This is a genomic window from Maricaulis sp. (genome assembly GCF_015665295.1).
GTDB lineage: Bacteria > Pseudomonadota > Alphaproteobacteria > Caulobacterales > Maricaulaceae > Maricaulis.
In genome coordinates this window covers 56,741-156,227 of sequence record NZ_JADFAJ010000007.1, presented here as the reverse complement: position 1 = coordinate 156,227, position 99,487 = coordinate 56,741, and the positions used below count along the sequence as shown (strand labels likewise).

Here is a 99,487-nt window from a genome sequence, read left to right as displayed (position 1 = left end):
AGGTGATCTGGTTCGATAGCTCGGAAGTCGAATTCGTGCCGTCGGCCGTGTCGACCTACTGGATCGCGCGCATCGCCGGTCTGGCGACCGTGCTGCTCCTGCCGGTTCTCGGCTGGCTGGTCTTCCGCGCCTATTCGGTCGGACTGGCGCTGCTCTAGCGCCTTGTCCGCCGATCAGCCCCGTATCGAATGGGTCGAGGAAACCGCCTCGACCAATGCCGATATCACGGAGCGGGCCATCGCTGGCGAGCGGGGCCCGCTCTGGCTTGCCGCGAGGCGCCAGACGGCCGGACGGGGTCGGCGCGGCCGGGCCTGGTCGGGCCTGTCGGGAAATCTTTTCACCACTGGCCTTTACACCCTGCAATGCGAACCAGGCCGGGCAGCCGAGCTGTCCTTTGCCGCGGCGAACGCCGTCGGCGCGGTCTGCGATGCGGCGACAGGTGATCCGGCGCTGACCCGGCTGAAATGGCCCAATGACGCGCTGGTGGGTGGCCGCAAGGTTGCCGGTATCCTGCTGGAAAGCGGCCCGGCACCCGGAGGCGGGCTTTGGCTCGCGGTCGGGATCGGTATCAATCTTGCCGAAGCGCCGGACGATTCCGAACGTCCGGCGACCGCCCTGGCCCGGCATGGCCAGGCGCTGGCACCGCGAGCGGCGCTGGATATCCTGATTACCGCCTTCGAGCGAGAGCGCCAGTCCTGGCAACTCGGCGGGTTCGGGCCGGTGCGGGACCGCTGGCTGACCCGGGCGCACGGGCTGGGCGAAATTTGCGAGGCCCGCCTTGAGGGCGAGACCCTGAAAGGTATCTTTGCGGACCTTGGCCCCGACGGCGCACTGCGACTGGACTTGGTCGGCGGCGGTCGCCGGTATATCTCCGCAGGTGACGTGTTTTTCCCCGGCCCGGGGATGAAAGGATAGCCATGCTGCTCGCAATCGATTGCGGCAATACCAATACGCTGTTCGCCATCCATGACGGCACCGACTGGGTGGCGCAATGGCGCTCCGGTACCGACTCGACGCGTACGGCGGATGAGCACGCGGTCTGGCTGTCACAGTTGATGGCCCTGCAGGGACGCGACTTTTCCGAAATTACGGACTGTGTGATTTCAACCGTGGTGCCGCAGGCCCTGTTCAACCTGCGCAACCTGTCCCGGCGCTATTTCAAGGCGGAACCGATCATCGTGGGGGAGCCCGGTGTTCGGATGGATATCGAGGTTCGCCTCGAGCGACCGCAGGACGCCGGGGCTGATCGCCTCGTCAACGCGCTCGGTGCGCGGGCCGTGTATGAGGGCGCGCTGATCATCATCGACAGTGGCACCGCGACGACCTTTGACGTCATTGCAGCCGACGGCGCCTTTGAGGGCGGGATAATTGCCCCGGGGATCAACCTGTCCATGCAGGCGCTCCACGCGGCCGCGGCAAAGCTGCCTCGGGTGGCAATCGCGAAACCGTCTCAGGTCATGGGCAAGGACACCGTCTCGGCCATGCAGTCGGGCGTGTTCTGGGGCTATATCGACCTGATCGACGGGCTGGTCCATCGCCTCAAGACCGAGTACGCCCAACCCATGACCGTGGTCGCGACCGGCGGCGTCGTCTCGCTGTTTGACGGTGCCTCGAAAGCTATCGACCACTACGACGCGGATCTGACCATTCGCGGCCTTCTCGAAGTCTGGAAACTCAATGGCGGTACCGATACGTGACCGATAGCCTCTATTTCCTGCCGCTCGGCGGATCGAACGAAATCGGCATGAACCTCAATCTCTACGGCTACGGGCCGGCGGGGAAACAAAAATGGATCATTGTCGATTGCGGTGTGACATTCGGTGATCTGACGACACCGGGCGTTGATCTCATCATGCCCGATCCGCGCTTCATCGAGGAACGCCGCGACGATCTGATCGGCATGGTGCTGACGCATGCCCATGAAGACCATATGGGCGCCGTGGCCCATCTCTGGCGCAAGCTGCGCTGTCCGATCTGGGCGACGCCCTTTACCGCCTGGCTGGTCCGCGACCGCCTGCGCGAATACGGCCTGATCGAGGAGGTCGAGCTGCACGAGATTGCGCTCGACAGTCGTTTCGATCTCGGGCCTTTCGATCTGCAGCTGATCACGCTGACCCACTCCATTCCAGAGCCGAACGGTATCGCGATCCGCACACCGGCCGGCATGGTGCTGCACACCGGTGACTGGAAAATCGATCCGGCGCCGATGATCGGCGAGGTCACCGACAGCGACGCCATTTCCGCCATCGGCGAGGAAGGTGTGCTGGCGATGATCTGCGACAGCACCAATGTGTTCTCGCCCGGCGAAAGCGGCTCGGAAGGCGATGTCCGCGACGAGCTGATCAAGGTTGTCGGTGAGCACAAGACCGGCAAGGTGGCGATCGCGGCCTTCGCCTCGAATGTTGCGCGTCTGCAGTCTTCGGTCGAGGCCGCCGAGGCCAATGGCCGCCGGGTCTGCCTGGTCGGGCGCTCGATGCATCGCATGACCGCCGCCGCCAAGGCGGTTGGATTGCTCAGCCACGTGCAGGATTTCATCAGTGAGGAAGAGGCCGGCTTTCTGCCGCCGGAGAAAATCCTCTACCTGTGCACCGGGTCGCAAGGCGAGCCGCGCGCCGCCCTGTCGCGCATCGCTGCTGGCAATCACCGCAATGTCTCGCTCAGCAATGGCGATACGGTGATCTTTTCCAGCCGGGTCATTCCGGGCAATGAGCTGGGTATTTTCGAGCTGCAGAACCAGCTCGCCGAGCGGGGTGTCCACATCATCACCGAGAAGACCCGGCCGATCCACGTCTCCGGCCATCCCTGCCGTGACGAGCTGGCGCAAATGTATGCCTGGGCCAAGCCGCAGGTCGCCATCCCCGTGCATGGCGAGCGCCGTCACCTGCTGGAGCATGCCGACTTCGCCCGTGAACTCCAGGTGCCGCATGCCGTTTCGGTGCGCAATGGCGACATGGTGCAGATCCGCTCGGACGGGACGGCCTCCATCGTCGATGAAGCGCCAGCCAGCCGGCTTCATGTCGACGGCAATTTCCTCGTCGATGCCGGTGCCGCCTCGATGCGCGAACGCCGCAAGTTGGCCCATGCCGGTCAGGTGACGCTGGCGATGGCGGTGAGCGAGAAGGGCGAGATCATTTCCGGCCCGGAAGTCCGCCTCCAGGGCGTGCCGGAAGATGCCGAAACCTCGCTGGATGATTTCGCCGATGCCATGGCGGATGAGGCCGAGCGTGCCTTTGGGCGTCTGTCAAAGCGTGACCGCCGCGATGTCGAACTGGCCGAGGAAGAAGTCCGCCGAGGCGTGCGCCGCGAGGCAAGCCGCATCTGGGGCAAGAAGCCTTGGGTCGAGATCATGATACTGGAAGTCTGAACAAGGGAGATCGTCGATGAAGATCGGACGTTTGAACCATGTTGGCGTGGCTGTGCCCGATATCGAGGCGGCCAAGAAGACCTATGCCGACCTCTACGGCGCCGATGACGCGACCGAGACGAGGGATTTCCCGCATCTGGGTGTGAAGGTGGCGTTTGTCCATCTCGCCAATTCCGAGATCGAGCTGATCGAACCGTCCGGCGAGGCCAGCCCGCTTCATAAATTCCTCGAACGCAACCCCAAGGGTGGCCAGCACCATATCTGCTTCGAGGTCGCCGACATCATCGCCGCCCGCGACGACATGCTCGCCAAGGGCGCCACCGTGCTCGGGACGGGCGAGCCCTATATCGGCGCGCATGGCGTGCCGGTGATCTTCATCCATCCCAAGGACAGTCATGGCCAGCTGATCGAGCTGATGCAGGAGCCGATGCGATGAAACGCTATCTCGGCTATCTGCCGGTCGCCATCGCCGCCATGCTCTGGCTCAAGGGTTTTTTCGTCCGCGATGGCGGGGTCGGCATCATCAATGGACTTGTCGTCTTCCTCATCGTTTGGTGGCTCTTCTTCTTCACCATGCTGCCGATCGGTGTGCGCTCGCAGGAAGAGACCGGCGAGGTGGTCTCCGGCTCTGAACCGGGGGCGCCGCAGGCACCCAACATGATGCGGAAAATGTGGTGGACCACGATCGCGACCTCGATTGCCTGGATCTGCTATTTCGTGATCACCGAGAGTGGCGTCTTGCTGCCATTCATGCCGACCCGGTCCTACTGAGACACGGATCTGACACCAGGGCGTGCCGACCGGGACCAGGGTTGCCGCCGATATTCGAAGGTAATTGCCATGACCGACACCCCGCACCAGGCCGATGACAAACGCCGTGGCGCCTTTACCCGCTTCCTCGATGGCGTTGAGTGGCTCGGAAACCTTCTGCCGCATCCGGTGACTCTGTTTGCCCTTCTGGCAGTGGGGATCGTGCTTCTCTCCGGCCTTCTGGGCTCTTTCGGACTGGCGGTTGAGGACCCTCGACCGGCCGGCGGGCGGGGTGTGGCCGAGGACGGGATGATCCGTGTCGTCAGCTTGCTCAACGGGGATGGTGTCCGCCGGATATGGACCAGCCTGGTCACGAATTTCACCGGCTTTGCGCCACTCGGCGTGGTGCTGGTCGCGATGCTGGGTGTCGGCGTGGCGGAACGGTCCGGCCTGCTTTCAGCAGCGGTTCGCGGCATGGTTCTGTCAGCCCCGCGCCATGTCGTGACGGTCGCCATCGTCTTCGCCGGTATTGTCTCCAACACGGCATCCGAGGTCGGCTATGTCGTCCTGATCCCGCTTGCGGGTGCGATTTTCTACGCATTGGGACGTCATCCGCTTGCCGGCATGGCGGCGGCATTCGCTGGTGTGTCGGGAGGCTATAGCGCCAATCTCCTGATCGGCACGATCGACCCGCTGCTCGCAGGCATCACCCAGGAAGCCGCGCGCCTGATCGATCCCGACTATGTCGTGGTCGCCACTGCCAACTGGTACTTCATGTTCGCCTCGACCTTCCTGATCACCGCGATCGGGTCGCTGGTGACCATCTTCATCGTTGAGCCGAAACTGGGTGATTACGACCCGTCTCGGGCCGATGAGAGTGTGCTCGACAAGAACATGATGCAGCCTTTGCAGGACAGTGAGCGCAAGGGTCTGGGGTGGGCCGGTCTTGCCATTCTGGCCGTCTTTGGCCTGATGGCGCTGACCCTGGTGCCTGAATGGGGTGTGCTGCGCAATCCCGAGACCGGTGACCGCATCAATTCGCCATTCTTTCGCGGATTTGTGGTCTGGATCCTGATCTTCTTCGTCGCTGGCGGCTATGCCTATGGCCGCGCGACCGGGTCGATGAAGACGGACCGGGACGTCATCAATGCGATGGCGGCGGCGCTTGGCTCATTGGGCCTTTACATTGTTCTCGTCTTCTTCGCGGCCCAGTTTGTCGCCTTTTTCGGCTGGACCAATCTCGGCGCGATCACCGCGGTGACCGGTGCGCAATTTCTTCAGGATAGCGGACTGACAGGGCCGCTGGTCTTTTTCCTGTTCATCCTGATGTGTGCAGTAATCAACCTGTCGCTCGGCTCGGCCTCGGCCCAGTGGGCCGTGACGGCGCCGATCTTCGTGCCGATGCTGATGCTGATCGGCTACGCCCCGGAAGTGATCCAGGCGGCCTACCGGATCGGTGACTCATCGACCAATATCATCACGCCCATGATGAGCTATTTCGGCCTCATCCTCGCCTGGGCGACGCGCTATGACCGCAATCTGGGCGTCGGCACGCTGATCGCGATGATGTTGCCATACACGATTTTCTTCCTGCTTTTCTGGTCCGGCTTTTTCTTCCTGTGGACTTTCGGTTTTGACCTGCCAGTCGGGCCGGGCTCGCCGACCTATTATCCGGCCGGCGAGTAGCCCTGGTCGGCTAGCCGCGATTGACCCGCGCCGCAAAGCATCCGTGCGCGGCGTTGTGGACGTCGATATGGGCGACGTCCTCGCGGGCCAGCGCCGCCTCGATCTTGCCGGTCGGGTCTCCGTCCAGCGCCAGGTCGGCGCCGACCAGCATGCCCGCGTCATCGAACAGGCGAAGGGCGAGGGGACGGCCGCGCATCACCGGCGGAACCGCGTCGTGCCAGGCCGGGGCTTCGCGGGCGCTTTCCCGGACATAGATCGCACAGGCAGAACGATAGGGTGTATCGGCCGTGTGGCTCTCGTAATTGAGCAAGAGCAGGGTTTCGCCCGGCTCGGCATCTTCCAGTGTGATCCGGCACGGAAAACCGGGCTTGGCTGTGGCGGTGACCCGGACGATTCCGCGATCGGCGAGTGCCCTGTCGGACAGGCCGAAGAGCGGTGTGAAGGCTGCCGGATCGAGACCGGTAATGGAAAAGGACATGACGTGTCTCCTGTTTGACGGGTGATGCGACCTTGCCGGGGCTGGACGCGGACGCCCACCCGGTTCCTGCGACAGGAAACGGGTGCGCGCGGAGACAGGGACGCGCGATGCACGGGTCGGGGGACGCCGGCCGGTACCGCGCCGCGTCAATCGTACCTGTCACCGTTTTGTCTCTGCATCCCGGCGTCCATCCATCCTTGTATTACGGCGCTCACCCGGTCTAATGGGCGCCAAACCTCAATCTACCGGAATCGCCCCATGCGCCTGTCCCGCTACTTCCTGCCCGTCCTCAAGGAAACGCCCTCCGACGCCGAGATCGTCTCGCACCAGCTGATGCTGCGCGCCGGCATGATCAAGCAGCAGGCGGCGGGGATTTATTCCTGGCTGCCGCTGGGTCATCGCGTCCTCAAGAAGGTCGAGCAGATCGTGCGCGAGGAGCAGGACCGGGCCGGCGCCGTGGAATTGCTCATGCCCACCATCCAGTCGGCCGACCTGTGGCGCGAAAGCGGCCGCTATGACGATTATGGCGACGAGATGCTGCGCATCACGGACCGCCATGATCGCGAGCTTCTTTTCGGACCCACAAACGAGGAGATGATCACCGAGATCTTTCGCTCATATTGCAAGTCCTACAAGGACTTGCCGAAAATGCTCTACCATATTCAGTGGAAGTTCCGTGACGAGCGCCGGCCCCGTTTCGGGGTCATGCGCGGCCGCGAATTCCTGATGAAGGACACCTATTCCTTCGATGTCGATGAGGCAGCGGCCCGGCATTCCTACAACCGCATGTTCGTGGCCTATCTCAACACTTTCTCGCGCCTCGGCCTCAAGGCCGTGCCGATGAAGGCCGATACCGGTCCGATCGGCGGTGATCTGAGCCATGAATTCATCGTCCTTGCCGAGACCGGCGAGAGCGAGGTCTTCTGCCATGCCGATCTCGTCGAGATGGGCGCACCGGGACCGGATGTTGATTTCGACGGTGACCTGCAGCCCCATGTCGACCAGCGCACGGCGCTCTATGCGGCGACCGACGAGATGCATGAGCCTGACCAGTTCGCGGCCGTCCCCAAGGATCGCCAGCTTTCGGCCCGCGGCATCGAAGTGGGGCATATCTTCTATTTCGGTACCAAATACTCCGAGCCGATGAAGGCGCTGGTCCAGCACCAGGATGGCCAGCCGCGCCCGGTCCACATGGGCTCCTACGGAGTCGGCGTGTCGCGCCTGCTCGGCGCCATCATTGAAGCCCATCACGATGAGAAGGGCTGTATCTGGCCGGAGAGCGTCGCGCCCTTCGGCGTCGGCATCATCAATATGCGCGTTGGCGATAGCGATTGCGATGCGGCCTGCGAGACCGCCTATGCGGCGCTCGCCAGGGCCGGGCTTGATCCGCTCTATGACGATACCGACAACCGCGCCGGCGCCAAATTCGCCACCGCCGACCTGATTGGTCTGCCCTACCAGCTTGTCATCGGGCCGCGGGGCCTGAAAGAGGGCAAGGTCGAGCTCAAGGTGCGGCGCACCGGCGAGACCCATGAGCTGTCGCCGGAGGACGCGGTGGCCCGGCTTGCCGAGCGGGCGTTCAGCGATGACTGAGGCGACGCGCGAGGCAGGAGCACTATCGTCTGGCGGGGCGCCCCCCTTCAGCCCGTATGAATTCCTGCTCGCCTTTCGCTATCTGCGTGCCCGCCGCAAGCATGGCGGCGTTGCGCTGATTGCCTGGATTTCCTTTGGCGGAATCGCGCTCGCCGTGACCGGTCTGATCGCCGTGATGTCGATTATGAACGGTTTCCGCGCCGAGTTGTTCAACCAGCTTCTCGGTTTTCAGCCGCATGTATATGTTGATACGCGTGAAATTCCGTCTGGCGAGATTGAGCGCCTACTCGTTGAGATCGAAGCGATAACCGGCGTGAAGAGCGCCGATCCGGTGGTGACCGGGCAGGTTCTGGCCTCTTCGGAACGCTATGAATCCGTGCTCCAGGTCCTGGCTGTCCGTCCAGCCGATCTCGCCCGCATGGACGTGATCCGCTCGGGCGATGATCCACGCAGCCTGACCGGTATCCAGTACGGCAATCTGGAGACTTTCGGCGAGGGCCATAATGGCGGCGACGGGATTGTTATCGGCACCGGGGTCGCACAGCGGCTTGGCGTGACGATCGGCGATCGCGTCACCTTCACCGCCGCCCGCGCCGCGCCGACCGTGTTCGGCATCCGGCCGCAGCAAAAAGCCTATTATGTCGAGGCGATCGTCGCCGCCGGTGTCTCCACCATCGACAATAATCTCGCCTATATGCCGCTCGACCAGGGGCAGCTCTATTTCAACCGTTCCGGCGTCGTGGACACGATCCAGATCCGGCTCGATGTGCCGGAAATGGCGCCGCAATTCGTTGCGCCGATCCGCGCGCTCGCGGGGCCCAACGCGCTGGTCTACGACTACACCCGGCTTGACCCGGCCTTCTTCAACGCGCTGCAATTCGAGCGCACCGCGATGCGGCTTATCCTGTCGATTGTCGTGGCGATCGCCGCGATGAACATCATTTCCGGCCTGGTGATGCTGGTGAAGAACAAGTCGCGCGATATCGCCATCCTGCGAACCATGGGCGCGACGCAGGCCTCGGTGATGCGGGTTTTCCTGATTGTTGGTGCCAGCATCGGCATGGCAGGGACGCTGGCCGGCCTGTTGCTGGGCATCCTGTTTGTGACCTTCATCGGTCCGATCCAGGATTTCATTACCTGGACCACCGGTGCCCAGGTCTGGGACCCCAATGTCTATTACCTCTATCGCATCCCGGCCAAGATGGACTGGGGCGAGGTCGCCTTCATCTCCGTCTTCGGCCTCGCGATCTCCCTGCTTGTCACCCTGCCACCGGCCTGGCGGGCAGCGCGGCTCGATCCGGTGGAGGCGCTCCGTTATGAGTGACTTCGTTCTCGAACTCGACGCGATTGACCGCACCTATGTGACCGAGGCCGGCGAATTGCCGGTATTGCGCGGTGCCAGCCTGGCTTTGTCGCCGGGCGAGATTGTCGGCCTGGTCGGTCCGTCCGGTTCCGGCAAGTCGTCCCTGCTCCATGCCGCCGGTCTGCTGGAACGGCCGAATGCCGGTGAAGTGCGGGTGCTGGGACGGGCGACACGCGATCTCTCCGACCGTGATCGGACATCGATCCGGCGCCGCGAAATCGGTTTCGTCTACCAGTTCCACCACCTCCTGCCGGAATTCGACGCCCTGGAGAATATCGTCCTGCCGCAACTGATCGGGGGCGTCCCGTCCCGCCAGGCGCGCGCGCGGGCCGAGATGTTGCTCTCCCAGCTCGGCCTGGCGGCTCGCCTCTTGCACCAGCCGTCGCAATTGTCCGGCGGCGAGCAGCAACGTGTTGCCATCGCGCGTGCCTTGGCCAACCGGCCACATGTGCTGCTCGCGGACGAACCGACCGGCAATCTCGATCCGGCGACGTCGGAGACTGTGTTCGACGCTTTGCGCGATACGGTGAGGGCAGAAGGGGCGGCCGCCCTGGTCGCCACGCACAATCACGAGCTTGCCGGACGGATGGACCGCATCCTGACCTTCGCGGACGGCCACCTCACTCCCTACAGGCCGGACTAGCTCCGGGCGGGTTCGTCGCGCCTGCGAATCGGATTGGAACATAATCGGAACATTCCGCTTGACGGCGTTTGCGTCAGTCAATAGAACAAATGCAGAACTTGCGTTTGGGGAGAGAGTCATGCGCCGTCTTGTTCACGATGTTTCCGCTGCCACTGCCGTTCTCGGCTTTGCCTGGATGATTGCCATGTGGGGATCGGTTCTCGGCGCCGCCTGAACCGGCTAGACTGTCCCGTCTGACTCGGCGGCGCCCATCGCGCCGCGCACGGGCAGGGTGGGATCAGTTTTCAGGCCGGACGTCAGGAGAGACCCATGGGCGCGCAATATCCATTCGTGCATCTGCGGGTTCGCTCACCTTATTCGGTCCTCGAAGGCGCGATCCGCATGCCGAAAATGGTCGAGGCTTGCCAGGCCCATGGCATGCCGGCGATCGCGCTGACCGACACCAATAATCTGTTTGGAGCGCTGGAGTTTTCCGAGGTCCTGTCGGGGGCCGGTGTGCAGCCCATTGTCGGCTGTACGCTCAAGGTTCGGCTGTCAGACCCGCACCCCGGTGAGAGGGCTGAATCCGACGGCACGCTGGTCCTCCTGGCTCAGGACGAGACCGGCTACGGCAATCTCATGGCGCTGTCGAGCGCCGCCTTTCTCGATGTTGACGGGTCGGAAGAGCCGCACGTACCGCTCGCCCTGGTGCTGGAACATGCGACCGGCCTGATCTGCCTGACTGGCGGGCCGGACGGCATTCTCAACCGGCTCGTCACCGGCGGACGCCTGCCCGAAGCCGCCAGTTTTCTCGGCGAGCTGGAAGCCGCCTATGGTGACCGGCTTTACGTCGAGCTGCAGCGTCATGGCCTGGCGCCGGAACTGGAGGCTGAAGACTGGCTCGTTCGCGAGGCCTATGCCCGCGACCTGCCGCTGGTCGCCACCAATGAGGCCTATTTCCCCGACGCGTCCATGCACAAGGCGCATGACGCGCTGCTGTGCATTTCGGAAAGCTCCTTCGTCTCGGTCGCTGATCGCCGCCGGGTCACGGCGGATCACTATCTCACGACGCCGGAGGAAATGAATCAGCGCTTTGCCGATCTGCCGGAGGCGCTGAACAATACGATCGAGATCGCCCGGCGATGCGCCTTCCGGGTGCGCACACATGCCCCCATCCTGCCCAGCTTTCCGACGGTTGGCGGTCGTGACGAGGCCGAGGAGCTGGTTGCGCGCGCGCATGAAGGCCTGACGGACCGGCTGGCCAGCATCAATCCGGCGGCGACCGAGGCGGAATACCGGGACCGTCTCGATTTCGAGCTCGGCATTATCAAGCAGATGGGATTTCCGGGTTATTTCCTGATCGTTTCGGACTTCATCCGGTGGGCCAAGAACCATGACATACCGGTCGGGCCGGGCCGGGGTTCCGGTGCGGGGTCTCTGGTTGCCTATGCACTGACCATCACCGATCTCGACCCCCTGCGCTTCGGCCTGCTGTTCGAGCGCTTCTTGAATCCCGAACGTGTCTCCATGCCTGACTTCGACGTCGACTTCTGCCAGGAGCGACGCGGCGAGGTGATCCGTTATGTCCAGGAACAATACGGGCATGACCGGGTCGCCCAGATCATCACCTTCGGCACCCTGCAGGCGCGCGCCGTGGTACGCGATACCGGGCGTGTGCTGCAGCTTCCGCTCGGCCTCGTGGACCGGCTCGCCAAGATGGTGCCGGCCAATCCGGCCAATCCGGTCACCCTGGCCCAGGCGCTTGATATCGAGCCGCGGCTGCGCGAGATGCGCCGCGATGATGACAGCGTCGATACGCTGCTGACCGTCGCGCTCAAGCTGGAAGGGCTGTATCGCAACGCCTCGACCCACGCTGCCGGCGTCGTGATCGGTGACCGCAAGCTGTCCGAACTCGTGCCGCTCTACCGCGATCCGCGGTCTGACATTCCTGCCACCCAGTTCAACATGAAATGGGTCGAGCCGGCCGGCCTGGTGAAGTTCGACTTCCTCGGCCTCAAGACGCTGACCGTGATCGCCCGCGCGCTTGGTTATATCGCCTCGGCCGGCAAGGAAGTGCCGGATGTCGAAGGCATTGATTTCGACGACCAGGCAACTTTCGACCTCCTGCAGTCGGGTCATGCAATCGGCGTGTTCCAGCTGGAATCCTCCGGCATGCGCGACACGCTGAAAAAGATGAAGCCGGATGCGATCGAGGATCTGATCGCCCTGATTTCGCTGTATCGACCCGGCCCGATGAAGAATATCGACGTCTATGTCGACCGGAAATTCGGCCGCGCCGAGGTCGACAATCTGCACCCGGATCTCGAGGGCGTGCTGTCGGAAACCTATGGCGTCATCATCTACCAGGAACAGGTGATGCAGATCGCCCAGATCCTGTCCGGCTATTCGCTCGGCGAGGCCGACCTCCTGCGCCGCGCCATGGGCAAGAAGAAGAAGGAGGAGATGGACAAGCAGAAGGCCCGTTTCCTCGAAGGCGCCGAAGCGAAGGGCGTGAGCCGCGAGAAGGCCTCTTATATTTTTGAACTGGTGGCCGAGTTCGCCGGCTATGGATTCAACAAGTCCCACGCCGCCGCCTATGCCGCGATCGCCTACCGGACCGGCTATCTGAAAGCCAATTACCCGGTCGAGTTCATGGCCGCGCTGATGTCGCTGGACGCCGCCAATACCGACAAGCTGGCCGCCTTCTTCCAGGAGATCCGGCGCATGAAGATCGAGGTCCGTCCGCCGGACGTGAATGCCTCGCAGGCGGATTTCTCGGTCGAGGCGGGCACGATCCGCTTTGCCCTTGGCGCCATCCGCAATGTCGGTTTCGTCGCGATGGAGCACATTGTTGCCGAACGCCAGGCCAACGGGCCTTTCCGCGACCTCTATGATTTCGCCGAACGGATTGATCCGCGCCAGGTCAACAAGCGCACGTTTGAAAACCTGGCCAAGGCGGGCGCCTTTGACAGTCTCGATCCGGACCGGGCACGGGTGATGGCCTCGGCGGAGACGCTGATCTCGATGGCCCAGCATGCCGCCGAGCAGCGCGAAAGCGCCCAGGCCAGCCTGTTTGGCGGCGGCGGGGATGAGGCCCTGCTCGAGCGGCCGCGCCTGCCGGAGCCCGACCCGTGGACTGCAACCGAACGGCTCGATGCCGAGCTGTCTGCGATCGGCTTCTACCTGTCCGGTCATCCGCTCGATGATTTGCGCGAGCACCTTGCCGGGCGCGGCGTGGTCTTCTTCGCCGAAGCGCCGGGACGGGTGGCTGACGGCGCCACCGCATTGCGGCTCGCCGGCATGGTCCGGCGGCGCCAGGAACGGGTCTCCAACAAGAATGGCGAGCGTTTCGCCTGGACCACGCTGTCCGATCCGACCGGTGAGTTCGAGGTCTTCGTCAATTCCGACCTCTTGCGTACCTCGCGCGAGGTCCTCGACAGCGGCCAGGCCGTGCTGGTCAATTGCCGGGTCGATGAGCGCGACGAGCAGATTTCCTTTTTCGCCGACCGGATCGAACCGCTTGATACCAGGGTCTCGGCGGAGCGCCTGCGTATCCGGCTCGATCTGGCTGACGCACTGGCCGGTGTTCATGCCCGGCTTGAACGGGCCAACAAGCGCAATGACGCCAGTCATGATGCGGTGATCGACCTCCTGTTGCCGCTGCGCGATGGCGGCGAGATCGAGATGCGATTGCCGGGTCGGCACTCGGCTGATGCCGCGCTGCAGGCCGCCCTGAAAGGGGTGAAGGGTGTGGCGTCTGTCGACAGTGTCTGACGCCTGCCCGTGGAGGCATGCCCACACTGCATTTCCGGCGGGGTCGCGCGCTTGCCAAGCGGTCGTCACGCGCCTATAAGCCGCGCCATCACGCACACGGGGCTACGTCCGGTCTTTGACCGAACGCTCCGGTGTCGCTTGCAGGTGCAGGCGGCTCCGCCCCGTGGAGGCCAACCGGAAAAGGAAAATCGATGGCTCTCCCTGATTTCAGCATGCGTCAGCTGCTTGAAGCTGGTTGTCACTTTGGACACCAGACCCACCGCTGGAACCCGAAGATGAAGGATTTCATCTTTGGTGAGCGGTCCAACATTCACATCATCGACCTCTCGCAAACCGTTCCGCTGCTGCACCAGGCCCTGGTGAAAGTGCGCGAGACGGCGGCCAAGGGCGGTCGCGTGCTCTTCGTCGGCACCAAGCGTCAGGCCCAGGAGCCGCTGGCCCTGGCTGCCGGTCGTTGCGCCCAGTACTACATGAACCAGCGCTGGCTCGGCGGTACGCTGACCAATTGGCGCACCATCTCGAACTCGATTGCCCGCCTGCGCGAGCTGGAAAGCATGTTCGAGAGCGAGGGCGGCATGGCCGGCCTCACCAAGAAAGAACAGCTGATGTTGACCCGTGAGCGCGAGAAGCTTGATCGCTCGCTCGGCGGTATCAAGGACATGGGCGGCACGCCGGACCTGATGTTCGTGATCGACACGAACAAGGAAGGCATTGCCATCCAGGAAGCCAAGAAGCTCGGCATTCCGGTTATCGCCGTGGTCGACACCAATTGCGATCCGGACCTCATCGATTTCCCGATCCCGGGCAATGACGACGCGTCCCGCGCCATCTCGCTCTACTGCGACCTGATCGCCGACGCCGTCCTCGACGGCATGGGCGACAGCCAGCTGGCCATGGGCATGGATCTGGGCGAAGCCGAAGCACCGGTCGAGACGCTGGTTGAAGCCGCTCCGGTGGAAGAAGCTGCCGTTCCGGAAGCCGCAGCCGCTGACGCCGCTCCGGAAGCCGAAGCTGCTGCCACGGACACGTCATCCGAATCTGACAAGACCGAAGCGTAACGTTTCGATCCAAAGCGAAATTCAGGAGAAACCGATGGCTGCCATTACCGCTGCTCTCGTGAAGGAACTGCGCGAAAAAACCGGCGTAGGCATGATGGACTGCAAAAAGGCGCTGAGTGAAAACGACGGCGACTTTGAAGCCGCTGTTGACTGGCTGCGCAAGAAAGGCCTGTCCAAGGCTGCCAAGAAGGCTGATCGCGTCGCCGCTGAAGGCCTGGTCGCCGTTGCCACCGATGGTGGCAAGGGTGCTGTGGTTGAAGTGAACTCGGAAACCGACTTCGTGGCCCGGAACGAAAAGTTCCAGGCCGCCGTCAAGGAAATCGCCGCTCTCGCCATTGGCGGTTCCGGCGATGTTGCCGAGATCAAGGCTGCGACGCTGGCGTCCGGTTCCACGGTTGAAGATCACATGACCAATCTGATCGCGACGATCGGTGAGAACATGGCCCTGCGCCGTGCTGCCGTCGTCGTCGCCGAGCCGGGTGTGGTTGCGTCCTATGTCCATAATCCGGCGGCCGCCGACATGGGCGCCATCGGCGTGCTCGTCGGTCTCAAGTCGGACGGTGACACGGCCAAGCTTGCCGAGCTGGGCCGCAAGATTGCCATGCATGTGGCTGCCGGCTCGCCGGCCGTGGCCGTCTCTGTCGATGTCGACGGTGTCGACAGTGCGATTGCAGACAAGGAACGCGAAGTCTTCGCCGACCAGGCCCGTCAGTCCGGCAAGCCGGAAGCGATCGTCGAGAAGATGGTCGAGGGGCGCATGCGCAAATTCTATGAGGAAGTCGTGCTGCTGAAGCAGGCTTTCGTGATGGATCCGGATTCGACGATCGAACAGGTCCTCGAAGCCGCGGCCAAGGATGTCGGCGCACCGGTGACCATTACGGGCTTTGTCCGCATGGCTCTGGGTGAAGGCGTCGAGAAGGGTCCGGAAGAGGATTTTGCGGCCGAAGTCGCCGCTGCTTCCGGCCAGTCCTGATCCTCATCAACAACAAGCGGCGGCGCTTTCCAGCGCCGCCGCTTTCTATATGCTGCACGCCGTGACTGATTCCTCTGTATCCGGGCCGGCTGATGGCCAGGCGGGCGCGCCGAAATTCCGGCGCGTACTGCTGAAAGTTTCTGGTGAAGCCCTCATGGGCAACCAGAATTACGGTATCGATATCGATACGGCTGACCGGATTGCGCGCGAAGTCGCAGCCGCGGTCTCAGGCGGTACCGAGATGTGCCTCGTCATCGGCGGTGGCAACATCTTCCGCGGCCTGTCCGGCGCCGCCAAGGGCATGGACCGTGCCGCGGCCGACTATATGGGCATGCTGGCCACCGTCATGAACGCGCTGGCGATGCAGACCGCGCTGGAGCGCATCGGCGTCCAGACCCGCGTCCAGTCGGCCATTCCCATGACCACGGTGTGCGAACCCTATATCCGCCGCCGCGCCACGCGACACATGGAAAAGGGTCGCGTCGTGATCTTTGCGGCCGGCACGGGCAATCCCTTCTTCACCACCGATACGGCGGCCGCCCTGCGCGCCGCCGAGATGGGCTGCGATGCGCTGTTGAAGGGCACACAGGTCGACGGCGTGTATTCCGCTGATCCGCGTACCAACCCGGATGCCGAGCGCTACGACCAGCTAGATTATCTCGACGTGCTGACCCGTGACCTGAAAGTCATGGACGCCTCGGCGGTGACGCTGATGCGTGAAAATGCGATACCGATTGTCGTGTTCGATATTCACAAGACCAATGGTCTTGCTCGTGTGCTGGCCGGGGAGGGCCTGTGCACGATGATCGGCAAGATGAAAACCGACGCGTCAGCCGACTGAACCAGGAAAGAGCAAGAACACCATGAGCGACGAGTATGACGAAGACGATCTGAAACGGCGCATGGACGGCGCGATCGAGTCCCTTCGCAAGGAGTTTGCCGGCCTGCGGACCGGTCGTGCCAGTGCCGGCCTGCTCGACCCGATCAAGGTCGAGGCTTATGGCGCCCTGACGCCGATCAACCAGCTGGGCAATGTCTCTGTGCCCGAGCCGCGCATGATTACCCTGCAGGTCTGGGACAAGAGCATGGTCGGCGCTGTCGACAAGGCGATCCGCAATTCCGGCATCGGCCTCAATCCCGTCATGGAAGGGCAGCTCCTGCGCATTCCGATCCCGCCGCTCAACGAGGAGCGCCGCGCCGAAATCGCCAAGCTTGCCGGCAGCTATGCCGAGAATGCCCGCATTGCCGTTCGCAATGTGCGGCGTGACGGCATGGACGCGCTGAAAAAGATGGAGAAGGATGGCATCCTGTCCGAGGACGAGCAGAAGGCCTTTTCCGAAGATGTGCAAAAACTCACCAACGAGGCGATCAAGCGCGTTGATGAGAGCCTGAAGGCCAAGCAAGACGAGATCATGCAGGTCTAACCATGCCGTTTGGCGGAGCGAAAGAATGACTGACGACGCTTCCGCAGACCAGACGGGGCCGTGTCATGCGGCCATCATCATGGACGGCAATGGCCGCTGGGCGAAAGCCCGCGGCCGCCCGCGCTCCTTCGGGCACAAGCGTGGCGTCGAGACGGTCCGCCGCATTGTCGAGGATGCCGGGGCACTCGGTGTCCGCTATCTGACACTTTTCTCCTTCTCGACCGAGAACTGGAGCCGTCCGGCTGACGAAGTCGGGGCCCTGTTCGAACTGCTCAGGCACTATGTCGAGGCCGACCTTGAGGGGCTCGCGAAGCGCGGGGTACGAATCCGCATTGTCGGTCGTCGTGACAATCTGGGCCCTGACCTGGTTGCGATCATCGACCGGGCCGAACGGCGCACCCGTGACAATACCGAGTTTCACCTCACCATCGCCTTCAATTATGGCGGGCGCGACGAGATCCTGCGCATGTGCCAGGCCATTGCCCGTGAGGCTGCGGCCGGGCGCCTCGATCCGGAAACGCTCGACGAGACGGTTTTGGGCGCACATCTCGACACGGTCGGTCTGCCGGATGTTGACCTGCTGATCCGCACCAGCGGCGAACAGCGCATTTCCAATTTCCTGCTCTGGCAGGCCGCCTATGCCGAACTCGTCTTCCTGGACGTGTTGTGGCCGGATTTTTCGCGTCAGGACCTCGCCCGGGCAATCGATGTCTACCGGCAGAGAAGCCGCCGTTATGGAGGCGTGGATGCCGGCGCCGCGTGATCCGGTTTTCCGGCGTCGTCTCGTCTCAGCCCTGATCCTCGGCCCGCTTGCGGTCGTGCTGCTCTATGTCGGCGATCTGGCCTTCACCGCCTGGGTTGCCGCCTTTGCGGCCGCGATGGCGTGGGAATGGATACACATGTCCGATCGCGAAGCGCCGCCGGTGGCCTATGCCATCGCCTGTGCGACCGCGTCAGGCACAGTGCTCCTGGCCGGTCAGACCAGTGTGCTCGATGCCCTGGCATGGGGGGCCGCAGGAACGCTGGCCAGCGGCGTCGAGCGCTGGCGCCGGGGCTGGTCGAGTGAAGTGCTGGGCGTTCTGTATGTGGCTCTTTCAGCTGCCTTGCTGGCCTCGATGCGGGCCGAGCCGGACCATGGCCTCAAGGCCGTTGTGCTGCTCTTCGCCATCGTCTGGGCCGCCGACAGTGTCGCCTATCTGGTCGGGACCTGGATCGGTGGCCCCAAACTCCTGCCGCAAGCCAGTCCGAAGAAGACCTGGTCAGGGTTTCTCGCTGGCATCCTGGCCGGTGCGGCGGCCGGCTGGGCTGCGGGGGGGCTGTTCGGACTTGAAGCGGTTCGTGTCATTCCCTTCGCGATCGTTGTGGCCCTGGCCTCCGTTGGCGGTGATCTTGCCATGTCGGTCTTCAAGCGCAGCTTCGGGGTCAAGGATTCCGGTACGCTGATTCCGGGACATGGCGGGGTGCTGGACCGGGTCGATGCACTGATGCTGGCGGTGATCTTTGCCGTGCTCATGATCCGGGTCTGGCCATTGGGTTGGGACGGCGCATGAGCCCGCGCCGGATTTCAATTCTCGGTGCGACAGGGTCGGTCGGCCTGGCGACGCTCGATCTGATCGGACGGGCAGAGCCGGGGGTCTATCGGGTTGTGGCGCTGACGGCCAAGACCAACGCCGCCGAGCTGGCCCGGCAGGCGATCCGTTTTGACGCCGAGTGCGTAGCCATCGCCGATCCGGCGGCCGCGCCGGCCTTGCAGGCCGCGCTGAAGGATCACCCGCATATCGAAATCGGGGTCGGCGAGGACGCCGTGTGCGAGGCCGCAGGCCGTGACGCGGACTGGACCATGGCAGCCATTGTCGGGGCAGCCGGGCTCAAGCCGACGCTGGCCGCCTTGCGGCAGGGCCGGGCGCTGGCCTTCGCCAACAAGGAATGCCTGGTCTGTGCCGGTGCGCTCTTCATGGACGAGGCGGCGCGCTGCGGGACGACCCTGTTGCCGGTCGACAGTGAACACAATGCCGTGTTCCAGGTCTTCGATCCGGCCCAGCGCGCAGCGATCCGGTCGATTACGCTGACCGCGTCCGGCGGGCCGTTCCGGCAGGCGACGCGGGCGCGCATGGCGGCCGCCAGCCGCGCCGACGCGCTGGCCCACCCGACCTGGGAGATGGGTGCGAAAATCAGCATCGACAGCGCCACAATGATGAACAAGGGGCTGGAAATTATCGAGGCTTGCTGGCTGTTCGACCTGCCATCCAGCCAGGTCGAGGTGGTCGTCCACCCGCAGTCCATCATTCATGGCCTCGTTGAATACGCCGACGGTTCGCTGCTGGCCCAGCTCGGCTCACCCGACATGCGCACGCCCATCGCCAGCGCGCTGGCCTGGCCGCAACGCATGGCCGCACCGGTCGAGCGCCTGCGTCTGACCGATATCGGCCGTCTCGACTTCCAGCCGCCGGACCTGACCCGGTTTCCCGCCATCCGGCTGGCGCGTGAGGCGATCGAGGCGGGCGGGATCGCTCCGGCTGTGCTCAATGCGGCCAACGAGATTGCGGTCGAGGCCTTCCTGGCGGATCGCATAGGCTTCCTTGACATTGCCGCAAGCGTTGAAGAGGTTCTCGAGCGCAGCCTGTCCGATGATGACATGCCACACGCGCTAACCGCTTTTGAAGATGTGTTCGCCATTGATGGTCGCGCGCGCCGGATGGCACGGGACTTGATGGCTGAGCGCGACGCGAACCCATAAAACGGACAAATCCTCCATGGACCTGATCGGCAGCGGCTTCCTGACCATATTCTCCTTTGTCTTCCTGATCTCGATTGTCGTCGTGATTCATGAGCTTGGGCACTATTGGGCGGGGCGTTTCTGCGGCGTGCATGCGGAAGCCTTCTCGATGGGCTTTGGACCGACCCTGTTCTCGTGGCGGGACAAGCGCGGCACGGTGTGGCGCGTCGCGGCCCTGCCGCTGGGCGGTTATGTGAAGTTTCTCGGCGATGCCGGGGCGGCCAGCGAACCGGATGCCGACAAGCTGGAGCAGCTTCGTCGCGACATGGGGGAGGCGGCTGACCGCTGTTATCATTTCAAGCCGATCTGGCAGCGCGCCTTCATCACGGCTGCCGGCCCGATCGCGAACTTCATCCTGGCGATTTTCATTTTTGCCTCGATCGCGCTGACCTTTGGCAGCCAGCCCTACCAGCTCCCCATCGTCGGCAGCGTGGTTGAGGGCGGTGTCGGTGAGGCGGCTGGTTTCGAGGTCGGCGACCGGATCCTGGCGATCAATGACAACCGGATCGACACCTTCCAGGACATCATCACTGAAGTCGTATGGCGTCCGGGCGAGGCGCTGCGCTTTGAAGTCGAGCGCGATGGCGCCACCCTCGTGATCCTGGCGGCTCCGCGCGGCGAACGGATCGAAGACCAGTTTGGCGGCACCCGGACACTGGGGCGTATCGGTCTGGGGTCGCAGGCCGGCCCGGCGCTGCGCGACCAGTATAACCCCGTCGAAGCGCTCGGACAGGGTGTGGACCGGACCTGGGCGGCCGTTTCCATGACCGCACGCTATGTCTCACGCGTGGTGACGGGGCGGGTTTCTGCAGAACTGCTCAACGGTCCCGTCGGGATCGCCACCGCCGCCGGCCAGACCGCGAGCGCGAGTGTGGAGGCAGGTGGAACGGCGGCCGAGAGCGCGTTCTTGCTGCTGGTCAATCTGATCAATCTGGCCGGTTTTCTTTCGGTCGGACTGGGATTGGTCAATCTTCTACCGATACCCATCCTCGACGGCGGGCATTTGGTGTATTACGCCTATGAAGCGGTGGCGCGGCGTCCACTGAGCATGAAGGCACAGGCACTCGGTTTCCGGGTGGGGCTTGTTTTCGTGCTCGGTTTGATGCTTGTAGCGACCTGGAATGACCTGAATTATTTGCTCGGCCAGATGTTCTGACGAACCTTCTGACCGGGCCCAGCAAGCGGCGATCTTCCATGGCGAGTGTTCTGCGTGTGCTGTTCGCAGCCCTGATGACTGTGACTGTGTCGGCTATAGCCTCGGCACAACAATCGGGTGCGGAAGTTCCCGCGACGACCCAGCCAGCGGTGCAGGCGCCCGCGGCGGCTCCGACCATCCGGCAAATCCTCGTTGAGGGTAATCAGCGCGTCGAAGTCGACACGGTGCTGTCCTACCTTCTCCTGCAGCCGGGACAGCCTTTCGATTCCCGCCTGGTCAACCTGTCCATCCAGACCCTGATGGCAACCGGCCTGTTCTCGGACGTGCAGATGGAGGATCGCGGCGAGGTCGTGATCGTCCGGGTCCAGGAAAACCCGATCATCAACCGCGTCATCCTCGAGGGAAACGGCGCGATCGATGACGAGAAGATCACCGACGAGATCCAGGCCCAGCCGCGCGCCATCTTCACGCGCTCGCGGGTGCAGTCGGATGTGCAACGCATTATCGAGGTCTATCGCCGTTCGGGTCGCTTCGCGGCCACGGTGACGCCGAAAATCGTCGAACAGCCTCAGAATCGCGTCGACCTCATTTTCGAGATTTCCGAAGGGCCGGTTACCGGCGTCCGCCGCATCAATTTCATCGGCAATGAGAGCTTCTCCGACCGCCGTTTGCGTCGCGAGCTGGTGACGCGCGAATCGCGTTGGTGGCGCTTCTTCTCGTCGAACGACAATTATGATCCCGACCGCCTGGAATATGATCGCGAGCTTCTGCGGCAGTTCTATTCCAACCAGGGCTATGCCAACTTCCGCGTCCTGTCGGCTGTGGCCGAGCTGACACCGGATCAGCGCGACTTCTACATCACCATCACGCTTGATGAGGGTGAGGTCTATAATTTCGGTGAAGTGACCGTGCGGACGGAAATTCCGGATCTCAACCCGGAGTTTCTCCAGGCAATCCTGCCGGTTCAGCAAGGTGATCTCTTCCAGGGCCAGCTCATCGAGGACAGTATCGATGCGCTCACTTTCTCGGCCGGCGCCTCGGGCTACGCCTTCGTCAATATCCGCCCTCTGTCGCAGCGCAATCGTGAGGACCGGACCGTTGACGTGGAATTCGTCATCGACGAGGGGCCGCGCGTTTACATCGAACGCATCGACATTGCCGGCAATACGCGCACGCTCGACCAGGTTATCCGTCGCGAACTCGACATCGTCGAGGGCGACGCCTTCAACCAGGTCCTGATCGACCGGTCGCGCAACAATATCCGGCGTCTGGGCTTCTTCGAGGAAGTCGAAGTCGAGGAAACGCCCGGGTCTGCTCCGGACAGGGCCCGCGTCAACGTCGCGGTGACGGAACAGCCAACCGGCGAGCTTGCCTTCGGCGCCGGTTTCTCGTCGACCGATGCCTTCCTGATCGACCTTTCGATTTCCGAGCGCAACCTGCGGGGCCGCGGCCAGTTCCTGCGTTTCCGAATTTCCGCGTCGTCAAACCGGGAATCGCTGGATATCCGCTTCACCGAGCCGCGCTTCCTGGATCGAAACCTCGCTGCCGGCTTCGACCTGTTCCGGGTCAATTCCGACTTCCTTTCCGAGGCGTCGTTCCAGACGGAATCCACCGGCGCCAGCCTGCGTCTGGGTTTCCCGGTCACCGCATCGACCAATCTGCAACTTGGCTACACCTATCGGACCGATAACGTCCTGGTGTTCTCTTCGGCCTCGTCGGCCCTGCTCAACCAGGCGGGCAGCCGTGCGACGTCGGTGATGACCTATACGCTCAACTTCTCGCGACTGAATGATCCCATCGAGCCCAGCCGCGGCTATCGCCTGCAGTTCACGCAGGGTTTTGCCGGCATTGGCGGCGATGTGCGTTATGTCCGCTCCGAGTTCAACGGCGCCATCTATCGGCCATTCTTCCCGGGCATTCTGGGCAATGACGTGGTGGCCAGCTTCACGATGAATGGCGGGTTTGTCCTGCCCTGGGGTGGCGACTCGGTCCGGATCAATGATCGCTTCTTCAAGGGCGGCAACTCCTTCCGCGGCTTTGAAGTCGCCGGTATCGGTCCGCGCGCTGTGTCGCGCGACACCAATACCGGTGAGCTGATCCGGGGTGATGCCCTGGGTGGCAGGCTTTATGCAGTGGGTGCACTGGAAGTCTCATTCCCGCTCGGTTTGCCCGAGCAATACGGGGTGAGAGGCAGCCTGTTCACGGAGTTCGGCACGCTTGGCATGCTGGATTCTGCTGACCAGGTAGACGAGGGAACAAACGCGGTGTTCACGGTTGATGATTTGGCGCTTCGCGCGTCGGCAGGCCTGAGCATCTTCTGGGATTCACCATTCGGACCAGTGAGGTTCGACTTTGCACAGGCCTTCATCCGTGAAGACTATGACAGGGCCGAATTCTTCCGGTTCAGCACGCGAACAGGGTTCTAAAACTATGAAACTGCTTAAAACTCTTCTGCTCCTTCCGGTCCTTGTGATCGGTATCGCGGCACCCGCGATGGCACAGACGAATATTGCTGTGCTCAATGAGGAGCGCGTCCTGCGTGAAAGCGCTGCCGGTTTGCACATCGCAGCCCGCATGCAGGAAATCGCACAGGAAATTGACTCCGAACTCCAGGCCATGAGCCAGCCGATCCAGCAGGAAACCGAGCGCCTGAACGCCGAGACCGCGTCGATGACGCAGCAGGCGATCCAGGAACGCCCGGACCTGATGAGCCGTATCCAGACGCTGAACCAGCAGGCCCAGCAGTTCGAAGTCACGCGCCGCGCCCGACAGCAGGAAATCGTCCAGACAGAGCGTCAGGCGATGCGTCCGGTCTATGAGGCCCTTGGTCCGATCCTCGAGGAAGTTGTCGCTGCTCAGGGCATCGACATCCTGGTTGATCGGTCGAACCTCGTCTTCGCGGCTCCGGACACGGACATTTCCGATTCGGTGATTGCCCTGCTCGACCAGCGCCTGCCCACCGTTCCGGTGACGCGCGTGCGGCTGCCGCAGGAAGGCGCCGGCCAACAGCGCCAGCAATAAAGAGACTATCAGGGGGGAGAGTGTGGCGGATCCGCGTTTCTACGATCGGCTTGGCCCGCTGACCCTGCAAGAGATCGCCGCGCTTTCGGGTGCGGCGATTTCTGATTCTGCGGACGCCGGCGCGCAGGTCACGCATGTTGCCCCGCTCGGCGAGGGTGGGGCTGGTACACTGTGCTATGCTGAAACAGGCAAGCATTTCGCCGGCGCGCCGTCGGGTGCGCTCAACGGTGTAGCCATTCTCTGTGCCGCAGACGCCGCCGAGGCGGCGGCGGGACTGGGCGCCCGGGTGCTTGTCCACACGGCGCCCCGCACAGGCTTCGCACGGGTGCTGCCGCACCTGTTCGCCTTGCGCGGCTTCGAGCCGGACACTTTCATCCATCCGAATGCCCGGATTGACGCCAGCGCGCGGCTCGCCGCGGGGGTCGTGATCGGTGAGGGGGCTGTTATCGGCGCGGAATGTGTGATCGGGCCGCACAGCGTCATCGGACCGGGCTGCCGGCTTGGCGCCGGCACCCGCCTGGCCGCACGGGTCAGCCTTCTGTGCACAGATCTTGGCGAAGGCTGCAACATTCTTGCGGGAGCCGTGATTGGCGAGGATGGCTTTGGCGTTGCAATATCTGATGGAATTAACACTGATATCCTGCACTTGGGGAGCGTAGTGATCGGTCGGGACGTCACCATTGGTGCCAATACGGCGATTGATCGCGGCCTGTTTGGCGCGACCCTGATCGGCGATGGCAGCAAGCTCGATAATCTCTGTCATGTCGCCCATAACTCCCGCATCGGTGCCCAGGTGGTGATGGCGGGCTATACCGGGCTGGCTGGCAGCGCCGTGATCGGTGACCGCGCGGTTCTCGCGGGCCGCGTGGGGGTTTATGATCATGTCCGGATCGGTGAGGGAGCGACTGTGGGCGCCAATTCGGCAGCGTCACGCAACGTACCTGCCGGAGAGTTCTGGGTTGGCAATCCGGCCCAGCCCCTGCGCCAGCACATGCGAGAGCTGGCAGAGCTCCGCCGGCTGGTGAAGTCCGGCAAAAAGCCCTCGAAGAAAGGCTGAAAAGCGTGTCAGAACGCATCGAAAACGCGGAAATCCAGACCCTGCTTCCGCATCGCTACCCCTTCTTGCTGATTGATGCTGCGGAAGATTACGTCGCCGGCCAATCGATTGTGGGCATCAAGGGCGTGACCTTCAACGAGCCGTTCTTCCCGGGCCATTTCCCCGGAAATCCGGTGATGCCCGGCGTCCTGATGATCGAGGCCATGGCCCAGGCCGGTGCCGTGCTCATGTACAAGACACTCGGCGCCTCCCCGGACAGCGCGACCGTGTTCTTCATGGGTGCGGACAAGGTTCGTTTCCGGGCGCCGGTTCGTCCCGGAATGCTGCTGCGAATGCCGGTCACGGTGACCGCCGCGCGTCACGGCGTGTTCAAATTCAAGGGCGAGGTCTGGGCCGATGGCAAACGTGCCGTCCAGGCTGAATTCTCTGCCAAGGCTATCGAGACTCCATGACCCAGCCTGTTCAAGTCCACCCGACCGCCATCGTTGATCCGGCTGCGCGGATCGGTGAGGGGGTCGAGATCGGCCCGTTCTGCATTGTCGGCCCCAAAGTCGTGCTGAAGGATCGGGTGCGGGTTATCTCGCACGTCACAATTGCCGGCAATACGACGCTCGGCGAGGATTGCGTGCTCTATCCCGGTGCCCAGATCGGCCACCCGCCGCAGGACTTCAAATACCAGGGTGAGGATACGGAACTCATCATCGGCCAGCGCAATATCCTGCGCGAGAATGTCACCATGCATCCTGGCACGACGTTCGCGCGCGGCCGGACGGTGGTGGGCAATGATGGCTACTTCATGGTCGGCGCACATGTGGCGCATGACTGCATCGTAGGCGACCGGGTCGTGTTCGCCAATTGTGCGGCGATCGGCGGTGAAACCGAGATCGCCGACCACGTCATCCTTGGCGGCTATGCCGGCATTCACCAGAAAAGCCGGATCGGACGGCATGCTTTTGTCGGCGCGATGGCCATGGTGACAGCGGATGTCATCCCCTATGGCTCGGTCATCGGCAATCACGCCCATCTCGCCGGGCTCAATGTGGTTGGCCTGAAGCGGCGCGGCATGCCGCGCGAAACGCTGCGCGAGCTGCGCGCGGCCTACCGTTTGCTGTTCGCCCAGGAAGGCACGTTCGACGAGCGCGTCGATGATGTTGCCCAGCTCTATTCCGGGAACGCCCCGATCGCGGAAATCATCGATTTCATCCGCGCCGATGCCAAGCGTTCCATCTGCATGCCGGATGACTGAGCCGGGCTGGAGAAAGCTGGGCCTTCTGGCTGGTGGCGGGGATCTGCCGCTGGAAATCCTCAGGGCCCAGACCGACCGGGACGTTTTCGTCGTTGTCCTGCGCGGCTTTGCGGATCGGGACTATGCCGGCCACGAGCAAACCAGCCGCTCGGTCGGCGAGATTGGCGGGATAATCAAGGATCTCCGCGCCGCGGGCTGTGATGCGGTCTGCTTTGCCGGCTATGTCTCCCGTCCCGATGTTTCCGCCCTCAAGATGGACGCGCGTGGCCTCATCATGGTGCCGCGGGCGCTGGCTGCCGGACGCAAGGGCGATGACGCGGTGATCCGTGTCGTGGTTGAAGAGTTCGAGCGGGCCGGCTTTGCCGTTGTCGGTGCCGACAGCCTGATCGGGCAGGGCGGACTGCCGGCCGGCGTCATTGGAGACCCCGGGCTCGTCGAGACGCATCGCGAGGATGCTGACAAGGCCATGCTCATTGCTGCGGAGATCGGTCGGCTCGATATCGGACAGGGGGCCGTTGTCGCCGGCGGGATTGTGCTGGCCGTGGAAGCGCAGGAAGGGACCAATGCCATGCTCGAGCGTGTTGCGGGTCTCTCCGAGGTGCTGCGCGGTTCACCGAGCAATCGCAAGGGCGTGCTCGCCAAACGCCCCAAACCGATTCAGGAACGCCGGGTCGACCTGCCGACCATCGGCATCGACACCGTCGAACGCTGCGCCCGGGCGGGGCTGGCCGGTATCGTGCTCGAGGCTGATGGCGCCTTGATCGTGGATCGCGATGGCGTTGAAGCCGCATTGGACAGCCATGGTCTCTTCGTCCTGATCGAGGTGCGGGCATGACCTCGCCGCACGTCTTCCTCGTTGCCGCTGAGCGCTCCGGTGATCTGCTTGGCGCCGGACTGGCCCGCGAACTGCGCACGCTGACCGATGGCGCGGTCCTGCTGTCCGGTATCGGGGGCAGCGCCATGGCGGAACAGGGCATTGTCTCGGCCATGCCGATCGACGGACTCAATATTCTCGGCTGGATTGACGGGCTGCGCGCCTACAAGCGCGTCAAGGCCGCTGTGGCGACGGCAGTCGAGGCGATCATTGCGGCGCGGCCGGACACGGTTGTCCTGATCGATTCCTGGGGCTTCACCCTGCGCGTGGCGCGCGGTGTTCGGGCGATTGATCCGGGCATTCGCCTCGTGAAATATGTCGGCCCGCAAGTCTTCGCGACCCGGCCTGGCCGGGCCGAGGTGCTGGCGGCGTCCGTCGATGAATTGCTGACCATACTCAATTTCGACGGTCCTTATTATCAACCGCATGGCTTGCCCGTTACCTTTGTCGGCAATCCGACGCTGGAGCGCCTGCCGACCGGAGATGGTGCAGCCTTTCGTGCACGCCACGGCATCGAGGCGGAGAAACAGGTGCTGGTCGTGCTTCCCGGCAGCCGGCCGTCCGAGATTCGCCGCATGGCGGGCCCTTTTGTAAAGGCGCTGCAGCGCCTGACAGAGCGCTATCCCGACCTCCGTCTGGTTTTGCCGGTGGCTGATCCGGTTGCCGGTCAGGTCGACGCGGTGATTGCCGCGAATCCGGTGCTGAAGACCGCCATCCGGGTTGGCGAGGATGAAAAGGCCGATGCGTTTGCGGCAGCGGATGTCGCGCTGGCCTGCTCCGGCACGGTGGTGACCGAATTGGCGACAGCGGGTGTGCCGACGGTGGCGAGCTACAAGCTCGGCTGGATCACCTGGGGGCTGGTGCGCGCGTTCAACCTGTTGAAGACGCCGCATATCTCGCTGGTCAACATCGCCGCCAATGCCCGCATCATCCCGGAAGTCATCCAGCTGGCCTGTACCGGCGACAATCTCGCCGCCGCCGTCGAGCCCTTGCTGGACAGTGGAGAAAGGCGGGCCGAGATGTCGACCCGGCTGAAGGCCGTGACGGCTGAGCTCCGCGGTACGGGGCAGGCGAGTCGCCGTGCGGCTGAAGCGGTTCTCGCCGGTATCGGGTTCAATCCCGCCCCATGAAAAAAGGCCGCCCCACCGGGCGGCCTTTTCCGTTTGGTCGGTGGCGAATCTAGCGCTTGGACAGGTCGATGTAATCGCGCGGCGTTGCACCGGTGAAGAGCTGGCGCGGACGGCCGATCTTCTGGGACGGATCCTCGATCATTTCCGACCATTGCGCGATCCAGCCGACCGTGCGCGCCAGGGCGAACAGCACCGTGAACATCTCGGTCGGAAAGCCCATCGCCTTCAGCGTGATGCCCGAATAGAAGTCGATATTCGGATAGAGCTTCTTTTCGACGAAATACGGGTCTTCCAGCGCAATGCGCTCGAGTTCCATGGCGACCTGCAGGGTCGGGTCGTTGCGCACGCCCAGCACGTCGAGAACTTCGTGGCAGGTGTCGCGCATGACCTTGGCGCGCGGATCGTAATTCTTGTAGACGCGGTGACCGAAGCCCATCAGGCGGAACGGGTCCGACTTGTCCTTGGCGCGACGGACATATTCCGGAATCTTGTCGACGGAACCGATCTCGTTGAGCATGTTCAGCGCGGCTTCATTGGCGCCGCCATGAGCCGGACCCCACAGCGAAGCGATGCCGGCTGCGATGCAGGCGAACGGATTGGCACCCGACGAACCGGCCAGGCGGACGGTCGAGGTCGAGGCGTTCTGCTCGTGATCGGCGTGCAAGATGAAGATCTTGTCCATCGCCTTGGCGAGCACAGCATTGCTTTCATAGTCTTCGGCCGGAACGGCGAAACACATGCGCAGGAAATTGGCAGCGTAGTCGAGTTCGTTGCGCGGGCTGATGAAAGGCTGGCCGATCGCGTATTTGAACGCACGGGCCGCAATCGTCGGCATTTTCGCAATCATGCGGTGGCTGGCAATGGTGCGGGCCGCCGGATCATTGATGTCGGTCGAGTCGTGATAGAAGGCCGACAGCGCGCCGACCGTGCCGACCATGATTGCCATCGGGTGGGCGTCGCGACGGAAGCCGCGGAAGAACTGGTCGAACTGGTCGTGCAGCATGGAGTGACGGCGGATGGTCCAGTCAAAGGTCTCCAGCTCGTCCTTGGACGGCAGATTGCCATTCATCAACAGATAGCAGACTTCGATGAAATTCGAATTGTCTGCCAACTGGTCAATCGGATAACCGCGATAGAGCAGGGTGCCGTCATCGCCGTCGATATAGGTGATCTGGCTCTCGCAACTCGCGGTCGAGGTGAAGCCGGGATCATAGGTGAACATGCCGGTCTCGGCGTACAGCTTGCGGATGTCGATCACATCCGGGCCGATCTCGCCGCTGTACACCGGCAGTTCCAGCGATTTGCCATTGTAGTTGAGCGTGGCCGATCCGTTCGGCTTGGCTTTGTTTTCCATCACGTCATCCCCATGGTTCGCAGGTTACGCGGGCGCAACCGGCGTCATCTGATCCTTGATACGGTCCAGCGTCTCGTCACGACCGATGAAGGTCATGACCAGGGCCAGATCGGGAGCGGGTGCTCCGCCGGTCAGGGCTGCTCGCAGCGGCTGACCGATTTTGCCGAAACCGACATTCTCGGCTTCGGCGAATTCCTTGAGCGCATCGGACAAAGCCGCCTCTGTCCAGGCATCCAAATCGCCGAGATGCGTGAACAGGCGGTAAAGCCGGTCGCGGGCGTCGTCATCCTTGAGCGGTTTGGCCGCCTTGCCTTCGAGCCGGAACGGCCGCGGCCGCAGCAGGAAATAGCTCTGTGTAGCCAGCTCTTCCAGTGTCGAGGCGCGGGTCTTGAGCACCGGCATCGCCGCGGTCAGGCGTTCACGCGTGATATCGGCATCCGCGATGCGCGCTTCAAGGGTATCGAGGAAAGGCGTCACCAGCTCGACCAGCCGGGCATTTTCGGCCTGGCTGATATGGTAGGCATTGATGTGGTTAAGCTTGTCCAGGTCCATTCGGGCCGGTGCCTTGTTGAGGCCGCCCAGATTGAAGGCGGCGACCGCCTCGGCGTCAGAGAAAAGTTCCTGGTCGCCATGCGACCAGCCCAGCCGCAAGAGATAATTGCGCAGGCCTTCGGGCAGATAGCCCATGTCGCGATAAGCTTCGGCGCCGAGCGCGCCATGGCGTTTGGAAAGCTTTTTGCCGTCCTGGCCATGGATCAGCGGCACATGCGCGAAGACCGGGCGCTCCCAGCCCATCGCATCATAGATCTGGCTCTGGCGGCCGCCATTCACCAGGTGATCATCACCGCGCACGATATGGGTGATTTCCATGTCGTGATCATCGACCACCACGGCAAGATTATAGGTTGGCGAACCGTCCGAGCGCAGCAGGATGAGATCGTCAAACTCCTTGGCCGCCCAGCGCACCGTGCCCTGGACAGCGTCCTCGAGCACGACATCACTGTCCGGCGCCCTGAAACGCACCGTGAAGGGCTGGTCGACCGGACCGTCAGCCGCATCGCGATCACGCCAGGGCGAACGCAGGGCGCGGCCGGCGGCGAAGGCTTCGTCGCGCAGGGCCTGGACCTCGTCGGGCGTGCACCAGCATTTGAAGGCATGACCCTTGCCGAGCAGGTCATAGGCGATCTCGGCATGGCGGTCGGCGCGTTCGAACTGAGAGATGGCGTCGCCATCCCAGTCGAGACCGAGCCAGCCGAGGCCGTCAAGAATGGCGTCGATGGCGGCTTGGGTCGAACGCGCGCGATCGGTATCCTCGATGCGCAGCAGGAATTGGCCGCCATGGTGGCGGGCGAACAGCCAGTTGAACAGCGCGGTGCGCGCCCCGCCGATATGGAGGAAGCCTGTTGGAGAGGGAGCGAAGCGCGTTCGGATCATCTTATCGTTGTTTTGCAATTGCGAATTCATGCTGCACTGCGAGAAAGAGGAACCGTGTTAGCATGAATATCAGCTTTTGCGATAGACCGTAGGCTGCTTCATGCTTCAACCTGACGCAATCCTGCCGCAGCGGGTGGCAAGAAACCCGGATCAACCGGTCAATCGCGTTGATCCGCTTGCAGATTTCAGCCCGGCCGTTCTCGTCAGCCTGGGCGCGATCATCGGCTGTGCGGCGGTCTTTTCAGGGGCTTGTCCGAGCGGCTGGCGTCTCGTTTCGAGCTTTTTGCTGGCAGCGTTCCTTGCTTTTGGTCTCGCACGCTTTTCCCCTGGCCGACGAATCTTCCTGCGCCGGCTGGCCGCAATGATGACCGTGATCCTGCTCGCAGCGGCGGCCCTTGCCTGGCGCGCAACAAGTCACGAGGCCGCCCATCACGACCGGACACCGATCGCGGACGGCCAGCGTGCCGTCGAGCTGACCGGTTGGCTGGAGGCCATTGATCGCAGCGCCAGCGGTCGGCAAAGACTGCTGGTCCGCCTGGTGCAGGACGCGAACGATCCGCGGGCGCGACGGGTTCGGGTGCTGGGCAATGCTGCCTCCATCCGTCCCGGCGATCCGATCAGCCTGCGGGCGGTGCTCGCAGCGCCTCGCCCGGCCGCCATACCGGGCGGCTATGACTTCGCCTTTCACGCCGCCTTCCGGGACATTGTTGCAACCGGCTATGCCATTGCGCCGGCGGACGCCGGACCCGAACTCGAACAGGATGAATTGGCGCGGGCGATTGCCCGCCTGCGGGCTGACATGTCCGGCCATATCCGTGGCCGTATGGCGGACCGGCCGGGCGCGCTGGCCGCGGCACTGCTGACCGGCGACCGTGCCCATATCGATCCCGGTGATGTCGACGCCCTGCGCCGCTCGGGGCTGGGGCATGTCCTGGCGATATCCGGCATGCACATGGCCCTGCTGGCGGGCGGTGTCTTTTTTGCGGTGCGATTGGGGTTTTCGGCAATCTCGCCTTGGGCGAGGCGCCATGATGCAGCGGTGCCGGCGGCCTGGGTGGCGCTGGTCTTTGCGGCCGGATATCTCCTGCTGTCCGGCGCGGCTATCCCGACCCAGCGCGCCTTCATCATGACGGTTTCAGTGCTGGGGGCCGTTATTCTCGGCCGTCGCGCCTTGTCCCTTCACACGCTCGCCCTGGCTGTCACGGCGGTTCTGGTGATGCAGCCTCAGGCCGTGGTGACGCCGGGGTTTCAGATGTCCTTTTCAGCGGCGGCAGCCCTGATCACGGCTGCCCGGGTCTGGCAGGCGGGTTCCGACCGTCAGGCGCGAAATGGTGTTCTGGCTCAGATCCGGCTCTTCTTTGGCGGACTGGGCACGACCAGCCTGGTCGCCGGGACAGCGACCGCTGGCTTCGCTGCCTTTCACTTCCATCGGATCGCCAGTTTTGGCCTGGCCGGAAACCTCCTCGTCATGCCGATCTTCTCAACCGTGGTGATGCCTGCCGGTGTGCTGGGACTGGTCCTGATCCCGCTCGGCCTTGATGGCCTGCCTTTTGCGCTGATGGAGTGGGGCCTGTCGGTCATGCTCGACCTCGCGCACCGGGTCGCGGACTGGCCGGGAGCCCAGCGTCATCTGCCAGCCGCGCCGGGTCTGGTTCTGGCGATCTTCTCTGCCGGTTTTGTCCTGACGCTTCTGGTTCGTGGCCGGTGGCGCGCCTCCGGCGCCGCCCTGATTGCCGTGGCGCTGGCTGGCTGGGCGGTCCTGCCGCAACCAAACCTGTTCATCTCGGATACGGGCCTCATCCTGGCGCGGGACGAGACGGGGCAATGGGTGGTCAGCGACCGGCGACGCTCGCGCTTTGCGGCCCGGGTCTTCCTGGAGGCCCGGGCTGTGGCTCAGCCGGCGCCTGCAGTGTGGGACGCCCGTTGCGACGGGCAGGGCTGCAGTGCGCGGCTGGGCGGCCTGCGCGTAACCCGCCTGCTTGCCCTTGATGACTGGCAGACCGATTGCGCCCGCGCCGACCTGATCATCGCGGACATGCGCGTGCCACCACCTGTCGAGCAGCAATGCGGTGCCGACATTATCGACACCGATGTGCTCGAACGGACCGGTAGCCAGTCGCTGTATCTGCGGCAGGGCGAAATCGTGTCGGTCCGGCATGCCCGCCCGGCCCCGCGCCAGGGCTCCTGAGGGCAAGACAATGCGGTCTGGAGACGGGCCCGGTGTGCGCGCTTCGGTCTGATGGGGAATGGCGGTCCGGACGCGTGCGAACGGCTCCGGCAAAAGCGGAAGGGGTGCATCATCCGGGTCACCCTGTCCCGTGCCATTGTGAGATCACACACTTTGATCACACAGCATGACCAGACTGCATGATCACACTGGATGTTCACACTGTGTTGTGCGGGCCCATCATGTGGTCTCACAAGCCCGCAACGACCACGCAAAGCGGACGGCAAGAATTGGCCGGCCCAAATTGGTTGGCGCAAATTGGTTGGCACAAAGCGGAAGGCACACAGCGGACGGCGCAAACTGGTCGGCTGAAACCGGTCGGCGCAGATTCAACGCTGCAGGCTGGCCGGCGGCACCAAGCCGACACAGCGGGTCGCAGGAATGGATTCCCGGACATGCCGCAGCGGGCACAGAGCGTGTTGAGGCCCTGGGCGCACTCCTGAGGGCTCGGTCGATGGCGTCCGCTGCAGCGGACGCTGCGCCAAGTCCAAATCGGCGCCAAGTCCAAATCGGCGCCAAGTCCAAATCGACGCCAAGGCCAAATCCGTGCCAGCGCCGTTGATCTGCCTCAGTGATAGCGGCGGATCAGTCCGACCAGACGGCCCTGCACCTTGACCCGATCCGGGCCGAAAATGCGGGTTTCATATTCCGGATTGGCCGCTTCCAGGGCGATCGACCCGCCTTTCTTGCGCAGCCGTTTGAGCGTGGCTTCCTCATCATCCACCAGGGCGACGACAATATCGCCGGACTCGGCCGACTGGCATCGCCGGATGAGGACGGTGTCGCCATCCATGATGCCGGCCTCGATCATGGAATCACCCTTGACCTCGAGCGCGAAATGCTCGCCGCCCATGACCATGTCAGCCGGGACGGGCACACGGTCGGTTTCATGCTGGATGGCCGAAATCGGAACACCGGCCGCGATCCGCCCGAGAATCGGGACATCGACGGTTGTCTCGCGCGGACTTTCGTCCGGTTTGGCAAAATTGCCGCGTACGACATTGGGACCAAGATTGCCTTGCGGCACGGCCGGTGACCCGGCTGCGGCAGCCGACTCGGGAAGCTTCAGCACCTCAAGCGCCCGCGCTCGATGGGCGAGTCGGCGAATGAAGCCGCGCTCTTCCAGCGCCGTGATCAGGCGGTGCACGCCGGATTTGGAGGCGAGTTGCAGGGCGCCCTTCATCTCGTCGAAAGAGGGCGAGACCCCGGTATCCTTGATGCGTTGATGAATGAAGAGCAGCAGCTCGTTCTGTTTCCGCGTCAGCAAGGCAACCCCCTTGTTCCCATTCCCGGAATCAGGTGCAACCCGCCGGGAACAAATCATGAATAGGTGGGTTTGTTCTACAAGTGTTCTGAAAACGCGTCAAGCGGCGGCCGATCGACCCATGAGGGCTCGGGTCGCGGCGGTGACATCGTGCTGCCGCATCAGGCTTTCGCCGACGAGGAGGGCGCGCGCACCGGCCTGCTTCAGGCGTCGCGCGTCATCGGCGGTGAATATCCCGCTTTCCGCGACAAGCAGGCGGTCGTCACCGACCATGGGCGCAAGGGCATCGAATGTGTCCAGTGATGTCTCGAATGTCCGCAGATTGCGATTGTTGACGCCCAGGAGTGGTGCATCCAGGGCCAGCGCCCGTTCCATTTCCGGCGCGTCATGCACTTCGACCAACACGTCGAGCGACCACTGCGCCGCCTCCTCGATCAGCGCGCGGGCCGTGTCATCGTCGACGGCGGCCATGATGACCAGGATGGCGTCCGCACCAAGCAGGCGGGCTTCGGCGACCTGATAGCGGTCATACATGAAGTCCTTGCGCAGGGCCGGCAGGGAGACCGCGGCGCGAGCCTCGGTGAGGAAATGATCGGCACCCTGGAAGCTTGGCGTGTCGGTCAGGACGGACAGGCAGGTCGCGCCGCCCAGCTCGTAGGCCCGGGCGAGGGCGGGCGGATCGAAATCGGCGCGGATCAGTCCTTTCGAAGGGCTCGCCTTCTTGATCTCGGCGATCAGGCCGAGACTATCGGGCGCCGCAGAAAGCGCGGCAGCGAAACCTCGGACCGGCGCGGCATCACGTGCAGCGGCGGCAATGTCGGCATAGGGCCGCGCCTGCTTGCAGGCCTCGATATGGTCGCGCTTGTAAGCGCCGATCCGGGCCAGCGTGTCGGGAATACCGGTCATGGATCAGGCCTCCGCGTGCGAGATGGCGACCATGCGCGCGAGCGCGGCCTTCGCCGAGCCGTCATCGATGGCGGCCTCGGCAAGCCGCGTGCCGGCGGCAATGCTGTCGGCTCGTCCGGCAAGCAGGAGGGCTGCGCCGGCATTGAGCGCGGCAATGTCGCGGAAGGCACCGGATGCACCGTCGAGCAGGTCGCGAATGGCCTGGGCATTGAGCTGCGGCGAGCCGCCTTGCAGGGCTTCGGCGGATGCGAGCGGCAGGCCGGCTTCTTCCGGGTGGAAGCTGTATTCACGGATTTCGCCATCACGCAGCTCCGCGATGTGGGAGCGACCGGTTGTCGTCAACTCGTCCATCCCGTCCTCGCCGCACATCAGGAGGGCGTGTTCGCAGCCCAGATTGCGCAGCGCCTCGGCCATCGGCACGAGCCAGCGCCTGTCATAAACGCCGAGCAATTGCCGTTTGACACCAGCCGGGTTGGACAGGGGGCCAAGCAGGTTGAACACGGTGCGTACGCCAAGCGTCTGCCGGGCCGGACCGACATGGCGGACCGCTGCGTGGTGCGCCGGTGCGAAGAGAAAGCCGACGCGGGCCTCGGTGAGGGCCCGCTCCACAGCTTGCGGCGGGCAATCAAGTCTGACGCCAAGCTGGGCGAGGACGTCGGACGATCCGGATTTCGACGAGGCGGCGCGATTGCCATGCTTGGCGACAATGGCACCGGCGCCGGCCGCGATAATGGCCGCAGCGGTGGAGATGTTCCACGCGCCCTTGCCGTCGCCGCCGGTACCGCAGGTGTCGATCGCGCCTTCCGGCGCGGTGATCCGTGTCATCCGGCTGCGCATGGCACGGGCGCCGGCCGCGATGTCGACCGGGCGTTCGCCAAGCGCGGCGAGGCCGATCAGAAAACCACCGATCGCGGCATCGGCAACATCGCCGGACATGAGCTCGTCAAAGGCACCCGCAATGGCGGCGTCCTCAGGATAACTGCCGCGCGAGAAAGCGTTGAGGCACAAGGAAATGTTTTGCATTGTCAGTCGTTTCGCCAGCTATATTCAAGTCCGGCCCAAAGCCGGTCGGCCATCAGCCCGGGGGCCGTCAGGAGGCGGTCATGCGCCATCGACGGGTGCCGCGCCATCGGCGGTCCGGCTGAGCGTATCGAACGCGCGTCGCCTGCGCCATGCCGGCCGGGCCGACCGCACGGGCCGGGAAAGACGAACATGAAACGGTCGAAGACGGCATACCTGTCACCGGGTTGAACAAAGCGAACCCCCGGGACGTAGCGCGAGGCTGCGGGCAATTCAACGCTCTCGGGCGGCGGTTTGTCTCAGGCCGCCCGGGCGCGGGGCAGGCCGGTGAGGTCGAGGAAGTTGGCCAGCAGGGCGTGGCCGTGCTCCGAGGCGATCGATTCCGGATGGAACTGGACGCCATGGACCGGCCGGGTCCGGTGCGCCAGCCCCATGATCTCGCCATCGGCGGTATGGGCGGTGGCGACCAGCATGTCGGGCAGGCTTTCCGGGCGCACCGCAAGGGAATGATAGCGCGTGGCCGTGAACGGGCTGGGAAGTCCGGCAAACAGCCCGGTCCCGTCATGCGCCACCGGGCTTGTTTTGCCGTGCATGATGGTCTTGGCCGAGATCACTTCACCGCCGAACGCCTGTCCGATCGACTGGTGACCCAGGCAGACACCCAGAATGGGCAGATCATCCGGTGCCGTGGCGATGAGATCGAGGCAGATACCGGCCTTGTCAGGCGCGCACGGGCCGGGCGAAAGCACAATTCCGCTCGGCTTCAGCGCCAGCGCTTCAGCCACACTCAAAGCGTCATTGCGCACGACCTTGGTCCGTGCCCCCAATTCCTGGAAATAGTGGACCAGGTTGAAGGTGAAGCTGTCGTAATTGTCGATGATCAGCAGCATGCGGCTCTCCTTGCCGGAAAAGCTAGTCGCCGGACCCGGTTTCGCCAATCCCGCAAGCGCATTAACGCCTGATTAACCAGGCTCGCGCGAGCTGGTGTCATGACCCGACTTTCCCCGACACCGCTCAAGGCGCGCCACTCCGCCATTCCGGCTTTGGCCGGTGCGTTGGCGGCTGCCGCTTATCTGCTTGGCGCAATTGTCTTTTCGATCGCAAGCAAGGGCGGTTTTCCGATGCCGGCCATGGCGTCCGCCGACGCCCCGGCCCAGCATCAGGGCGTGCGGGTCAGCCGCGCCCGCAACTTTGATTCGCTCGATTTGCCCGTGGTCGGCGGACAAACCGCCGCGCTGGCGACACCGATTGATGTGGCTTCATCAAATATGAGCCCGGTCCTCCCCGAATCCGCAGTGCCTTCAACGGACCCGAGGCGGCGCCCGCAAATTGTCCTGGTGATCGATGATGCCGGGCTGGATGTTGCTGCCGCCGAGCGTGTCATTGCGCTGCCGGTTCGACTCACCCTGGCCATCCTGCCCTATGCCGAAGCGTCTGGGCCGCTCGCCGTGCGGGCCCGGGCCAGCGGACATGACGTCCTGCTTCACATGCCGATGGAGCCGGTTGGTCTGGCCGATCCGGGGCCCAATGCCCTGCGGATCGGGCTCAGCGATGCCGACCTGCAGGCGCGCATGCGCTGGGCGATGGCACAGGTGCCGGGCGCGATCGGCCTCAACAATCACATGGGCAGCCGTTTTACCGCCGACCCGCGCGCCCTGCGCGTCGCGCTCGCGGCGATCAGCCATGAGAATCCGCTCTTCCTCGACAGCCTGACGACGGCGGCGAGCCGCGGCGGGGCAGTCGCGTCCGGTCTGGGTCTGCGATCGATCGAGCGCGATATCTTCCTGGATCACGATCTCGATACGGTTTCCATCCGGGCGCGTCTCGACGAGGCCGTCGCGCTCGCCCGCGAGAACGGGTTCGCCGTTGTGATCGGACATCCACACACGCTGACGCTGGAAACTCTGGAGGCCTGGCTGGCCGAACCGGGGCGCTCGGACCTCGACTTTGTCACGGCCGGTGAGCTGGCGGACCAGCTTCACATGGCCGAGCCCGGCCTGCAGGCGTCACTGTCTGAATAGATCAGTGGCCGAGTGAATCACTCGCCGCACGGAACAGGGCTTCTGCCTTGTTGACCGTCTCGACACGTTCCGACTCCGGATCACTGTCAAGCACGACGCCGGCACCCGCCTGGACATGCATCCGGCCATCCTTGAACACCGCCGTGCGCAATGCGATCGCCGTATCCATCCCGCCATCGGCGCTGAAATAGCCGACGGCGCCGGCATAGACACCGCGACGATGCGGTTCGAGCTCGTCGATGATTTCCATGGCCCGCACTTTCGGGGCGCCGGACACGGTCCCGGCCGGAAAACCGGCGAACAGGGCCGAGACGACATCTTCCTGCGCCGCCAGATCGCCCTCGACATTGGAGACGATGTGCATGACATGGCTGTAGCGCTCGACGATCTCGCGCGCGGTGATGCGGACACTGCCCGGTTTTGCGATCCGGCCGACATCATTGCGCCCAAGATCGAGCAGCATCAGGTGTTCCGAACGTTCCTTGGGGTCGGCCAGCAAGTCCGCTTCCAAGGCGTCGTCCTCGGCTGGCGTGCGACCGCGCGGGCGGGTGCCGGCAATCGGGCGGATCGTCACGACATCATCGCGCAGCCGGACCAGGATCTCCGGGCTCGATCCCACCACTTCAAACCCGTCAAAGCGGAAAAAGAAGAGGAAGGGCGAGGGGTTGAGGCGTCGCAGCGAGCGATAGAGCCAGAACGGGTCGGCCGGATAATCGGCCGAGAAACGCTGGCTGGGCACAACCTGAAAGGCGTCGCCGGCGCGGATATAGGCACGCGCCGCGTCCACGGCCTGGCGGTAGGCGTCCTCGCTCTGATTGGACTGACGCGTGCCGAGCCGGCCGACCGGCGGCGTTTGCTCGGGCGTGACGCCGGCCAGTTTTTGCAGGGTTGTCTGCAGGCGCTCGACGGCGGCATCATAGGCTTCGCGGGCGGAATACTCGCCCGGGCGGACCGGGCAATAGACCTGGATTTCCTGCTTCAGCGCGTCGAAGACGACCATGGTCTGCGGCCGCAGCAGGATTGATTCCGGCAGGTCGAGCGGATCCGGCGCGGCGCCTGCGGGCAGGCGCTCGAGATAGCGCACCATGTCATAGCCGACATAGCCGAACAGGCCGGAGGCCAGCGGCGGTGCGTCATCGGGCAGGGGGCAGTGGGCGGCCTCGATCACGTCGCGCAGGGCGGTCATCGGGTCGGTACCGATCGGCGTGAAGTGGCGCGTCGCGACATCCATGCCACGTGCCTCGCTGGCGACGCCATCGCGGCATTGCCACATCAGGTCCGGATCGAGCCCGATCGCCGAGTATCGGCCGCGCCAGGCGCCGCCCTCGACTGATTCGAGCAGGAAGGTATTGGCCTGGTCCGCCGCCAGCCGAAGATAGGCGGCCACCGGCGTCAGCAGGTCGTCGACACGCCGGGCCTGGATGACACAGGTCTCACCGCGCTCCAGACGCGCGGCGACCGTCGCAAAGTCAGGCGAGATCGGCGCGTGCGGCGTCATTGTGGCGAGCTGGGATCAGTCTCGCCGATGGCCAGCGAATAGAGACGGTTGTCGATCGACGCATCGGTAATGCCATAGTCGCGCAGCAGGAATTCCCGGGTCGCGAAAATCACGTCATTGCCGAGTTCATCCGACAGGTCGCGCTCGATCCCCGCCAGGTCAGCTGCCGGTGCGGTCGCGATATTGGCAGGCAGGATTTCGTCGACCGTGAGGATGAGATAGCGGCCTTCCGCAACCGGCAGCAACTGGTACTCGCCCGGCGACATCGTGAAGGCTGCCGACACCGCAGCGCGGGTGAAGCCGCCTGCAGTCTGGCCACGAATGAGGGTTGAGCTCTCTGTGCGGCCGCCGGCGGTCAGTGAAACGAGTTCGAGGTCGTCACCGGCTTCGAGTTGTGCGAGTGCATCCTCGGCACGGGCCTGAAGCTGCGTGTCGACCTGGATGGCGCGCCAGCGGTTTTCAGCCTGCTCGCGCACTTCGTCGAGTTCGAACGGTCGGCTCGGCACGATCGTGTCGACCCGCAAGGTGAAGAAATCCGTCTCGTTGTAAGAGCGCAGATCGATGGCAAAACCCTCGACCTGTTCGAAGGCGACCGGCAGGATTTCCGGAGCCAGCGACTGGTAACGCTCCGGGTCAAACTGCAGGCTCTCGTCAAAGGAGTTCTGGGCCAGTGGCTGGAAAATCTCCAGCGGCGTGCCGGTGCTTTCGGCGGCCGCTTCCAGCGAGGCGCCATCGGCACGGGCCGCTTCGAAAGCCGAGATGGCGGCATACATGTCATCCATCGCCTGGGCCCGCGCAGCTTCGGCCTGCAGGGCCTCGCGCTCGTCCTCAAAGCTCGGGATGGTGGCGTCTTCCGCGAAGGTGACAACGACCGCGCTCCATCCGAAACGCCCCTCGACCGCGCGGGTTTCGTCCTGGGTCATGGCGAAAATCGTATCGGCCAGCTGGGTGTCCGGCACTTCATGGCGCTGGACATTGTCCTGCACCAGCGGTGTCTCGAGGCCGAGGTCGAGGGCGACGGCCTGCGGCGTCTCGCCGTTTGCGAGACGATCTGCAGCGGCCTCGGCGCTGGCCTGATCCGGTGTAGTCAGTTGGGTGAAGCTGCGCAGGGCAGGCGTTCCGATCTGGTTGGTCTCGACCTGGTAGTCATACGTCTCGCGCAGCACCGTCTCGTCGATGGCGACATCGCGGATGAAATCATCGAGCTGGAAGCGGACCAGGGTGATGCCGCGGAATTCCGGGCGGGTGAAGAGCGGCTGGCCATTCTGTCCCGGAGTCTCGGCGACGAATGCCTGCAATTCCGCTTCGGTTGGATCGGCAATCTCGTCGGCCGTCGAGGCGTCGAGAATGAGCGCCGACATACGGCGCTGCTCCTGGGCGACAAGATAGCGCGTTGCGGCAATCTGGTCCGGCACATCGGCAAGGCCGGCCAGCGTGCGGATCAGCTGTGTGCGCAGCAGATCGCCTTCGATGTCATTGGCAAACTGGTCTTCCGTAATCCCGACCCGCTGCAGGGCCGAGCGCATCGTGTCCGGGTCGAAGCGTTCGGTGACCGGATTGCGGAATGCCGGAATCTCCGCGGCCTCACGAACAATTGCGGCGTCCGAGATTTCCAGTCCGAGGTCATGGGCCCGGGCGGCGAGAGCGGCAAAGGTGATCTGTTGTTGCAGGACCTGGCTGGCAACGCCTTCCTCGCGCGCCATCTCGCGCGTGATGTCCGGATTCTGCTGCTGCAGGCGTGTCACTTCGCGTTCGAAGGCCGTGGCCAGTTCGCGTTGGCTGACCTGCTCATTGCCGACCACGACGACGGCGGTGCCGCTGCCGGTGAAGATGCCGCCGGCTCCGGTCATGGCAAAGGCCAGGACCAGCAGGACGATGATGATGAGCGCGAGAGGCGACTGGGCGAAGGACCGGAAATTGGACAGCATGAGACCGAAATGCCTTTTGGAAACGTGGCGCGGAAGGTAACGGCGCGCTATGGGCCTCGCAAGCGCGAGGGGCGGTTGTCCTGCGATTGTGGCTTCGCACCGTTGCCGATGCCCGATTTGATCATTACTCCTTCCGCCTCATCAGGGGTCAGGACGGGCCGGTCGGGGAGGCAAGATGACACGCCAGACACTCATCGCGGGAAACTGGAAAATGCACGGGCTCACGGGAGCACTCGGCTTTTTCTCCGAGATTGCGCCGGTCGCGGCGCAAAGCCCGGCAACCGTGCTGGTCTGTCCGCCTTCGACCCTCGTGCACCAGGCCGCCCGGGCCTGCGAGGGGACGGCGATTCGCATCGGGGGGCAGGATTGTCATGCCGCTCGCAGCGGCGCCCATACCGGCGATGTATCGGCTGACATGTTGCGCGATGCCGGCGCGTCCCACGTGATCGTCGGGCATTCCGAGCGCCGTGCGGATCATGGCGAAAGCGACGCCGATGTCCGCGCCAAGGCCGATGCCGCCCTGGCGGCCGGGCTTGTGCCGGTGATCTGTGTTGGCGAAACCCGCGCCGAACGCGAGGCGGGGCGCGAGGTTGAGGTCGTGGCGCGCCAATTGGCCGCCTCCCTGCCGCAAAATCAGACCGGGGTGGATTTGGTCATAGCGTATGAGCCTGTATGGGCGATCGGGACCGGATTGACCGCCTCGATCAATGATGTGGCGCGCATGCATGCGGCCTTGCGGGAGCGCCTGCCAGACCCGCTAACTACCTGTATTCTTTATGGCGGTTCGGTGAAGCCGGACAATGCTTCCGACCTGCTTGGACTGGCCGATGTCGATGGCGCCCTCGTCGGGGGGGCAAGCCTCAACGCGACTGATTTTGCAGCCATAATCAAGGCGGCAAGCCTCAAAAGCGAACTAGTGCGGTAAGTGGATCGAAACCTATTTGCGGGACACTCCAACGCTGAACTCGTCATTCGCCGTCGCTGGAGCTCCATTGAGTATGGCCGAAATCGACTACGCCCGGGCCACCGTGCTTTTGTTTGATCCTGTGCACGTGAACCAGCGGACAACGCGCTATGCCTTGTTCGAAATCGGTTTCCGTCAGATCGAGTGCGTGTCCACACTGAAGGACTTCAAGTCGGCAATCTCCGACAGTGCGCCGACCCTGATCGTCGCCGAGTCGAGTGCCACTGACAGCGATATCTTCCACCTCGTACGAACCGTGCGCCGTGGCGAGATGGGCAATAATCCGTTCGTTGTCATGTTGCTGACGACCTGGAGTCGCGATACCGGCCATATCCGCAAAGCGATCGAGTGTGGCGCCGATGATGTCATCGTGCGGCCTTTCTCGACCATGTTTGCCGAGGAGCGGGTCAAGACCCTGATCAAGGGCCGCAAGGATTTCATCGTGACTTCGGACTATATCGGTCCGGATCGCCGCAAGGACACCGAACGCTCGACCGACGCGCCGCCGATTGCGGTGCCCAATTTCCTCAAGGCCATGGTCGAGAATGACGAGCAGGCGCTCAATAATGCCCAGAAATGGGTCAAGGAGGCGCGCGAGGCTGTTACCAGCGAACGTGTGCGCCGGGTCGCCATGCGCATCGTCATCTCGGTCGAGCTGGAAGCGTCCAAGAAGGACGAGGGCAAGGTGCCGGTCGCCCTGGATGTCAACGATCTGCAGCGCGCGGCCCGCGAATTGCGGGCCCATGTCATGCGCGCCGGGCGCCGCGAGGCGGCCGAGGTTGCCGAAGCCCTGATCGATCAGATCGGCGCGCTCGGGGATGGCCGCAATGCCGAGCCGGCGGCGCTCAAACTGGTCAAGGAGCTGGCCATGGGCAGCTATGCCGCCTTTGCCAATGGCGACACGATCGAACGCTCGAAAAACGAGATCGGCCGGACCGTGTCCAATCTGCGCAAGCGCCTGCAGGCGCGGGCCGAAGCCAATCAGCGCAAGGCGGAGATCGCCGCCGCAGCGGCCGCAGCGCAAACCGCAGACGATGCTGGCCAAGAGGGTTCGCCTGATATAAAACGCGCCGCCATGTGACCGGGCGGTGCTGGCATCGCACCGGAAACTCCTTATATCACTGGACGGGCTGCCGATCGGGCGGCGCGTTCTGGCTTATGGCGGTATTCATGACCACAGTCCTTTTGATCATCCAGCTCCTGGTCGCCCTTGGTCTCATCGGCGTCATTCTGCTGCAGCGGTCGGAAGGCGGGGCCCTGGGTATCGGTGGCGGCGGTGGTGGCGGCATGATGTCCGGCCGCGGGGCTGCCAACATCCTGACCCGCACCACGATGATCCTGGCTGCGGTTTTTATCGGTAATTCAATCCTGCTCGCCATCGTCACGGGTGTGACGGCCGACGGTGATCGTGTGTTCGATACGCAGATTGAAAACCTGGCCACCGGCACTGTCGAGGATGACGAGTCCGGCACGCCGGTTCCGACCGACGGCTAGTCCTTTCCGCCTTTAATCATCACATATTTCAACTCGCGTCTTCCGACGCGTCCGAATCTGGGATAATCAGACGGCCCATGCCGCGATATATCTTCATTACGGGCGGCGTGGTCTCCTCTTTGGGAAAAGGCCTCGCTTCAGCCGCTATCGGAGCCCTGCTTCAGGCGCGTGGATATAAGGTCCGCCTGCGCAAGCTGGACCCCTATCTCAACGTTGATCCGGGCACGATGTCGCCCTATCAGCATGGCGAGTGCTATGTGACCGATGACGGGGCGGAAGCCGACCTCGATCTCGGCCATTATGAACGCTTCACGGGCGTTGCTGCCAGCCAAGCCGACAATATCACCACGGGCCGCATCTATTCGCGCATCATCGAGCGCGAGCGCCGTGGCGACTATCTCGGCGCGACCGTGCAGGTCATTCCGCACGTCACTGACCAGATCAAGCAATTCGTCCTGTCCGATGCCGGTGACGTGGATTTCGTGCTGTGCGAGATCGGCGGCACGGTCGGCGATATCGAGGGCCTGCCCTTCTTCGAGGCGATCCGCCAGCTCGGCCAGGAGCTGGGTGAGGGCAATGCGGTCTTCCTGCATGTCACCCTGCTGCCTTTCATCAAGGTCGCCGGCGAGATGAAGACCAAGCCGACCCAGCACTCCGTCAAGGAGCTGCGCTCGATCGGCATCCAGCCGGATATCCTCCTGTGCCGCTGCGAGATCCCGATCCCGCCGGGCGACAAGCGCAAGATCGGCCTGTTCTGCAACGTCAAGGAAAGCGCCGTCATCGAGGGCCGCGACGCCGCCTCGCTCTATGACGTACCGCTGGAATACCATCGCCAGGGCCTCGACACGGAAATCCTGCGCTGTTTCGGCATTGCCGACGCGCCGGACCCCGACCTGTCGCGCTGGGAAGCCATTTCCGAGACCATTGCCAATCCCGATGGCGAAGTGACGATCGGCGTGGTCGGCAAATATGTCGGCCTGCTGGACGCCTACAAATCCCTCATCGAGGCGCTCGCCCATGGCGGTATCGCCAATGGGGTCAAGGTCAAACTCAAATGGCTCGACAGTGAGCAGTTCGAGAAGGATGACGCGTTTGAACCGCTGGAAGACGTGCACGGCGTGCTCGTGCCCGGCGGCTTCGGTGAACGGGGTGTCGAGGGCAAGATCGCCGCGGCCCGTTTTGCCCGCGAGCGCAAGGTGCCCTTCTTCGGGATCTGCTACGGCATGCAGATGGCGGTGCTGGAAGCGGCCCGCAATCTGGCCGGCCTGCCTGACGCGGTCTCCTCCGAATTCTCCGAGCGCGGCGAACCGGTCATCGGTCTTCTGACCGAATGGACCCGCGGCAATGAAGTCGAGACCCGCGCTGCCGGTGACGATATGGGCGGCACGATGCGCCTGGGCGCCTATCCGGCTGTCCTGAAAGACGGCTCCAAGGTTCGCGAGATCTATGGCCAGGCCCATATCGAGGAGCGTCACCGCCACCGCTATGAGGTCAATGTCGGCTACAAGGACAAGCTGGAAGCCTGCGGCCTGACCTTCTCCGGCCTGTCACCCGATGGCGTGCTGCCGGAAATCGTCGAGATCGAGGACCATCCCTGGTTCATCGGCGTGCAATTCCACCCGGAACTCAAGTCACGTCCGTTCGAGCCGCACCCGCTGTTTGCGAGCTTCATCGCTGCGGCGCTGGAACAGAGCCGGATGGTTTAGGGTTTTCCGCCCCACGGCCGGGGAGGAAAATCAGTGCTGAACCAAATCCCCAACCACCCCCACAGCCGCCATCACATCCGTCCGCGTGCAGTCGAACTGCCCGACCTGGAAACGGATCACGTAGCGGCCCTCATGGCGGGTCTGGGTGAGATAGGTGCGGCCGTCAGTGTTGATGCGCTCGAGCAGGGCCGCGGTGGCGTCGTCACCAGTGGTGCAGGCAAAGCTGAACAGGCTGAAACGGGGCTCGGTGACGATCTCCAGGCCGGGCAGGGCGCGGATGGTTTCGCAGGCCTCGTTTGACCAGGCGATATGGTTGCGGATGCGGGTACGCAGCCCTTCCAGCCCGTAGGCGCGGATCAGGAACCAGAGTTTCAGCGCCCTAAAGCGGCGGCCGAGCGGGATGGTCCATTCGGAGTAATTGACCGCATCCTCCATGCCCGGTGTTTCCAGATAGTCAGGGCGCAGGGTGAGGGATTTGAGCTGGTCGGTCGGGTCCTTGAGGAATTGCACCGAGCAGTCGAACTGGGCGCCGAGCCATTTGTGCGGGTTGAAGACGATGGAATCGGCCTGCTCGGCCCCCGTCCAGACCGGGCGTAACTCCGGGCAAATCATGGCCGACCCGGCCCAGGCGGCATCGATATGGGTGTAGAGGCCTTCAGCTCGCGCGACCTCGATGACGGCCATGACCGGGTCGCTCGCGCCGATCGAGGTGCCGCCGACGCAGATCACGATGCCGGCCGGCAGATGCCCGGCGGCGCGGTCGGCCCGGATGGCGGCGCGCAGCGCATCCGGGTCCATGCCGTAGTCGGCGGTGGTGGCGATCTTGACCAGATTGTCCTGGCCGATCCCGGCGACCCAGCACGCCTTGTCGACGGAGGAATGGGTCTGGGCCGAGGCATAGATGCGCGGTGCCGCTTCCCCGCTGAGGCCCGTTTGGATACCGCGCCAGTCAAGCGCCCGCTCGCGCATGGTCATGACGGCGGACAGGGTCGCCGAGGAGGCACTGTCCTGGATCACACCGCGCCAGCCTGTCGGCAGGCCCACCGCCTGGCGCAGCCAGTCGATCATACGGGTTTCCATCTCGGTCGCGGCCGGCGAGGTCTGCCACAGCATGCACTGGGCCGACATCGTGTTGACGAGCTGTTCGGCGAGCATTGAGGCGGGCGCCGCATTGGCGGGGAAATAGGCAAAGAAGCGCGGATGCTGCCAATGGGTCATGGCGTCGGGGACGAGGCGTTCGAAATCGGCAAAGATCGCATCCATCCCGGTCGCCGTTTCCGGCGGTGAGACGGGCAGGGCGTTGAGCACATCGCCGGGCCTTGTGGCCGGGCGGACCGGACGGTCACGCAGGGTTTCCAGATAGGTTGTCGACCAGTCGGCGATGCGTCGCGACCAGGCGCCGAATTCCTCAAGCTTCATCATCATCCCCTCTGTCGGCCTTCGCAGCACCGCAAGCCTCAATCCTTTTTACAGGTCCGGTGCATCTAAACCCATTGTCACGGGCATCTGGGGGGCAAAGCCGCTATCATGCGACCACGGGATCAAGGAGACTGCCATGCGTCATCACCGTTTCACCGCCCTTGCCGGCGCCGCCCTCGCGGCTCTTGCACTCACCGCGCCGGGCTTCGCCCAGGACAGCGAGAGCCGCAATCTCACCGGTTTTGATTCGATCGACGCCAATGGCGGGTTCGAACTGGTCGTCGTGCAGGGCGAGGTCTTTTCCGTCGAGCTGATCGGCGATGCCGATGATTTCGACAAGGTCGAGACCGAGGTCGATGGCCACCGTCTGGAGATCGACCAGCACAGTGGCCTGTTCTCGCGCCGCCACAATCTCGATGTGGTGGTCCAGGTGACGATGCCGGCGATCAGCGAGCTGGCCTTCGGTCGCGGCATCAGTGCCGAGGTGAGTGGCATCGACAGTCCGGACCTTGAGGTTGACGTGGCCACCGGCTCGTCCGTGCGCCTGAGCGGGGTTTGCGGCGATCTGGAGATTGATGCGTCCACAGGCACCTCCCTGCGCGCCAGCGAGCTGGTCTGCGCCCGGGTCGAGGTCGACGCCTCGACCGGTGCGTCGGTCTCTGCGCATGCCACAGAGGCATCAGACGCCTCTGCCAGCATGGGGGCCTCGGTGCGCATTCACGGCAATCCGCCAGTGCGTCATGCCCGCAGCACGATGGGTGGATCGGTCGGCCATTCCAGCGGCGGCTGACCCGATCGCCGACCGAGCCTGCAACAGGCCGCGCGCCATGCTTGCAACGGGTCGATTAAGCCTGTATACGGCGCGGCTCGAACGGATAGCGAAAGCTGTCCCGACCACTGATTCATAGCGCTGGAGAGGCTCAATGGCCGTCCCTAAAAGAAAAACGACGCCGAGCAAACGCGGCATGCGCCGGGCCCACGACAAGCTGGCAGCCCCGGTCTACATCGAAGACAAGGACAGCGGCGAGCTGCGCCGTCCGCACCATGTCGACCTGAAGTCGGGCATGTATCGCGGTCGCCAGATCCTCGAGCCGAAAGACGACTGAGTCGTCACCGGCTGACCGGCTGCGCTGGTCAACAGGTCTGAAAAGAAAACGCGTCAGGTCATCACCTGGCGCGTTTTTCTTTGTCTCGCGGGCAGTTTGAAGGCCAAGTCGGGGCGAAATCTTCGACGGCTTGCAAGCGTTTCCAACTTGCCCACACTGCCTGCAACCACACCACAGGGGACCTTATGCGCAGTGATATCGAAATCGCCCGCGCGGCGAGCCTGAAACCCATGGTCGAGATTGCGGCCGGGCTGGGCATTCCGGACGATGCCATCATTCCTTTCGGGCGTTCCAAGGCGAAACTGTCGGGCGACTACATCGCCAGCCTTCAGGACCGTCCGCGCGGCAAGCTGGTCCTGGTGACCGCCATCAGCCCGACGCCCGCCGGCGAGGGCAAGACCACGACCACGGTCGGTCTCGGGGATGGTCTGGCCCGGATCGGCAAGAAGGTCGCCATCTGCCTGCGCGAGCCCTCGTTGGGCCCGTGTTTCGGGATGAAGGGCGGCGCCGCGGGTGGTGGCATGGCCCAGGTCGTGCCGATGGAGGATATCAACCTCCATTTCACCGGTGATTTCCACGCCATCACCGCGGCCCACAACCTGCTCGCCGCTTTGGTCGACAATCATGTCCACTGGGGCAATGAGCAACAGCTCGACACCCGCCGCATCGCGCTGCGCCGGGTGATGGACATGAATGACCGCTCCCTGCGCAATCTGGTCACCGGGCTGGGCGGTCCGGCCCATGGCACGCCGCGCGAGGCCGGATTCGACATCACGGTGGCCTCCGAGGTGATGGCCATCCTGTGCCTGGCGCGCGATCTGGGCGATCTCGAGGATCGTCTCGGCAGGATCGTCATTGGCGAGCGGGCTGACCGGACCCGTGTCACCGCCGCCGATATCGGCGCTGCCGGCGCGATGACGGTGCTGCTCAAGGATGCCTTCCAGCCCAATCTCGTGCAGACGCTGGAGCACACGCCGACCTTCGTGCATGGCGGTCCCTTCGCCAATATCGCCCATGGCTGCAACACGCTGATCGCCACTGACACCGCCCTGCGCCTGGCCGATTATGTGGTTACCGAGGCCGGTTTCGGGGCCGATCTGGGCGCCGAGAAATTCTTCGACATCAAGTGCCGCAAGGGCGGGCTGGAACCGTCAGCGGCGGTTCTGGTCGCAACCATCCGGGCGCTCAAGATGAATGGCGGGATCGCGAAGGATCAGCTGGGCACCGAGAATGTCGCCGCGGTCGAGGCAGGCTGCGCCAATCTGGGTCGCCATATCGAGAATCTGGCGAAATTCGGTGTCCCGGTCGTGGTCGCGATCAATCATTTCACCGCCGACAGCGAGGCGGAAGTCGCCGCGATCCAGGCCTATTGCGAGGCGCGCGGTGTCAAGGCGGTGCTGGCGCGTCACTGGGCCGAGGGCGGGCAGGGCACGCAAGCGCTCGCAGAAGCTGTCAGCGCGCTTGTGGAGGCCGGGGCCAGCCATTTCGCGCCGCTCTATGGCGATGATCTTGCCCTGGTCGACAAGATCGAGACGATTGCCCGCACCATTTATCGCGCCGGTTCGGTCACCTTCGACCGGGCGGCCCGCAACCAGCTCGAAGCCTGGCAGGCGGCCGGCTATGGCCATCTGCCGGTCTGCATGGCCAAGACGCAGTATTCCTTCTCTGCCGACCCGGCCCTCATCGGGGCACCGGAGGGGCATGAACTGCCCGTCCGCGAAGTGCGCCTGTCAGCCGGGGCCGGTTTCGTGGTTGCGGTCTGCGGCTCGATCATGACCATGCCCGGCCTGCCGCGCCATCCGGCGGCGCTGGACATCCATCTCAACAAGGCCGGGGAGGTGGAGGGCCTGTTCTAGGAGCCCAAAGCCCCATTAACCGCACTTATTTCGGGTGTTCGCGGTAACAAGCCGATTTGCCCGCACTCGCGGGCTTGCGTCCCGGTCAGCCTTGGTTATGAAGCGGCCAACGCGCCTTTACCTCGAAGAGAGTCTCATGACCGCCATCACCGACATCATCGCCCGCGAAATCCTCGACAGCCGGGGCAATCCGACCGTGGAAGTCGACGTGCTGCTGGACGACGGCTCCTTCGGCCGCGCCGCGGTCCCGTCGGGTGCTTCGACCGGCGCCCATGAGGCGGTCGAGATGCGCGATGGCGGCGAGCGTTATGGCGGCAAGGGTGTCCTGAAAGCCTGCGAGCTGGTTGAAGGCGAGATCTTTGAAACCATTGTCGGCATGGATGCAGAAGACCAGCGCCGCATTGACGAGGCGATGATCGAGCTCGACGGCACGGCCAACAAGGCCCGTCTGGGCGCCAATGCCATGCTGGGCGTCTCGCTGGCGACGGCCCATGCTGCGGCCGACGTGCAGGGCCTCCCGCTTTACCGCTATATCGGCGGCATGAATGCGCGGGTCCTGCCGACGCCGATGATGAATATCCTCAATGGCGGCGCCCATGCCGACAATCCGGTCGATTTCCAGGAATTCATGATCATGCCGGTCGGCCTGCCGAGCTTTTCCGAAGCCCTGCGCTGTGGCGCCGAGGTCTTCCACGCGCTCAAGGCCCGCCTGAAGGCGGATGGCCTGAACACCAATGTCGGCGATGAGGGCGGTTTCGCGCCGCACCTCACCTCCGCCGAGCAGGCACTCGATGTGATCATGGATGCCATCGAGGCGGCCGGCTACAGGCCGGGCGAGGATGTCGCCCTGGCCCTTGATGTCGCCTCCACCGAATTCTTCAAGGACGGCCAGTATGTTCTGGAAGGCGCCGGCATCAGCCATGACGCCGACGGATTCGCGAAATATCTCGAGAAGCTGGTCAACAAATACCCGATCGTCTCGATCGAGGACGGCATGGCCGAGGATGACTGGGATGGCTGGCGCGCGCTGACCGAGCGGCTTGACGGTCGTTGCCAGCTGGTGGGCGATGATCTCTTCGTTACCAATCCGGAACGCCTGGCCCAGGGCATCGAGAGCGGTGCGGCCAATGCCATCCTTGTGAAGGTCAACCAGATCGGGACGCTCTCGGAAACCCTCGACGCCGTCGATATGGCGCTTCGCTCGGGCTATGGCGCCGTGATGAGCCACCGCTCCGGCGAAACCGAGGACGCCACCATTGCCGACCTCGCTGTCGCCACCAATTGCGGTCAGATCAAGACCGGCTCACTGGCCCGCTCGGACCGGACCGCCAAGTACAACCAGCTGCTGAGAATTGAGAGCATGCTGGGTGAAACCGGCCTGTTTGCCGGCCCGTCCGGCCTCGCAAGTTAAAAGCCTTCCATCCGAGCCGCGATTCAGGGCAGTCGTTCCAGACAGCGCGGAGCTGCGGCAATGTCGGCCGAACCGTGACATTGGCCCGTCTTGCTTCTGCTTGTCACTACGCTAGGGTAAGGCTTTCAGGGGGATAGGACGAATGAGTGCTAGCGGGCGTATGCTGTGGGCCAGCGAGTTCCGGCCGGATATCCAGGGAATGCGCGCGATCGCCGTTCTCCTCGTCCTTGTTTTCCATGTATTTCCAGCGAGCGTGACCGGCGGCTATGTCGGTGTCGACGTGTTTTTTGTGATTTCCGGTTATCTGATCACCGGAATTTTGCTCAAAGGCGCTGCAAAGGACCAGCGCGTCGACTATCTGAAATTCTATGAGCGCCGCGGCCGTCGATTGCTGCCGGCGGCCAGTCTGGCACTGGTCGTGTCGGGATTGGCGGCATTCGTCTTTCTGCCATCCACCCAGTGGGAGAATACGGGGTGGGAAGTTGTTGCCAGTGCGCTCTATGTAGAGAATTTTTTCCTCTATTTTGAAGCACTTGATTACCTTGCGGCCGATTACGACCCCAGCCCGTTTCAGCACTATTGGTCGTTGTCGATCGAAGAACAATTCTACATTTTCTGGCCGGTGATTATCGGGGTGATTGCCTGGGTGATGGCGCGAACCAGACACTCGGTGGTCCCGGTATTGGGCATCGCATTTGGCGCCGTATTCGCGGGATCTCTGGCGCTTTCAGTCTTGTACTCCACGGATGATGGCGGAACCTATTTTCTGACCCAAGCGCGCATCTGGGAGCTTGCGCTGGGTGGTTTGGTCGCGCTGTATCGGCCGTTCGTGAAACTTTCGGCCGGCCTGTCGGTCGTCTTGAGGTGGTTGGCCCTGCTCGCCATTCTTGTCGCTGGTGTTTGGTTCACGTCCGACACTGTTTTTCCCGGATATGCTGCACTCCTGCCAACGCTTGGCGCTGCTTTGCTGTTGATTACGGGGCATTCCGAAAAGGCTTATGATCCGGGTGCCTTGCTCGCGCTTCGCCCGATGCGATATATCGGCGACATCTCCTATTCATTGTATCTTTGGCACTGGCCTGTCGTGGTATTCGCGAACGCCCTTTTGGGAGAGACGCCCGGGCCGCTGACGGGGCTTTCGATCATCCTGATTTCGATCGTTTTGGCTCATCTCTCGAAATTTCATGTCGAAGACAGATTCCGCGAACGCCCCGCCGGAACCGGATCTGGCCGAAGTGCCATCATTTGTCTCGGTTTCGTGGCTGGATCACTGGCTGTCGCGATGTGCCTGATCGTGCCGAGCATCTATTCGCGTGGTCAGGCGGCGAGCTTGTCATTGGATTTTGGGAACTATCCCGGGGCGCTGGTCGCGTCCGATCCCGACATGATTGTCCCGGACATGCCCTTCATTCCACGTCTTGAAGCGGTGCGCCGTGATAACCCGGAAGCCTACGTGCTTGGTTGTCATGTTGATCAAGCGGCCACGGCACCAGCACCGTGTCGCTATGGCCCCGAGGACGCGGAGCATGTCTTGGCCATTGTCGGCGACTCCCATGCCGCACAATGGATCCCGGCGCTGCGGTTTCTGGCTGAGCAACGCGATTATGCGGTTCACACCTATACCAAGTCGTCATGCGAGTTCATCGATGAAATGGTGAATGGCGCAGACGAGCCTTACGAGGCGTGCCGTGATTGGTATTACAACACGCTGAACGCCTTGATTGAATTACAGCCCGACCTCGTGATCACCGGCAAAATGACCAATACTTGGATCGCTGGCTACACCTCGGTCCAAGATAATAACGAGCGCGCGGTTCGTGGCTTTGCATCGGCCTGGCAACAGCTTGGCGAGGCGGGAATTCCTGTCATGGTGATTGCTCAGACTCCCAATTTTCCGTTTGATGTACCCGATTGCGTTGCGGATCATCCGGATGATCCGGACCAGTGTGCACAGCCATTGGAGGACTTGACCCAGGACTTTGACGCACAGCTGGAAGCTGCCCGGCTGGTGCCGACGGCAACGCTTGTGAATATGAATGACGCAATCTGTCCAAGCGGAATGTGCCGTCCCGTTTTGGGGAATATTCTGGCCTTTCGGGACAGCCATCATCTGTCCGCCACCTTCTCCCGGACGCTCGGCCCCGCACTGTCTGCCCGGATCGTCCCGCTTGTCGAAGGCCGTCAGCTGGACATCGGATTGGAAAGCCCCGCAACGCCTGCCTCTCCGCAGACTGTGGCGATGGCAACCCTGCCAACCGGTTTTGATCCGGGTGTCTATCCAGGCGCCATGGCGCGCATTGACCCGGAATTTGCGATGCTTGCGCCGGAGCCCCTGCGTCCGCCACTGGACCGGGCTTTCTACGACCTCCCAGCCGTTCAGCGCAATGGCTGCCATGTCGGATCAGGGGCAACGGGCGTGTCGGGTTGCAGCATTGGTCCGGAAGATGCCGAATACGTCGTTGTTCTGGCTGGAGACACATTCGCGACGCAATGGTACCCGGCCCTGCACGACATTGCGGTTTTCTACGGGCTTCGCCTGCATGTGCGCACCCGGTCTCGTTGCCCGTTGCTGGACGCCCCCATGATGGGCAGTGACGGCCAAGCGGACCCGACGTGTCGCGCCTGGAGTGACGCGACTCTCGCCGAAATCGAGGCGCTTTCGCCCGACCTGGTGATCACATCCTTGAACTGGACACAGCCACTTTTCGGGTTCAATGGCCCGGCTGCTCAGCTCACGGGTACTGAAGACGCGCTTATCCAGACCTGGGAGCGTTTGGGTGATCTGGGAATCCCGGTCCTGGCGCTCGCGTCCACGCCGGTATTCAGCAGAGATCCGGTTGATTGCCTGATTGAAAACGACGCGCGAATTGAATCGTGCAGCGAGCCGCGACGCTCGGTTTTGCCTCAGGCGGACGTCTTGGCACGAGCCGCTGAAACGGTCCAAAGCGCCACGGCAATTTCGCTCAACGAACTCCTGTGTATCGATGACACCTGTCCGCCGGTCATCGGCAATATGGTTGTTTATCGCAGTGCTGGAAATCTGAGTGCGACCTATGCTCAATCCACATCCCCGGCATTGGCAGCCATCCTGCTTGACGCATTGGGTGTGCAGCGTGATGCCGACCAGCCAAGCCCCTAGAAGCGGGGCGCAGGAGAGAGGGGCGGTCTCATTTCAGTCCAATCCCTTACCCAGTCCTGAATCCGTGATTCACGACTCCTAAAGTGTGATCGTGTTGAATCACCCGTGCAGAAGAACACGGCGTATGAGCGCCGGTCCGAACAAGGGTGTACGGTTTTTGGACGCGATCAAGCGCTTTTCCACGACAGCATTGCTCACCGTCGCGATTGCCTATTTCGGCTATCACGCTCTGACGGGCGAGCAAGGCGTGCTGAACTGGATTGTCGTGAAGAACGAGATCAGCGAGACCGAAGCCGAGCTCGCCCTGGCCCAGGCCGAACGCCTGGCCCTTGAAGTCACCGCAGCCCGTCTGCGCTCCGACAGCCTTGATCTCGACTATGTCGAGGAACGGGCCCGCGACATCCTCAATGTCGCCCATCCGCGCGAATTCATCGTCGAGATCGAACCGGAAGACCGCCGCTAGGTCGCGTTTCCGGCGTCTGCGCCAAACCTCCACCTGATTGATTTTCCGCTTCAACGCTTGCGGGTGCAGTGCGGCATCTGCTATGCGGCGATAGACGTCAGATGGGAGCGCGAACAGTTTATTTCGCGTGCGAATAAATGACTAGCAAGCGTACAAGCAAGACCACCGCCGCCAAGTCCGCGGTCAAGGCTGCCGGAAAAGACGAGCTGCTTCAGTATTATCGCGACATGCTGATGATGCGCCGGTTCGAGGAAAAGGCCGGCCAGCTCTACGGCATGGGCCTGATCGCCGGCTTCTGTCACCTCTATATCGGCCAGGAAGCCGTGGTGACCGGGATCCAGGCGGCGCTCGAAGAGGGCGACCAGGTGATCACCGGCTATCGCGACCACGCCCACATGCTGGCCTGCGGCATGGACCCCAAGGGGGTCATGGCCGAACTGACCGGCCGCGAGGGCGGCTATTCGCGCGGCAAGGGCGGCTCGATGCACATGTTCTCCCGCGAGAAGCAATTCTATGGCGGCCACGGCATTGTCGGCGCCCAGGTGGCGCTCGGCACCGGTCTGGGCTTTGCCGACTGGTACAAGGGCAATGGCAAGCTCTCGGTCGCCTATTTCGGCGATGGCGCGGCCAATCAGGGCCAGGTCTATGAGAGCTTCAACATGGCCAAGCTCTGGAACCTGCCGGTCATCTATGTGATCGAGAACAACCAGTACGCCATGGGCACCGCGGTCAAGCGGGCCTCGTCCGAGATCGAGCTCTACAAGCGCGGCATCTCCTTCGGCATTCCCGGTGAGCAGGTCGACGGCATGGACGTCGAGGCGGTCAAGCGTGCCGCCGAAAAGGCCGTCGCCCATGCCCGCGGCGGCAATGGTCCCTACATTCTCGAGATGAAGACCTATCGCTATCGCGGCCACTCCATGTCCGACCCGGCGAAATACCGCACCCGCGAGGAAGTCGACGATATCCGTTCGCATCACGACCCGATCGATTTGATCAAGAAGCGCCTCATCGAGGGCAAACACGCATCAGAGGACGAACTCAAGGCGCTCGACAAGGACGTCAAGGCCATCGTCAACGAGGCCGCCCAGTTCGCCAAGGACAGCCCGGAACCGGATCCGAGCGAGCTTTATACAGATGTGTTGGTGGAGGTCTGATGACCCCGCAGGTTCGCCACTTCCTCGACAACTGGCATCAGGCCGTGCGGGAGCGCGATGCCAACCGTCTGGCCTCGATCATCGCCGAGGGCTGTGAGCTGCATTCGCCGGTCGTGTGGAAACCGTCGGCCGACAAGCATTACCTGCTGCACATCCTGATGGGTGTGATCACGGTGGTGGAAGGCTTCGACTATCGTCAGGAATGGGTCGACGGGAATGATCTCATGCTCGAATTCACCGGCTCGGTGGAGGGCAAGGGCCTCGTCGGGATCGACAAGATCACCCTTAATGACGAGGGCCGGATGGTCCGCATCGAGGTGCTGATCCGCCCGATGAACACGCTGATGGAATTCGCCGGAAAAATGCGCGAGCACGCGCTGCGTTACAAGCCGGAAGCGGCCAATGGCTGACTTCGGCCTTCTGCAAGATTTGACACAGGACAGGTAGAGCCATGTCGATTGAAATCCTTATGCCGGCCCTTTCTCCCACGATGGAAGAGGGCACGCTCGCCAAGTGGAATATCAAGGAAGGCGACACCGTCGAGAGCGGTGACGTGATTGCCGAGATCGAGACCGACAAGGCGACGATGGAAGTCGAGGCGGTCGAGGAGGGCGTGGTCGCCAAACTCCTGGTCGCCGAAGGCACCGAGGGCGTGAAGGTCAATTCGCCGATCGCCATCCTGGCCGAGGACGGTGAGGATGCCAGCGCGGTCGAGGCGCCGTCCGCGAAGGTCGAAACGCCGGCTTCGAATGACGAGACGCCGGTTTCTGCCCCCGCGAGCGGGGGAAGTGGCTCCGCCGCAGGCGGAGACGAAGGGGGGGCGAGCAAAGCGAGCCTGGCCTCCGATCCGGAAATTCCCGAAGGCACGAAAATGGTCTCCACCACGGTCCGTGACGCCCTGCGCGATGCGATGGCCGAGGAGATGCGCCGCGACGACACCGTCTTCGTGATGGGTGAGGAAGTCGCCGAATACCAGGGCGCCTACAAGGTCACGCGCGGCCTGCTGGACGAGTTCGGACCCAGGCGCGTGGTCGACACACCGATCACCGAGCACGGCTTTGCCGGTCTGGGTGTCGGCGCCGCCTTCAACGGGCTGCGTCCGGTGGTGGAATTCATGACCTTCAACTTCGCCATGCAGGCGATCGATCACATCATAAACTCGGCCGCCAAGACGCTCTACATGTCCGGTGGCCAGATGGGCTGTCCGATCGTTTTCCGCGGCCCCAATGGCGCCGCCAGCCGGGTTGGTGCGCAGCACAGCCACGATTATTCCTCCTGGTATGCCAATGTGCCCGGCCTCAAGGTCGTTGCGCCCTATGACGCGGCCGACGCCAAGGGCCTCCTGAAAGCCGCCATCCGTGACCCGAACCCGGTCGTCTTCCTCGAGCACGAGCTCATTTATGGCGAGAGCTTTGACGTGCCGGACGTGGAGGACTGGGTCCTGCCGATCGGCAAGGCCAAGGTCCGCCGTGAAGGGACTGACGTCACGATCACCGCCCACAGCCGCATGGTCGGTTTTGCCCTCAAGGCCGCTGAAATCCTTGCTGAAGAGGGCATCTCTGCCGAGGTGATCGACCTGCGCTCGCTGCGCCCGCTCGACACCGACACGATCGTGCAGTCGGTGAAGAAGACCAATCGCATCGTCTGCGCCGAAGAGGGCTGGGGCCGCATGGGTGTCGGCGCGGAGATCGCTGCCGTCGTCACCGCCGAGGCCTTCGACTATCTCGACGCCCCGCCCGCCCGCGTCCACCAGGAAGACGTCCCGCTGCCCTATGCCGGCAATCTGGAGAAGCTCTCCTTGCCGGGCGTGGATGACATCGTGAAGGCGGCCAAGGCTGTCTGCTACGCGGAGTAGGGAGATGGCGTCTCCGCAAAAATCCTGGCGCCACGGCGAGTGTCATTGCGGTGAGGTCGGCTTTGCCGTGAACCTGCCGGACAGCGTCGTCGCCCTGTCGTGCAATTGCTCGATCTGCACCAAGACCGGCTTCATCCATCTCATTGTCGAGAAGGGTGATTTCAAGATCGAGCGGGGCGCGGAGAGCCTGACGACCTATACGTTCGGCACGCATCAAGCCAAACACATGTTTTGCTCGAAATGCGGCGTGAAGAGCTTTTATGTACCGCGCTCGCATCCTGACGGCTGGAGCGTCAATCTGCGCGCCCTCGATGCCGATGCCAATCTGCAGCTGCGCTTCCAGGAGTTTGACGGCGCAAATTGGGACGAGAATATCGATCGGATTTCCGGTCCGAAAGGGACGGCCTGAGATGAATGAGGCCGACGTCATCGAGCAGATGGTGGAGTACCAGAACATCCTTCTCCTGGGTGTGCAGGTCTTCTTCACCGTGATCTCGGCCTATGTCGTCGCCATCTGGGTCTTCCTTCGCCATGCCGGCGCCGGGCTGCGGCTCTTCTCCTTCTTTTTCCTGAGTCTTGTGCTCGCCTTTCTCGGCCGGATCGCGCTGGGCTCGTCGCAGGTGCATGACGGCTTCATCGCCACCCTGGCCGAGATTGATCGCACGACCGGTCTCTCACCCACGGGTCTGGCTGCGCTCAACAATTCCGAGACGGGGCTCGACGCCCTGATCCAGCAATCGCTCTCGGGCGGGCTGGCCATCGTCTATGTCGCCTTGTTTTTCCTGACCTTCTTTGCCCGTTCGACCCTCAAGTCGCGCGCGAACGGGCCTGCTTGACGGAGCTTTTAATGTCCATCGAAATCCTGATGCCCGCCCTGTCGCCCACCATGGAAGAGGGCACACTGGCCAAATGGCACGTCAAGGTAGGCGATACCGTCGAGAGCGGAATGGTGCTCGCCGAGATCGAGACCGACAAGGCGACTATGGAGGTCGAGGCGGTCGATGAAGGCGTCGTCGGCAAGATCCTGGTCGAGGCCGGCACCGAAGGCGTCAAGGTCAATGCCGTGATCGCCGTGCTTCTGGAAGAGGGTGAAACCGAGATTTCTGCCCCGGCGCCTGCGGCGCCGGCCCCCTCCGTCAGCTCCGCTGACACCTCCCCCGCAAGCGGTGGAGGAAAATCCGAGCCTGTTTCTGCCCCCGCGAGCGGGGGAAGTGGCTCCGCCAAAGGCGGAGACGAAGGGGGCGCCGCCAAGGGCGGCGATAACCGCGTCAAGGCGAGCCCGCTGGCCAGACGGATCGCCGCCGACAAGGGGCTGGACCTGAAAACCATCGACGGATCGGGACCTTATGGCCGGATCGTGAAGCGCGATGTTGAGAACGCCCAGCCGTCCAAGGCTGGCGGCTCAACCGCGACCGAAGCGCCGGCGGCCAAGCCCGTCGACATGGACGATCCGCTCAAGGCCTATGGCATCGCCCGCGACCGCTATGAGCTGGAAAAGGCCGACGGGATCACCAAGATCTCGGCCAAGCGCCTGTCGGAGAGCTTCCGCGATATCCCGCATTTCCCGCTCACCGTGGATTGCCGCATCGATGCGCTGATGGACTTCCGCAAGCGCGTGAATGCCGCCGCCGAGAAGGATGGCGACAAGGTCTCGGTCAATGACATCCTGATCAAGGCGGCCGGCCTGGCGCTGAAGAAAGTGCCGGCGGCGAATTCCTCCTGGATCGAGGGCGGCATGATTGCCCGCCACAAGCATGCCGATGTCTCCATGGCCGTCGCCATCGAGGGCGGGCTGATCACGCCGATCATCACCGATGCCGACCAGAAGGGACTGGTGCAGATTTCCCGCGAGTCGAAAGACCTCGCGACGCGGGCCCGCGACCGCAAGCTCAAGCCCGAGGAATTCCAGGGCGGCACCTTCTCCCTGTCCAATCTGGGCATGTTCGGCATCGACAGCTTCGCCTCCATCATCAACCCGCCCCAGGGCATGATCCTGTCGGTCGGCGCGGGCGAACAGCGTCCGGTCGTCAAGGACGGCGCGCTGGCGATTGCGATGGTGATGACCGTGACGCTGACCTGTGACCACCGTGTGGTCGACGGCGCCACCGGCGCGAAGTGGCTGCAGGCCTTCAAGACCTATGTCGAAGATCCGATGACGATGCTGATGTAGGGGTGGGCAGTCGGTCCGGACGGGCCGGAAACACCCTTATCAGACCGGCGCGCGGCGCGGTTGGAGACATTGTTCTCTTGTCAGCCAGCAGGCCTCAGCGTGTTTCTTCAGTCAAGGGCCCGAAGGGCCGCGTGGCGGGCATGCCCCTTGACTGAAGAAACACGCTGAGGCGTCGTCCCGGCAAGCGATCAATGGGCGGGTGTGCGCAAGCGCCGGGTCCCTGCGATCACTGACAATGTAAGGCTCTCCCGATGACCAACCAGCCCCGCCATCTCGCCGAGATCCGGCACACGGATCTCGTCTTCCCGCACCAGACCAACCATCAGGGCAGCTATTTCGGCGGCGCGGCGATGGCCGAGATGGACAAGCTGGCCTTCCTGATTGCCGCCCGCCATGCCCGTCGTCCCTTCGTGACGGCCTCCTGCGACAAGCTCGATTTCGTGGCGCCGGCGCATGTCGGGGACCTGGTCGAGCTGACCGGACAGGTCCGCATGGTCGGCCGGACCTCGATGATCGTCGATGTCGAACTGGCAGCGGAAAACCTCATCACCGGCGCCCGCCATGTCTGCACGCGCGGCGCCTTCACCATGGTCGCTGCCGACCGCAAGACCAATCCGGACCGGCTGCCGCCGGCGCCCGATGCCAGGCCGGAATTTGCCGCCAGCCCGCCAGGCTATGCCCGCACGCTTCAGCTGGTCTTTCCCGGCGATACCAATCATCTCGGCCAGTTGTTCGGCGGCAATGCCATGTCGTTGATGGGCAAGGCGGCCTATATCGCCGCCTCGCGCCATACACGCTGCGATGTCGGCATGGCGGCGTCGGACAAGATCGATTTCATCGCCCCGACGCGTGAAGGCGAGCTGCTGGACGTGATCGCGACGGTCGCCTCGGTTGGCCGGACCTCGATGACCATCGCCGTCCTCGCCGAGGCCGAAGACCTTATGACCGGCGAGCGCCGCAAGGTTGGCGAGGCGGATTATGTCATGGTCGCACTCGACGCGGACGGCAAGCCGACACCGGCCCGCCCTCTGGCCTAGGGCGCTTTTCCTCCCCACATTGTGGGGAGGTGGCTCGCCGCGCAGCGGAGAGACGGAGGGGCTGGCGTGCGTCGCACGGCGGAATGCTGATGACGTCTTGCGCACGAACGTTGGCTTCGCCGCCGCCCCATCGACCCTGCTTCACCCCGACTGCGTCCGGGCTACGCAGGGCCACTTCCCCATGAAATGGGGAAGAAAAAGGTCACCCGGCGATTGGCAGGGCCCGAACCTGCAGGGCCGGGGCAAGCCCGCGATCATTGCAGCGGTGCCAGCCGGCGATCGAGAAGCGCTCACGATTGGACACGGTGACCTCGTGCGGGATTTCCTCGGACAGGAAGACCGCCAGCGTGCCGAATTCCGGGCGCAGCTCGCTCAGCTCGCGGTCATCCTCGCCATAGATCCGCAAATGCCCGCCATCGCCCTCGTGCCAGTCCGGATTGAGATAGAGCACGGTCGAGAGCACCCGGTTGCGGGCACCGCGGAAACTGTCGACATGGCGCTTGTAGAAGGCGCCGGCCTCATAGACCGCAAAATGCGCCTCGAAGGCGAACAGGCCCAGCATCAGCCGGGCGTTGATCTCGCAGCGTAGCGTCTCGGCGAACGCCAGATAGGCGATCTGGCCCGGCGTCGACCCGTCGAGCCATTTCGTCTTGTCGCGGCGGATGCGGGCAATGAGGTCGTGATCCTCGGCACGACCGATGCCGGCCGGGGTGAGCGCGTCTTCCTGCCAGAGCGCCTCGGCTTCCTGGCGGAGGGCCGCCAGCATGTCAGTATCGGTCAGGCACACAGCCGCAAAGCCGGGTCCGGCGAGGGCATCGCACAGCGTGTCGATATCGAAGGCTGGCAGGCCGGTCAGGCCCTGGGGCAACAGGCTCACGCGCGGCGATCCATCAAGCTCGGGAGCGCGCAATTACGCGTGGGCAGTGAGCCGGTCAATCGAATTCGCGCCCGCTGGCGCGCGCCAGCGCCTTGAGCGCGGCGAGGGCGTCGCCGATGCGGTCTTCCGGCACGAAGACATGATCGTGGAAATAGCCGGCGACCGGATTGCAGCCAATGCCTTCGGCGGCTAGCGCCGCAGCTATATGGGCCATGAAACCGACCGCCTCGAGCGAGGAGTGAACGGCAAGCGTGATGCGGCGGCAGGGAAAGATCGGGTCGAGCCCGGCGACCCTGGCGGCGTCATAGGGCAGGATCAGCGTCGTGCCCTCGTCTTCATGGAAACACATCAACGCGGTGTCCAAATGACGGGCCAGCTTGTCGCGCGGGCCGGTCACGAAGCCATAGCGTTGCGGATCGGGTTCCGGGCGCAGGCCGGCAAGGAGCGTCGCCAGATCACTGATTCCGGTCATTTGGCAGGCTCCTGTCAGCGGTTAAGCTCGTTTCACCAAGCGACATTGATACGCGAGTCGCAGCACGGGGGAGGCCGGGATGACGGTTGAAGCGATATCGCTGGTTGAAAAACACAGCCAGTTCGAGGACGTCTGGTCGCCCAAGCGCATCGCCAGGCTCGACAATTACGACCTCAAACTGGCCAAGGGGGCCGGCTCTTTCGACTGGCACTGCCATGTCGATGAGGACGAGCTTTTTCTGGTCACGCAAGGCATTTTGCGAATCGAAATCGAGGGGCAGGAAGCCGTCATCCTGGGACCGGGAGAGCTTTGCGTGATTCCCAAGGGCGTGCGCCACCGCCCGATCACCCAGACCGAGACCGTGCACATCCTGCTGATCGAAAAGGCCGGCGTCACCAATACCGGCGACAATCCGGACAGCGATCTGACCCAGACGCTGGTCGATCTCTAGCGCTTCGGCCATGGCTGCCTGCTTGCCTCTGCCTTGCTTCGAGTTCAGGGTATGGCAAAAGGGGGGGCAGCATGTCACAGGACAATGCCGGGGCGCCGCGCGCGAAATTCACCGCGATGGAAGACGGGACGGCCGAGGACTGGGGCGTGATCGCCAGCCAGTTCGGTCCCTTCGCAAAGAAACTGCCCGAGCGGGTGCTAGACCATCTGCGCCTTCTGGATGGTGATTTCGGCGGGTTTCCGATCGACCGGCTGCAGCATTCCCTGCAGACCGCGACCCGGGCCCATCGCGACGGACGGGACGAGGAATATGTCGTGATGGCCTTGCTGCATGATATCGGCGACACGCTGGGCAGCTATAATCACCCGGATATTGCCGCTGCGATCCTGAAACCCTTCCTCAGCGAGGAGAACCACTGGATTGTCGCCCATCACGGCTATTTCCAGGGTTATTATTTCTTCCATCATATCGGCGGCGATCGCGATGCCCGCGAGCAATTCCGCGACCATCCGCACTTTGCCGCCTGCGAGGAATTCTGTGCCAGGTACGACCAGGCGGCCTTCGATGGCAATTACCAAAGCGAGCCTTTGGACTTCTTCGAGCCCATGGTCCGGCGCGTTCTGGCCCGACCGCGCAACTCCGTCTATGCCGGCGCGAGCCAAGCGGCGGAATAGCCCCTCGCCACATGAAAACGGGCCCGCCTTGCAGCGGGCCCGTCATCAGACTGGATCATTCCTATCCGGTCACGGGCGTGACGGGAAAAGGCCCTGGACCGCCACGCAGTAGCGAAGGGTCATGGACGGGGCGGAAACCTGAACCGGCTGGTCACCGCCTGTGTGACTGACCGTCGTGTTCGCCATCTGCTGGTCGAGCGCACCGGTCGTATAGATATTTCCGGCCGGGAAGCTGGCGAGCGTGTTGCCGCCAGGGGTTTCCTCGTTGGGCGGCGAGTGGGTGCCGGCCGTCAGGTGGTTGTGTTGCGCGAGATTGCCCTGCAACAGCGTCACCGACTCGCTGCCGAACCTCTGGCCCTGGATGTAGGCCGGCAGGCCAGGCCCCTGGCCGTGATTCACCGCGGTGCGTCCGCGCAGGTCGGGCAGGGCGAAGGTCGTCCGTCCGTCACCGCCATAGGTCGTCCCGAATAGCGAATATAGCGCCTGGTACTGGTTGATCGGCAGAATCTGGCCGTGCGCGTCCATGTAGGATCGCGGACAGAAGTTGAAGCCGACCACGATGATGTCACCCATGGTCGGGCTGGCCTGCGCCTGCGCGCCAGCGCCGAGCCCCGGCGCCGCGAGCGCGGCGGCCATGATAGCGGTTTTGATCATGTGTTTCATGGAGTTCCCCCTAGTTCCGCGATGGGTAGATACCTACCGTCGCGACACACCAGCGCACCGTGTTGTAGGGCTGCTGGATGTTGATCGATAGATTGCCACCCGTTGAGTAGATGGCGTTGGTGTTCAGCGTCGCGGTCATGTTCACGCCTTGCGCGTACGCCGGTCGGGTCGCCGGGAATGTCGCCAGTGTGGCATTGCCGATCGAAGCCTGGTTCGGGGACGAGCTTGAGACGCGAAAGCTGTGGTTGTGATTCGGCATCTGCGAGACGGTGAGCGTCACCGAGTCTGCGCCGAAAGCGGACCCTTGGGTACGCATGCTCAGGCCGGGCGCCTGGCCCTGACCGACTGCCATCCGGCCGCGCAGGTCCGGAATTCCGAAGCTGCTCCGTCCATCGCCGCCATATGTGGTGCCGAACAGCGAAAACAGGACGTCATTCTGCGCGATTGGCAGGAGCGATCCATTGGCTTCCATCCAGCCGCGCGGGCAGAAAGTGTTGGCGAACGGTGTGATCTGACCAACGAATGGCTCTGACTGGGCCATGGCGGACGGTGCGGCGAGGGCGCTCGCGCCCAGCACTGCCGCGCCTACAAAATGTTTCAACATGTCATTCTCCCTTCAAGACCGCGCCTTACGAGCGCGACGGGTAAATCCCGAAAACGGCGACACACATGCGAAGCGCGATCGTCGGCTGGGTGATTGAAAAAGGCTGGCTGCCGCCGGCTGGCCCGATGACCAGGGAGTTCAGCGGGGCCGAGCCTGGCGCCTGATCCGAGTAGATCTCGGACGTCGGGTCGGTATAGGTCGGCATGGCAGCACCGGACGGGGAATTTGTAACCGGCGCGTCCGTCGACGCCATCATGGAATGGCGATGGTTTGGCATCTCGGTCACGTTCATGGTGTGCGTGGTCCGGCCGCCTGTGGCGCCCTGCTGGTAATAGGGCAGTCCCGGTCCCTGGCCGTGGGAAATCATGGCGCGCCCGCGCAAATCGGGCAGGGCAAACGTGGTCCGGCAGTCCCCGCCATACTGGCAGCCGATCAGGGAAAAGAGCGCGGTGTTGCTGGAAATGGGCAGGAGCTGGCCGCTGGCCTCCATGAAATTGCGCGGACAGAAAGTCTCCCCGACCGCCGTGATTTGACCGATGAACGGTTCCTGCGCGATGGCGCCTGACGACACCAGGAGCGCACCGATCGCGCCCAGCCACTTGGCTCTAGAACGTTTCAAACCCATAGAATCCTCCCTCAGGTTGATGCCCTCAAGTCTTCGCTTTAAAGGCGATAAATGCAACGCCAAATTCGATAGATTTGGGTGACGCGCTTAAGGGGAGACACCTGTTGAGCCGGTTACTCGGCAGCTGCATTGATCCCTGGCCCGCTGACTGGTATCCCGCTGATACCGGAACCATTTTTGGTTCGCTAGCGAAATATGTGAGGATGCCATGAGCGCAGGCGCTTTCGATGTGATCGTGATCGGTGGTGGGCCCGGCGGCTATGTGGCGGCGATCCGGGCGGCCCAGCTCGGCTTCAGGACCGCCGTCGTGGAGCGTGACAATCTCGGCGGTATCTGCCTCAACTGGGGCTGCATCCCGACCAAGGCGCTGCTGCGCTCGGCCGAGGTCTATCATCTCATGCAACATGCCGGTGACTTCGGGCTGTCGGCCGAGAAGATCACCTTCGACATCAAGGCTGTCGTCCAGCGCTCACGCAAGGTGTCCTCGCGCCTGACCGGCGGCATCGGCATGTTGATGAAAAAGCACAAGATCACGGTGATTGAAGGCACGGCCGCCCTGGAAAAGGGCAAGGACGCGCCGACGGTTGTCGTCGGCGGGGACCGGTACACGGCCAAGCACGTCATCCTCGCCACCGGCGCACGTGCCCGGACCATCCCACAGGCCGGGCTGGAGCCGGATGGCGACAAGATCTGGACCTATCGGGAAGCCATGGTGCCGGATGCCATGCCGAAATCCTTGCTGGTCATCGGGTCCGGCGCGATCGGTATCGAATTCGCCAGCTTCTACAACACGATGGGTGCGGATGTAACGGTCGTGGAGATGATGGACCGTGTGCTGCCGGTCGAGGACGCAGAAATCTCCGCCTTCGCCGCCAAGAGTTTCAGGAAACAGGGCCTCAAGCTGATGGTCTCGGCCCAGGTCGAAAAGCTCGAGAAGACCGCCGGGACGGTGAAGGTTCATGTCAAGGACGCCAAGGGCAAGGTCGAGATCGTCGAGGTCGAGAAGGTCATCATGGCCGTCGGCATCGCCGCCAATATCGAAAACATGGGGCTGGAGGCGCTCGGCGTGAAAATCGACCGGGGCCATGTCGTCAATGACGGCTATGGCCGGACCAATGTGAAGGGGCTTTATGCCATCGGGGATGTGGCCGGACCGCCCTGGCTCGCCCACAAGGCCAGCCATGAGGGCGTGGTCTGCATCGAGAAGATCGCCGGTGAAAATGTTCACGCCTTCGAGACCGGCAATATCCCGGGCTGCACCTATTGCCATCCGCAAGTCGCCTCTGTCGGGCTGACCGAGGAGAAGGCCCGGGCGGCCGGTCATGCGGTCAAGGTCGGGCGCTTCCCCTTTGTCGGCAATGGCAAGGCCATCGCGCTGGGTGATGACCAGGGCCTGGTGAAGACGATATTCGACGCCGGGACCGGTGAACTGCTGGGCGCCCACATGGTGGGACCCGAAGTCACGGAGATGATCCAGGGCTATGTGGTCGGGCGCCAGCTCGAGACCACCGAGGCCGAGCTGATGCACACGGTCTTCCCGCATCCGACCCTGTCGGAAATGATGCATGAGAGCGTGCTCGATGCCTATGGCAAGGCGCTGCACATCTAGGCCGGGAAGAATTTTCGACACGCTGCATCCAATCGGGCGCGTGCAGGCATCCAAGGGGCAAACCAGACCCTTGCGAGGATGCCATGCTGACCCGAATCCTGCTTTCCGCCACCGCCGCCCTTGCCTTGTCCGCCTGCACCTATTCGGTGTCGGGGCAGGGTGATAGCCGATCCGTTGAATCGGCCGGGCTGGTCGCCTCGCGTCATGTTGATGTGCCCGGCGATGCCGAGTTTGCCGGCATGTTTGTCGGCGCTGATGGCGATGTCGGTGGCGATCTGGACCTGGCCGGCGCGACGGTGCGCTCGAATGCCCGCGTCGGTGGCAATCTGACAGCGGCCGGAGGCCGGGTCCGCTTCACCGGGACGGTGGCGGGCGATGCCCAGATCGAAGCCGGTACCGGCTATGTCGATGCCATCATCAATGGCGATCTCGTGGTCGCCGCGGGACGCGTGGAACTGGCCGGCCGGGTTGATGGCGGGCTGGAGATGGATGGTGGCCGGATGATCCTGCGCGCCGACATCGCCGGTCCGGTGACCTTACGCGGTCATGGTCGCGATGATCATGGCAATGGCCGCGTCGAGCTGGCCGGTCGGCTGCAGCAGGGCGGGGTGATCTGTGCGGCCCAGGTCGAAATCCGTCGCGGCGCCACAATCCGGGGCGATTTGCTGGTGATTGCCGACCAGCGCCCGGGCGGCGAGGGTTTCCGCTTCGAACCACTGGGCAATCGCAGCTGCGAACACATCTGATTGCCGCGTCCAGGGTTTTCAGCGCCGGCCTGGCCGGCGCCGATCCAGTCTCCGGGGTCCGGCTGTCATGGTGAGGCCAAGGCTTCACCCGCCGTTTCCAGCTCCCTCTTGTTTCGGCGAGATTGTCGGGCCCCGGACCCCAAGCGAGCCCGAGGCCCGGGATCGCCCCCTATTCAGCCGGCTCGGCGATCGGGGCGGCATCCCCGGCCATCAGGGTTTCGACGGTCTTCTGGACAGAGCCGTAATCAGTCTTGCCCGTGCCCAGCACCGGGATGCTGTCGACCTTGATGATCTTGCGCGGAATGGCGAGGTCGGAAATGCCATGATTGCGCGCGAAGGCGACCAGATCGCCGCGATCGGCCTTCTCATAGTCCGTCAGCAGGATGATCTGCTCACCCTTGCGCTTGTCGGGAATCGAGGCGGCGGCGTGCATGTTGTCCGGCCACAGCGAGGTCGCGCAGTTCTCGACCACGGCGAGCGACACCATCTCGCCGCCCAGCTTGGCGAAGCGCTTCACGCGGCCTCGGATGGAGATGAAGCCGTCCTCGTCGATCGACACGATATCGCCCGTGTCATGCCAGCCCTCGACCGGCGCATCAAGCACCAGCGGGGCATCGGGGCGGATATAGCCCTTCATGATATTCGGACCCTTGATGTGCAGCTGCCCGCCATCATTGATGCCCGGTACGGGTACGAGGCGTGCCTCACAACCGGGCATGATCTGGCCGACTGTGCCGGGCCTGTTATTGTCCGGCTGATTGACCGAGAAGACGGGCGCCGCTTCGGTCAGGCCGTAGCCTTCGACGATTTCCAGGTTGAAGCGTCGACGCAGCGAGGAGCGCGTCTCGTCCTTGACCCGTTCGGCGCCGCACACGGCCATGCGCAGCGATGACAGGTCATTGCCATCGGCGGCCCGTGCGTACTGGTTCATGAAGGTATCGGTGGCAAACAGGATGGTCGCCTTGGTTTCGGCAATCCGCTTGACGATGGTCTTCGCCTGGAGCGGCGTGGGATGACAGATTGCCGGCACGCCGAGGCCGAGCGGCACCAGCACACCGCCGGTCAGTCCGAAACAGTGGAATGTGGGCAGGGGGTTGAACAGCACGTCGGTCGGCAGGATGCGGACATGATCGCGCACCTGTTCGACATTGGCGAGCAGGTTGGCATGGCTCAGCACAACCCCCTTGGGATCACCTTCGGTGCCGGATGTGAAGAGATAGACAGCCGGGCTGTCCGGGTCCGGATGGGCGCGTACCAGAAAGGGCGCCACCATGCCGATCGCTGCCGCCAGCTTGTCCATGGTCGAGAGGTTCTCGCGAACATCCTCGAGATAGATCAGCTCGTGATCTTCCTTGAGTGCGGCTTCCAGCTCCTGCAATTCGCCCAGCTCGATGAAACGGCGGGCGGTGACAATGCGCTTGGCCTTGCAGGCCCGGCAGGCTGCCTTGAGCGCCCGTTCGCCAGCCGTGAAGTTGAGCATGGCGGGCACGCGGCCATAGGCCGATACCGCGTAGAAGGAGATGATGGCGCCGACCCCCGTCGGCAGCAGGACGCCAACTGCCTCACCGGGCTGCGTGCCGGCTTTCAGAGAATGACCAAGTGCGAAGACCGCCTTGGTCAGGTCGCCAAAGCTCAGCTCGCGTCCGTCGGCATCGACCGCCGCCAGCTTCTTGCTGCCATACCGACGCCTGGAATCAAGCAGGGCAGCAAAGACCGACTTGCGGATCCGCTTGAGGTTGAAACCGGGGCCCTTGAAGATCTTCCCGATCGACGAGTCCCGCACCGGCAAGTCGGCATCAGCCGGAATGTTTCCGGCGGCTGTTGTGTCAGCCATGTAATCCTCCCATCGGCGCCCGCTTGTCGCGGACGCTCGTTTGACCCGGGATATTACGCTTGGCTGACGCATAGGGAAGGGGGAGGAATGATTCACAATCATCAGCGCCCCGAATATCGCGATATACGGAAATAATTTATCGAAAAACGAAAAAACAAGTTGATATCGTTTTTCGATAATGTAAGCTTCGACTCATCGCTGGGGAGCGTGTGGCCGGGCTTCGAACAGCCCCGGCATGAACGGGAGACTTGCATGCAAAAGGTCCTGCTGGCCGCTTCGGCCCTGACCACCGCGCTGATGACATCAGGCTGCGTGATCGTTGTTGCCGGCGAAGACGACAGCAAGATGCTGAGCAGCCATGATACCCGCACCTCTGACGGCTATGTCGTGCTTGATCGCGATGGTGATTACAGTCGCCTTGCCGGCGATCTGAACCTGCGTGGCCGGATCGGTGGTGATCTCAGCCTGGTCGCAGGCGATATTGATATCGACAATATGGATATCGGCGGTGAGGCCTCGATCGCCGGTGGCGATGTCGACTTTTCCGGGCATGTCCGCGGCGAGGTCTCGATTGCCGGTGGTGATATCGATTTCTCTGCCGAGGTCGATGACCAACTCAGCCTGGCCGGTGGCGAAATCGACTTTTCCGGCCGCGCCCATGGCGAGGCCGCGCTGGCGGCCGGCGAAATGCGCCTGGCCGGCTGGTTCGGCGATTCCGTTCACGCCCAGGCCGATCAAATCCGTTTCACCGGCGAAGCGGTCGGGTCGGTCAAGCTGGTCGCCGCCGAGGAAATCCGCCGCTCCCGCCGCAATGAACAGCGCGGACTTGTTGAAGTCGGTGGCACGCTGTCCGGTGGTGGCGAAATCTGCGCCATCTCGGTGGTCTTCACCGAGTCCAGCCGTGTCAGCCCCGGCGTAACGGTCTGGGCTGAGGAGGCTCCGGTCACCCGTAATGGCGCCCGGGTTTCCGGTCTGGACTATCAGCCGCGCAATGGCCGCGACTGTGACGACCTGATTGACAACTGAGCCTGCCACTCACCCGCATGTGAAACTTTCACCTGACCGCCGGGGGGCGCAGGGAGATCTGATAATGAACAACATCATGATGAAAAAGTGGATCATGGCCGGGGGGCTGGCCATTTCCCTTTTCGCAGGCGCCGCGTCGGCCCAGGTCATCGGCGGCGATGTCGAAGTCAATGGCAGCAATAATGACGTCATCTTTCTTGGCGGAGAGATGAGCGTTCGCGGCCAGATCAACGGTGACATCAAGGGCGTGGCCGGCATGGTCAACATTGATGCCGACGTCACCGGTTCCGTCCAACTCGTCGGTGGCGAGGTCGACGTGTCCGGCACTGTGGGGCAAGACATCGACCTGGCCGGCGGCGATGTTGAATCGCGCGCCAATGTAGGCGGTGATGCCAATTTTGCCGGTGGTGAATCACGTATTTCCGGCACCATTGGCGGCATGCTCAATGCGGCCTCCGGCTACGTCCAGATCGACAGCCAGGTGAGTGGCGACGCCAAGATGGCCGGCGGTTACGTCGAGACCAGCGAGGCCAGCCGCTTTGCCGGATCTGCAGAGATAGTCGGCGGTGAAGTCCACCTGTCTGGCGAATACGCCGGACCGGTCGATATCGAGGGCGGCGAGATCCATCTTGCCGGCGTCTTTCTCGACTCGGTCGAGATCATGGCCGAGGAGGTCTACATCCTTGATGGCACCCGGGTCGCCGGCGAGCTGCGCATCCGCTCTCCGCAAGAACCGGTGATCGCGGAGGATAGCAGCTTCGGCAGTTATGATTACGAGTACCGCCAGTTCAATTTCGGGGCGAAGGACTGGGATCACATTGATTTCGATTTCGACGCGCCAACCGGCGTGTTCGGCCTGTTCATCCCGGGCGCCGTCTTCCTGATCGCCGCCTTCGCCCTGCTGCTGGCGCCCAACGGGGTGGCCTCTGTGGCCGCCCGTTTCCGCGAGCGCCCGGTTGTCAGCGGATTCTTCGGCTTTCTCGGCTTTGCCCTGTCGCCGGTCTTCCTGATCATCATGACCATCCTGCTGGCGATCACGGTGGTCGGCATCCTGCTGATCCCGATCATGTGGCTGGTCTTCTGGCCCTTCATGCTGCTGTGCATGGGTTTTGGCGCTGTTGCGGTGGGCGACATGATTTTCAACCGCACGCCGTCCGAGAAGACGCTGGGTCTGGGCATGCGCCTGCTCTCGACCTTCGCTGTCGTCGCGGTCTTCGCCGCCTTCGGCGCCATTGGCGGGCTCGGCTTCCTGATCGGCTTCCTGCTGCTCTTCATCGGCCTTGGTGCCTGGATCATGGCGCTGGGCAAGCGCCGCGAACCGGCTCCGGCGCTGGCTGCACCCGGGGTGGGCTGAGCCGATGGCGGCAAACCGCATCATGACAATGCGGAAAGGCAGGGGTGACCTGACCGGGTGCGCGCGCTAAATCTCCCCGCTAAACTGTCCCATGAAAGGGTATCGGGGAATAATGCGCACACTTAACATGATTGCCTTCGCTGCGGCGGCTGCGACGTTGAACGTCGCGGTCGCCCAGCCTGTCCAGCAGACCGTCAATGACTGGCGTGACGCCTTCCGCCAGCTCGAGGACGAGGACTGGCCGTCACCGAATCGCGAGCGCCGGGCCACCGGCGCACCGGGTCCGGACTACTGGCAGCAGCAGGTCGATTACGACATCGACATCCGTCTCGATGAAGAGGCCAAGCATCTCTTCGGCACCGAGACGGTGACCTACACCAACAACGCCCCCGATACGCTTGATTTCCTGTGGTTCCTGCTCGACCAGAACCGTTTCCGTCCCGATTCCATCGCGGTCATGACCGAGACGGTCGGCGGCGGCGGACGCGCCTCGGGCCGCGTTGGCGAAGCCATGCCGGAAGGCATTTCCGCCAGCTCCCTGCGCCGTCGCCAGATGCTGGAAGAGGATGGCTACGGCTTCAACATCACCGGAGTGACGGACGCCAATGGCGAGCCGATGGACTACACCATTGTCGACACGCTGCTGCGGCTCGACCTGGATGAGGACCTGGAAACCGGCGACAGCGTCACCTTCACCATCGAGTGGGATTATCGTCTGGTCGAGACCCAGGTCGTTGGCGGCCGCGCCGGCTGGGAATGCTTCGAGGAGACCGAGGATACCGGCGCCGATTGCATCTATCAGATCGCCCAGTGGTTCCCCCGCGCCGCGGTCTTCTCCGACTATGAGGGCTGGCACAACAAGGCCTTTCTCGGTCGCGGTGAATTCGGTCTGGAATTCGGCGATTATGACGTCTCGATCCGGGTCCCGCAGGACTTCATCGTCTCCGCGACCGGCGAGCTGCAGAACGCGGACGAGGTCCTGACCCAGCCGCAGCGCGAACGTCTCGAAGAAGCCCGCACCTCCGACGAGCCGGTCTTCATTGTCACCCCGGCGGAAGCCCGCGCCAATGAGCGCCGCGGCACACGGTCCATGGCGACCTGGGAGTTCCGGGCCGAGAATGTCCGCGATTTCGCCTGGGCCGGCTCGCGCAAATTCATCTGGGACGCGGTCGGTGTCGAGCAGGACGGGATGGGCCAAGCGCCCGACCTCGTCATGGCGATGTCCTTCTATCCCAATGAGAGCGAGCCGCTCTGGTCGACCTATTCGACCCGCGCCGTCGAGCACACGCTGGCGGTCTATAACGAGTTCGCCTTCCCCTATCCCTATCCGGTCGCGCAATCGATCGCCGGACCGCAGGGCGGGATGGAATACCCGATGATCACCTTCAATGGCGGCACCTATGGCCGTCCGATGGTCGATGATGACGGCAATCTGAGCTATTCGCTCCTCGCCAAGCGCGGTCTGATCGGCGTGATCATCCACGAGATCGGTCACATCTATTTCCCGATGGTGGTCAATACCGATGAGCGCCAGTGGACCTGGATGGATGAAGGCATCAACACCTTCCTGCAATTCGAGGCCGAACAGCAATGGGAAGAGGGCTTCCGGTCGCGTCGCGGGGATCCCGACCTGATCGCCGACTACATGGCGTCCAGCGACCAGATGCCGATCATGACCCAGTCGGACTCGATCCTTCAGTTCGGTTCCAACGCCTATGGCAAGCCGGCCACGGCGCTGGTCGTGCTGCGCGAGACGGTGCTGGGGCGCGAGCTCTTCGACGATGCCTTCCGCGCCTATTCCGAGCGCTGGCGCTTCCGTCGCCCGACACCCTATGACTTCTTCCGCACGATGGAAGAAGTGTCCGGCGTTGATCTCGACTGGTTCTGGCGGGGCTGGTTCTACTCCACCGACCATGTCGACATCTCGCTCGACCGAGTCATAGAAGGCACGTTCAACACCGAGGACCCGGCCATTGAGAGCCTCCTGGAGCGCGCCGACGACACCGCGCTTCGCGAGAACCTGACCCCGCAGCGCAATGCGCAAGAGGGCATCGTGACCTATGCCGATCGCAATCCCGAGGTGCAGGATTTCTACTCGCGCAATGACCCGTTCACGGTCACCGAGCGCGAGCGTGAGGCTTATGCGCGCTTCCAGGGCGAGCTCGAGGACTGGGAACAGGAGATTCTGGAGCGCGGCGACCGCGTCTATTATCTCGACTTCACCAATGAAGGCGGCGTGGTCATGCCGATCATCCTCGAATTCACCTTCGCGGATGGCACGACCGACCTGGTCCGCATTCCGGCCGAGGTCTGGCGCTATGATCCGCGCAATGTGACCTGGACCTATGTCACCGATCGCCAGGTCGTCTCGGTCGAGCTCGACCCGCTGCGCGAGACCGCCGATGCCGACCGCACGGATAATTACTATCCGCCACGCATCGAGCCGACGCGTCTGGAGCTCTATCGCTCCAGCTCCAACCCGTCGAGCATGATGGACGACATGGACCAGCGCGTGACGCGCGACAGTGTCCGCACGCGTCCCGAATAGGTGAAGGGGAGGGCAAGCGCCGCATGCGCATCACACTGACCCTCCTGACCGCATTGGCGGGGCTGTCGCTTGCGACAGCCCCGTCGCTTGCCCATCGCATGCATGCCGGCGTCACCGAGGTCGCCGTCAATCCGCGCACCGAGGAGATGGAGATCATCCATCGCGTCTATGCCCATGACCTCATGGAAGCCCTTGGCCGGAGCGAGCAGGATTCCGATGCCTATCTCGTCACCGAGGGCGGTCTTGCCGCCGTTGGCGCCTATGTCGGCCCGCTTTTCCGCATGGCCGGCGGCGAGGGCGATCTGATGACGCTGCACTATGTCGGCGCCGAGCTCGATGGCGAGTTTGCCTGGATCTATTTCACGGCCGACGTGCCGGCCGAACAGGCCAGTTTCATCGTCGATAATGACCTCCTCGCGGAAACCTTCGACGACCAGGTCATGATGACCAATCTGCGCTTCAACTCGCATGTCCGCACGGCCATGCAGGGCCCCGGACGCCGCGCACCGATCCGCCTCCGCTTCAGCGACTGATCCGCCTCAGACCTTGTGGACTTTGGCCGGGCAGCGGCACGCAAACGCGCCGGCGAGATCGCCTTCCGTGCGCGTATAGTCAAACGTCACTTCCTCGCCGGCGGCCAGATCCCGCAATGCCACCAGCGTCGGCAGGGCGGTCTCGCTGTCATAGACGATCCCGCAACTCGGCTCGCAGGCATGATTGACGAAATGCCCGTACCCCGTCGGCTCGACATGGCGATCATCATCGGTGCGGAAGGAATAGGGCGTCTGGCGCGCGCCGACCGGGCCGTCAATGCCCAGCACGGTCTCACCGACAGAGACGGGCGCGACCAGGACCGTGCCCCAGCCATGGGTGGGTGAGCGGTCGAGCCGTGCGGCCGGCGCGTGTGCCATGACATAGGGCTGGGCGGCGGTGCCGCCCGGACCGGCAATCCGCCCGGCCAGCGCCGCCCCGTGCCGCCGTGCCTCGGGCGCCAGATCGAGCATGACGCCCGCTTCGGCCGCGCTGTTTCCGCCTGCAAATTCAAGCATCAGGGCGAGTTGTGCGCCCATCAACAGCCCACGCGCCTCGGCCGGCCGCGCCACCCCGTCACGCTCGGCAATCCGGTCGGCCCGGCCTGACACCCGGCCATCCGCCTCGATCACGAGGGCCAGCCGGTCATAAAGCCGGCTCCCGTCGGCTGCGACATGAAAGCCGATCAGATGCACCGGCTCGGACGCCGATCTGGTAGCCCCAAAAAACAACGTCACGACCGAATCCCCCAACACAAACAACAAGGTGGCGCGAGGTTAGGGGATATATGCTGCAGTGCAAGGTAGCGCGGGGTGCATTTCAACCCTTCCCCGACGCGCTGCTGGTTCTGGGGGCAGACGTGCTTTGGAATACTCGCCCGATCCGGGTGTCGGTCAGTCCGCCTGAACGCCGCGCTCTTCGGCCAGAAGCTCGAGAATGACCGCGATCCGCGCCTGCAGGTAAACCAGGACGAGATGAGAGTTGTCCTGAATGACATAGGCGCCCTGCAGGGCATTCATGATGTCAGCATCTTCCAGCAGGACCGCGCGGTCGACAGCCTCGACCCGGCCAATCTGCGCAAAGGTTTCCGAGGGTTGGCCTGACAGTTCCAACCTCTTTGCGCGGATGATAACCCGCCCCAATTCGCTCATAGGGGTATGGATTTGTGAAAGCTGGCCGCGCAACAAGCTGATATAGCCGTCATAGGCATACAGTGCGTCCCGCAAGGCCTCGCTCCTGATCAGGCGCAGCCGGCCGGTCGATACCAGTTCCTGGAAGGCAACGGAGGGTCCGGGGGTCGACACCACGGAATCCACCAGGGCAAGGTCGGCGGCCAGGGTCTCGTCATCCAGCTGGCCGGCACGAATCCCGTTGATCAACCGACTGGTGACCTCCAGAAGCACCAACTGCCTTTCAATCCCGCGCTCGGTCAGCCCCAGTTTTTGCTCGAAATCCCGCTCCAGTCGCTCCAGCATGCTGTGCGTCTCGACCCGCTCCTGCCGCGCCTCATTCCAGTTATTGGCCTGCAGACCGATAAACACGCCGAACACTACGATCAGCGTTTCGATCACCACAGTAACCCAGTCCTGCTTGCGCAGGGCGATGGCAAGACTCCGCAAGATCATCGTTTCCCTCCAGGCCGGATCGGCCATGTTCCCACAAAGCGCGTTGCAGGCGGGAAAGCAAGGATGGGCCGGGTGAGGGGGGAAGCCAGGTGTCCGGGCTGTGCTTGGGCGAGCGCCATCGCCTTTTCCTCCCCACAGCGTGGGGAGGTGTCTTGGCGCGCAGCGACAAGACGGAGGGGCCGCCGCAGGCGGACTGCCACGCCCATCCCTCGCTGACGCTCGGCCCCATCGACCCGACGCTGCGCGCCGGCCCACTTCCCCACAAGTGGGGAAGAAAAGCACGGCACAAGGTCCTCGCCCTTGATGGGCGAGGTGGATCGCCCGCAGGGCGAGACGGAGTGGGTGACCTGCGCCAGACCCAGGAACGCTGATCCCCCGGCAGTCCCGCGCCCGCCATCAAACAATCGCGCCGGGCGCACACCACGCCCTAAACACCTTGCCGGGAGATCGCCGTATCCGGTCCTTCAGGTCAAGGGGCATGCCCGCCACGCGGCCCGACGGGCCCTTGACCTGAAGAACCGGATACGGCCCGCTGGCTGGCATGGGGCTTAAGGGGTGGGGTGTGGGCGCGAACGTGGTGGAGTCCTTTTTTGCCCAGACCCTCAGATTAGCGCTCCAGCAACGAGGCGACGATAGTGCTCACCTAGCACCGTAAGCTTGCATGACTTGCTTTGCATCGCAGCGTGCCACATATGCGGCGCATCGCACGGAACCACCAGATTCACCCGATTGAATTTTTGCAGAATTTTAAAAATTGCATTCTTCTCGGGGTCCGGTTCAACGTAGTCGGCCGCAGCCTTTTCGGCTTCTGATCGTTCTGGTTCAAAGGCTGGATCCAGCGCAAATTGATAGCCTGGACAAGGAAAAAAACTCCCCAATCCGCCGTAACTCCTCGAGCGGAAGGACCGGATTTGCTTTTCGCAGCGATACGAATGACTTCACATTTGTTTTGAATACAGGTCGCTGGGCCCACGGCCCTAAAGACTGGTCAATATGAGCATACACGGCACCTGGTGTCACGTCGCCGACAAGATTGGCGGCCGCGCCGGCTAGACCGTCTACGAGCAGGTCTGTGAAAACCCCCGCCCCGTTCACCTCCGATGCATATTGCTCTGCTGTAGAAGCGGTCAGGATAGTAACTCCTTCACTTAATTCGGAAATTGGTGAGAGTGCACTCTGACCGGCTACGCCGCTATGGCAGCTATCAAGCAGAATGATCCTATTACGAGCATTGGACTTGTTCGCTAACGTCATGATCTCGCTGAGGGCAAGTCCGTCGTCGCCGCTTGCGCAGTCTGATGGGCACAGATACCCACCCGTAGATTCAACATAACCGTGCCCAGCAAAGTAAAATAGCGCGGTCTCACAATCGCCCGCGAAAAGCTGTTTTACCGCCTCCCTTAGCTCGGTGCGGTCAAGCCCGTCAGTGCCTGCAAGAAGATTGACTCCGAAATTTACGCTACCATCGGCGTGACGTTCAAGTATGCCTTTGACTTGGTGAGCATCGTTCACACATCCATAGAGTGGGGAAATATTATTGTAATGATCTATGCCGACGATGAGCGCTTTTTTCATATATTTGTTTTTTCCGAGTTAGAGGCTATCAATAAATGCCGCGATGTTTGCCCAATTCCAAACTTCTGTATTTACGCCCTCAATATTCGCCCGATCATCCGTGTAAGCCCAAATACCGCGCACGGGAACACCCTCCTCTTTTGCACAATTGATCTCCCACTTCTGCCCGCTTGAGTTCAGAGAGTTTTTGCTAATAAGAGCAATAATTCCGTTTGATCGCTTGATCCGCGTTCGAACTTTGTCTTTCCAGTCTTTATCATAGGCCTTTTTGACCGACATATCGATATACTCAAATGGGGAAGAGTTATTGAGTGATTGACCCTTCAGGAAATCTCTCTGCTTCTCATCTTCAATCGCAAACGCGATAAATATTGTTTTTTTGTCCGCCATAATTTTCGACCTTCCACCAGATATGCAAGCTTAAGTAGCTATCAGAGCAGGCTATTGCAAGAAGTATCAGAGAAGTACGAATTCGTTTATTGTACCAAGTTTTCCGCTAGGCAGTCTTGAGTGGGCCGATCCACGTGCCCCACACACCACAGCCCCCCAACCTTGCCACAACCCGCTTGTCATCATACATCGCCCCCATGGCCAATCTGATCGACAATACGTCCCGTTCTGCCGCCTCCGAGGCGCGCGCGGCTCGCCATCCGGAGAAGCAGAAGCGGGCGGATACGCCGGTGCTGCGCAAGCCGGACTGGATCCGGGTCAAGGCGCCGGTGGGCAAGGTGTTTTCGCAGACCCAGAAAATCGTCAAGGATGGCGGTCTGGTGACGGTGTGCGAGGAGGCGGGCTGCCCCAATATCGGGGAGTGCTGGGAGCAAAAGCACGCCACCTTCATGATCCTGGGCGATACCTGCACCCGCGCCTGTTCCTTCTGCAACGTCAAGACCGGCCTGCCGGCCGCCGTCGATACGGACGAGCCGCGCCGCGTGGCCGAGGCGGTCGCGCAGATGGGGCTCAATCATGTCGTCATCACCTCGGTTGACCGCGATGATCTCGATGATGGCGGGGCGCAGCATTTTGTTGATGTGATCGAGGCGATCCGCGCCGCGACGCCCGCGACGACGATCGAGATCCTGACCCCGGACTTCCTGCGCAAGCCGGGCGCCGCCGAAGCGGTGATCGATGCCAGGCCGGATGTCTTCAACCATAATCTCGAGACGGTGCCGCGGCTTTATCTCTCCATCCGTCCGGGCGCGCGTTATTACCACTCGCTGCGGCTTCTCGAGCGGGTGAAGGAGCGCGATCCGGCGCAATTCACCAAGTCGGGCATCATGGTCGGACTGGGCGAGAGCAAGGAAGAAGTCATGCAGGTGATGGACGACATGCGTTCCGCCGGCATCGATTTCCTCACCATCGGCCAGTATCTCCAGCCGACGCGCAAGCATGCGGCCGTTGACCGCTTCGTGCATCCCGACGAGTTCAAGGCCTATGAGACGATCGCCCGGGCCAAGGGCTTCCTGATGGTCTCGGCGACGCCGCTGACCCGCTCGAGCCACCATGCCGGTGATGACTTTGCCAAGCTGCGCGCGGCCCGCGAGCAGATGATGGCGCGCGGCTGATTGAGCCGGGTCAGGTTGTCAAGGTCAGGGGCAGGGGGCAAGCATGGTCGTTGAGGTTCGCGAACGCCTGCGCCTGTTTCATGACGCCGGCGATCTGTTCGAGCTGGTCGGCGATGTCCGGCGCTATCCGCACTTCATCCCGCAGATCACCGCCATGCGCGTGCAGGACGAGCGCAGTGACGGCGGTGTGACCGAGCTCACCGCAGAAGCGCGGGTGCGCTATAAATTCGTGACCGAGCGTTTTACATCCAGGGTGCGGGCCGACCGGGATGCGCGGCGGATCGATGTCGGCTTTGTGGCCGGCCCGTTCCGGGTGCTGGAAAACCATTGGCGGTTTTTTGCCCTGTCGGACGGGTCCTGCCTGGTTGATTTTACGATCCGGGCCGAGTTCAAGAACCCGATCCTGCAAATCCTGCTGGAGAGCAATCGTGAGCGCGCCGGCCGGGTCCTGATCGAGAAATTCTCGGCCGAGGCCGAACGGCGCCATGCCCGCACAGGCGATCCGGCGCTCGATCTAGCCGAAGAAATCAACGCCATCGGCCAATAGGTCCAGCGCCGTCGCGACACTCGCCAGGCGCACCGCCTCGCGGCCGCGATCGCCAAAGCGGCGGATCTCGGTGCGGGTCGGCTTGTCGCGGCAGGCAAGGGCGAAATGGACAAGGCCGGCCGGCTTGTGCTCCGAGCCGCCCGGTCCCGCAACGCCCGTGATCGAGACCGCGATATCGGCGTTCGAGCGCAAGAGGGCTTCATCGGCCATGCGCCGGGCGACCTCGACCGAGACCGCGCCATTGGCCTCGATCACCCGCGCCGGAACGCCCAGCATCTCGGTCTTGGCGGCGTTGGAATAGGTCACGAAACCGCGGTCCACCACGTCCGAGGAGCCGGGTATCTCGGTCATCAGGGCCGCGACCAGCCCGCCGGTGCAGCTCTCGGCCGTGGCGATCATGACACCGGCGGTGCGGGCGCGATCAAGCAGGGTTTCCGCCTGTTCGAGAAGGGAATGGTTGAACATCATGATGTCAGTCTCGCTGTGACAATGGCCTGGGCGGCCAGGCCTTCGCCGCGCCCGGTAAAGCCGAGTTTTTCCGTGGTGGTCGCCTTGATATTGACCCGCGCCAGGGGCAGGCCGGTCAGCGCGGCGATCCTTGCCCGCATGGCGTCGCGATACGGGCCGATCTTGGGCCGTTCGGCGATGATCGTCAGATCGGCATGGACCAGCGCGCCGCCGGCTTCGTCCAGGAGCGTCAAGGCATGGCGCAGGAAGGCATCCGAGGCAGCGCCTTTCCATTGCGGATCGGAGGGCGGGAAATGCTGGCCGATATCACCGGCGCCCGCCGCGCCGAGGACGGCATCGGTCAGGGCGTGCAGGCCGGCATCGGCGTCGGAATGGCCAACAAGGCCCAGCCCGGCGCGGATCTCGATCCCGCACAGCCACATCAATTCAGCCGGCTCGAGCCGGTGCACGTCAAACCCCTGGCCGGTAACGCTGATCGTCTCGCTCATGACCTGTCTTTCTGCCCGCGCAAAATCGGCTGACGTCGTCAGCTTGAAATTCTCCGCCTCGCCGGCAATCAGCGCAACCTCGCCGCCCGCTGCCCGGATCACCGCCGCATCATCGGCCAGGGCGGTGTCACCGAGTTGCTCGAAGGCTTCAAGCAGCGGAGCGAGATGGAAGGCCTGCGGCGTCTGTGCCGCCTGCAGCGCGTCCCGCGAAACCGGTTCGCCCATTTTTGGGTCCGTGTCGCCCTCGGTCCGGAACAGGGCATCGGCGACCGGCAGGGCGGGGATGACTGCCGGATGGGCGTCCAGCGCCCCGATCAGGCGTTCGATCAGGGTCCGGCTGACAAAGGGCCGGGCGGCGTCGTGGATCAGGACCGCCTCGGCCCCGGCGGCGCGGGCGGCCTCCAGACCGGCGCGGACCGACGCCGTCCGCGTCGCTCCGCCCGGGATTGTATCCAGTTTCGTGCCGAGTTCCGCCTCGACCGCCGCGACATGGTGCCGGTCTGCCGGGTTGACCACCACGAAGACGCCGACGAAGACGCCATCATGACACAGACGATGAAGCGTACGGGCCAGCACGCTCTTGCCAGCCAGTTTGCGATACTGTTTCGGCACGCCGCCACCCGCCCGCTCACCACGACCGGCGGCAACAATGACAGCAGCGATCTTCATCAACAGGCCTCGTGGATTGCCGCAGCGCAGCATACTCGCTAGCCTTCGGGCTTACGCCGCCCAACGAGGATTTGTCCAGCCGCATGCGCTTTTCGATCGACCGCCACACCATTGAAATCCCGACCATACTGGCGCCCATGTCCGGCGTCACGGACCTGCCGTTCCGCCGGCAGGTCCAGCGTTTTGGCGCCGGAATGGTGGTCTCCGAAATGGTTGCTTCCGACGCGCTCGCCGCCGGACGGCGCGACATGATCCGCAAGGCCGCCCTCGATGCCTCGCTCAGGCCCTGTGTCATCCAGCTCGCCGGCCGCGAAGCCCGCTGGATGGCTGAAGGGGCACGGATCGCCGAAGACGCAGGCGCACAAGTCATTGATATCAATATGGGTTGCCCGGCACGTCAAGTGACACGCGGCCTGTCCGGCTCGGCCCTGATGCGCGATCTCGACCACGCCATGACCCTGATCGAGGCCACTGTCGGCGCCACCAGCCGGCCGGTGACGCTCAAGATGCGACTGGGCTGGGATCATGCCAGCCTCAATGCGCCCGACCTCGCACGCCGCGCCCGCGATGCCGGGGTCCGCCTGGTCACGGTGCATGGCCGCACCCGCCAGCAATTCTACAAGGGCGAGGCCGACTGGAAAGCCGTTCGCGCTGTGGTCGAAGCGGTTGATATCCCTGTCATCGTCAATGGCGATATCCACACCGTGAAACATGCCCGCGACGCACTCGACCAGTCCGGCGCCGCAGCGGTGATGATCGGCCGCGCTGCCCAGGGAAGGCCCTGGCTGTTGGGCGAGATCGGCCGCGAACTGGTCGGGCAGGGCGGCGCGGGAACGCCCTGGCAGGACAAGATCGACGCCCTCGGCGAACAGTTCGAGGACAGCCTTGTCCTTTATGGCGAAGGCCTGGGCATCCGCATGATCCGAAAGCATTTTGCCAGTTTCTGCGATGTCGAATGCGGCGCTGGCGACGCAGACTGGGTGCGGGCGCAACGCGCCAGCCTGTGCCGCTCGGACCGGCCCGACGATATCCGCGCGGCGCTCGATGGCTTGCGTCATCTCGACGGACGCGCTGTCGCATGACGCCGGCGATTGCTCCCGGCGCGGCGCAATTGGCGGCCGACCAGGCGGCGATCCCCGTCCTGGTCTTTTCACCGGAAGCGCGTTGCCTGTGGGCCAATACCCAGGCCGAGGAATGGCTGGGCCTGTCGATGCGCCACATGCGCAAGAGCCGGTTCGGGACCCTGTCCGCGACCTGCTCACATCTCGCTGACATCATCGAACAGGCCTGCAGCGCCCGGCGCACGGTCGTCGCACTGGGCCGCATGCTGGGTGGAAGCGGGCCCTTCGACGTGCATGCACGCTGGTCCGATGAGCATGGCCAGCTCATCCTCTCTATCCTGCCGCACCGGGAAGTTGGCGCCAAGGCTTCCGAGGCGCCGGCCCTGGGATTCGGGCGCATGCTGGCCCATGAACTCAAGAACCCGCTGGCCAGCGTGCGCGGAGCCGCGCAGTTGATCCGACGTGAAACCGATCTCGACGGCGCGCGCGACCTGGCCCGATTGATCATCCAGGATGTCGACCGGATAACCCGGCTGGCCGATCACTGGAGCCGGGTCGGTGATATCCAGCTGGGTGCGCAGACGGAAATCAATCTGAACCTGCTCGCCGTCAGCGCGATTGACAGCCTCAATCGGGCTGACACCGCCACCAAGGGCGTGCTGAAAGACAATTTCGATCCGTCCCTGCCCGCCATAAGCGGCGATCCGGACCTGCTCATGCAGGCAGTCCTGAATCTGCTGCAAAACGCTGTCGACGCTGTAAAGCCGGACCCGGGAGCAGAAATCGTCGTGGAGACCCGTTTCGACGCCGGCCCCAAAAGCCGGACGGGCGGCAATCCGACCCCGTTGGTTCTGTCTGTGCGGGATAATGGGCCGGGCATTCCCGAAGCGCTCGGATCAGGTATCTTCACCCCTTTCGTGACGACCAAGCCGGCGGGTGAGGGGTTGGGGCTGGCCTTTTCGGCCCGCATCGCCGCCCTGCATGATGGCCAGATCGACTTTGAAAGCCAGCGGGGGCGCACAGTTTTCAATATCCGCCTGCCGATTGCCAAAAAGGACATGCCGTGACCGCCCGAATTCTACTCCTGGAAGACGATGAAAGCCTGAAGCTCATCCTGTCACGGGCGCTGGGCACTGCGGGTTACCAGGTTCGCGCGACCGCCTCGCCGGACACCGCGCTCAACTGGATCCGCAACGGCGAAGGCGATCTCCTGCTCGCGGACGTGCTGCTCGACGGCACGAATTTCCTTGAAAATCTGGGACTTGTTTCGCGCTTGCGGCCGCAGATGCCAGTCATCGTGATGAGCGCCCAGGCGACGGCATCAACGGCAATCAACGCGGCCAAGGGCGGGGTATTCGAGTATCTGCCCAAACCTTTCGATCTCGATGACATGATCTCGGCTGTGGGGGCTGCGCTCGGCGATGAGGCCAAGACCGGCCGGAGCCGTGCGGCCGAAGAGCCCACTGGCTTCATCGGTCAGTCCGCCGCGATGCAGTCCTCGTTCAAGGCGATTGCCCGCGCCGCGACGAGCCAGGCGCATGTGATGATCACCGGCGAGCCCGGTGTCGGGAAGCGCCAGGCAGCCGAGGCGCTGCTCCGTGCCCGCGGGATTTCGGCGGATGATGCCGTGGTCGTGACGCCGTCCAATACCGCGACGGAAATATTCGGCTCAACCCAGGCCGCCCGCCAGGTCGTCTGGCTGCGGCTGGAAGAATGGAATGCGGAACAGCAGCGCGCCGCGCGTGACGCGCTGGATGCCGGGATCGGCCGGGTCATTGCGACCGCGTCCCAATCCCCTGATGCCGGCCTCGATACGCGTCTGGTCGCGCGCCTGTGCGAATGCGTGATCTCGGTACCGCCGCTGCGCGAACGCCGCAGCGACATACCGGCGCTCTGCGATGCTTTCCTTGGCCAGTTCTCCCGTCGCGACAAGCAGGACGTCGTGCGCCTGTCCAAGGACGCGGTGCAATATCTCCAGGGATCGGCCTGGACCGGGAATGTCGTTGAATTGCGCTCCGTCCTGTCACGTCTGTCGCTGGCCACCCGTGGCCGGGTAGCCGGGCTGGATGATGTTCTTGTGGCGTTTTCCGCTGATGCCGGCGACAGCCGTGAGGAGCTTGATGTCCACGCCAATGCCATCGCCGCCCTGTCACTGAGTCGCGAGAATGCCCGCAATGTCGCGATCGATGCCGTGGACCGGGCCTTGTTCGGTCAGGCGCTGGATCGTTGCGGCGGCAACCGGTCACGGGCTGCTGAAATGCTTGGCCTGAACCGCAATACGCTGGCCCGCAGGCTGGCCGAACTGGATGGCGAAAACGCCGATATGTGACCCATGCATCACGGGTGTTGATTGTGTGCAACATCGGAGTAATGATGCGCATCTGCAACACGTGAGCACACACTTGCCGAATACTGCATCGAAGCCGTTGATACGTAACATCTCTCCGCGTTCCGCGGCGCTGTTCGGTGTCGGCTTCGTCACGTCAGCGATTTTCCTGACCATCGCCGCGACAGGCTTGCTCGGCGATAACGGCCTGATGCGGCTCAGCGACAGGTCGGCGACCGCGTTGCTTGTTGGCAATGCTGTGCTGATCCTCGGGCTTGGCGCGGTCGTCGTTGTGCGTTTCGTGCGCCGGGTCCGGGCACGACGGTTTGGAGAACCGACCCCGCGTCTCCACCTGCGTTTTGTTGCCCTGTTCTCGCTCGCCGCCGCAGCGCCGGCCGTTCTGGCCGCCTTGTTTCTCGGCGCTGTCCTCAATCGCGGCGTTGATTACTGGTTTGGTGAACGCATCTCGACGGTCGTGGACGGTACCGCGACAGTGGCGCGGGAGATCTATGAGCGCGAGACCACCGAAGCTGGCTACAAGCTCGCCGCCATGGCCGAGGCCCTGAACCAGCCGGACGCGGTCGACGCCTTCAGCACCAGCCGAATCCAGTATGTCTGGGGACTCAGCTCGCTCGCAGCCGAGCAGCGTTTTTCCGCGGCCTATATCGTCGATGGGCGGGGCAATCTCCTGGCGCGCACGCGTTTCCAGGAGAACGAGCCCTATGTCGCGCCATCAACCCGGCTCTACGAGCTGGCGGGCGATGGCGGGGTCGCCGTGTCGACACCGGAGTTCACGCCGGTCGGGACGGATGTCGTGCGCCTCCTGCATCAGCTGGAAGGCTATGATGACGCCTATCTCTACGCGTCGATCCCGATGAATGTTGACCTGTTCCGGCAAATGGAGGAGGCCCGTGTTGCCCTGCGCCGGGCCGACGAGCAGGAAGACTCGATCCGGCAGACCTTCTTCCTGCTCTATTTCGAGGTCGCGGCCCTGATCCTAATCGGCTCGGTATGGCTGGGCCTGAGCGCCGCAACCCGCGTTGTCACGCCGATTTCCCGCCTTGTCGCGGCGGCGGAACGGGTGCGACGCGGCGATCTGGAAGCGCGCGTCCAGATGGGGCGTGATGATGACGAGATCGCCGCGCTGGCCCGTGCGTTCAACCGGATGACACGGCAATTGCGCAGCCAGCGGCGCGAGTTGATCGAGAGCCATGCCGAAAGCGAGCAGCGCCGCGCCTTCATCGAGGCCATTCTCGCCGGCGTGCGTGCCGGGGTTATTGGCCTGGACAGGGACGACAAGGTCACACTGATCAACCGGTCCGCCATCGGCATGCTGTCGCCGGGATCGGACGATCAGATCGGAACCCGGCTGGACGACATCACACCGGCACTCAATGACCTCGTCCAGGAAGCACGTCGCCGGCCCGGCGCCGTCGCGGAAGCCCAGATCGACCTTGAAACAGCGGATGAGCAGATCCGGCACATCACGGCGCGCGCTTCGATGGATGAAGAAGCCGGACTCGTTATCACATTCGATGACGTGACCCGGCTGGTGACCGCGCAGCGCAATGCTGCCTGGCGCGAAGTTGCCCGCCGGATTGCCCATGAAATCAAGAATCCGCTGACGCCGATCCAGCTCTCGGCCGAACGGATCAAGCGCAAGTATCGCGCCGAGATCCACAGCGATCTCGAGACATTTGACCGTTGTACCGAGACCATTATCCGCCAGGTCAGCGATATCGGGCGAATGGTCGACGAATTCTCCTCCTTCGCCCGCATGCCGCAGCCCAAGGTCGAGGAAGTCGAGCTGGGCGAGCTGACCAAGTCGGCGGTCTTCGCACGGCGGGTCGCATCGTCCGGGATCGATGTCCGTTTCGACAAGCCGGCCGAGCCGGTCCTCGGGCTTTGTGATGCGCGTCTGTCCGGGCAGGCGCTCGCGAACATTCTCAAGAATGCTTCGGAAAGCGTTGAAGCGCGTATGGAAAAGGACGGTCGTCCCGGCTCCATCTCGGTCCAGTTGGCTGAACGCGATGGGTTCGCCGTGATTTCGGTCACGGATGACGGGCTGGGCTGGCCGACCCCGAACAGGGAACGCCTGACCGAGCCCTATATGACGACGCGTGAAAAGGGGACGGGGCTCGGCCTCGCCATCGTCAAACGCGTGATGGAAGACCACAAGGGGCGGCTCGAGCTCGATTTGCCACCCAGCGGATCAGGCGCCGTTGTGCGGCTGATATTCCCGCTCGCCGAGCTGCCCGAACAAGAACTTCAAAGCATACAGGAGGCCTGATCCATGGCGCGCGACATTCTGATCGTGGATGATGAGGCAGATATCCGGGAGCTGATCGGCGGCTTGTTGGAAGACGATGGCTATGAAACGCGCGAGGCCGCTCATGCGGACGGGGCGCTGGCCGAGATCCGGGCCCGCAAACCATCCCTGGTGATTCTGGACGTGTGGCTCCAGGGCAGCCGCCTCGACGGGATCGAGCTGCTCGACGAGTTCCGCGCCATCGACGCCAACATGCCGGTCATCGTCATTTCCGGCCACGGCACTATCGAAACGGCTGTCGCCGCGATCCGCAAGGGCGCCTACGACTTCCTGGAAAAGCCGTTCAAGAGTGACAAGCTCCTGCTGACCGTGACCCGGGCACTGGAGACCAGTCGCCTGCGCCAGGAAAATGCCCAGCTGAGAGCGCGCAGCGAAGCGCAAAGCTCGCTGATCGGGGTTTCCAGCGGCATCGTCCAGGTCCGCCAGTTGATTGATCGGGTGGCCCCGACCAATAGCCGTGTGCTGATCCGTGGTCCGTCCGGCGCCGGCAAGGAATTGGTTGCCCGCCTGATTCATGAAAGCTCGCCGCGCGCCCAGGCGGACTTCGTGGCCGTCAGCGCGCCCGGCATGTCACCGGACGGCGTCGAGGAAGAGTTGTTCGGTCGGGAAAACGAGGACGGCAGCGTCAAGCATATCGGCCTGCTCGAGCGGGCCCATGGCGGCACGCTCTATCTCGACGAAATTGCCGACATGCCCAAGGACACGCAGAGCAAGCTGCTTCGCCTGCTCGTTGAACAGCGTTTCCGCCGGATTGGCGGCGCGGCCGACGTCCAGGTCAATGTGCGGGTGATCTCATCGACCGCACAGGACCTCGCCGGCCGGATCCAGGGCGGCCTGTTTCGTGAAGATCTCTACCACCGCCTGGCGGTCGTCCCGGTCCAGGTGCCGCCGCTGGCCGATCGCCGCGAGGATATCCCGCAACTGGTCAGCCATTTCGTTGACCGGCTGACCGCCTCCGCAGGCCTGCCGCGCCGTCGCTTCGGTGACGACGTGATGGCGGCCTTGCAGGCGCATGGCTGGCCGGGCAATGTTCGGCAGTTGCGCAATAATATCGAACGCCTGCTCATCCTGGCGACCGGGGCGCTGGACGAACCGATCACGCTGGAATCGCTTCCATCGGAAGTCGTCACCCGGGAAAATCAGGATGTCGGGTTTGACGCCGAGAAGATGATCGCCTTGTCTTTGCGTGAGGCGCGGGAGAATTTCGAGCGTGAATATCTCAAGGCCCAGATCGATCGTTTCGGCGGCAATATCTCGCGCACGGCGGCCTTCATCGGCATGGAGCGCTCTGCCCTGCATCGCAAACTCAAATCGCTCGGGGTTGGCAGCCCGCAACGTGAAGGCGCGGCCTGACGCCAGACGAATGGATATCTCATGAAAGCGATTGTCTGCGGAGCAGGGCAGGTCGGCGTGGGGATTGCCCGCGCCCTGGCCCGTGAGGGGAATGCGGTCACCGTCGTCGACTGGTCGACCGAGCTGGTTGACAATGTGGTCACCGATCTCGATGTGCAGGGCATTGTCGGCCATGGCTCCCATCCCGACGTTCTCGAACGCGCCGGCGCTGCCCAGGCCGACCTTCTCGTCGCCGTGACCCATTCCGACGAGGTCAACATGGTGGCCTGCCAGGTCGCCCATTCGCTGTTCCATACGCCGATGCGGATTGCCCGCGTGCGGGCGCAGAATTATCTCGACCCCGCCTGGGGAGACCTCTTCTCGACCGGTAACATGCCGGTTGACGTGGTGATCTCGCCGGAGCTGGAGGTTGGCCGTGCCATCCTGCAGCGCGTCGAGACGCCCGGGGCTTTCAACACGGCGGTTTTCTCCGGCGGTCGGGTTCAGCTGCTCGGCCTGCGGCTTGACGAGAACTCGCCTGTCGCCGGTTCGACCACGGAACAGGTGATGGAGCTGTTTCCGGATCTCCGCCTCGCCGTGGTTGGCGTACAGCGCGAACAGACACTTTTCATTCCCAAGCTTCACGATCCCTTGCTGGCCGGTGATGATGTCTATGTCGTCACGGAAAGCCGCCAGGTGAGACGCATCCTCGATATTTTCGGCCGCAGCTCGGAACAGATCCGACGCGTTGTCGTTGTCGGGGCCGGCAATATCGGTGTCTATGTCGCCCGCGCGCTGGAGCGAGCAGGCGGCGTCAAGGTCCGTCTTATCGAAGCCAACAAGGCCCGGGCAGAAGCTGCCGCGGAACGCCTCAAGAAAACCGTTGTCCTGCATGGCGACGGGCTTGATGCCAAGCTGATGCGCGAAGCCGGCGTTGCGGATGCCGAACTGGTCGTTTGCGTGACCAATGACGACAAGGTCAATATGCTCTCTGCCGTCATGGCCAAGCGGGAAGGGGCCGAGCGCGCCCTGTCGCTGATCAATGACCGCGCCTTTGAAAGCCTGCGGGATGCGCTGGATATCGACGTGCTGATCGATCCGCGGGCGACGACCGTCTCGACCATCCTCCAGCACATCCGGCGCGGCCGGATCACCGGCCTTCAAAGTCTCGGCGGCGGTCAGGCCGAAGCGCTGGAAGGCGTCGCCCTCTCGACCTCACCGCTGGTCGGCAAGCCGCTGGACGAGCTGGAACTGCCCGACGGTGTTGCACTGGGTGCGGTGGTGCGGGGCGACCGGGTCATCCTGCCCTGCGACGAAGGCCGGATCCGCGAGAATGATCGCGTCCTGCTGTTCTGCAATACGGCGCTTATCCCCAAGGTCGAGCATCTGTTCCGCGTCAGCCTCGAATATTTCTAGGCCATGACGCCCGTTGCCTTTCTCCGACCGCTCGGCGCGCTCTGGGTTCTCCTGGCGGGTGTGGCGCTGTTTGCGGCCTTTGTTGCGGCCGCTGTCGGCGAACCGCATCTGGCGCCGCTGTTCGGAACAACGGCGCTGATCGCCTTCATTCCGGGCATCTTTATCCTGTCCGCCACGCGGGGTCTCAAGTCCAAGGCCAGCGCCCTGGACGCGCTGGGCCTGGCACTCCTGTCATGGATCACCGCCCCGGCCATGGCCGCGCTGCCATTCTGGCTCACCGGCTATTTCGATCCGCTTGACGCCGTGTTTGAAGCCTATTCTGCTGTGACGACAACCGGGGCCACGCTGTTGCCCGCCGATGATTTGCCGCGTTCGCTGATTTTCTGGCGCGCCATCCTGGCCTGGCTGGGCGGTTATGCCTCGTTGCTGCTGGCTATCGGTATATTTGCGGCGCTCGATCGCGATGTCCCGGCAATCCGCAAGTCGGCGCTTTTGACGCTGCGATCCGACAATGTCTTCTCGCATCTGCCACTGGCTGCGCGTCGCATCGGCATTATCTATGGCGTCCTGACCTCGCTGATCTGGCTCGGCCTCCTGTTCGGCGGCAACGGGCTGTTTGCCTCGTCCGTGCTGGCGATGAGCGCGATTTCGACCAGCGGCTATACGGTGACCGATGGCGGGCTTCTGGCCACGATCGGGCCCATCTCGACGCTGTGGATCGTCATCGGCTGCCTGGTCGGATCACTCAATGTCGCCTTGTTCTGGGACGTCATCCGCGACCGCTCCGTCCTGAAGGACCCGGATATCCTTGGCATCAGCGCGTTGATCATTGGCCTGGGCCTGTTTTTCATCCTGGCCCGGCCCGGAACGCCGTTTTCCGATTTCATTGACGCCGCCTTCATCGTCTCGACCAGTGGTTTCTCGGCCGGGGGCGGGGTTATTCCGGCCCTGGCTGCCTCGATATTCGTCGCGCTCATCGGTGGCGCGGCCGCTTCCACGACCGGTGGCATCAAGGTGTCGCGCATTCTGCTTCTGTGGAAGCGCATGGGCGCCGAGCTTGCCGTGCTTTCAGACCCGCGCAGCGTCATGCCGGTCAGCTTTCGGGGGCGCCGCGTGCATGAGACGGCCCTGGTCGGGATCTGGGCCTATGTCCTCGCCTTTGTGGCCTCGATCGGTCTTGGAACCATGGCGCTGGCCGCGACCGGGCTGGGCTTCGAGGATGCCTTCCTGGCGATGACGGCGGCGCTCGCGAATATCGGCCCCTTGCTGGACCAGTCGCATCCTTTGGCAAGCTGGACCCAGGTGCCGGACCAGAGCAAGCCGATCCTTATTTCAGCCATGATTCTGGGGCGATTGGAGGTGCTCGCCGCTGTCGCTGCGGTGTGGGCGCTTTTCATCAGGAAGTGACGAAAAACCGATGCGATATGCCTATGTCAACGGGCGCTTCTGCCGCCATGGCGATGCCGCCATCCATATCGAGGACCGCGGTTTCCAGTTTGCGGATGCGGTCTATGAAGTCTGGAGTGTCCGCAACAGCCAGCTGATGGATGCAGACGGGCATTTCAGTCGCCTGTCACGGTCACTGGGTGAATTGCGGATCCCGGAGCCTCGCACGCGACCGGCACTGGAACGGGTCATATGCGAACTTCTGCGCCGCAATCGGCTCCGCAACGGGCTCGTCTATCTGCAGATTTCCCGCGGCCAGGCGCGGCGCGATCACGCATTCCCGAAAACCCCCATCACGCCAACGATCGTACTGACCTGCAAACGGCTTGATTTCGTGGCGGCTGACGCGCGCGCCGAAGCGGGAATTGCCGTGATCACCGTGCCGGATCAGCGCTGGGCACGCTGCGACATCAAAACCGTCAACCTGTTGCCAAATGTCCTCGCCAAGCAAGCCGCGCAGGAGGCGGGGGCCGTGGAAGCCTGGCAGGTCGATGCCGCCGGCTTCATCACCGAGGGCAGCTCAACCAATGCATGGATCGTCACCAAGGCCGGAAAACTGCTGACCCGTCAGGCCGATCACGGCATTTTACATGGCATAACGCGGGCTCGAATTCTCGAATGTGCTCAAAAGCTTGGGTTGGAAGTCGAGGAGCGCGCCTTCACACCGCAAGAGGCAAGAGAGGCCCGCGAGGCTTTCCTGACCTCGGCGACGTCTTTCGTGACTCCAGTGGTTTCCATTGACAACCATGTGATTGCAAACGGACAACCGGGCTCACTGGCAAGCGCGCTGCGCGAGGCCTATCTCGCCGAGGCATGAGTGCACGGACGAGCTTCCCATGCAAAATGAAGTGGTTGCAGGGAAAGGCAGGGGCTGTATACCCTACATACGAATCGCTGATCAAAGCGACACACGCGGAGCCAACATGTCGCACGATAAAAAACAAAATCTCCAGGATGTCTTCCTGAACTCTGTGCGTAAAACGAAGACGCCCCTGACCATTTTCCTCGTGAACGGGGTCAAGTTGCAGGGCGTTGTGACCTGGTTCGACAATTTCTGTGTCCTGCTTCGCCGCGACGGGCTGTCCCAGCTCGTCTACAAGCACGCCATCTCGACCATCATGCCGGGCGCCCCGGTATCCTTGTTCGAAGATGACAAGGTGGATGAAGACGCAGTGGAAGAGAGCGCCACGGATTGATTGAGCGCGAGGCGCCGGTATCGCGCGCCCTTGTCATTCATCCGGCCAGCCGCGCTGAAATGGGTCGTGCGGAAGCACGTCTCGAAGAAGCCTCCGGACTGGCCGAAGCCCTCGACCTCGAAGTCGCGGATGCCTTCATATTGCAAACCCGCAAGATCGACAGCGGCCGGTATTTCGGCCGCGGAAAGCTCGCTGAACTCGGCGAGATGATTGTCGATCTGGAAGCGAATGTCGCTGTGATCGACACGGCGCTGTCGCCGATCCAGCAACGCAATCTGGAAAAAGCCTGGAATGTGAAAGTGATCGACCGGACCGGTCTGATCCTGGAAATCTTTGGCCAGCGCGCGCGGACCAAGGAAGGTGTGCTGCAGGTCGAGCTGGCGCGCCTGGCCTATGAGCGCTCCCGCCTAGTGCGGACCTGGACCCACCTGGAGCGTCAGCGTGGCGGTCGCGGCTTCCTTGCCGGCCCCGGTGAAACCCAGATCGAGACAGACCGCCGCCTGCTGAACGAGAAAATGGCGAAACTCCGCCGTCAGCTCGACGAGGTGCGCCGCACCCGGGCGCTGCATCGCTCGCAGCGCCAGGATGTCCCGTTTCCGACAGTGGCGCTGGTTGGCTATACGAATGCCGGCAAATCGACCCTGTTCAACGCGCTGACAGGCGCCGGCGTTTTCGCCCAGGACATGCCGTTTGCCACGCTCGACCCGACGGTGAGGGCCGTCGACCTGCCTGGCGGGACCCGCATACTCCTGTCGGACACTGTGGGATTCATCACCGATCTGCCGACCGAGCTGATCGCGGCATTCCGGGCGACCCTGGAAGAAGTGCGCGAAGCCGATCTTCTGGTCCATATCATCGATGCCTCGGATCCGGACCGTGAAGGACGCATCCAGGATGTCGAGAGCGTGCTCGATGCGATCGAGGCGGGGCCGGCCCACGAACAAGCCATGCTGGAAGCCTGGAACAAGGCTGACCGGCTGGATGAAGACCAGTCCGAGGATCTCGCCATCACCGTCCAGATGGCCAATCTGAAGGCCGGAAAGCCGGTCAAGCTGGCGCTGTCGGCCGTGACAGGCGAGGGTGTGGCCACCCTGGTCGATGCCATCGAGCGCGCCTTGTCGACGAATGATGAGCGCCTCGAGATACTCATCCCGCCGCAGGACGCGCGGGCACTGGCCTGGTTGCATGCGCATGGCGATGTCCTGGCCAGCAAGATTGATCCGGACAACGGTGCCACCACCATGCAGGTTCGACTGCATCCGGTCGAAGCCGGCCGTTTCCGCTCGCAATTTCCCGAACTGGCCATCCCGCAGGGTATCGGCGAGGTCGAGGACGAAGACGATTTCTGATCCGGTTCCGGCCGGATCAGACCGGCTCGGCCTGCGAAGTTTTCCCGGATTTCTCGATCTTTTTGGCCTCGTCCCACAAGTCTTCCATGGCCTCCAGCGACGTGTCCTGCATGCGCTGACCGCGCGCTGACAGTGTCACCTCGATATGGCGGAAACGGCGCTCGAACTTGGCGTTGGCGCTGCGCGTGGCGGCTTCAACATCGACTTTCATCTTGCGACCGAGATTGGTGCACACAAAGATCAGGTCACCGATCTCCTCGGCCACAGCCTCGGCATCGCCGGCCGCCATGGCCTCACGTACTTCAGCCAGTTCCTCATCCACCTTGTCGAGCACCCGTTCGGCATCCGGCCAGTCAAAGCCGACCGTGGCCGCGCGCTTTTGCAGCTTCTGGGCACGCTTGAGGGCGGGCAGGGCGACCGGAACGTCGTCCAGCAGGCTCTCGCCCTTGTCACTCGCCTTGCGTTCCGCCGCCTTGATCGCTTCCCACTCGGCCGTCTGGGTCTGTGAATCACGCGTGCTGGCATCCCCGAAAACATGCGGGTGACGCCGGATCATCTTGTCATTGATCGCTGCAGCCACGTCGTCGAAGCGGAACAGATCCGCTTCCTCGGCCATCCGGCTGTGGAACACGACCTGGAGCAGGAGATCACCCAACTCGTCCTTGAGCTCGTCATAGCGCTTGCGCTCGATCGCATCGGCCACCTCATAGGCTTCCTCGATCGTGTAGGGCGCGATGCTCGCAAAATCCTGTTCCAGATCCCAGGGACAGCCGCCATCGGGATCGCGAAGCTTTGCCATGATGGCGAGGAGGCGGTCGATCGGCGGGAGGTTTTCGGGCGGCGTGGACATGACGGCTCCGGATTCTGGCGAAGGTGATTGCACGGCGACCATAATCCGATTTGCAGTGCTGTAAGCCCGCCAGCGATACTTAAAGCAGGAAGAAAATCGGCACCTCTCATACCACGCGAACGAAGGCGGCGCTCATATGGAGCCGCAAGAAGTCATCCTTAGCGTATGAAAAGGATGAGATAAATTGGATTGTCGCGAAAGCAGGGCGCCGCGATGGAGCGCCAGACATGCACATCAATATAGCGCATAATAAATATTATGAGAAACAATTGACGATGATCCGAGGCAGGCAAGCCAATCGGACCTTGACCGGAAAACCGGGCCGGATCGATCAGTCGCGGATCAAAACAGCGCCGTCGGCCTCTTCCACCACCAGCCCGTCATGGCCCGGACGGACACCGTCCGGCAATCGCGCTGCCAGCTCGGCATGATCCAGCGTGATGTGGAGATTGGTCAGGACACCGAGCGGCGCGTTGACGCGGCGCAGCGCCGCGAGCGCGTCATCGAGATGAAAATGTGTCGGGTGCGGTTCGTCGCGCAAGGCATCGACCACCCAGCAATCGATCCCGGACAGGATCGCCGCGCTGGTGTCCGGCAGACCATTGATGTCGGCCGAGTATGCGATCTGACCGATCCGGAATCCCAATGACCGGATCCGGCCATGTTCCTGGTCAAACGGAATGATGCCGACCGGACCGCCCGGCCCCTCGATAACAACCGGTTCGCCAAAGTCCGGCATGTCGCGCTGGTCCAGGATCGGCGGATAGCCGGAATTGGCCGGTGCCTCGAAGGTATAGCCAAACCGGCTGGTCAGGGTTTTTGCGGTCGGCTTGTCCATCCAGACCGGAATGCGCTGGCGCTGGAGATAGGCAAAGGCCCGCAGGTCATCAATGCCATGGGTCTGGTCGGCATGATCGTGGGTCATCACCACACCATCAATGCGCGTTACCGAGGCCGACAACATCTGCTCACGAAAATCCGGTGATGTGTCGATCACAACCCGCGTCACGGCCTCGCCGGCCTCAAGGTCAACACGGGTCTGCGCGTGTTCGATTAGCGCTGAACAGCGACGGCGGCGGTTTCTCGGATTGGCGGGATCGCAGGCCCCCCAGTCACCATTGGCCCGCGGCACACCGCCGGAGGACCCCGTCCCCAGCAGGGTCAGGCGGGTGACGCCGCTCACGGCCGCGGAACCCGGTCAAACAGGCGGAAGAAATTCTCGGTGGTGCGTTGCTCGCACTCGGCCTCGCTCCAGCCTTTCACGGCCGCCAGGCCGCGTGCGACATCCGGCAGGAAGGCCGGCTCACAGCGACGTCCGCGATGCGGGACCGGCGCGAGATACGGGCAATCGGTCTCGACGATCACGCGGTCATCGGCGACCTGGTCCCGGAAAACGGCACGAACATCCTCTGCCTTTTTGAAGGTGATGATGCCCGAGGCCGCGAAGTAAGCGCCCAGCCTGGCTGCGCGCCGTGCCAGCTCCGCACCGCCGGTATAGCAATGCAGGAGCGGGCGGAACGCCCCCTTCCCCATCTCCGCTTCCAGCAGGTCGGCCATCGCCTCATCGGCGTCGCGCGTGTGCAGGATCAACGGCAAATCGGTTCGGCGGGCTGCTTCAACATGAGCCAGAAGGGATTGGAATTGCTCTTCTTTTGGCGAGTACCCGTAGTGAAAATCGAGCCCGGTTTCGCCAATCCCGACGACTTTGGGATGCTGGGCAATCTCGATCAGCTCGTCAGCGCTGATATCCGGCCGGTCCTTGGCGTGATGCGGATGCGCGCCGATCGTGCACCAGATATCGTGATGCGCTTCGGCAATGGCTGAAACCGCTTCAAAATCAGTCAGCTGACAGCAGATGGTGATCATGCGACCGACCCCGGCCGCGCGGGCCCGGTCAATGACCGCATCGAGATCCTCGGCGAATTGTTCGCCGTGCAGATTGACGTGACTGTCGATGAACATGTCTAGGCGCGGGCCTTTTCCTTGCGCGCGACATCGCGGACCTGGCCGAGCGCGCTCAAAATCGTCTGTCTGGGGTCGAGATAGAGGGCGTTGGCATCGCGGACAAGCGCGTTGAGATTACGCCAGCTGTCCAGCCAGTCCGTCGCATCGCGTCCGGCCTCTGCACGGTCACGGGCCAGACCGCGGATCGCATTGGCGAGTACCTCATAGAAAAGGTCGCGCATTTCTTCCTGGCCCTTCAGGCTCAGACGCTCGGCGATCTTGCGGATATCGGCATCGCTGGCGGCTGCGCCACGATCAACCAGCAGATTGACCTCGGCCGCCAGCTCGACCCCGCCGCCCGCAATCAGGGTCAGGGCCCGCCCCGGTGCGCCGCCCGCCAGTTTCGACGCCGCCAACGCTGATCCGGCGTCACTCGCAAAGCCGGCTCCTTCAAGCCAGCGGGCCGTCGCATCAACCGTTGGTGACCGCAGGGTCAGGCGGCGGCAGCGAGACCGGATCGTGGCCGGCAACCGACCGGGCGTATGTGTGACAAGGAAGAGCACACCGCGACGCGGTGGCTCTTCCAGGGTTTTGAGCAGCGCATTCGCGGCGTTATTGTTCATGTCATCCGCGCTGTCGACAATACAGACGCGCCAGCCGCCACCACCGGAACTCATCTCGAAAAAATGCGGTGCCCGGCGGGCCTCCTCGACCGTGATTTCGCCGCGCCAGCGTTTGCGTTTTTCGTCCCAGGGCCGTCGCAGCAGCAGAAGATCGGGCGTGGCCTGTGACTCGATCAGCTTGCAAACCGGGTCCTGGGCACTGGCACCCAGCGGTCCGGCTTCCGGCATCGGGCGGGCGCCGAGGACGCGTCGGGCGGCGCGCCAGGCCAGGCTCGCCTTGCCGACCCCGCGCGGTCCGGTAATCATCCAGGCGTGATGCATGCGGCCGCTCTGCCAGGCATCGGCAAAGGCCTGCTCTGCGTCGTCATGTCCGAACAGGTCATAGCGCTGGCGCGGTGGCAGACAGCCCGGCTGGACGTCGGAACCGATATCCGGGTCAGTACTCATGTCGATGCGGTCAGGCGCGTGTCGACCGCCGTCAATGCGGCCGTCATCACCGCTTCCGGCGCCAGCGACCCATCCAGTACGACACAGCGCTCCGGGGCTTCCGCTGCGATATCGAGAAAGGCCTGGCGAAGCCGGGCATGATAGCCGGCGTCGAATTTCTCGAACCGGGTCGCCTTTTCGCCGCGCTGGATTGTCCGTTTCAGCCCGATGGCCGGATCAAGATCAACGATCAGGGTCAGGTCGGGCGCAAACGCTCCCAATGCAAAATGCTGGAGCTCGGCGAGTTCGTCGGCTCCCAACCCGCCACCGACGCCCTGGTAGGCCCGGGTCGAGTCGGCAAAGCGGTCGCACAGGACCCAGGCACCGCGGGCGAGCGCCGGCTTGATGCAACGCTCGACATGATCGACCCGCGCGGCATACATCAGCAAGGCTTCGGCGCGGGACGA

At 63.4% G+C, this 99,487-nt stretch carries 90 protein-coding genes and 1 pseudogene (1 of these 91 only partly in view); 64 read left to right on the top strand and 27 right to left on the bottom strand.

Features of this window, described 5'->3' with window-relative positions; translation table 11 throughout:
- Positions 1 to 162: 162 nt before the first annotated feature.
- From QZZ02_RS04015 to QZZ02_RS03990, 6 genes are all read left to right on the top strand, one after another.
- Entirely contained in the window at positions 163 to 915 is a 753-nt protein-coding gene (locus QZZ02_RS04015; RefSeq protein ID WP_291842555.1) for a biotin--[acetyl-CoA-carboxylase] ligase, read from the top strand.
- 2 nt (positions 916 to 917) lie between these two features.
- Entirely contained in the window at positions 918 to 1,697 is a 780-nt protein-coding gene (locus QZZ02_RS04010; protein ID WP_291842554.1) for a type III pantothenate kinase, read from the top strand.
- Between the two features lie 47 nt (positions 1,698 to 1,744).
- Positions 1,745 to 3,364: a ribonuclease J gene (locus QZZ02_RS04005; protein WP_366511496.1), complete on the top strand. Its 1,620-nt coding sequence runs from the start codon at positions 1,745 to 1,747 to the stop codon at positions 3,362 to 3,364.
- A 16-nt stretch (positions 3,365 to 3,380) separates the two neighbouring features.
- On the top strand, positions 3,381 to 3,800 hold the full coding sequence (gene mce, locus QZZ02_RS04000) for a methylmalonyl-CoA epimerase (RefSeq protein WP_291842552.1): 420 nt from the start codon (positions 3,381 to 3,383) through the stop codon (positions 3,798 to 3,800).
- Positions 3,797 to 4,135 carry a DUF1467 family protein gene (locus QZZ02_RS03995; RefSeq protein ID WP_291842551.1) on the top strand — a complete coding sequence of 113 codons (339 nt, stop codon included), beginning with the start codon at positions 3,797 to 3,799 and terminating at the stop codon, positions 4,133 to 4,135. The genes mce and QZZ02_RS03995 overlap by 4 nt, the downstream gene beginning before the upstream one ends.
- Before the next feature lie 69 nt (positions 4,136 to 4,204).
- A complete protein-coding gene (locus QZZ02_RS03990; RefSeq protein ID WP_291842550.1) occupies positions 4,205 to 5,800 on the top strand; it encodes an AbgT family transporter in 1,596 nt (531 codons plus the stop codon).
- Between the two features lie 10 nt (positions 5,801 to 5,810).
- Here the strand turns inward: QZZ02_RS03990 and QZZ02_RS03985 are convergent, their stop codons facing one another.
- Positions 5,811 to 6,278 (bottom strand): DUF1203 domain-containing protein, encoded by a 468-nt coding sequence (locus QZZ02_RS03985; protein WP_291842549.1) that lies wholly within the window; start codon positions 6,276 to 6,278, stop codon positions 5,811 to 5,813.
- Between the two features lie 258 nt (positions 6,279 to 6,536).
- Between QZZ02_RS03985 and proS the strand changes: the two genes are divergently transcribed.
- The 19 genes from proS (at position 6,537) to lpxB (ending at position 28,345) form a co-directional block, all read left to right on the top strand.
- Positions 6,537 to 7,871 carry a proline--tRNA ligase gene (proS, locus tag QZZ02_RS03980; protein ID WP_291842548.1) on the top strand — a complete coding sequence of 445 codons (1,335 nt, stop codon included), beginning with the start codon at positions 6,537 to 6,539 and terminating at the stop codon, positions 7,869 to 7,871.
- Positions 7,864 to 9,195 carry a lipoprotein-releasing ABC transporter permease subunit gene (locus tag QZZ02_RS03975; protein WP_291842547.1) on the top strand — a complete coding sequence of 444 codons (1,332 nt, stop codon included), beginning with the start codon at positions 7,864 to 7,866 and terminating at the stop codon, positions 9,193 to 9,195. Before proS ends, QZZ02_RS03975 begins: the two co-directional genes overlap by 8 nt.
- Positions 9,188 to 9,877 carry an ABC transporter ATP-binding protein gene (locus QZZ02_RS03970; RefSeq protein WP_291842546.1) on the top strand — a complete coding sequence of 230 codons (690 nt, stop codon included), beginning with the start codon at positions 9,188 to 9,190 and terminating at the stop codon, positions 9,875 to 9,877. The genes QZZ02_RS03975 and QZZ02_RS03970 overlap by 8 nt, the downstream gene beginning before the upstream one ends.
- A 309-nt stretch (positions 9,878 to 10,186) precedes the next feature.
- A complete protein-coding gene (gene dnaE / locus QZZ02_RS03965; protein WP_291842545.1) occupies positions 10,187 to 13,630 on the top strand; it encodes a DNA polymerase III subunit alpha in 3,444 nt (1,147 codons plus the stop codon).
- 191 nt (positions 13,631 to 13,821) lie between these two features.
- Positions 13,822 to 14,688 (top strand): 30S ribosomal protein S2, encoded by an 867-nt coding sequence (gene rpsB / locus QZZ02_RS03960; RefSeq protein ID WP_291842544.1) that lies wholly within the window; start codon positions 13,822 to 13,824, stop codon positions 14,686 to 14,688.
- 34 nt (positions 14,689 to 14,722) lie between these two features.
- Positions 14,723 to 15,661: a translation elongation factor Ts gene (gene tsf / locus QZZ02_RS03955; RefSeq protein WP_291842543.1), complete on the top strand. Its 939-nt coding sequence runs from the start codon at positions 14,723 to 14,725 to the stop codon at positions 15,659 to 15,661.
- Between the two features lie 49 nt (positions 15,662 to 15,710).
- On the top strand, positions 15,711 to 16,502 hold the full coding sequence (gene pyrH, locus QZZ02_RS03950; protein WP_366511491.1) for a UMP kinase: 792 nt from the start codon (positions 15,711 to 15,713) through the stop codon (positions 16,500 to 16,502).
- A gap of 22 nt (positions 16,503 to 16,524) precedes the next feature.
- Complete coding sequence (gene frr, locus QZZ02_RS03945) at positions 16,525 to 17,085, top strand: ribosome recycling factor (RefSeq protein WP_291842540.1); 561 nt, start codon at positions 16,525 to 16,527, stop codon at positions 17,083 to 17,085.
- A 25-nt stretch (positions 17,086 to 17,110) separates the two neighbouring features.
- Positions 17,111 to 17,848 carry an isoprenyl transferase gene (locus tag QZZ02_RS03940; RefSeq protein ID WP_291842539.1) on the top strand — a complete coding sequence of 246 codons (738 nt, stop codon included), beginning with the start codon at positions 17,111 to 17,113 and terminating at the stop codon, positions 17,846 to 17,848.
- Positions 17,832 to 18,635, top strand: a complete 804-nt coding sequence (locus tag QZZ02_RS03935) for a phosphatidate cytidylyltransferase (protein ID WP_291842538.1) — start codon at positions 17,832 to 17,834, stop codon at positions 18,633 to 18,635. Before QZZ02_RS03940 ends, QZZ02_RS03935 begins: the two co-directional genes overlap by 17 nt.
- Positions 18,632 to 19,822, top strand: a complete 1,191-nt coding sequence (dxr, locus tag QZZ02_RS03930) for a 1-deoxy-D-xylulose-5-phosphate reductoisomerase (RefSeq protein ID WP_291842537.1) — start codon at positions 18,632 to 18,634, stop codon at positions 19,820 to 19,822. Before QZZ02_RS03935 ends, dxr begins: the two co-directional genes overlap by 4 nt.
- Before the next feature lie 16 nt (positions 19,823 to 19,838).
- Positions 19,839 to 21,017: an RIP metalloprotease gene (locus QZZ02_RS03925; protein ID WP_291842536.1), complete on the top strand. Its 1,179-nt coding sequence runs from the start codon at positions 19,839 to 19,841 to the stop codon at positions 21,015 to 21,017.
- A gap of 38 nt (positions 21,018 to 21,055) precedes the next feature.
- The gene (gene bamA, locus QZZ02_RS03920; RefSeq protein WP_291842535.1) at positions 21,056 to 23,443 is read left to right on the top strand and encodes an outer membrane protein assembly factor BamA; all 2,388 of its coding nucleotides are present in this window, start codon (positions 21,056 to 21,058) and stop codon (positions 23,441 to 23,443) included.
- A gap of 4 nt (positions 23,444 to 23,447) precedes the next feature.
- On the top strand, positions 23,448 to 24,038 hold the full coding sequence (locus QZZ02_RS03915) for an OmpH family outer membrane protein (protein WP_291842533.1): 591 nt from the start codon (positions 23,448 to 23,450) through the stop codon (positions 24,036 to 24,038).
- Positions 24,039 to 24,060: 22 nt separating this feature from the next.
- Positions 24,061 to 25,095 carry a UDP-3-O-(3-hydroxymyristoyl)glucosamine N-acyltransferase gene (gene lpxD / locus QZZ02_RS03910; protein ID WP_291842532.1) on the top strand — a complete coding sequence of 345 codons (1,035 nt, stop codon included), beginning with the start codon at positions 24,061 to 24,063 and terminating at the stop codon, positions 25,093 to 25,095.
- Entirely contained in the window at positions 25,092 to 25,547 is a 456-nt protein-coding gene (gene fabZ, locus QZZ02_RS03905) for a 3-hydroxyacyl-ACP dehydratase FabZ (protein ID WP_366511495.1), read from the top strand. Before lpxD ends, fabZ begins: the two co-directional genes overlap by 4 nt.
- A complete protein-coding gene (gene lpxA, locus QZZ02_RS03900) occupies positions 25,544 to 26,341 on the top strand; it encodes an acyl-ACP--UDP-N-acetylglucosamine O-acyltransferase (protein ID WP_291842530.1) in 798 nt (265 codons plus the stop codon). The genes fabZ and lpxA overlap by 4 nt, the downstream gene beginning before the upstream one ends.
- The gene (gene lpxI / locus QZZ02_RS03895; RefSeq protein ID WP_291842529.1) at positions 26,334 to 27,176 is read left to right on the top strand and encodes a UDP-2,3-diacylglucosamine diphosphatase LpxI; all 843 of its coding nucleotides are present in this window, start codon (positions 26,334 to 26,336) and stop codon (positions 27,174 to 27,176) included. The genes lpxA and lpxI overlap by 8 nt, the downstream gene beginning before the upstream one ends.
- Positions 27,173 to 28,345: a lipid-A-disaccharide synthase gene (gene lpxB / locus QZZ02_RS03890; protein ID WP_291842528.1), complete on the top strand. Its 1,173-nt coding sequence runs from the start codon at positions 27,173 to 27,175 to the stop codon at positions 28,343 to 28,345. The genes lpxI and lpxB overlap by 4 nt, the downstream gene beginning before the upstream one ends.
- Positions 28,346 to 28,394: 49 nt before the next feature.
- Here the strand turns inward: lpxB and gltA are convergent, their stop codons facing one another.
- Together gltA and gltX are read right to left on the bottom strand one after the other, a co-directional pair.
- On the bottom strand, positions 28,395 to 29,699 hold the full coding sequence (gene gltA, locus QZZ02_RS03885) for a citrate synthase (RefSeq protein ID WP_291842527.1): 1,305 nt from the start codon (positions 29,697 to 29,699) through the stop codon (positions 28,395 to 28,397).
- Positions 29,700 to 29,723: 24 nt separating this feature from the next.
- Positions 29,724 to 31,163, bottom strand: a complete 1,440-nt coding sequence (gene gltX / locus QZZ02_RS03880) for a glutamate--tRNA ligase (protein WP_366511490.1) — start codon at positions 31,161 to 31,163, stop codon at positions 29,724 to 29,726.
- Positions 31,164 to 31,233: 70 nt separating this feature from the next.
- Here gltX and QZZ02_RS03875 point away from each other — a divergent pair, with 70 nt between their 5' ends.
- Complete coding sequence (locus QZZ02_RS03875; protein ID WP_291842525.1) at positions 31,234 to 33,321, top strand: ComEC/Rec2 family competence protein; 2,088 nt, start codon at positions 31,234 to 31,236, stop codon at positions 33,319 to 33,321.
- A 607-nt stretch (positions 33,322 to 33,928) separates the two neighbouring features.
- Here QZZ02_RS03875 and lexA read toward each other — a convergent pair.
- The 4 genes from lexA to QZZ02_RS03855 all read right to left on the bottom strand — a co-directional run bounded on the left by lexA (position 33,929) and on the right by QZZ02_RS03855 (position 37,440).
- On the bottom strand, positions 33,929 to 34,627 hold the full coding sequence (gene lexA, locus QZZ02_RS03870) for a transcriptional repressor LexA (RefSeq protein ID WP_291842524.1): 699 nt from the start codon (positions 34,625 to 34,627) through the stop codon (positions 33,929 to 33,931).
- Between the two features lie 96 nt (positions 34,628 to 34,723).
- A complete protein-coding gene (trpC, locus tag QZZ02_RS03865) occupies positions 34,724 to 35,521 on the bottom strand; it encodes an indole-3-glycerol phosphate synthase TrpC (RefSeq protein ID WP_366511494.1) in 798 nt (265 codons plus the stop codon).
- 12 nt (positions 35,522 to 35,533) lie between these two features.
- Positions 35,534 to 36,553: an anthranilate phosphoribosyltransferase gene (gene trpD, locus QZZ02_RS03860; protein WP_291842522.1), complete on the bottom strand. Its 1,020-nt coding sequence runs from the start codon at positions 36,551 to 36,553 to the stop codon at positions 35,534 to 35,536.
- Positions 36,554 to 36,849: 296 nt separating this feature from the next.
- Positions 36,850 to 37,440: an aminodeoxychorismate/anthranilate synthase component II gene (locus tag QZZ02_RS03855; protein WP_291842521.1), complete on the bottom strand. Its 591-nt coding sequence runs from the start codon at positions 37,438 to 37,440 to the stop codon at positions 36,850 to 36,852.
- Between the two features lie 99 nt (positions 37,441 to 37,539).
- On the opposite strand from QZZ02_RS03855, the gene QZZ02_RS03850 reads away from it, so the two are divergent.
- The gene (locus tag QZZ02_RS03850) at positions 37,540 to 38,571 is read left to right on the top strand and encodes a divergent polysaccharide deacetylase family protein (RefSeq protein WP_291842520.1); all 1,032 of its coding nucleotides are present in this window, start codon (positions 37,540 to 37,542) and stop codon (positions 38,569 to 38,571) included.
- A gap of 1 nt (position 38,572) precedes the next feature.
- Here the strand turns inward: QZZ02_RS03850 and trpE are convergent, their stop codons facing one another.
- Entirely contained in the window at positions 38,573 to 40,069 is a 1,497-nt protein-coding gene (gene trpE / locus QZZ02_RS03845) for an anthranilate synthase component I (RefSeq protein ID WP_291842518.1), read from the bottom strand.
- On the bottom strand, positions 40,066 to 41,997 hold the full coding sequence (locus QZZ02_RS03840) for a peptidylprolyl isomerase (protein ID WP_291842517.1): 1,932 nt from the start codon (positions 41,995 to 41,997) through the stop codon (positions 40,066 to 40,068). The genes trpE and QZZ02_RS03840 overlap by 4 nt, the downstream gene beginning before the upstream one ends.
- A gap of 175 nt (positions 41,998 to 42,172) precedes the next feature.
- On the opposite strand from QZZ02_RS03840, the gene tpiA reads away from it, so the two are divergent.
- The 4 genes from tpiA (at position 42,173) to QZZ02_RS03820 (ending at position 46,161) form a co-directional block, all read left to right on the top strand.
- Positions 42,173 to 42,922 (top strand): triose-phosphate isomerase, encoded by a 750-nt coding sequence (gene tpiA / locus QZZ02_RS03835; RefSeq protein WP_291842516.1) that lies wholly within the window; start codon positions 42,173 to 42,175, stop codon positions 42,920 to 42,922.
- 67 nt (positions 42,923 to 42,989) lie between these two features.
- Complete coding sequence (locus QZZ02_RS03830; RefSeq protein ID WP_291842514.1) at positions 42,990 to 44,042, top strand: response regulator receiver protein; 1,053 nt, start codon at positions 42,990 to 42,992, stop codon at positions 44,040 to 44,042.
- Between the two features lie 89 nt (positions 44,043 to 44,131).
- Positions 44,132 to 44,455, top strand: a complete 324-nt coding sequence (secG, locus tag QZZ02_RS03825; protein ID WP_291842513.1) for a preprotein translocase subunit SecG — start codon at positions 44,132 to 44,134, stop codon at positions 44,453 to 44,455.
- 77 nt (positions 44,456 to 44,532) lie between these two features.
- Complete coding sequence (locus QZZ02_RS03820) at positions 44,533 to 46,161, top strand: CTP synthase (protein ID WP_291842512.1); 1,629 nt, start codon at positions 44,533 to 44,535, stop codon at positions 46,159 to 46,161.
- 30 nt (positions 46,162 to 46,191) lie between these two features.
- Here QZZ02_RS03820 and QZZ02_RS03815 read toward each other — a convergent pair whose 3' ends face one another.
- The gene (locus QZZ02_RS03815) at positions 46,192 to 47,580 is read right to left on the bottom strand and encodes a pyridoxal-dependent decarboxylase (RefSeq protein WP_366511493.1); all 1,389 of its coding nucleotides are present in this window, start codon (positions 47,578 to 47,580) and stop codon (positions 46,192 to 46,194) included.
- A 136-nt stretch (positions 47,581 to 47,716) separates the two neighbouring features.
- Between QZZ02_RS03815 and QZZ02_RS03810 the strand changes: the two genes are divergently transcribed.
- From QZZ02_RS03810 to QZZ02_RS03750, 13 genes are all read left to right on the top strand, one after another.
- Positions 47,717 to 48,370, top strand: a complete 654-nt coding sequence (locus QZZ02_RS03810) for a head GIN domain-containing protein (RefSeq protein WP_291842510.1) — start codon at positions 47,717 to 47,719, stop codon at positions 48,368 to 48,370.
- Between the two features lie 133 nt (positions 48,371 to 48,503).
- Positions 48,504 to 48,686, top strand: coding sequence for a 50S ribosomal protein L32 (rpmF, locus tag QZZ02_RS03805; RefSeq protein WP_075189795.1), 183 nt, complete (start codon positions 48,504 to 48,506; stop codon positions 48,684 to 48,686).
- 185 nt (positions 48,687 to 48,871) lie between these two features.
- Positions 48,872 to 50,542, top strand: a complete 1,671-nt coding sequence (locus QZZ02_RS03800) for a formate--tetrahydrofolate ligase (protein ID WP_291842508.1) — start codon at positions 48,872 to 48,874, stop codon at positions 50,540 to 50,542.
- Positions 50,543 to 50,678: 136 nt separating this feature from the next.
- The gene (eno, locus tag QZZ02_RS03795) at positions 50,679 to 51,953 is read left to right on the top strand and encodes a phosphopyruvate hydratase (protein ID WP_291842507.1); all 1,275 of its coding nucleotides are present in this window, start codon (positions 50,679 to 50,681) and stop codon (positions 51,951 to 51,953) included.
- A 142-nt stretch (positions 51,954 to 52,095) separates the two neighbouring features.
- Positions 52,096 to 55,092: an acyltransferase family protein gene (locus QZZ02_RS03790; protein WP_291842506.1), complete on the top strand. Its 2,997-nt coding sequence runs from the start codon at positions 52,096 to 52,098 to the stop codon at positions 55,090 to 55,092.
- 124 nt (positions 55,093 to 55,216) lie between these two features.
- The gene (locus QZZ02_RS03785; RefSeq protein WP_291842505.1) at positions 55,217 to 55,555 is read left to right on the top strand and encodes a septum formation initiator family protein; all 339 of its coding nucleotides are present in this window, start codon (positions 55,217 to 55,219) and stop codon (positions 55,553 to 55,555) included.
- A 137-nt stretch (positions 55,556 to 55,692) separates the two neighbouring features.
- On the top strand, positions 55,693 to 56,709 hold the full coding sequence (gene pdhA / locus QZZ02_RS03780; RefSeq protein ID WP_291842503.1) for a pyruvate dehydrogenase (acetyl-transferring) E1 component subunit alpha: 1,017 nt from the start codon (positions 55,693 to 55,695) through the stop codon (positions 56,707 to 56,709).
- Positions 56,709 to 57,119, top strand: a complete 411-nt coding sequence (locus QZZ02_RS03775; protein WP_291842502.1) for a hypothetical protein — start codon at positions 56,709 to 56,711, stop codon at positions 57,117 to 57,119. The genes pdhA and QZZ02_RS03775 overlap by 1 nt, the downstream gene beginning before the upstream one ends.
- 41 nt (positions 57,120 to 57,160) lie before the next feature.
- Positions 57,161 to 58,564 carry a pyruvate dehydrogenase complex E1 component subunit beta gene (locus QZZ02_RS03770; protein WP_291842499.1) on the top strand — a complete coding sequence of 468 codons (1,404 nt, stop codon included), beginning with the start codon at positions 57,161 to 57,163 and terminating at the stop codon, positions 58,562 to 58,564.
- A 4-nt stretch (positions 58,565 to 58,568) separates the two neighbouring features.
- Entirely contained in the window at positions 58,569 to 58,973 is a 405-nt protein-coding gene (locus tag QZZ02_RS03765) for a GFA family protein (RefSeq protein ID WP_291842498.1), read from the top strand.
- Between the two features lies 1 nt (position 58,974).
- Positions 58,975 to 59,400 carry a hypothetical protein gene (locus QZZ02_RS03760; RefSeq protein WP_291842497.1) on the top strand — a complete coding sequence of 142 codons (426 nt, stop codon included), beginning with the start codon at positions 58,975 to 58,977 and terminating at the stop codon, positions 59,398 to 59,400.
- Between the two features lie 11 nt (positions 59,401 to 59,411).
- Entirely contained in the window at positions 59,412 to 60,734 is a 1,323-nt protein-coding gene (locus QZZ02_RS03755; protein WP_291842496.1) for a pyruvate dehydrogenase complex dihydrolipoamide acetyltransferase, read from the top strand.
- A gap of 251 nt (positions 60,735 to 60,985) precedes the next feature.
- A complete protein-coding gene (locus tag QZZ02_RS03750) occupies positions 60,986 to 61,771 on the top strand; it encodes a hotdog domain-containing protein (protein ID WP_291842495.1) in 786 nt (261 codons plus the stop codon).
- A gap of 202 nt (positions 61,772 to 61,973) precedes the next feature.
- On the opposite strand, the gene QZZ02_RS03745 is transcribed toward QZZ02_RS03750, so the two are convergent.
- Both QZZ02_RS03745 and QZZ02_RS03740 read right to left on the bottom strand, forming a co-directional pair.
- Entirely contained in the window at positions 61,974 to 62,648 is a 675-nt protein-coding gene (locus QZZ02_RS03745; protein WP_291842494.1) for a 2OG-Fe(II) oxygenase, read from the bottom strand.
- Between the two features lie 55 nt (positions 62,649 to 62,703).
- On the bottom strand, positions 62,704 to 63,120 hold the full coding sequence (locus QZZ02_RS03740; protein WP_291842493.1) for an ACT domain-containing protein: 417 nt from the start codon (positions 63,118 to 63,120) through the stop codon (positions 62,704 to 62,706).
- Between the two features lie 79 nt (positions 63,121 to 63,199).
- On the opposite strand from QZZ02_RS03740, the gene QZZ02_RS03735 reads away from it, so the two are divergent.
- Both QZZ02_RS03735 and QZZ02_RS03730 read left to right on the top strand, forming a co-directional pair.
- Positions 63,200 to 63,571, top strand: coding sequence for a cupin domain-containing protein (locus tag QZZ02_RS03735; protein ID WP_291842492.1), 372 nt, complete (start codon positions 63,200 to 63,202; stop codon positions 63,569 to 63,571).
- Between the two features lie 71 nt (positions 63,572 to 63,642).
- Positions 63,643 to 64,245 (top strand): HD domain-containing protein, encoded by a 603-nt coding sequence (locus QZZ02_RS03730; RefSeq protein WP_291842490.1) that lies wholly within the window; start codon positions 63,643 to 63,645, stop codon positions 64,243 to 64,245.
- Positions 64,246 to 64,314: 69 nt separating this feature from the next.
- Here the strand turns inward: QZZ02_RS03730 and QZZ02_RS03725 are convergent, their stop codons facing one another.
- The 3 genes from QZZ02_RS03725 to QZZ02_RS03715 are packed head-to-tail and all read right to left on the bottom strand — an operon-like array spanning position 64,315 to position 66,137.
- On the bottom strand, positions 64,315 to 64,908 hold the full coding sequence (locus QZZ02_RS03725) for a tail fiber protein (RefSeq protein ID WP_291842489.1): 594 nt from the start codon (positions 64,906 to 64,908) through the stop codon (positions 64,315 to 64,317).
- A 10-nt stretch (positions 64,909 to 64,918) separates the two neighbouring features.
- On the bottom strand, positions 64,919 to 65,512 hold the full coding sequence (locus QZZ02_RS03720) for a tail fiber protein (protein ID WP_291842488.1): 594 nt from the start codon (positions 65,510 to 65,512) through the stop codon (positions 64,919 to 64,921).
- 25 nt (positions 65,513 to 65,537) lie between these two features.
- Positions 65,538 to 66,137 carry a tail fiber protein gene (locus tag QZZ02_RS03715; protein ID WP_291842487.1) on the bottom strand — a complete coding sequence of 200 codons (600 nt, stop codon included), beginning with the start codon at positions 66,135 to 66,137 and terminating at the stop codon, positions 65,538 to 65,540.
- Positions 66,138 to 66,345: 208 nt separating this feature from the next.
- On the opposite strand from QZZ02_RS03715, the gene lpdA reads away from it, so the two are divergent.
- Positions 66,346 to 67,746: a dihydrolipoyl dehydrogenase gene (gene lpdA, locus QZZ02_RS03710; RefSeq protein WP_291842485.1), complete on the top strand. Its 1,401-nt coding sequence runs from the start codon at positions 66,346 to 66,348 to the stop codon at positions 67,744 to 67,746.
- Between the two features lie 83 nt (positions 67,747 to 67,829).
- Entirely contained in the window at positions 67,830 to 68,492 is a 663-nt protein-coding gene (locus QZZ02_RS03705) for a hypothetical protein (protein WP_291842484.1), read from the top strand.
- Between the two features lie 169 nt (positions 68,493 to 68,661).
- On the opposite strand, the gene QZZ02_RS03700 is transcribed toward QZZ02_RS03705, so the two are convergent.
- Positions 68,662 to 70,326 carry an AMP-binding protein gene (locus QZZ02_RS03700; protein ID WP_291842482.1) on the bottom strand — a complete coding sequence of 555 codons (1,665 nt, stop codon included), beginning with the start codon at positions 70,324 to 70,326 and terminating at the stop codon, positions 68,662 to 68,664.
- Positions 70,327 to 70,578: 252 nt separating this feature from the next.
- On the opposite strand from QZZ02_RS03700, the gene QZZ02_RS03695 reads away from it, so the two are divergent.
- From QZZ02_RS03695 to QZZ02_RS03680, 4 genes are all read left to right on the top strand, one after another.
- Positions 70,579 to 71,352, top strand: coding sequence for a hypothetical protein (locus QZZ02_RS03695; protein ID WP_291842481.1), 774 nt, complete (start codon positions 70,579 to 70,581; stop codon positions 71,350 to 71,352).
- Between the two features lie 64 nt (positions 71,353 to 71,416).
- On the top strand, positions 71,417 to 72,706 hold the full coding sequence (locus QZZ02_RS03690; RefSeq protein WP_291842480.1) for a hypothetical protein: 1,290 nt from the start codon (positions 71,417 to 71,419) through the stop codon (positions 72,704 to 72,706).
- Positions 72,707 to 72,818: 112 nt separating this feature from the next.
- Entirely contained in the window at positions 72,819 to 75,254 is a 2,436-nt protein-coding gene (locus QZZ02_RS03685; RefSeq protein ID WP_291842479.1) for a M1 family metallopeptidase, read from the top strand.
- A 23-nt stretch (positions 75,255 to 75,277) separates the two neighbouring features.
- Complete coding sequence (locus QZZ02_RS03680) at positions 75,278 to 75,787, top strand: DUF6702 family protein (protein ID WP_291842478.1); 510 nt, start codon at positions 75,278 to 75,280, stop codon at positions 75,785 to 75,787.
- 6 nt (positions 75,788 to 75,793) lie between these two features.
- Here QZZ02_RS03680 and QZZ02_RS03675 read toward each other — a convergent pair whose 3' ends face one another.
- From QZZ02_RS03675 to QZZ02_RS03660, 4 genes and pseudogenes are all read right to left on the bottom strand, one after another.
- On the bottom strand, positions 75,794 to 76,522 hold the full coding sequence (locus QZZ02_RS03675) for an SET domain-containing protein-lysine N-methyltransferase (RefSeq protein WP_291842477.1): 729 nt from the start codon (positions 76,520 to 76,522) through the stop codon (positions 75,794 to 75,796).
- Positions 76,523 to 76,678: 156 nt separating this feature from the next.
- A complete protein-coding gene (locus QZZ02_RS03670) occupies positions 76,679 to 77,410 on the bottom strand; it encodes a hypothetical protein (protein ID WP_291842476.1) in 732 nt (243 codons plus the stop codon).
- Between the two features lie 602 nt (positions 77,411 to 78,012).
- Positions 78,013 to 78,985: pseudogene (locus tag QZZ02_RS03665) on the bottom strand (caspase family protein).
- Positions 78,986 to 79,003: 18 nt separating this feature from the next.
- Positions 79,004 to 79,375: a TIR domain-containing protein gene (locus QZZ02_RS03660; protein ID WP_291842473.1), complete on the bottom strand. Its 372-nt coding sequence runs from the start codon at positions 79,373 to 79,375 to the stop codon at positions 79,004 to 79,006.
- A 197-nt stretch (positions 79,376 to 79,572) separates the two neighbouring features.
- Between QZZ02_RS03660 and lipA the strand changes: the two genes are divergently transcribed.
- Positions 79,573 to 80,550 carry a lipoyl synthase gene (lipA, locus tag QZZ02_RS03655; protein ID WP_291842472.1) on the top strand — a complete coding sequence of 326 codons (978 nt, stop codon included), beginning with the start codon at positions 79,573 to 79,575 and terminating at the stop codon, positions 80,548 to 80,550.
- A gap of 43 nt (positions 80,551 to 80,593) precedes the next feature.
- A complete protein-coding gene (locus QZZ02_RS03650; protein ID WP_291842470.1) occupies positions 80,594 to 81,097 on the top strand; it encodes a type II toxin-antitoxin system RatA family toxin in 504 nt (167 codons plus the stop codon).
- Here the strand turns inward: QZZ02_RS03650 and QZZ02_RS03645 are convergent.
- Both QZZ02_RS03645 and QZZ02_RS03640 read right to left on the bottom strand, forming a co-directional pair.
- Entirely contained in the window at positions 81,065 to 81,565 is a 501-nt protein-coding gene (locus QZZ02_RS03645; RefSeq protein ID WP_291842468.1) for a nicotinamide-nucleotide amidohydrolase family protein, read from the bottom strand. The genes QZZ02_RS03650 and QZZ02_RS03645 overlap by 33 nt on opposite strands.
- Positions 81,562 to 82,725: a bifunctional 2-C-methyl-D-erythritol 4-phosphate cytidylyltransferase/2-C-methyl-D-erythritol 2,4-cyclodiphosphate synthase gene (locus tag QZZ02_RS03640; RefSeq protein ID WP_366511489.1), complete on the bottom strand. Its 1,164-nt coding sequence runs from the start codon at positions 82,723 to 82,725 to the stop codon at positions 81,562 to 81,564. Before QZZ02_RS03640 ends, QZZ02_RS03645 begins: the two co-directional genes overlap by 4 nt.
- Positions 82,726 to 82,805: 80 nt before the next feature.
- On the opposite strand from QZZ02_RS03640, the gene dusB reads away from it, so the two are divergent.
- The 10 genes from dusB (at position 82,806) to hflX (ending at position 95,177) form a co-directional block, all read left to right on the top strand.
- Entirely contained in the window at positions 82,806 to 83,804 is a 999-nt protein-coding gene (gene dusB, locus QZZ02_RS03635; protein ID WP_291842466.1) for a tRNA dihydrouridine synthase DusB, read from the top strand.
- Positions 83,801 to 84,850 (top strand): ATP-binding protein, encoded by a 1,050-nt coding sequence (locus QZZ02_RS03630; protein WP_291842464.1) that lies wholly within the window; start codon positions 83,801 to 83,803, stop codon positions 84,848 to 84,850. The genes dusB and QZZ02_RS03630 overlap by 4 nt, the downstream gene beginning before the upstream one ends.
- Positions 84,847 to 86,112: a response regulator gene (locus QZZ02_RS03625; protein WP_291842463.1), complete on the top strand. Its 1,266-nt coding sequence runs from the start codon at positions 84,847 to 84,849 to the stop codon at positions 86,110 to 86,112. Before QZZ02_RS03630 ends, QZZ02_RS03625 begins: the two co-directional genes overlap by 4 nt.
- 97 nt (positions 86,113 to 86,209) lie before the next feature.
- Positions 86,210 to 88,399, top strand: coding sequence for a PAS domain-containing sensor histidine kinase (locus tag QZZ02_RS03620; protein ID WP_291842462.1), 2,190 nt, complete (start codon positions 86,210 to 86,212; stop codon positions 88,397 to 88,399).
- 3 nt (positions 88,400 to 88,402) lie between these two features.
- Entirely contained in the window at positions 88,403 to 89,791 is a 1,389-nt protein-coding gene (locus QZZ02_RS03615; protein WP_291842460.1) for a sigma-54 dependent transcriptional regulator, read from the top strand.
- A gap of 21 nt (positions 89,792 to 89,812) precedes the next feature.
- The gene (gene trkA / locus QZZ02_RS03610; protein ID WP_291842458.1) at positions 89,813 to 91,186 is read left to right on the top strand and encodes a Trk system potassium transporter TrkA; all 1,374 of its coding nucleotides are present in this window, start codon (positions 89,813 to 89,815) and stop codon (positions 91,184 to 91,186) included.
- 3 nt (positions 91,187 to 91,189) lie between these two features.
- Entirely contained in the window at positions 91,190 to 92,593 is a 1,404-nt protein-coding gene (locus tag QZZ02_RS03605; RefSeq protein WP_291842457.1) for a potassium transporter TrkG, read from the top strand.
- 10 nt (positions 92,594 to 92,603) lie between these two features.
- Entirely contained in the window at positions 92,604 to 93,449 is an 846-nt protein-coding gene (locus tag QZZ02_RS03600) for a D-amino-acid transaminase (protein ID WP_291842455.1), read from the top strand.
- A gap of 106 nt (positions 93,450 to 93,555) precedes the next feature.
- The gene (gene hfq / locus QZZ02_RS03595) at positions 93,556 to 93,828 is read left to right on the top strand and encodes an RNA chaperone Hfq (protein WP_291842453.1); all 273 of its coding nucleotides are present in this window, start codon (positions 93,556 to 93,558) and stop codon (positions 93,826 to 93,828) included.
- Positions 93,825 to 95,177 (top strand): GTPase HflX, encoded by a 1,353-nt coding sequence (hflX, locus tag QZZ02_RS03590; protein WP_291842451.1) that lies wholly within the window; start codon positions 93,825 to 93,827, stop codon positions 95,175 to 95,177. The genes hfq and hflX overlap by 4 nt, the downstream gene beginning before the upstream one ends.
- A 16-nt stretch (positions 95,178 to 95,193) precedes the next feature.
- Here the strand turns inward: hflX and mazG are convergent, their stop codons facing one another.
- The 5 genes from mazG to tmk form a co-directional block, all read right to left on the bottom strand.
- Positions 95,194 to 96,027: a nucleoside triphosphate pyrophosphohydrolase gene (mazG, locus tag QZZ02_RS03585; RefSeq protein ID WP_291842449.1), complete on the bottom strand. Its 834-nt coding sequence runs from the start codon at positions 96,025 to 96,027 to the stop codon at positions 95,194 to 95,196.
- 331 nt (positions 96,028 to 96,358) lie between these two features.
- Positions 96,359 to 97,210 (bottom strand): MBL fold metallo-hydrolase, encoded by an 852-nt coding sequence (locus tag QZZ02_RS03580; protein ID WP_291842448.1) that lies wholly within the window; start codon positions 97,208 to 97,210, stop codon positions 96,359 to 96,361.
- Complete coding sequence (locus QZZ02_RS03575; RefSeq protein WP_291842446.1) at positions 97,207 to 97,989, bottom strand: TatD family hydrolase; 783 nt, start codon at positions 97,987 to 97,989, stop codon at positions 97,207 to 97,209. The genes QZZ02_RS03580 and QZZ02_RS03575 overlap by 4 nt, the downstream gene beginning before the upstream one ends.
- Positions 97,990 to 97,991: 2 nt before the next feature.
- Positions 97,992 to 99,041 carry a DNA polymerase III subunit delta' gene (locus tag QZZ02_RS03570; RefSeq protein ID WP_291842444.1) on the bottom strand — a complete coding sequence of 350 codons (1,050 nt, stop codon included), beginning with the start codon at positions 99,039 to 99,041 and terminating at the stop codon, positions 97,992 to 97,994.
- On the bottom strand, positions 99,038 to 99,487 hold the 3' portion of the coding sequence (gene tmk, locus QZZ02_RS03565; protein ID WP_291842442.1) for a dTMP kinase. It continues 186 nt past the right edge of the window; the window shows 450 of its 636 coding nt (coding positions 187-636); its start codon lies beyond the right edge, outside the window; the stop codon is at positions 99,038 to 99,040. The genes QZZ02_RS03570 and tmk overlap by 4 nt, the downstream gene beginning before the upstream one ends.

What these genes read in the sequence shown, in the direction of transcription:
- mce (WP_291842552.1), top strand. Translation starts at nt 3,381, where the DNA reads ATGAAGATCGGACGTTTGAACCATGTTGGCGTGGCTGTGCCCGATATC.
- trkA (WP_291842458.1), top strand. Translation starts at nt 89,813, where the DNA reads ATGAAAGCGATTGTCTGCGGAGCAGGGCAGGTCGGCGTGGGGATTGCC.
- QZZ02_RS03650 (WP_291842470.1), top strand. Translation starts at nt 80,594, where the DNA reads ATGGTCGTTGAGGTTCGCGAACGCCTGCGCCTGTTTCATGACGCCGGC.
- QZZ02_RS03850 (WP_291842520.1), top strand. Translation starts at nt 37,540, where the DNA reads ATGACCCGACTTTCCCCGACACCGCTCAAGGCGCGCCACTCCGCCATT.
- QZZ02_RS03750 (WP_291842495.1), top strand. Translation starts at nt 60,986, where the DNA reads ATGACCAACCAGCCCCGCCATCTCGCCGAGATCCGGCACACGGATCTC.
- QZZ02_RS03685 (WP_291842479.1), top strand. Translation starts at nt 72,819, where the DNA reads ATGCGCACACTTAACATGATTGCCTTCGCTGCGGCGGCTGCGACGTTG.
- QZZ02_RS03935 (WP_291842538.1), top strand. Translation starts at nt 17,832, where the DNA reads ATGCCGGCGCCGCGTGATCCGGTTTTCCGGCGTCGTCTCGTCTCAGCC.
- QZZ02_RS03605 (WP_291842457.1), top strand. Translation starts at nt 91,190, where the DNA reads ATGACGCCCGTTGCCTTTCTCCGACCGCTCGGCGCGCTCTGGGTTCTC.
- QZZ02_RS03970 (WP_291842546.1), top strand. Translation starts at nt 9,188, where the DNA reads ATGAGTGACTTCGTTCTCGAACTCGACGCGATTGACCGCACCTATGTG.
- secG (WP_291842513.1), top strand. Translation starts at nt 44,132, where the DNA reads ATGACCACAGTCCTTTTGATCATCCAGCTCCTGGTCGCCCTTGGTCTC.
- gltX (WP_366511490.1), bottom strand. Translation starts at nt 31,163, where the DNA reads ATGAATTCGCAATTGCAAAACAACGATAAGATGATCCGAACGCGCTTC.
- QZZ02_RS03765 (WP_291842498.1), top strand. Translation starts at nt 58,569, where the DNA reads ATGGCGTCTCCGCAAAAATCCTGGCGCCACGGCGAGTGTCATTGCGGT.
- QZZ02_RS03725 (WP_291842489.1), bottom strand. Translation starts at nt 64,908, where the DNA reads ATGAAACACATGATCAAAACCGCTATCATGGCCGCCGCGCTCGCGGCG.
- gltA (WP_291842527.1), bottom strand. Translation starts at nt 29,699, where the DNA reads ATGGAAAACAAAGCCAAGCCGAACGGATCGGCCACGCTCAACTACAAT.
- QZZ02_RS03820 (WP_291842512.1), top strand. Translation starts at nt 44,533, where the DNA reads ATGCCGCGATATATCTTCATTACGGGCGGCGTGGTCTCCTCTTTGGGA.
- QZZ02_RS03735 (WP_291842492.1), top strand. Translation starts at nt 63,200, where the DNA reads ATGACGGTTGAAGCGATATCGCTGGTTGAAAAACACAGCCAGTTCGAG.
- QZZ02_RS03660 (WP_291842473.1), bottom strand. Translation starts at nt 79,375, where the DNA reads ATGGCGGACAAAAAAACAATATTTATCGCGTTTGCGATTGAAGATGAG.
- QZZ02_RS03925 (WP_291842536.1), top strand. Translation starts at nt 19,839, where the DNA reads ATGGACCTGATCGGCAGCGGCTTCCTGACCATATTCTCCTTTGTCTTC.
- QZZ02_RS03755 (WP_291842496.1), top strand. Translation starts at nt 59,412, where the DNA reads ATGTCCATCGAAATCCTGATGCCCGCCCTGTCGCCCACCATGGAAGAG.
- QZZ02_RS03730 (WP_291842490.1), top strand. Translation starts at nt 63,643, where the DNA reads ATGTCACAGGACAATGCCGGGGCGCCGCGCGCGAAATTCACCGCGATG.
- lipA (WP_291842472.1), top strand. Translation starts at nt 79,573, where the DNA reads ATGGCCAATCTGATCGACAATACGTCCCGTTCTGCCGCCTCCGAGGCG.
- QZZ02_RS03600 (WP_291842455.1), top strand. Translation starts at nt 92,604, where the DNA reads ATGCGATATGCCTATGTCAACGGGCGCTTCTGCCGCCATGGCGATGCC.
- QZZ02_RS03570 (WP_291842444.1), bottom strand. Translation starts at nt 99,041, where the DNA reads ATGAGTACTGACCCGGATATCGGTTCCGACGTCCAGCCGGGCTGTCTG.
- QZZ02_RS03990 (WP_291842550.1), top strand. Translation starts at nt 4,205, where the DNA reads ATGACCGACACCCCGCACCAGGCCGATGACAAACGCCGTGGCGCCTTT.
- frr (WP_291842540.1), top strand. Translation starts at nt 16,525, where the DNA reads ATGAGCGACGAGTATGACGAAGACGATCTGAAACGGCGCATGGACGGC.
- QZZ02_RS03915 (WP_291842533.1), top strand. Translation starts at nt 23,448, where the DNA reads ATGAAACTGCTTAAAACTCTTCTGCTCCTTCCGGTCCTTGTGATCGGT.
- lpxA (WP_291842530.1), top strand. Translation starts at nt 25,544, where the DNA reads ATGACCCAGCCTGTTCAAGTCCACCCGACCGCCATCGTTGATCCGGCT.
- tsf (WP_291842543.1), top strand. Translation starts at nt 14,723, where the DNA reads ATGGCTGCCATTACCGCTGCTCTCGTGAAGGAACTGCGCGAAAAAACC.
- QZZ02_RS03985 (WP_291842549.1), bottom strand. Translation starts at nt 6,278, where the DNA reads ATGTCCTTTTCCATTACCGGTCTCGATCCGGCAGCCTTCACACCGCTC.
- QZZ02_RS03770 (WP_291842499.1), top strand. Translation starts at nt 57,161, where the DNA reads ATGTCGATTGAAATCCTTATGCCGGCCCTTTCTCCCACGATGGAAGAG.
- lpxB (WP_291842528.1), top strand. Translation starts at nt 27,173, where the DNA reads ATGACCTCGCCGCACGTCTTCCTCGTTGCCGCTGAGCGCTCCGGTGAT.
- QZZ02_RS03840 (WP_291842517.1), bottom strand. Translation starts at nt 41,997, where the DNA reads ATGCTGTCCAATTTCCGGTCCTTCGCCCAGTCGCCTCTCGCGCTCATC.
- QZZ02_RS04005 (WP_366511496.1), top strand. Translation starts at nt 1,745, where the DNA reads ATGAACCTCAATCTCTACGGCTACGGGCCGGCGGGGAAACAAAAATGG.
- QZZ02_RS03695 (WP_291842481.1), top strand. Translation starts at nt 70,579, where the DNA reads ATGCAAAAGGTCCTGCTGGCCGCTTCGGCCCTGACCACCGCGCTGATG.
- mazG (WP_291842449.1), bottom strand. Translation starts at nt 96,027, where the DNA reads ATGTCCACGCCGCCCGAAAACCTCCCGCCGATCGACCGCCTCCTCGCC.
- QZZ02_RS03995 (WP_291842551.1), top strand. Translation starts at nt 3,797, where the DNA reads ATGAAACGCTATCTCGGCTATCTGCCGGTCGCCATCGCCGCCATGCTC.
- QZZ02_RS03705 (WP_291842484.1), top strand. Translation starts at nt 67,830, where the DNA reads ATGCTGACCCGAATCCTGCTTTCCGCCACCGCCGCCCTTGCCTTGTCC.
- QZZ02_RS03575 (WP_291842446.1), bottom strand. Translation starts at nt 97,989, where the DNA reads ATGTTCATCGACAGTCACGTCAATCTGCACGGCGAACAATTCGCCGAG.
- pyrH (WP_366511491.1), top strand. Translation starts at nt 15,711, where the DNA reads ATGCTGCACGCCGTGACTGATTCCTCTGTATCCGGGCCGGCTGATGGC.
- QZZ02_RS03810 (WP_291842510.1), top strand. Translation starts at nt 47,717, where the DNA reads ATGCGTCATCACCGTTTCACCGCCCTTGCCGGCGCCGCCCTCGCGGCT.
- hfq (WP_291842453.1), top strand. Translation starts at nt 93,556, where the DNA reads ATGTCGCACGATAAAAAACAAAATCTCCAGGATGTCTTCCTGAACTCT.
- dusB (WP_291842466.1), top strand. Translation starts at nt 82,806, where the DNA reads ATGCGCTTTTCGATCGACCGCCACACCATTGAAATCCCGACCATACTG.
- rpmF (WP_075189795.1), top strand. Translation starts at nt 48,504, where the DNA reads ATGGCCGTCCCTAAAAGAAAAACGACGCCGAGCAAACGCGGCATGCGC.
- lpxI (WP_291842529.1), top strand. Translation starts at nt 26,334, where the DNA reads ATGACTGAGCCGGGCTGGAGAAAGCTGGGCCTTCTGGCTGGTGGCGGG.
- tpiA (WP_291842516.1), top strand. Translation starts at nt 42,173, where the DNA reads ATGACACGCCAGACACTCATCGCGGGAAACTGGAAAATGCACGGGCTC.
- QZZ02_RS04010 (WP_291842554.1), top strand. Translation starts at nt 918, where the DNA reads ATGCTGCTCGCAATCGATTGCGGCAATACCAATACGCTGTTCGCCATC.
- QZZ02_RS03760 (WP_291842497.1), top strand. Translation starts at nt 58,975, where the DNA reads ATGAATGAGGCCGACGTCATCGAGCAGATGGTGGAGTACCAGAACATC.
- QZZ02_RS03630 (WP_291842464.1), top strand. Translation starts at nt 83,801, where the DNA reads ATGACGCCGGCGATTGCTCCCGGCGCGGCGCAATTGGCGGCCGACCAG.
- eno (WP_291842507.1), top strand. Translation starts at nt 50,679, where the DNA reads ATGACCGCCATCACCGACATCATCGCCCGCGAAATCCTCGACAGCCGG.
- QZZ02_RS03875 (WP_291842525.1), top strand. Translation starts at nt 31,234, where the DNA reads ATGCTTCAACCTGACGCAATCCTGCCGCAGCGGGTGGCAAGAAACCCG.
- QZZ02_RS03690 (WP_291842480.1), top strand. Translation starts at nt 71,417, where the DNA reads ATGAACAACATCATGATGAAAAAGTGGATCATGGCCGGGGGGCTGGCC.
- QZZ02_RS03815 (WP_366511493.1), bottom strand. Translation starts at nt 47,580, where the DNA reads ATGAAGCTTGAGGAATTCGGCGCCTGGTCGCGACGCATCGCCGACTGG.
- QZZ02_RS03680 (WP_291842478.1), top strand. Translation starts at nt 75,278, where the DNA reads ATGCGCATCACACTGACCCTCCTGACCGCATTGGCGGGGCTGTCGCTT.
- QZZ02_RS03645 (WP_291842468.1), bottom strand. Translation starts at nt 81,565, where the DNA reads ATGATGTTCAACCATTCCCTTCTCGAACAGGCGGAAACCCTGCTTGAT.
- QZZ02_RS03670 (WP_291842476.1), bottom strand. Translation starts at nt 77,410, where the DNA reads ATGATCTTGCGGAGTCTTGCCATCGCCCTGCGCAAGCAGGACTGGGTT.
- QZZ02_RS03775 (WP_291842502.1), top strand. Translation starts at nt 56,709, where the DNA reads ATGACCCCGCAGGTTCGCCACTTCCTCGACAACTGGCATCAGGCCGTG.
- pdhA (WP_291842503.1), top strand. Translation starts at nt 55,693, where the DNA reads ATGACTAGCAAGCGTACAAGCAAGACCACCGCCGCCAAGTCCGCGGTC.
- trpE (WP_291842518.1), bottom strand. Translation starts at nt 40,069, where the DNA reads ATGACGCCGCACGCGCCGATCTCGCCTGACTTTGCGACGGTCGCCGCG.
- dxr (WP_291842537.1), top strand. Translation starts at nt 18,632, where the DNA reads ATGAGCCCGCGCCGGATTTCAATTCTCGGTGCGACAGGGTCGGTCGGC.
- QZZ02_RS03975 (WP_291842547.1), top strand. Translation starts at nt 7,864, where the DNA reads ATGACTGAGGCGACGCGCGAGGCAGGAGCACTATCGTCTGGCGGGGCG.
- QZZ02_RS03785 (WP_291842505.1), top strand. Translation starts at nt 55,217, where the DNA reads ATGAGCGCCGGTCCGAACAAGGGTGTACGGTTTTTGGACGCGATCAAG.
- QZZ02_RS03715 (WP_291842487.1), bottom strand. Translation starts at nt 66,137, where the DNA reads ATGGGTTTGAAACGTTCTAGAGCCAAGTGGCTGGGCGCGATCGGTGCG.
- trpD (WP_291842522.1), bottom strand. Translation starts at nt 36,553, where the DNA reads ATGCAAAACATTTCCTTGTGCCTCAACGCTTTCTCGCGCGGCAGTTAT.
- QZZ02_RS03790 (WP_291842506.1), top strand. Translation starts at nt 52,096, where the DNA reads ATGAGTGCTAGCGGGCGTATGCTGTGGGCCAGCGAGTTCCGGCCGGAT.
- QZZ02_RS03855 (WP_291842521.1), bottom strand. Translation starts at nt 37,440, where the DNA reads ATGCTGCTGATCATCGACAATTACGACAGCTTCACCTTCAACCTGGTC.
- QZZ02_RS03740 (WP_291842493.1), bottom strand. Translation starts at nt 63,120, where the DNA reads ATGACCGGAATCAGTGATCTGGCGACGCTCCTTGCCGGCCTGCGCCCG.
- QZZ02_RS03940 (WP_291842539.1), top strand. Translation starts at nt 17,111, where the DNA reads ATGACTGACGACGCTTCCGCAGACCAGACGGGGCCGTGTCATGCGGCC.
- bamA (WP_291842535.1), top strand. Translation starts at nt 21,056, where the DNA reads ATGGCGAGTGTTCTGCGTGTGCTGTTCGCAGCCCTGATGACTGTGACT.
- lpdA (WP_291842485.1), top strand. Translation starts at nt 66,346, where the DNA reads ATGAGCGCAGGCGCTTTCGATGTGATCGTGATCGGTGGTGGGCCCGGC.
- QZZ02_RS03800 (WP_291842508.1), top strand. Translation starts at nt 48,872, where the DNA reads ATGCGCAGTGATATCGAAATCGCCCGCGCGGCGAGCCTGAAACCCATG.
- rpsB (WP_291842544.1), top strand. Translation starts at nt 13,822, where the DNA reads ATGGCTCTCCCTGATTTCAGCATGCGTCAGCTGCTTGAAGCTGGTTGT.
- proS (WP_291842548.1), top strand. Translation starts at nt 6,537, where the DNA reads ATGCGCCTGTCCCGCTACTTCCTGCCCGTCCTCAAGGAAACGCCCTCC.
- dnaE (WP_291842545.1), top strand. Translation starts at nt 10,187, where the DNA reads ATGGGCGCGCAATATCCATTCGTGCATCTGCGGGTTCGCTCACCTTAT.
- QZZ02_RS03700 (WP_291842482.1), bottom strand. Translation starts at nt 70,326, where the DNA reads ATGGCTGACACAACAGCCGCCGGAAACATTCCGGCTGATGCCGACTTG.
- QZZ02_RS03720 (WP_291842488.1), bottom strand. Translation starts at nt 65,512, where the DNA reads ATGTTGAAACATTTTGTAGGCGCGGCAGTGCTGGGCGCGAGCGCCCTC.
- QZZ02_RS03615 (WP_291842460.1), top strand. Translation starts at nt 88,403, where the DNA reads ATGGCGCGCGACATTCTGATCGTGGATGATGAGGCAGATATCCGGGAG.